The following is a 112,753-nucleotide window of genomic DNA, read 5'->3' as shown; positions in this document are numbered from 1 at the left end:
GCTCGGCGGACTTCCTGCCGTGGCTGCGCTGGGTGGTGCTGGTCGCCGGCCTGGCGACGGCGGCCGCGCTGCTCGCCATCCACCGGCTCGGCCGGGCCGTGGTGGCCGCGGTGCTGGCCGCCGGTGTGCTCGCCGGCCTCGGCGGGCCGGCCGCCTACGCCGCGCAGACGGCGGTCACCGCGCACACCGGCTCCATCCCCAGCGCGGGGCCGACCGTGGCCGGCGCCTCGTTCGGACCCGGCGGCGGGGCCGGCCGCACCTTCGCCGGCGGCCCGCCGGCCGGTGGTGTGCCGGGCGGTCCGCCCGGCGGGGCCGGTACTGCTGCGGCGCCGGGGGGCACGGCTCCCGGGGGCACGGCGCCGGGGGGCACGGCGCCGGGGGGCACCGTCACCGCCGGCCCCGGCGGCGCGACGGGTGGGCTGCTCGACGCCGGCCAGGTCAGCCAGGAGATGGCCGCCGCGCTCAGCGAGGACGCCTCGGCCTACACCTGGGCGGCCGCGGCGGTCGGCTCCAACACCGCGGCGGGCTACCAGCTCGCCACCGGGCTGCCGGTGATGGCGATCGGCGGGTTCAACGGCAGTGACCCCTCCCCCACGCTCGCGCAGTTCCAGCGGTACGTCGCCGACGGCGAGGTGCACTGGTTCATCGCCGGCGGCGGGATGGGGATGGCCAGCGACGGCGGCAGCTCCGCGTCGGCCCAGATCGCCGACTGGGTGGCCGAGCACTACACCGCCCACATCGTCGACGGCGTCACGGTCTACGACCTGAGCCGGCCGGCGGGGTGAGTCCCGCGCGCTCGTGCTCTGCCCACGGGTGCAGGCAGAGCACGAGCGGTCCGCGGGTGCACACCGGCCCCGTCCCGCGGTGCGGGACGGGGCCGGTGTGCGGTCGCTCAGCGCCGGAGGCCGTACTCCTTGAGCAGGCCGCGGCTGATGATCGTCTTCTGGATCTCGCTGGTGCCCTCGCCGATGAGCAGGAACGGCGCCTCGCGCATGAGCCGCTCGATCTCGTACTCCTTGGAGTAGCCGTACCCGCCGTGGATGCGGAAGGCCTGCGTGGTCACCTCCGCGCAGTACTCGCTGGCCAGCAGCTTGGCCATGCCGGCCTCGACGTCGTTGCGCCTGCCGGCGTCCTTGAGCCGCGCGGCGTTGACCATCATCAGGTGCGCGGCCTCGACCTTGGTGGCCATCTCGGCGAGCTGGAAGGCGATCGCCTGGTGCTGCACGATCGGCTTGCCGAAGGTCTCCCGCTGCTGGGCGTACTCGACCGCCAGCTCGAAGGCGCGGATGGAGATGCCGCAGGCGCGGGCGGCGACGTTCACCCGGCCGACCTCGACGCCGTCCATCATCTGCGCGAAGCCGCGCCCGGGCTCCCCGCCGAGGATCGTGTCCGCGCCGGTGCGGTAGCCGTCGAACACCAGCTCGGTGGTGTCCACGCCCTTGTAGCCCATCTTGTCGATCTTGCCCGGGATGGTCAGCCCGGGGGCCACGGTGCCGAAGCCGGCGGGCTTCTCCACCAGGAACGTCGTCAGGTTCTGGTGGGCCTTGTCCGCGCCGAGGTCGGTGCGGACCAGCGCGGCGACCAGCGTGGAGGAGCCGCCGTTGGTCAGCCACATCTTCTGGCCGTCGATGACGTAGTCGCCGTCGGCCTGCTGCACGGCCTTGGTGCGGATGCCGGCGACGTCGGAGCCCAGGCCCGGCTCGGACATCGAGAACGCGCCGCGCACCTCGCCGGTGGCCATGCGCGGCAGGAGGTGCTCCTTCTGCGCCTCGGTGCCGTGCTGGCGGATCATGTAGGCGACGATGAAGTGGGTGTTGATCACGCCGCTGACGCTCATCCAGCCGCGGGCGATCTCCTCGACCACCAGCGCGTAGGTCAGCAGCGACTCCCCCAGGCCGCCGTACTCCTCGGGGATCATCAGCCCGAAGATGCCGAGCTCCTTGAGCCCCTCGACGATCTCGGTCGGGTAGGCGTCGGCGTGCTCGAGCTCCTGCGCGTGCGGGATGATCTCCTTGTCCACGAAGCTCCTGACCGTCGCCAGGATCTCCTTCTGGACGTCGGTCAGGTCGGCGGTCTGCGCCAGTCGGGCCACGTCTGCTCCTCCGAGACTCCGGTGTCCGTGTTACCGGCGAGTATGGGCCACCGCCCCGGGCCGGTCGTCGTGTCCCCGGTCACCCGGCCCGGTCACCCGGCCCGGTCACGGTCCCCCCGCGTCGGGCCCGTGGCGTCTACGGTCCGCGGTGCCAGCGAGGAGGACGCGATGAGCAGCAGCCCCGATCCCCGGAGCACCCCGCCCGGCCAGCCGCCCCCGGCGTACGGCCCGCCGCAGTACGGTCCGCCGCCGGCCTACGGGCCACCCGGGTACGGCCCGCCGCCGGGCTGGCCGTCCTACCGGCGGCCCACCAACACCCTGGCGATCCTCGCGCTGGTGTTCGCGTTCGTCGCGGCCCCGGTCGGCCTCGTGCTCGGCATCCTCGCGCGCCGGCAGATCCGGGAGACCGGCGAGGAGGGCGACGGTCTGGCGCTGGCCGGGATCGTCGTCGGGGGCATCGCCACCGGCCTCGCCGTCCTCGGCATCGTCATCGCGATCATCGCCGTCGCCACGGTCGGGGCCTCCTTCGCCCCCTGAGGACCGAGGGAGCTCAGGACTCCGGCGGGGTGAACGACGACGTGCGGCTCATGCCCGCGGCGCGGCCCTTGCCGGCGATGACCAGCGCCATCTTGCGGCTGGCCTCGTCGATCATCTCGTCTCCGAGCATCGCCGAGCCCTTCTTGCCGCCGGCCTCCGAGGTCGCCCAGTCGTAGGCGTCGAGGATCAGCTCGGCGTGGTCGTAGTCCTCCTGGGACGGCGAGTAGATCTCGTTGGCCGCGTCGACCTGGCCGGGGTGCAGCACCCACTTGCCGTCGAAGCCCAGCACCGCCGAGCGCTTGGCCACCTCGCGGAATGCCTCGACGTCGCGCACCTGCAGGAAGGGCCCGTCGATGGCCTGCACGCCGCGGGCGCGGGCGGCCATGAGGATCTGCATGAGGATGTAGTGGAACGGGTCGCCGGCGTAGTCCGGGTGCAGGGCACCGACCACGAGCGACTTCATGTTGATGCTGGCCATGAAGTCGGCCGGGCCGAAGATGATCGTCTCGATCCGCGGGCTGGCGAACGCGATGGAGTTGACGTTGATCAGGCCCTGCGCGGTCTCGATCTGCGCCTCGATGCCGATCCGGCCGACCTCCAGGCCGTTGGCCTTCTCGACCTGGGTCAGCAGCATGTCCAGCGCCTGCACCTGACCGGCGTCGGCGACCTTCGGCAGCATGATGCAGTCGAGGTTCGCGCCCGCCCCGCCGACGACCTCGATGACGTCGGTGAAGGTCCACTCCGTCGTCCAGTCGTTGACCCGGACGGTGCGGATCTTCTCGCCCCAGCCGCCCTCGTTCAGCGCCGCGACGATGTTCTTGCGGGCCCCGGGCTTGGCCAGCGGCGCGCAGGCGTCCTCGAGGTCGAGGAACACCTGGTCGGCGCCCAACCCCTTCGCCTTCTCCAGGAACCGGGGGTTGCTGCCCGGGACGGCGAGGTTGGAACGGCGGGATCGGAGCTCGGCCACGGTGCCTCCGCTGGTAGGGGGGATCGGCCACCGGAGGGTAACGACGCGCACCGGGCCCGTCGCAGGGTCCCGCCGGGAGCCTGCGGGTGGCGGGTGCGACCGGGTCCTGCCTCAGGTGACCGGCTCGGCCGGCGTCGCCGGCCGTCCGGCGCGCACCACGAGGGCCACCCCGGCGACCACGGCGACCATCCCGGGCAGCGCCAGCAGCGGCGGCGTCTGCCCCAGCAGGACCAGCGCGACCAGCAGCGCACCGGGCACCTCGAGCAGGATCGCCAGCCCGACGACGGTCGGCCCCACGTCGGAGAGCACCAGGTTGAGCAGCGTGTGCCCGAGCAGCTGCGCGCAGACGGTGATCGCGGCGATCAGCCACCAGTCGCGGGCGCTGAACCCGGCCAGCGGCACCCCGGCGACGAGCGCGGCGACGGCCAGCGCGGCGGCGCAGGTGGAGTAGCAGACGACCGAGTAGGCCGACGTCGCCAGCCGGGTGCGCGCCCGCGCGCCGGCCAGCATGTAGCCGCCGGCGCACAGCGCGCCCAGCAGCGCCAGCCCGTCGCCGGCGAGCGCCTCGAGGCTCACCGCGACGTCGACCCCGGCGATCAGCGCGGCCCCGACCACGGCGAGCGCCAGCCCCCACCACACCGGCCCGGGCAGCCGGACGCCGGAGACGCGGGCGGCCAGCGCCGTCCAGACCGGGGTCGTGGTGACCAGCGCCGTGGAGGCGGCGACCGTCGTCATCGACAGGCTGGGCAGCCACGCGGCGAAGTGGGCGGCCAGGAACAGCCCGGCCAGCACCGACGTGCCCAGGTGCCGCGGCCGCAGCCCGGCCAGGGTGGCCCGCTCGCGGCCGAGCAGCACCGGCACGAGCAGCGCGGCGCCGGCGGCGTTGCGCCAGAAGGCGATGGCCAGGACCGACGTCGTCACCAGCGCGGTGAGCGGCCCGGAGAACGAGACGCCGGCGACGGCGATCCCCATGAGGACGACGTCGCGGGTGCCCGGGCGGTGCACCGCCCACGGAGAGGGAGCGGTGGTCGCCTCCCCGAGGCTCACCCCGGCACCCGGATGCGCCCGGTGGCGACGGGCACCACCGCGCCGGACACCGTGGCCGCCGTCGTCCGGGCGGCCTCGGCGGTGACCGTGCAGGACAGCACCGAGGGCCGGCCCATGGCCTCCCCCTGGCCGACCGTGTAGGCCGACGTGCCGTCCGGCGCGACCAGCCCGGCGGCGACCAGCCAGACCCCCGTGCCCAGCGCGGCCGAGCCGGTGGCCGGGTCCTCGCCCCACCGCAGGTCGCGGGCGAAGACGCGGGCGCGGGCGGTCGACGTCGCCGCGTCCCAGGACAGCACCGAGACGCCCTCCCCCACGCCGAGCGGGGCGAGCGCGGCGGGGTCGGGGACGGCGCGGTCGACGACGTCGGGGTGCACCGCGAGGAAGGCGAACGGCAGGCCGCAGCCGGCGACGTGCGCCGGCAGTCCCACGACGTCGGCCGGGGCGAGCCCCACGGCCGCGGCCAGGACCGCCGGGTCGGGGCCGTCCTCGAGGGTCGGCCGGCCGCCGGTGAGCGTGGCGCCCTCGCCGGTGACCTCGACCGGCAGGACGCCGGCGCCGCACTCCTGCCGCAGCGTGCCCGCGGGCAGCCGCCCGGTGCGGACCAGCGTGTGCGCCGCCCCGACGCTCGGGTGACCGGCGAAGGGCAGCTCGGCGTAGGGCGTGAAGATGCGGACCCGGTAGTCGGCTCCCGGACCGCCGGCCGACCCAGGGTGGGAGGCCGAGGGCTCGGTGGGGGCGCTGAGGAACGACGTCTCCGACAGTGCGAACTCGTTGGCCAGCGCCTGGCACTGCTCGGTGCTCAGGTCGTCGGCGTCGAGCACCACGGCCAGCGGGTTGCCCGCGAAGGCCCGCGGCGCGAAGACGTCGACGACCTCGTACGCCACGGAGGCAGGGGTGGCCACGCACCGACGGTAGCCTCAGCCACCGTGACCACGGTGACCAGGGCGTACGTCTCCCGGCTCGCCGGACTGCCCGTCTTCGACCCCAACGGCGACCGCGTGGGCCGGGTGCGCGACGTCGTCGTGGCGCTGCGGGTGGGCACGGCCTCCCCCCGCGTGCTCGGCCTGGTCGTCGAGGTCGTGGCCCGCCGGCGCATCTTCGTGCCGATGGGCCGGGTGACCGCCGTCGACCCCGGCGCGGTCGTGCTTGGGTCGGGCACGCTGAACCTCAAGCGCTTCGAGCAGCGGCGCGGCGAGACGCTCGTCCTCGGCGAGCTGCTCGACCGCACGGTCACCATCCGCGAGTCCGGCCGGCCGGGCACCGTCGTCGACGCCGGCATGGAGCAGACCCGCACCGGCGAGTGGCTGATCACCCGCCTCGCCGTCCAGGAGCCCGGCCGGATCGGCCGGCGCGGCCAGCTGCACCAGCTCGCGTGGGACGAGGTCTCCGGCCTGGCGCTGTCCGAGGAGGGGCAGGGCGCCGAGACGCTGATCGCCACGTACCGCGAGCTCAACGCCGCCGACCTCGCCCACGCGCTGCAGGACCTGCCGATCAAGCGGCGGCACGAGGTGGCCGAGGCGCTGGACGACCAGCGGCTGGCCGACGTCCTCGGCGAGCTGCCGGAGGCCGAGCAGATCACCATCCTCGGCACCCTGGAGGAGGCGCGGGCCGCCGACGTCCTCGAGGAGATGGACCCCGACGACGCCGCCGACCTGCTCGCGGAGCTGTCCCACGTCGACCGCGACCGGCTGCTCGAGCTCATGGAGCCCGACGAGGCCGAGCCGGTGCGCCAGCTGCTCAAGTACTCCGAGGACACCGCCGGCGGCATCATGACCAGCGAGCCGGTGATCCTCACCCCGGACGCGACGATCGCCGAGGCGCTGGCCCGGGTGCGCGAGCCCGAGCTGACCCCGGCGCTGGCCAGCCAGGTCTACGTCTGCCGGCCGCCCTCGGCCACCCCGACCGGGCGCTACCTGGGGCTGGCGCACATCCAGCGGCTGCTGCGCGAGCCGCCGTCCACCCTGGTCAGCGGCGTCCTCGACGACCTCGAGCCGCTGAAGCCGGAGACACCGCTGGCCGAGGTGACCCACTACTTCGCCACCTACAACCTGGTGGCCGCCCCGGTCGTCGACGAGCTGGGCCGGCTGGTGGGCGCGGTGAGCGTCGACGACGTCCTGGACCACCTGCTCCCCGAGGACTGGCGGGAGCGCGCCCGCCGTGGCTGACGGCCGCCGCCTCGACGTCCCCCGCGGGTCACCCCGCGGCCTGGGCAGCTACCTGCGGCTGGACCCCGACGCGGTCGGCCGGTTCGCCGAGGGCATCGCGCGCTTCCTCGGGACGGGTCGCTTCCTCGCCGTCCAGACGCTCATCGTGGTGGTCTGGATCGCGCTCAACGTCTTCGCCGTCCGGCTGCGCTGGGACCCCTACCCGTTCATCCTGCTCAACCTGGCCTTCTCCACCCAGGCCGCCTACGCCGCGCCGCTGATCCTGCTGGCGCAGAACCGGCAGGCCGACCGCGACCGGGTGCAGGCCGAGGAGGACCGCGCCCGGGCCGCCTCCACCCGCGCCGACACCGAGTACCTGGCCCGGGAGCTGGCCTCGCTGCGCGTGGCGATCGGCGAGCTGGCCACCCGCGACTTCATCCGCGGCGAGCTCACCCGGCTGGTCTCGGACACCACCGAGGAGGCGGAGAAGCGGGAGCGCAAGGCCCGCAAGCAGGCCGAGCGCGCCGAGCGGGAGCGGCGCGAGTCGGTCGGCTGAGCCGGCGGGTGGCCGGCCGCCGGGTCAGAGGTCCTTGCCGAGGTGGACCAGCTCGACGGCGGGGCTGATCCGCTCGCGGTGCTCCTCCCGGTACCCCAGCCGCCGGTACAGGCGGAGGTTGCCCTCGCTGCGGGCGCCGGTGAACAGCACCGCCCGGTGGGCCGCGGCACCGGCCCACCGCTCCAGCGCGACCAGCAGCGCGGTGCCGACGCCGCGGCCCTGCTGGTCGGGCGCCACGGCCAGCCGGCCGACGGCCAGCACGCCGTCGGCGACGGTCCCGCGGACGGCCCCCACCACCCGCGGGCCGACCGTCGCGGTCAGGGCCGAGCCCGCGGCGACCGCGGCCGCGACCTGGTCGAGCGTCTCGGTGAGCGGTGGGATGGCGGGGTCGCCGTAGAGCTGCGCCTCGGTGAGGTAGGCGGCGCGCTGCACGGTGAGCACCTCCCCGGCGCTGCCGGGCGCCGCCGGGCCGACGACGACCCCGTCGAGCACGCCGTCGACCCCGCCGACACCGACGCCGTCGGTCCCGAGCCGGCCGGCCGCCCGCACCAGCTGCTCGCGGCGGGCCAGCAGCGCGGCGACCTCGCCGTCGAGCCGGGCGATCGCGGCCCGCGCGTCGGCCGGGGTCCCGGGCCGCTCCGGCATGCTCACCCTCCCAGGACGTGCACCAGCGCCCCGGTGGCGCCGGCCAGGACGAGGACCACGACGAACGGCGCGCGCAGCGCCAGCGCCACCGCCGCGACCGCGAGCCCGGCCAGCCGGCCGTCGACCACGAGGTCCTGGCCCGAGGTCAGCGCCTGGACGGCGACCAGGGCCGCCAGCAGCGCCGCGGGGACGAACGTGACCACGCGGGTCACCCACGGCCGCTCGACCCACGCCGCCGGCACGGACAGCCCGGCGAGCTTGAGCAGGTAGCAGCCCAGCGAGCCGACGAGCACGACCGCCCACAGCGTCCCGGTGCTCACGACGCCGCCTCCGGCCGGCCGGGGCGGGGCCGGCCGGCCAGCGCCACCGCGACGACGGCGGCCACCACCTGCACCCCCGGCGGCACGAACGAGGTGAGCGCCAGCGCCACCGCCGCGCCGCCGAGGGCCACCCGGCGGGCGACGCCGGGCTCCTCGGCACCGGCCCGCAGCCGCGGCCACAGCAGCGCGAGGAAGGCGGCGGGGACGACGGCGTCCAGGGCCGCCTGCGCGGTCTCCCCCAGCGCCGCGGCGCCGAGCGCGCCGACCAGCGTGGTGACGTTCCACAGCACGTAGATGGTGGCCCCGCCGGCGAGGAAGCCGAGGCGGGCCAGCCCGCGGTCGGGCGCGGCGACGGCCAGCGCCGTCGTCTCGTCGATGACCCACTGCGCCGTCCCCAACCGGCGCAGCCGCCCGCGCGGGGCGAGCAGCGGGGCGAGCCGGACGCCGTAGACGGTGTTGCGGGTGCCCAGCAGCAGCGCGCTGCCGACGGCGGCCGCCCCGCTGCCGCCGGCCCCGAGCACGCCGACCAGGGCGAACTGGGAGGCGCCGGTGAACATCAGCAGCGACGTCGCCAGCGCCTGCCAGACGTCCAGGCCCGCGGCGTCGGCGGCCGCGCCGAAGGCGACGCCGTAGAGGCCCACGGCCACTCCCAGCCCGATCGCGTCGCGCAGGACGGCGGTGCGGGCGGAGGACACGGCGCCCGACGCTACCGACCGCCCCAGGAGGCGCCGTCGGCCCGGGAGGCCACCCGGGCACCCCCGCGCCGACCAGCACGGCAGCACCCGGGGCACTGCGCAGCACATCACCCCCGCGCCGGGCGGCACCCGGTGCCGATCGCCGTACAGTGGCAGGTGGCCCGGGTCGCAGGACGCCGCCGCGCGGCGGGTCGCAGGCCGGGTCCCCCCGTCGAAGGAGACACACGCACCCATGTCCGACACGCTGACCGGCTCCCCGGCGCTCGACGCCGTCAACGCCGCTCTGGCCACCGTCCAGGACCCGGAGATCAACCGTCCGCTGACCGACCTCGGCATGGTCAAGGACGTGCAGATCGGCGTCGAGGGCGACCCGGGCGCCGTGCGCGTCGAGGTCTACCTCACGGTGGCCGGCTGCCCGATGCGCGAGACGATCACCAACCGCGTCACCCAGGCCGTCTCCGCCGTCCCCGGCGTGACCTCCGTGCAGGTCGGCCTGGACGTCATGAGCGACGAGCAGCGCGCCGAGCTGCGCAGGACCGTCCGCGGCACCGACGCGGCCGAGCCGGTCATCCCGTTCGCCCAGCCCGGCTCGCTCACCCGCGTCTACGCCGTCGCCTCCGGCAAGGGCGGCGTCGGCAAGTCCAGCGTCACGGTCAACCTGGCCGCGGCGCTGGCCAAGAAGGGCCTGTCGGTCGGCGTCGTGGACGCCGACATCTACGGCCACTCGGTGCCGCGCATGCTCGGCGTCGAGGACAAGCCGACCCAGGTCGACAACATGATCATGCCGCCGCAGTCGATGGGCGTGAAGGTCATCTCGATCGGCATGTTCACCCCGGGCAACACCCCGGTCGTGTGGCGCGGCCCGATGCTGCACCGCGCGCTGCAGCAGTTCCTCGCCGACGTGTGGTGGGGCGACCTCGACGTCCTGCTGCTGGACCTCCCGCCCGGCACCGGCGACGTGGCGATCTCCATCGCCCAGCTGCTGCCCAACGCCGAGATCCTCGTGGTGACCACGCCGCAGCTCGCCGCCGCCGAGGTGGCCGAGCGCGCCGGCGCGATCGCCACGCAGACCCACCAGCAGGTGGTCGGCGTCATCGAGAACATGTCGTGGATGGAGCTGCCCGACGGCAGCCGCATGGAGGTCTTCGGCTCCGGTGGCGGCCAGACGGTCTCCGACGCGCTGACCCGCACGCTGGGTGCGCGGGTGCCGCTGCTGGGCCAGATCCCGCTCGACACCCGGCTGCGCGAGGCCGGCGACGCCGGCGCGCCGATCGTGCTCGCCGACCCCGAGTCGGCTTCGGCGAAGGCGCTGGCCGCGATCGCCGACTCCCTCGCCGTCCGCCAGCGCGGGCTGTCCGGGATGTCGCTGGGGCTCACGCCCGTCCGCCGCTGAGTCACCGACAGCCGAGAGGCCCGGTCCCCGCGTGGAGCCGGGCCTCTCGGCGTCGGGCAGGGCTCAGCTCAGGAGGTGGACGTGGTTGCGGGGTCGCCGGTGGGCCGGCAGATCAGGTCGCGTCGACGTCGAAGGGCGGTGGCGTGGCGCGGTCGCGGGGTCGGGCGCGGTCGCCGGCGGGCTTGACGAGGCTCGCCGCCGTGGCCCCGGTGGCGCGGCCGCGGCGCACCGGCGGGGCGTCCTCGTCGGCGAGCAGCTGCTCGCGGATGAACGTCTTCGGGTGGTACCGGCGCAGGTCGAGGTCGCGCAGCCCGGCCAGCTCCTCGCCGAGGGACTCGTCGACCTGGGCCCGCACGCCGGTGAGCGCCTCGCGGACCCGCTTGAGCCCGGCTGCGGCGTCCTTGGCCAGGTGCGGCAGCCGCTCGGGCCCGAAGATGAACAGCGCGGCGAGCGCGAGGACGACGATCTCGCCCCAGCCGATCGAGTCGAACACCGCCGCTCCCGCCCTCCTGCCGCCTGCGACGGCCGCCGTTCCAGAGTAGTTCGACGCGGCCCCGTCCCGGGTCCCACCCCGAGCCTGCGAAGGGTGGGGAGGACGGGGTCCTTCCTCAGGCCTGGTCGAGCGTCGCCCGGACCGTCGTGGACGCCCCGTCGCGGATCAGCTCGAGGGTGACCACGTCGCCCGGCTCGTGGGCGTCGACGGCGACGACGAGCTCCTCGGAGCTGCCCACGGGCCGGTCGTCGACGGCGATGACGACGTCCTGCTCCTGGACGCCGGCGTCCGCGGCGGCGCTGCCCGGCTCGACGTTGAGGACCAGCGCGCCGTCGCGGGTGCCGTCGGTGACCGACCGGGTGCTGACGCCGAGCGAGGCGTGCACCGCGCTGCCGGTGGCGATGAGCTGCTCGGCGACGTCGCGGGCGGTGTCGATCGGGATGGCGAAGCCGAGCCCGACGCTGCCGCCCCCGAGCGAGGCGATCGCGGTGTTGATGCCGATGACCGCGCCGGTGGCGTCGACCAGCGCCCCGCCGGAGTTGCCGGGGTTGATGGGGGCGTCGGTCTGCACGGCGCTGATCACCGCGTTGGTGTCGCTGCCCTCACCCGCCAGCCGCACGGGCCGGTCTAGCGCGCTGACGATGCCGCTGGTCACCGTGCCGGCCAGCCCCAGCGGTGAGCCGATGGCCACGACCGGGTCGCCGACCACGAGGTCGTCGGTGCTGCCCAGCGAGGCGGTGACCAGCCCGGGCCGCTCCACCTTCACGACGGCGACGTCGCTGGCCGGGTCGCGGCCGACGATGCGCGCCTCGGAGCCGGCGCCGTCGCTGAAGACCGCGCGGATCTCCGCGCCCTCGACCCCGTCGGCGCCGGAGACGACGTGGTTGTTGGTGACGATGTAGCCGTTCTCGCCGTCGACGACCACGCCGGACCCGGTGGCGCCCACCTCGCCGACGCGCACCTCGATCGACACGACCGCCGGGGCGACCGCGCCGGCGATGTCGGACACCGACCCGGGCTCGCGGGTGACGCCGTCGTCGGTCTGCGACAGCGTCGTCCCCGGGGCGAGCAGCGGGGTCTCCGCGGCCTCGCGGGTGAGCAGGTAGCCCACCCCGCCTCCGAGGGCGCCGGCCAGCAGGACGGCGAACACCACGAGGGCGGCCACCCGGACCGACAGGTCGCGCAGCCGCAGCCTGCGGCGGCCCCGGCGGTCGACGACGACCGGGCCGGGCTGCTCGGGCTCCTCCTCGTAGACCGCCGGGCCGGTGAGGCCGGCCGGGGCGTGCGGGTCGCGCCACGGGTCGCTGCGCGCGTCGGGCTTCCACCACGGGCCGGCCGAGGTGCGGCGGCGCCCGAGGCGGCCGCCGGGCGGCTCCTGCAGGCCGGACTGCCCGGCCGGTGCGCGGAAGGCGCGCAGCACGGCCTCGGGCGGCGGGGGGAGCGCCGGCCGCGGCGGCGGGGGCGGCCGGTCGCCGGCGAAGCCGCCGGGGACGGTGGCGGGGCGGCCGAACGCGGCCCGCTGCGCCGGGTCGGCCGGCGGCGGGGGCACGACGGCGGGGCGGGTGCGTTCCGGCGGATCGAACGGGCCGGTGGCGCCGGCGGGCCGGGCGAACTGCGCGCGGTCGGCGTCGACGGCGGGTCCGCCGTCGGCGGACCCGGGCTCCCGGGGATCGGGGGACGTCACGGGTACAGCGTCCCCCACGGACCCGGCGGGCGGGGGCGGCGTGCGGGGCGGGTGCGACCCGACCCGCCGGTCAGGGCGTCCCGCCCGGCGCGGCAGCGACGGATCCGGGGCCCGGGGTGAGCGTCCGCACGACCGGGGGCACGACCTCGGTGCGCTCGTCGGGTGCCGACGGCCCGGCCACCGACGCGGGCGGCACGCCCGGGGTCCGGCTGTCGGCGTCGGGCAGGTTGACCGCCAGGACGGCGACGCCGATGCCCAGGCCGGCCAGCGCGCCGGCCACGCCGCGGCGCAGCCACCGCGCCTGGTGCGGAGCGGTCGGGGTCTGCGGCGGGTCGTCGAGCGAGACGGTCCAGCGGCCGGAGGTGTCGGTGACGGTCAGCTGGCCCGGGCCCACGGCGACCGAGCCCAGCCCGCCGCCACCGGGCACGTCGGCGGTGAACGGGATGGCGCACAGCCGGGAGAGCAGGTCACCGGGGACGGCGACGTCGGCGGCGGCGTGCAGGGCGGCCTTGGCCTCCCGCTGCGCCTGGACGGCCATGCGGCACTCCAGGCAGCCGGCCAGGTGGCGGGCGGCCCGCGCGGCCGGGCCGCTGGCCAGCTCGCCGTCGACCAGCGCGGCGATCGCCTCCTGCGCCAGGTGGCTCTCCGGCAGGCTCATGCGCTCGCTCCCGGGGCCGCCACCCCGCGCGGGGCGAGGTGGGCCAGGGCGGCGCGCAGCTGCACGCGGCCGCGGTGGATGCGGCTGCGCACGGTGCCGAGCTTGATGCCGAGGGTCGTCGCGATCTCCTCGTAGGTCAGCCCCTCGATGTCGCACAGGACGACGGCGACGCGGAACTCCGGCGGCAGGGCGTCGAGGGCGGCCTGCACCTGCGGGTCGAGGTGGGTGTCGGCGTAGACCTGCTCGGGGCTGGGCGCGGTGCCCGGCAGCCGCTCGGTGTCCTCGGGCAGCGCGTCGAAGCGGATCCGCTGGCGGCGGCGGACCATGTCGAGGAACAGGTTGGTGGTGATCCGGTGCAGCCAGCCCTCGAAGGTGCCCGGCGAGAAGTCGGCCAGCGAGCGGAACACCCGGACGAAGGTCTCCTGGGTCAGGTCCTCGGCGTCCTGGGCGTTGCCGGAGAGGCGGTAGGCCAGCCGGTAGACGCGGGCGGAGTGGTCCCGCACGACCTGCTCCCAGGTCGGCGCCACCCACACCTCACCGGCGCCGGCGGCGGGCTGGTCGTCGGCGGGCAGGGGGGCGGTAGCCTCGGGCACGCCTCCAGTATCCCGGACCCGCACACCGCCGACCTCCCCCGGACCGGTGGCAGGGGGAACGGCGGCACGCTGGGGTGTCACGTGCGGTCCAACGGACGGCGGACACCCCGGTGTTCCCGTTCCCAGGCTCCTCACAGGCTCGGCTCCCGGCTACGTCCGGTCACGGTCGGTAACCTCACCGGGTGACGATCGCCGAGGGACCGCGGACCGGCGGCACCGGCGGCGCCGCGTGGGCCGACCGCTACGCCGTCGAGGACCCCGTCCTGGTCGCCGCGCGCACCCGGGCCACCGCCCTGGGCGGCCCGCTGCCCGTGGAGCCGGCCGTCGGGGCAACCCTCGCCGTCCTCGCCGCGGGCAGCCGCGCCCGCGCGGTCGTCTCGATCGGCAGCGGCGGCGGGGTGGCCGGGCTGTGGCTGCTGCGCGGCATGCGGCCCGACGGCGTCCTCACCGTCCTCGACACCGACCCGGCGCAGCTGCGCGCCACCCGGCAGGCCCTCGCCGACGCCGGGGTCCCCCCGGGCCGCACCCGCCTGATCTTCGGCACGCCCGCCGAGGTGCTGCCGCGGCTGTCCCCCGGCGCCTACGACCTGGTGGCCTGCGCCGGGCAGCCGGCCGAGTACGCCCCGCACGCGGGCGCCCTGGTCGGCCTGGTCCGCCCCGGCGGGACGCTCACCTGCCACGGCCTGCTGGCCGGCGACCGGATGGGCGACCGCGCGGCCCGCGATCCCGAGACGGTGGCCTGGCGGGAGCTCGCCCGCACCGTCCGCGAGGACGAGGACCTGGTCTCCGCCGTGCTGCCGATCGGCGCCGGCCTGCTGGTGGCCACCCGCCGCAGCTAGGTGGGGACCTCCCTGCCGCCCAGGGGCCGGTCAGCGGAAGGCGTGCTCGGCCAGCGGCTCCCACGGGCCGCCCAGGTAGCGCCACAGCCCGAGCCCGCGGGCGGGCACCGCGTGCGGGACGAAGCCCGCCTCGAGGCGGTCGCGCAGCTCCCGGGCCCGCGCCGGCTCCACCTTGTTCTGCACGGTGACGTGCGCCGAGAGCCGCTGCCGGTCCTGCCGGGTCAGCCACGGGTCGAACTCCGCGGCCAGGCCGGCGTGCAGGGCGGTGAGCTCCGGGGCGGCCAGCCGGTAGGCAACGCCGCGGCCGAGCAGCTGCACACCGGTGACGGCGACGTCGAACGGCGGGCGCACCGCGGCGGCGGCCAGCGCCGCGTCGACGGCGGGCCGCTGCTCCCCCGGCAGCGCGTGGAAGAGGGTGACGTGCGCGGAGAGTCGAAACACCCCTTCCCCCCCACCCCTCGCAAGCTCGGGGCGGGCCCCTGGAAGGGGCCGTGCCGGGAAGTGCTCGGCGCGCAGCCGGTCGAACCGGTCCTGCGCCTCCCCGGCCAGCAGCAGGGTGACGACCAGTGGTGACGTGCTGGAACGGCCCTCGTGCAGGTCCCCGGCCCGAGCGGAGCGAGAGGTGGGGGGCACGAGGGTCCTCAGACGTGGGCGCGGACGCCCTTGCCGAGCACCGTCACTCCCCCGGCGCTGACGTGGTAGTGCTCCTTGTCGGCGCCGGAGTCGACGCCGATGCGCGCCCACGGCGGCACGACCACGTTCTTGTCGAGGATCGCCCGGCGCACGTAGGCGCCCTCGCCGACCACCACGCCGTCCATGAGCACGCTGTCCTCGACCCGCGCGCCCCGGTCCACCCGCACGCCCGGGGAGACCACCGAGTTGTGCACCGACCCGCCGCCGATGATCGCGCCGGCGCTGACCATCGACTCCTCGGCGCGGCCGCCGAGCACGAACTTCGCCGGCGGCTGCTGGGGCGGCAGGGTGAGGATCGGCCAGCGGTCGTTGTAGAGGTTGAAGACCGGGGTGACCGACACCAGGTCCATGTGGGCGTCGAAGTAGGAGTCGATGGTCCCCACGTCGCGCCAGTAGCCGTGGTCGCGCTCGCTGGCGCCCGGGACGATGTTGGTCGAGAAGTCGTAGACCCAGGCCGCCCCGGCGTCGGCCAGCATCGGCATGATCGAGCCGCCCATGTCGTGCGCGGAGTCGGCGTCCTCGGCGTCGGTGCGCAGGGCCTCCAGCAGCGCGTCCGTGGAGAAGACGTAGTTGCCCATGGAGGCGAAGGACTCCTCCGGGGAGTCCGGCAGCCCCGGCGGGTCGGCCGGCTTCTCCAGGAAGCCGCGCACCTTGCCCTCGGCGTCGGCGTCGATGACGCCGAACTCGGTCGCCTCGCGGCGCGGCACGCGCAGGCCGGCGATGGTCACGCCCGCCCCGGTCTGCACGTGCTGGTCGATCATCTGGCCCGGGTCCATCCGGTAGACGTGGTCGGCGCCGAAGACGACGACGATGTCGGGCCGCGCGTCGTAGATGAGGTTGAGGCTCTGCAGGATCGCGTCGGCGCTGCCGGTGTACCAGCGCGGGCCCAGCCGCTGCTGGGCCGGCACCGGGGTGACGTAGTTGCCGAGCAGGTTCGACATCCGCCACGTCGTGGTGATGTGCCGGTCGAGGCTGTGGCTCTTGTACTGCGTCAGGACGGCGATCTGCCGGATCTCGGCGTTCACCAGGTTGGACAGCACGAAGTCGATGAGCCGGTAGTTGCCTCCGAAGGGCACCGCCGGTTTGGCTCGGTCCTGGGTCAGGGGGGCGAGTCGCTTGCCCTCTCCACCAGCCAGGACGATGCCGAGCACCCGGGGACCGCCACGCATGAGGGGAACGTAGCCGCTGTCGGCGTCCCGTGTGACCTGACCGGCTCCCGGCCTCCTCGCGCGGGCCCGCGCCGAGCTGAGGTGACGGGCCGGCACGCCCCCTCGCGGGGGCCCGCGCCGAGCGGAGCGAGGTGTGGGGAGCGAGGGGGTCCTTCTAGGGTGACCGCGTGCGCATCGGCATCGTCACCCGTGAGTGGCCACCGGACGTCTACGGCGGTGCCGGCGTGCACGTCGAGCACCTGGTGGCGGCGCTGCGCTCGCTGCCGGCGGGCCCCGACATCGACGTCCACTGCTTCGGCGCCCCGCGCGCCGACGCCACCGGCTGGGCGGTGCCGCCCGGCCTGAGCGGCGCCAACGGCGCGCTGCAGGCGCTGGGCACCGACGTGGAGATCGCCGCCGCGCTCTCCGGCGTCGACCTGGTGCACAGCCACACCTGGTACGCCAACGGCGCGGGGCTGCTCGCCGCGCTGGTGCACGGGGTGCCGCACGTGGTCACGGCGCACTCCCTGGAGCCGCGCCGGCCGTGGAAGGCCGACCAGCTCGGCGGCGGCTACCGCCTGTCGTCCTGGGTCGAGCGCACCGCCTACCTCGCCGCCGACGGCGTGATCGCGGTCAGCAACGGCATGCGCGCCGACGTCCTCGACGCCTATCCCGACCTCGACCCGGCCCGCGTGCACGTCGTCGGCAACGGGGTGGACGCCGAGGCCTACCGGCCGACGCCCGCGCCGGACGTCGTCCGCTCGCTCGGCGTCGACCCCGACCGGCCCTACGCGCTGTTCGTCGGGCGCATCACGCGGCAGAAGGGCGTCGTCCACCTGCTCCGGGCGGCCGAGCAGCTGCCGCCCGACGCGGGGCTGGTGCTGTGCGCCGGCGCCGCCGACACCCCGGCCGAGCGGCAGCAGGTCGCCGACGCGGTGGCCGAGCTGCAGTCCCGGCGCACCGGGGTGGTGTGGATCGAGGCGATGCTGCCGCGCGAGCAGCTGGTGCCGCTGATCACCGGCGCGACGGTGTTCGTCGTCCCCTCGGTGTACGAGCCGCTCGGGATCGTGAACCTCGAGGCCGCCGCGTGCGGGACCGCGGTGGTCGCGAGCGCCGTGGGCGGCATCCCCGAGGTGGTGGCCGACGGCGAGACCGGGCTGCTGGTCCCCTACGACCCCGACGACGTCGCCGCCTTCGAGGCCGGCCTGGCCGCGCGGGTGGCCGAGCTGCTCGCCGACCCGGACCGGGCCGCGGCCATGGGGGCCGCCGGCCGCGAGCGGGTGCTCTCGGAGTTCGGCTGGCCGGCGATCGCCCAGCAGACGGTGCAGGTCTACTCCGCGGTGCTCGCCGCCCGGGGCTGAGCCCGGGGTGTGCCCGGCGGGCCCCGGGGCCGGGTGGGAGGCTGTCCCGTCGTGACGACCCCGCCCCAGCCCTCCCGCGAGGACCCGATCCGGGCACTGCTCCGCGCGTCGCACCACCTGCCGGCGACCGGCCTGGGTGCCGTCGTCACCGAGCACGCGCGCCGGCTGGGTGCCCGGGAGGCGGTCGTCTACCTGGCCGACTACGCGCAGCACGTCCTGGTGCCCGTCCCGGGCGAGGGCGTGCCCGGTCGCCAGGAGCTGACCATCGACGGCTCGCTGGCCGGCCGCGCCTTCCGTCGGGTCGACACGGTGCTGTCCCCCGCGCACGACGGCCCGGCCACCCTGTGGGTGCCCCTCCTCGACGGCGCCGAGCGGGTGGGGGTCCTGGAGCTCGTCCTCCCGGGCGAGGTGCCACCGGAGCTGGACGACGAGGCGCGGACGCTCGCCTCGCTGGTCGCCGAGCTCGTCGTGACCCGGGACGCCTACAGCGACTTCTTCGCCCGGCTGCGCCGGCGGCGCACGCTGTCGCTGGCGGCCGAGATCCAGTGGGACCTGCTGCCGCCGCTCACCTACGCCAGCGACCGCGTCGTGGTCACCGGCGCGCTCGAGCCGGCCTACGACATCGGCGGCGACACCTTCGACTACGCCGTCAACGGCTCGCAGGTCGACCTGATGGTCCTCGACGCCGTCGGGCACGGCCTGCCCGCGGCCCTGCTGTCCACCGCCGCCGTCGGGGCGTACCGGCACGCGCGGCGCGACGGGCTCGACCTCCCCGACGTCGCGGCGGCGATCGACGCCGTCGTGGCCGGGCAGTTCACCGGCAGCCAGTTCGCCACCGCCGCCATCGCCCGCCTCGACATCGACACCGGGGTGCTGCGCTGGGTCAACTGCGGGCACCCCGATCCGCTGCTGGTCCGCGACGGGGCGCTCGTCCGCCCGCCGGCGTGCCGGCCGGGCCGCCCGCTCGGGCTGCAGGCGACCGAGCCCGACCTCTGCCAGGTGCAGCTGCGCCCCGGTGACCGGGTACTCCTCCACACCGACGGGGTGGTCGAGGCGCGCTCCCCGGAGGGTGAGTTCTTCGGCGAGCAGCGGCTGGCCGACCTCGTCGTCCGTGCCGAGCTGGCCGGCGACCCACCGCCGGAGACGATGCGCCGCCTCATGGGCAGCGTGATGGAGCACCAGGCCGGCCAGCTCCAGGACGACGCCAGCATCGTCATGGTCGAGTGGCGGACCGGCCGCGAGGAGCAGCTGCAGCCGTGAGCGGGGCCCCAGCGCAGCCGCCGGACCCGCAGGGCGCCCCGGCGGCGGCGCCCGACGTCGTCCTCGGGCTGGTGGCGGCCCCGGGCGCGGCGGCCGAGGTGGCCGGTGACCTCGCCGGCGACCTGGCCGGCGCGCTGCGCGAGCGCCACCCCGACGTGGCGTGGGACGTGCGGGTGGTCGAGGACGGGCTGGTGCGCCCCCCGGCCGACGACGCCGAGATCGTCGCGGCGGCCCGGGCGCGGCTGCTGGCCGAGGAGTGGGACCTCGCCGTCGTCGTCACCGACCTGCCGATCGCCGTCGACCGCCGCACCGTCGTGGCCCACGCCAGCCCGGTCCACGGCGTCGCGGTGCTGTCGCTGCCCGCGCTCGGGGCGGTGGGCCGCCGGCGGCGGGCGCTGCAGACCTCGCTCGGGCTGGTGCACGTCCTCCTCGGCGAGGCCGAGGACGGCGACCCGGACGCGCTGCGCCGGCGGGTGCGCGAGCTGGCCACCGATCCCGCCGACACCGGCGACGGCGTGCGGTTCACCGCGCGGGTGCTGTCGGGCAACCTGCGGCTGCTGGTCGGCATGGTGCGCGCCAACCGGCCCTGGCGGCTGACGATCCGGCTGTCACGGGCCCTGACCGCGGCGATCGCCGCCGGGGTGTTCGCACTGGTGACCGCCGACATCTGGCGGCTGGCCGACCGGTTCGGCCTGCTGCGGCTGTCGGCCGTGGGGCTGGGCTCGGTGGTGGCCATCTGCGTCACCCTGGTCGTCGGCGCGCAGCTGTGGGAGCGGGCCCGCTCCCGGCGGGTGCGCAAGCAGGTGGCGCTGTTCAACCTCGCGACGGTCGCGACCGTGGTGATCGGCGTCCTCACGCTGTACGCGACGCTGTTCGCCCTCGCCCTGGCCGGGGCGCTGCTGCTGGTGCCGTCGGGGCTGTTCGCCGAGGGGCTGGGCCACGCCGCCTCGCTCGGGGACTACCTGGAGCTGGCCTGGCTGACCAGCTCGCTGGCCACGGTCGGTGGCGCGCTGGGAGCCGGGCTGGAGTCCGACGAGGCGGTCCGCGAGGCGGCCTACACGCACCGGCCCGAGCGGGCGGCGTGACCCCGTCCCTCCCCGCGGCCGGACGGTTGGGCGCGGGTATGCACCAGGCATGACCATCGCCATGCGGTTCGCCGCCGCGCTCGACGAGGAGTCCGCACGCGGGCCCACCGCCGCCGAGCTCCTCCCGGTGCGGCTGGCCCGCGCCGCCGTCAGCACGCTGGAGGTGGACGGCGTCGGGCTGTCGGTCGTGGACGTGGCCGGGGGCCGGATCCCGCTGGGGGCGAGCAGCCCCGAGGCGGCCTGCGCCGAGCGGCTGCAGTTCACCGTGGGCACCGGCCCCTGCATCGAGGCGCAGCAGACGCGGCAGCCGGTCTTCGCCGCCCTCGCCGACCTGCACCGCCGGTGGCCGCCCTACGCCGAGCTGCTCGTCGTCCAGACGCCCTTCCGCGCGGCGGTCGCCCTCCCGCTGCGGGAGGACCTCGCCGGCGCGGGAGCGCTGGACCTCTACTTCACCGACGAGACGTCGGTCCCCGAGCTCGACGTGTTCTCCGCCGTGGCGGTCGGCGAGATGGTCACCGCTGCCCTGACCGAGGCGGCGGTGTGGTCGGACTGGCCGGTCGAGAGCGGCCCGGCCTGGCTGCACGGGCCGGAGGCGGTCCGCCGGGCGGCGGTGCTGCGGGCGGCCGGCCGCGCGGGCCTGGCCCTCGGCACCGACGCGGCGACCGCGCTGGTGCTCCTGCGCGGCGCGGCCTACGCCGCCGGGTGCTCCGTCGAGGACCTCGCCGAGGACCTCGAGGCCGGCCGGCTGGACCTCGACGACGTCGTCCCCGACCGGCGCCCCTGACGCTCACCCGTGTGACGGTTCCCGCAGGTCAGCGGGGGAATCGGGCACCCCGCAGGAGCGCTGTCCACCACGTGGCAGCCGCACCCTCGCCGTCCGCCGTCCCGACTGCTCCCGCTCCCGTCCCCTCCCCCACCCGCCTGCTCGACGTGCGCACCGTGTACGCCGAGCCGGCCGCCCTCGACTCCGCCCGCGGCCGTGACGTGCTCGCCCGCTTCCCGGCGGCCGAGATCGTCGAGGTCCCCTCGCACTGGCAGATCCCCGAGCTCAACGGCAACGAGGGCAACGTCGAGCGCTGGGTGCGGGTCAAGACCGAGACGCTGGTGCTCGGCGTCAAGAAGTCGCTGTCGGCCCGGCCGAACAGCCGCTCGTCGAACTGGATCGCGCCCTCGACGGCCAATGGCTGCGCGATGGCGTGCGCGTACTGCTACGTCCCGCGCCGCAAGGGCTTCGCCAACCCGATCACCGTGTTCACCAACATCGAGCAGATCACCGGCTACCTGCGCCGCCACGTCGCCCGGCAGGGCGTCAAGACCGAGCCCGACCAGTGCGACCCGGTGAGCTGGGTCTACGACATCGGCGAGAACAGCGACTGCTCGGTCGACGCGCTGGTCAGCGACAACGTCGCCGACCTGGTGGCCACCTTCCGCGAGCTGCCCACGGCCAAGGCGTCCTTCGCCACCAAGTACGTCAACCGGCAGCTGCTCGACCTCGACCCGCAGGGCCGCACCCGCATCCGCTTCTCGCTCATGCCCGACGCCGACTCGAAGCTGATCGACGTCCGCACCAGCCGCATCGCCGAGCGCGTCGCCGCCGTCGACGACTTCGTCGAGGCCGGGTACGAGGTGCACCTCAACCTCTCGCCGGTGGTGCTGCGCGACGGGTGGGAGGCCGACTGGGCGCAGCTGCTGCGGCAGCTCGACGACACCCTCTCCCCCGCGGCCAAGGCCCAGGCGGCCGCCGAGGTCATCCTGCTGACCCACAACCGCGACCTGCACGAGGTCAACCTCGGCTGGCACCCCAAGGCCGAGGACCTGCTGTGGCGGCCGGAGATCCAGCAGCCCAAGCGCAGCCAGAACGGCCAGTGGAACGTGCGCTACCGCAACGACGTCAAGCGGGCCGGCGTCGAGCGGCTGCAGGAGCTGATCGCGCACCACGCGCCGTGGCTGCGCGTCCGCTACGCGTTCTGATGCGGCTCTCGCTGCTCGACCGGTCCCGCACCCGAGCCGGGGAGCCCGACGCCGCGGCACTGACCGGCACGGTCGAGCGGGCGGTGTCCGCCGAGCGGCTGGGCTACGAGCGGTTCTGGGTGGCCGAGCACCACGGGGTGCCCGGCATCGCCGGTGCCGCCCCCGCGGTGCTGCTGGCCGCCGTCGCCGGCCGGACGACGGGGATCCGGCTGGGCTCGGCGGGCGTCATGCTGCCGCACCACCAGCCGCTCGTCGTCGCCGAGCAGTTCGCCACCCTGACCGCGTTCGCCCCCGGCCGGGTCGACCTCGGCCTGGGCCGCTCCCCCGGCTTCACCCCGCCGGTGCGCCGGGCGCTGCGCGAGACCGAGCGCGACTTCGCCGCCGACCTCGCCGAGGTGCGCGCCTACCTGACCGGGACGGCGGAGATCACCCTGCACCCGCGCGCCGCCGGCGACGTGCGCCTGGTCGTCCTGGCCACCGGCCGCGGCCTGGAGGTCGCCGCGGAGCTGGGCCTGCCGGTGGTCGTGGGCGGTCCGCTGCTCGGGGTGGGCGGCGACCCCGGCCCGGGCCGGGAGGCGCTGGCTCGCTACCGCCGCACCTACCGCCCCTCGGCGCAGGCCCCCGGGCCGGAGGTCGCCATCAGCCTCGACATGCTCGTCGCCGACACCGCCGCCGAGGCCGCCGACCTGCTGCTGCCCGAGGCGTGGGCGATGGCGCAGGCGCGCACCACCGGCGTCTTCCCGCCGCTGGAACCGGTCGCGGCGGTCCGGGCCGCCCCGATGAGCGGGGTCCAGCGGCGGCACGGGGAGCGGACCGCGGCCGCGGCGGTGGCCGGCACGGCCGGCCAGGTGGCCGCGCGGCTGGCCGAGCTGGCCGAGCGGACGGGCGCCACGGAGCTGGTGGCCGCCGGGAGCACGTTCGACCGGGCAGCGCTGGCCGCCTCCGACGAGGCGCTGGCCCGGCTGCTCGGCGCCGTGCCGGCCCATCCCCCGATCGGGTAGCCACCGGCGCGGTTACCGTGGCGGCGTGGCGCGGGTGGTGGTCGTCGGCGCCGGGCTCGGCGGCCTGGCCGCCGCCGCGCGGCTGGCGACGCTGGGCCACCGGGTCACCGTCCTCGAGCAGTCGGGCGGCGTCGGCGGCAAGCTCGGCTGGTACGCCCGCGACGGGCACGCCTTCGACACCGGCCCGAGCTTGGTCACCCTGCCGCAGGTCCACCGCGACCTCTTCGACGCCACCGGCGGCCCGCTGGAGGACGCGCTCGACCTCCAGCGCCTCGACCCCGCCGTCGCCTACCTCTTCCCCGACGGCACCCGGCTGGCGGTGCCCGGCCAACTCGCGCAGGTCCCCGCCGCGCTCGACGGGGCGCTCGGGGAGGGCACCGGCGCGCAGTGGCGGGCGCTGCTGGACCGCGCCGGGGCGATGTGGGCGATCACCGAGCAGCCGTTCCTGCGCTCGCCGCTGCGCGGGGCGGCCACCCTCGCCCGGCTGGCGCGCGACCCGGTCGACGTCGGCACCGTGGCGCCCTGGCAGACGCTGCGCGGCCTGGGCGCCCGCTACCTCCGCGACCCCCGGCTGCGGGTGCTGCTCGACCGCTACGCCACCTACTCCGGCTCCGACCCGCGGCGCGCCCCTGCAGTGCTGGCCACCGTCCCCTACGTCGAGCAGGCGTTCGGCTCCTGGTTCGTCCGCGGTGGGCTGCACCGGCTGGCCGAGGCGGTGGCCGACCGCGCGCGCGACCGGGGCGCGGCGATCCGCACCGGCACCCCGGTGCGGCGGGTGCTGCGCGACGGCGGGCGGGTGGCCGGGGTCGAGCTCGCCGACGGCGGGGAGATGACCGCCGACGTCGTCGTCTCCGGTGCCGACGCCACCGCCCTCTACGCCGGGCTGCTGCCGCCCGACCGGCGCACCCGGGCCGTCCGTCGCGGCCTGGCCCGGGCGACGCCGTCGCTGTCGGGGTTCGTGCTGCTGCTCGCGCTGCGCGGCCGCACGCCGGGCCTGGCGCACCACACCGTGCTCTTCCCCGACGACTACGACGCCGAGTTCGACGCCGTCTTCGGCACCGGCCGCCGCCGCGGCGTCCCCTGCCCGGTGCCCGACCCGACGGTCTACGTCAGCGCGCCCGACGACCCCGTCACCCGGCCGGACGACGACAGCGAGTCGTGGTTCGTGCTCGTCAACGCCCCGCGGCACGACCCCGACGGCGGCGTCGACTGGGACGCCCCCGGCCTGGCCGACCGGTACGCCGCGCGGGTGCTGGAGGTCATGGCCGCGCGCGGGCTCGACGTCCGCGACCGGGTGCGCTGGTGCGTGACCCGCACCCCGGCCGACCTGGCCCGCGAGACCGGCAGCGTCGGCGGCTCGATCTACGGCACGTCGAGCAACGGCGCCCGCGCGGCGTTCCTGCGGCCGGGCAACGCGGCGCCGGTGCGCGGGCTCTACCTGGTCGGCGGGTCGTCGCACCCCGGCGGCGGGCTGCCGCTGGTCGCGCTGTCGGCGGAGATCGTCGCCGGCCTGGTGGGCCCCGCCTGAACCCGACGCCGGGGTGCGGCGGGCCCTGGGAGCTGGGGCGATGATCAGGTGACCTGATCGTGGCGTGTCCTCCCCCACGGTGCGCGGTGAGGGAGGACGCGCTGCGGTGAGGGAGGACGGCGCCCGGTGCGCTCCCCGCGCCGGTCCGGGGGCAGGCCCGTGAGTGGGAGACTCCCCACCGTGCGGATCGGCTACCTGGGGCCGCTGGAGGTCGCCTCCGACGGCCGCCCCGTGGCCGTGCCCGGCGTGCGGCTGCGCCGGCTGCTGCTCCGCCTGACCGTCGACGCGGGCGCGTGGGTCTCCGGCGACGCGCTGACCGCCGCCGTCTGGCCCGAGGGCGGCACGGCCGACCCCGCCAACGCGCTGCAGTCGCTGGTCTCGCGCCTGCGCCGCACCCTCGGCGACCCGGCGCTGGTGCAGCAGTCCCCGGCCGGCTACCGGCTCGCAGTCGACCCCGAGGACGTCGACGCCGTCCGCTTCACCCGGCTGGTGACCGCCGCCGGGATCGAGCCCGACGGCGCCACCGCGCTCACCGCGCTGGACGCCGCGTTGGCGCTGTGGCGCGGCCGGCCGCTGCAGGAGGACGACTCCCCCGACGCGACCGGCCCCCGGACGGCGCTGGAGGAGCTGCACCTCGGGGCCCGGCGCGAGCGCGCCGCCCGGCTGGTCGCCGCGGGCCGGGCCGCCGAGGCGCTGCCGGTCCTCGAGCAGCTCACCGCCGAGCACCCGCTGCGCGAGGACCTCGCCGCCGTCCTGCTCGACGCGCTGGCCGCCGCGGGCCGCCCCGCCGACGGGCTGGCCGCCTACGAGCGGTTGCGCGCCGCGCTGGCCGACGGCCTCGGCACCGACCCCTCCGCGCAGGTCCGCGAGCGGCACCTGGCCCTGCTCCGGCTGGACGAGGAGCCCGCACGGCCGGGCAGCAACCTGCGGGCGGCGGTCACCAGCTTCGTCGGCCGCGACGACGACGTCCGCGCCGTCCGCGAGCGGCTGGCCGCCGGCCGGCTGGTGACCGTGGTCGGCGCCGGCGGGGCGGGCAAGACCCGGCTGGCCGGTGAGGTCGCCACGCAGGTGCTGGCCGACTCCGCCCGGCCGGCCGTCCCCGACGGCGTGTGGCTGATCGAGCTCGCCCCGGTGAGCGACCCGGCAGCGGTGCCGCAAGCGGTGCTCGACGCGCTCGGCGTCCGCGAGGTCGCGCTCCCCGACCAGCACACCGACCGGCACCGCGGCGACGCCCGGGCACGGCTGGTGGCGCACCTGCGGGACGCGCGCTGCCTGCTCGTGGTCGACAACTGTGAGCACGTCGTCGACGCCGCCGCGGACCTCGTGGCCGACCTGCTCGGCCGCTGCCCGGGCGTCCGGGTGCTGGCCACCAGCCGCGAGCCGCTCGGTGTCGACGGCGAGACGCTGCACCCGCTCGGCCCGCTCGCCGTCCCCGCCGAGGGCGCGAGCGCCGCGGAGGCCGCGGCCAGCCCCGCCGTCCGGCTGCTGCTCGACCGCGCCCGGGCGGTGTCGGCCGACGTCACCGTGGACGACGCGGTGGTGGAGGTGGTCCGCCGGCTCGACGGACTGCCCCTGGCCGTCGAGCTGGCCGCCGCGCGGCTGCGGGTGCTGACGCCGGCGGAGCTGGCCGACCGGCTGGCCGACCGCTTCCGGCTGCTCACCGGCGGCCGGCGCACCGCCACCCCGCGGCACCGCACGCTGCGCGCGGTGGTCGAGTGGAGCTGGGAGCTCCTCGGCGCCCGGGAGCGGGAGGTGGCCGAGCACTTCTCGGTGTTCGCCTCCGGCGCGACCGAGGACGCCGTCGCCGCCGTCTGCCCGTCCTGGCGCGCGGGGGCCGGCCGCGACGAGCTGGCCGACGTCCTGGCCGCGCTGGTGGACAAGTCGCTGCTCACCACCCTGCACACCTCCGGCGGCACCCGCTTCCGCATGCTCGAGACGCTGCGCGAGTACGGCGCCGAACGGCTGGCCGAGGACGGCCGGGCCGCGGCCGCCCGCGACGCGCACGCCCGCCGGTACGCCGCGCTCGTCGCCCGGTGCGACCCGGTGCTGCGCGGCCCCGCCCAGCTCGAGGCGCTGCGGGTGCTCGACACCGAGCACGACGACGTGCTGCTCGCGCTGCGGCACCTGGTCGACACCGGCGACGCGGCGGCCGCGCTCGAACTCGTCGTCGACCTGTCCTGGTACTGGACCCTCCGCGAGAACGAGCGGGAGTCGGTGCGGTGGACCAGCGCCGTTCTGGCACTGCCCGGCGCCGCCGACTCCCCGCTGGCCCCGTTCGCCGACGCCATGCGGGGGATGATGACGTCGTACGCGGACTCCGACGGCCGCCCCGGCCGGGAGCCGGCGCGCCTGCGCCTGCTCAGCGACCGGCTGGCACCGGTCGAGGCACTCCGCCCGGCGCTCACGGTGCTGCGTCCGCTGCTGCTGATGATGGCCGGCGCACCCGAGGACGCCGCGCCGCTGCTCGAGCGGGCCCTCGCCGCTGAGGACCCGTGGGTCCGCGCCAGCGCCCGCCTGATCCGGATGGCGTTCGCCCAGAACGACGCCGACCTGGCGTCGCTGCGGGCCGAGGCGGCCACCGGGCTGGCCGAGTGGGAGGAGCTCGGCGACCGCTGGGGCATCGGCGCGCTGCTGTCGGGGCGCGGCCAGGTGCGCACGCTCGACGGCGACCTCACCGGCGCGGCCGAGGACTACGAGCGGGCCCAGCAGCTGGTCCGCGAGCTCGGCGGCACCAGCGACCACCTGCTGGTGACCATGCGGCTGGCCGACCTGCGGCTGCGCGCCGGGGACGTCGAGGGCGCCCGGCGGCACCTCGCGACGATGCGGGCCGCGCGCTCCCTCGGCACGGTCGAGGTGCTGCGCTCGGTGCTCGTGGCCGCCACCGCGGGCTCGGTGGCGGTGGCCGCCGGCGACGTGGACGGCGTCCGCGCAGGCTACGGGGCGCTCGTCGCCGTCCTCGCGGGACTGTCGGTGCCGGCGCCGCACTCCGAGCACATCGGCGCGGTCGGGCACGCCGCCGCGGGACTGCTCGCCCTGCACCTCGGCGACCTCCCCGCCGCCGGCGGGCACGTCCGCGCGGGGCACCGGCTCGCCGTCGGCACCCAGGACCGGCCGATCCTGGCCAGCGTCGGGCTGACCGCGGCCGGCTGGGCGCACGCCGTCGGCGCCGCCCGCGAGGCCGCCGTCCTGCTGGGCGCCGCGGAGCGACTGCGCGGCGCCGCGGACCCGACCAACCCGGTGCTCGCCCGCCTCACCGCGGCGCTGCGGGACGACCTCGGCGACGAGTTCGACACCGCGCACGCCGAGGGCATGGCCCTCGACCCGGAGGCGGCCGCGACGCGCCTCGACCCCGACCGCATCGCGGCCGGGTTCGAGGTCTGAGCTCGCCGTCCCGTCAGGCCCGGCGGCGGTAGGCCCGCACCGCGAGCGGAGCGAAGACGACGACCAGCACGGCCATCCACACCAGCGTCCAGCCCACGTGCCCGGCCACCGAGCCGCCGGTCATCAGCCCGCGCACCGCGCCGACGACGTGGCTGATCGGGTTGACCCGGACGAAGGCCTGCAACCAGCCCGGCAGCGTGTCGATGGCGACGAAGGTGTTGCTGCCGAAGGTCAGCGGCAGCACGACCAGCATCATGATCCCCTGCACCGCGCCGGGCGCCCGGGCGATCATCCCGACGTACACCGAGATCCAGCCGAAGCACAGCGCGAAGCCCATCGACAGCGCCAGGGCGGCCAGGACACCGGCCCAGCCGGTGGTCACCTCGAAGCCCATGAGCGTGCCGACCACCATCGTCACGGCGAAGAGCACGAGGTAGCGGACGACGTCGGCGAGCACGGCCCCGACCAGCGGCGCGGACCTGGCGATCGGGAGTGACCGGAAGCGGTCGAAGACGCCCTTCTGGATGTCGGTGTTGAGGTTCTGCCCGAGCGAGACGCTGGCCATCGCGATCGTCTGGCCGAGCAGGCCGGGCAGCAGGAACTGCAGGTACTGCTGCTGCGACCCGCCGGCGATCGCGCCGCCGAAGACGTAGGTGAACAGCGCCAGGAAGATGATCGGCTGCAGGGTCACGTCGACCAGGGCCTCGGGGGTGCGCCAGGTCTTGACCAGGCTGCGCCGGGCCAGCGCGAGAGCCTGCCGCGGGAGGCTGCTGGCCGGCGGGGCGGGATGCGGCTCGGGCACCGGCAGCGCCCGGCCGGGGACGGCGGTCACGGTGGTCATGCGGCCTCCTCGGGAGCGTCGTCGGCGGCCCGCGGCCGGCCGGTGAGGGTCAGGAAGACCTCGTCGAGGGTGGGCAGGTGCAGCGACAGCTCGCTGACGGCGATGCCGGCGCCCCGCAGCCGGGAGACCAGCCCGGGCAGGACGGCGTCGTCGGCCACCCGGCAGGTGAGCTCACCGCGACCGGTGGCCGCCGGGGTGACCCCGGTCAGCTCGCCGAGCAGCGCACGCACCTCCGGCAGCCGGCCGGCGTCGACCGGCCGGACCCGCAGCCGCTGACCGCCGACGTGCCGCTTGAGCCCGTCGGGGGTGTCGTGGGCGATCACCCGCCCGCGGTCAATGACGGTGATCTCGTCGGCCAGCGCGTCGGCCTCCTCCAGGTACTGCGTGGTCAGCAGGACGGTGGCGCCGTCGGCGACGACCCGGCGGACGACGTCCCACATCTCCTCCCGCTTGGCCGGGTCCAGGCCCGTCGTCGGCTCGTCGAGGAAGACCACCGACGGCCGGCCGACCAGGCTGGCGGCCAGGTCGAGGCGTCGGCGCATGCCGCCGCTGTAGGTCCTGGCGGTGCGGCCGGCGGCGTCGGACAGGTCGAACCACTCGAGCAGCTCGGCCGCCCGCGCCTTCGCGTCGCGGGTGCGCAGGCCGAGCAGCTGGCCGATGAGCACCAGGTTCTGGGTGCCGGTCAGGTCCTCGTCGACCGAGGCGTACTGCCCGGTGAGCCCGACGACCGACCGGACGGCGGCCGGGTCGGCGAGGACGTCGTGGCCGGCGATCCGCGCGCGGCCGGCGTCGGGCCGGACCAGGGTGGCCAGGCACCGGACGGCGGTGGTCTTGCCCGCGCCGTTGGGCCCGAGGACCCCCAGCACGGTGCCCTGGCGGGCGGACAGGTCGACACCGGCCAGTGCCTGGGTGTCGCCGAATCGCTTGGTGAGGCCCTCGGCCTCGATGACGGTGGTCATGCAGCTCTCCTCTCGTCGTCGGCGTCGACGGTGGAGGAGGGCGCTGGCACGGCCCGCACACGGCGCTGGCACGCGCTGTCAGCGGGCCGTGCGAGGGTCGCCCGCGTGCGCACCGACCCGCCGGAGACCGGCGACGAGACCACCGTCCTCAGCGCCTACCTCGCCTACCAGCGCGAGACGCTGCTGCTGAAGACCGAGGGGCTGACGCGCGAGCAGCTGGCGACGACGCTGCCGCCGTCGTCGCTCACGCTGGCCGGGCTGCTGTACCACCTGGCGCTGGTCGAGGAGTCCTGGGCGGTGCAGCGGTTCGCCGGGCAGCCGGAGCCCGCCCCGTGGAATGACGTCGACTGGGACGCCACCCCCGACTGGGAGTTCGAGACCGCCGTCGGCCTCGAGCCGGACGAGCTGCGTGAGCGCTACCGCGAGGCGGCCCGGCGCACCGATGCGGTGGTCGCCGCGGCCGGGTCGCTGGACGCGCTGTCGGTGGCGCCGCTGCGCAACGGGAACCGGTTCAGCCTGCGCTGGGTGCTGCTGCACCTGGTCGAGGAGACCGCCCGGCACAACGGGCACGCCGACCTGCTGCGCGAGGCGGTCGACGGCGTCGTCGGCGAGTGAGCCCTACTGCGCGAGCTCGGTCGCCCAGGCGGCGACGCCGATCTCGCCGGTGCTGCCGGCGTCCACCCACACCGGCAGCACCTGGCCCGGGTCGCCGGGCACGGGGACGACGCGCAGCGCCTGCCCCTCGGTGAGTCCGCCGTCGGTGACCGTGGCCGACCACGAGACGCCCGTGACCGCGCTCTCCCCCGGCTGCAGCACCAGCGGCGCCGGTCCCGGGTCGCGGACCATGTAGGTCGACTCGTGCGCCACGGTGAACGGCATCGCGCGGCCCGCCCCGTCCAGGACGGCGATGTCGGCGTAGCCGGTGACCTCGCGCGGCCGGTCGCCGCAGTTGGTGACCGTGACGACGACCGCGCGGTGGCCGAGGCCGGCGTCGACCCCGCCCGCGGTGATCAGCAGGCCCAGCGGCGAGCAGGTGGGCGCCGCGGTCGTGGACGGCGCCGGGGCGGGTGCCGGGGACGGCGTCGTCGGCACCGGCGCGGCCGCGGTCGGGTCCGGCGCCGGCGGCACGCCGATCCCGGCCGCGTCCGAGGCGGCCGGGAGCCGCGCGGCCAGCAGCACCAGGCCGGCGACGGCGGCCACGGCGAGGGCCACGAGCAGCGGAGCCAGACGGCGGGCACGGGACGGCGGCACCGGCGCATCCTGCCCCGGCCCGGCGGCCCGGTCCGGGACGCGGCGGCGTCCTCAGCCGCGCGCCGCCCCCAGGCCCAGCACGGCGGCCAGGCCCAGCGCGCTGCGCGGGGCGTAGGCCGTCCGCCACAGCCCGCCGTGGACGGCGGCGTGCGCCTCGTCCTGCCACGGGTGCTCGTGCCGCGGGCCGCCGCCGGTGTGCAGGTCGTGCACGAGCAGGGCGGCCATGAGCACGTTGGACGTCGCGGGCTCGAACACCTCGACGCCGAAGCGGTGCGCGCCGGCGTAGGCCGCGGCCAGCGCCCGGTTCTTCACCACCGAGCGGGTGCGGGTGGGCGGCGCGACGTTCATCGACACCGTCGCCCCGGCCGCCCGCGCGACCGTGGCCCGCCACCGCTGCAGCCGCTTGGCCAGCGCGTAGTTCGGGCCCTGCTGGGCCACCAGGTCGTCGCTGATGCCGGGGTCGGCGCCGGGCACGTACGCCCGGCGCAGCAGCCGGCCCGCCGACAGCGTCCGCAGCGGGCGGCCGACGAGCTTGCCGAACCGCGAGCGGCCCGTGTAGTTGCGGACCGACTGGGCCACGGCGTCCCCCGGGACGGCGAAGACGTCGGTGGGGGTGGCGAGGAAGGCCAGCGCCGTCTCCGGCCGGGCGGCCTGCAGGCGCACGGTGAGCGCGTCGACGGCCGCCGAGACCCGGACGTTGAGGGCGCCGTCGGCGTAGACGTAGTCGCCGAGCACCGGCTCGCCGGGCAGCCCGGCCAGCCAGTCCGCGACGGCGGGCACCTCGCGCACCAGGTCGGCCCCGGCGCCGGCGGGCAGGTCGCCGCCGGTGGCCACCAGCAGCGTCCCGGCGCCGCGGCGGGCGGTGTCGAGCACCCGCCGCCACAGGTCCGGCCGGGGCAGGTCGACGCCGGCCACGGTGGCGCCCCAGCGCAGCAGTGCGGTCAGCGGCCCCATCTCCGCGCCGGCGCCGAGCACGGCCACGGTGCGCCCGGGCAGCGCGAGCCACTCCGGGTGGGCGGCCACGGTACGCACCGCCTCGGCCGCCGTCGGCTCCATGACGCCGTACTCGACCCAGGTGTCCAGCCGCCGCTGCAGCTCCGCGCCGCGCAGCCGCCGGCCGTGGAAGGGCAGCGTGAGCTCGCGCTCGGGCTCGGCCTGCCCGGTCACCTCGCGCGTGGCGAGCACCCGGCCGGCCGGCGCGGTCCGCAGCGCGTCCAGCGGCTGCTCGCCGCACTCGCCGCTCACCCGCAGCCGGCGGGAGACGGCGTCGAGCCCCGCGCCGGCGATGGTCAGCGCCGCCTCCGGGGAGGCCAGCCCGGCCTCGACCAGCCGCCGGAAGTGCACGAGGTAGCCGGCCCGCCAGTTGGTCTCCTGCTCGGCGGCGCGGGCCCCCACCGGGTCGACCGGGCGCAGCGCGTCGGCGACCACCGCGCGCCCGACCGCCGCGGTGCTGCGCCGCCCGCCGGGGCCGACGGGGAAGACGACGCCGGTGTCGTCGTCCACCGGTCGCTCCATCAGTCGGCCACCGTGGGCGGCGGGTCGAGCGGGGCGCCGGCCTCCAGCCAGCGCAGCAGGATGCGGGCGCCGAAGCCGGTGCCGCCCTTGACCACCTCGGCGTCGTCGGAGCCGGCCCGCGCGGGACCGGCCACGTCCAGGTGCGCCCAGGGCAGGTCGCCGGCGAAGGGCCGCAGGAACAGCGCGGCGGTCGTGCCACCGGGGTTGCCGGGGGCGTTGTTGGCGTCGGCGACGGCGCTGTCGAGCAGGTCGGCGTACTCCTCGGCCAGCGGCATCCGCCACACCCGCTCCCCGGCGTGCAGCGCCGCGGTGGACAGCGCGGTGGCCAGCCCGTCGGTGGTGGCGTAGAGGCCGGCCGTCCGGGTGCCGAGCGCGACCTTCATCGCGCCGGTCAGCGTGGCGACGTCGACCAGCACCGTGGCGCCCAGCTCCAGGCGGCCCCACGCCAGGCCGTCGGCCAGCACCATGCGGCCCTCGGCGTCGGTGTTCTGCACCTCGGTGGTGCGCCCGCCGACGTGCCGGACGACGTCGGCCGGCCGGTAGGACGAGCCCGACACCGCGTTCTCCGCGGCCGGGACGACGGCGGTCACCGCGACCGGCAGCCCGAGGCGGGCGGCGGCGTCGAGCGCGGCGAGCACCGCGGCCCCGCCGGCCATGTCGGTCTTCATCTCCCGCATGCCGGCCGTGGGCTTGATCGAGATGCCGCCGGTGTCGAAGGTGATGCCCTTGCCGACCAGCACCGGCCGGGCGGGGCCGGCGCCGGGCGGCTCGTAGGCGGCCACGACGACGCGCGGCGGGGACGCCGAGCCACCGCCCACGGCGAGCACGCCGCCGAAGCCGCCGTCGGCGAGCTCCTCGGGTCCGAGCACGGTGACCGTCACGTGCGGCAGGCCGGACAGCCGCCGGACGGCCTGCTCGGCCAGCCACGCCGGGTCCTTGGTGTTGCTGGGTGTGTTGACCAGGTCACGCGCCCAGGCCACGGCGGAGCCGGTGACCTCCCCGGCCCGGGCGGCGGCGACCACGGCCGGGTCGGCGCCGTCGGTGGCGACGACGGCGACCGTGGCCAGGCGCGCCGGGTGCGGGGTGGAGGTCTCGCGGAAGCGGTAGCCGGCGAGCAGGGCGGCCTCCACGGCGGCGCGCACCTCGTCGGCGCCGGCCGGGCCGGCTGCGCCGTCGACGGGCAGGACCAGCCGGGTGGCGCCGGACTCGGCGAGCGTCTGCGCGCGGCGGACGGCGGTGGACACGTAGCCGCGCAGGTGCGGCAGGGTGCCGTCGCCCAGGCCGACGGCGACGACGCTGCGCGGGCGGCGGCCGGGGACGGGCAGGTTCGTGATCGTGCCGGCCCGGCCGGTGTTGCCGGTGTCGCGCAGGGCGCCGGCGAGCAGCTCGGCCGGCACGGGCGCGGGAGTGCCGGGCGCCGGGGAGCTCAGCCAGACGGGGAGCGCGCCGTCGGCACCGACCGGGACGGCCAGGACGTCGTCCTCGCCGAGGGCGGGCAGGGTGGTCAGCAGGTCGACCCGCGGCAACGGGGCGGCCCCGGTCGCCGGCGTGCTGCCGGCGGCCGGGGCCGCGTCGTCCTGCGCGGGGCTGCCCGGGGGCAGACTCGCTGCGACGTTCAGCTGGTCGCGCCCTTCAGGGCCTCCGAGAGCGCCTGCGCCTCGTCCGGCGACAGCTCGACGACCAGGCGGCCGCCGCCCTCGAGCGGCACTCGCATGACCAGGCCCCGCCCCTCCTTGGTGACCTCGAGGGGACCTTCACCCGTGCGCGGCTTCATGGCCGCCATGCGTGCCTCCTTCGCCGGCCACCCGCGACCCCGTACGGCTGCGGTGTGGCTGTCCTTCGTGCAGTGAGCTCCGGGACCAATGATCCCGTATCCCGGTCGGGGAACCAACCGGGGCCCCCTGGCGGGTGGCTCCGGGGGCCGCCCTGAAGCACGTGCTCACGTGGTCGTCGACCATGCCGGTGGCCTGCATGAGCGCGTAGGCGGTGGTCGGTCCGACGAAGACGAAGCCCCGCCGCTTGAGCTCCTTCGCCATCGCCGCCGACTCGGGGCTGGTGGCGGGGACGTCGGCCAGCGTGGCCGGTCGCGGGCGCGGTCCCGGCGGCGCGAACGACCACAGCAGCGCGGAGAGCCCCTCGGGGACCTGCTGGGCGGCGTGGGCGTTGCGGACCGCGGCGGCGATCTTGGCGCGGTTGCGGACGATGCCGGCGTCGGCCAGCAGCCGCGCCTCGTCGTCCGGGCCGAACCGCGCCACGGCGTCGATGGAGAACCCGGCGAACGCGGCGCGGAACGCCGGCCGCTTGCGCAGGATGGTGATCCACGCCAGGCCCGACTGGAACGCCTCGAGGCAGAGCCGCTCGAACAGGGCGTCGTCGCCGTGCAGCGGGGTGCCCCACTCCTCGTCGTGGTAACGGACGTACTCCGGGGCGCTGTCGCCCCACGCACAGCGCACGCGGTCCACGGCCCGACCGTAGCCGCGGGCTCCGACGGTCCACCGCGCTCGACGGCTGCCCACCCTCGTCGAAGCGCCGGGAGCGCTTCCCTGCGGCGACGGCTGAGGTCCGCTGGTGCCCGGTCCGACCACCACTGCCGCGAGGCCCCCCGTGCGCGCGGCACGTGCCGTGCCGGCCCGGTGAGCGCCGCCCCGGCGGCCCAGCTGCCGGTGCTCCCCCACCCGGGCGCGGCCGGAGCCACCTGACCCCGCCGTGCGCGCCCGGTCACGCCGCGGCGGTCGCCGCGGCCGCGGTGGCCGACACCCTCGACGCGGTGCGGGCCACGCCGGTCGCGCGCCGGGTGGTCGCCCTCGACGGTGTCGCCGGCGACGGCACCGCCGGCGACGGCACCGCCGGCGACCGGGAGCTGTCCGGCTGCAGAGTCCTCCCGCAGGCCGACGGCGACCTCGGTACCCGGGTGGCCGCCGCGTTCGCCGACGCGATGGGGTGTCGCATCGTCGCCGCGGACCCGTGCCCCCGTTGCTGTCAAGAGGCACTCTGGATCTGTGGACGGGTCACTGACCTGCGGATTCAGGTCGCGAAGTGGACTCTCCCCCGATAGACTTCGAACAGGTGATCGAAGTGGTGGGAGGTGTCGTGGACCAGCTGCTCGCCGCACTGGAGGCCCTCGCCGCCGAGGACCTCTCGTCGGCGTTCGGTCCGCAGTTGCTCGACCGGGAGAGGTTCCTCCTGGCCGCGGTCAACCGGCTGGCCGCCGAGCTCGCCCGCACCACGCGGCAGTGCGAACTCGCCCAGGCGCCGGAGCACGACGGGTTGAGGTCCATGCCGTCGTGGTTGCGTGGGCACGGCCACCTGTCCCCGACCGAGGCCGGGCGGCTGGTGCGCATCGGGCGGGCGCTGGAGTCGCTGCCCGCAGTGGCGGCCGCCTTCGCGGCCGGCGCGGTGACCGCCGGCCAGGTCGCCGAGATCGCGAAGGTGGCCGAGCCGGACAACGTCACCCGTGCCGCCGAGCAGGACATCGACCTGGCCGAGGTCGACGCTGCCCTCGCCGTGGTGGCCGAGCACGAGCCGCACCAGGAGCTGGCGCAGGTGGTGGCCGGCTACCTGGCCCGGCTGGACCCCGACGGGACCGAGCCCGACCCCACCGAGGGCCGCCGGCTGAGCATCGCCAAGCACGCCGACGGGTCGGTCAGTGGTCGCTTCGACCTCGACGCCGTGGGCGGGGAGAAGCTCCAGGCGGCCCTCGAGTCCCTCGTGCAGGCCGACCGCCCGGCCGGGGACGGCCGCAGCCGCGCCCAGCAGCTGGCCGATGCCTTGGTGCAGCTGGCCGACAACGCGCTGGCCGCAGGCAGCCTGCCGGTGCTGCGCACGGTCAAGCCGCACGTGGCGGTGCGCATCGACCTCGACGACCTGGCCGACACGGCCACGGGCCCGGCGACGGCGACGATGGGCTTCGGGGTGGTCATCTCTGCCGCCCGCGCCCGCTGGATCGCCTGCGACGCCACCGTCTCCCGGGTGGTGTTCGGCCCCGACGGCGCACCCATCGACCTCGGCCGGGAACAGCGGGTGGCCGACCGGCACCTGCGCCGGGCGGTCGAGCTGCGTGATCGGGCGTGCGTGTTCGCCGGCTGCGACGCCCCCACGCACTGGTGCGACGTGCACCACCTGGTGCACTGGCTCGACGGCGGCGAGACCAACCTGGGGAACTCAGCCCTGCTGTGCGAACGGCACCACAGCAAGGTCCACCACGGCTTCCGGGTCGAGCGGCAACCGGACGGCCGATGGCGCACCTGGCGCCCCGACAGCACCGAGATACTCATCGGCGCCAGACTGCAACCCGCCGCCTGAGCCGCGACCCGTTCGACCTCCCGAGCCACCGGACACGCTGCACGACCGCCCGCAGACCACAGCGGACGGTCACGCAGGCGCGCCTGCCGGCCGGTCCCTGAGAACGGGCTCGGTCAGCCGTCGTCTCCCCGGACGGCCGCACCGGCGACCGGTGCACCCGCTGCGGCTCGGGGTGCGGCGGCTCACCCGGCGGGCGGACCGACGGTCAGGGCACAGCCGCGTCCGCCGCCGCCGGGGCCGGTGCGTTGCGCCGGGTGGCGAGCACGCAGCCGACCAGGACCAGCGGCAGGCCGACGGCGAGACCCAGCGTGAACGGTTCGTCGAGCAGCAGCACGCCCGCCAGCACGGCGACGGCCGGGTTCACGAAGGTGATGACCAGCGCCCGCTGTGGGCCGGCCTCGCGGATGAGCGCGAAGAACAGCACCAGCGCCAGCGCGGTGCAGACGACGCCGAGCACGACCAGCGACACCAGCGCCGTCGCCTGGGCCGTCGCCACCTGGCCGATCCGCGGCAGCGCGAACGGGGCGTACACCAGCGCGGTGGCGGTCAGCGCGAGCGCGCTGACCGCCACGCCGGGGACCCCGGTCAGCGCCCGGCTCAGGACGAGCGGCGCCGTGCCGTACCCGACGACGACGAGCACGACGGCCAGCAGCGGCAGCAGGGCGACGCCCTCGACGTCGAACCCGAGCAGCGCCGCGATGCCGAGCACGCCGAGCCCCATGCCGACCAGCCGCACCGGGGTGAGCCGCTCCTCCTCCCCCAGCAGCCGGGCGGCCAGCGCGGCGACGAAGGGCACCGAGGCCACCAGAAGCCCGGTGAGCGAGCTCGACAGCGTGTCCTCGGCGTAGGAGAGCAGCATCCAGGGCCCGGTCATCTCCAGCACCGTGAACAGCAGCAGCGGCCGCCAGTGCCGCAGCGCCGGGCGCACCTCCCCGCGGGCGATCGTCAGCGGCAGCAGCAGCGCGGCACCGACGGCGCAGCGGGCGAAGACCACCACCACCGGCGACGTCTCCTCGACGGCGACCTTGATGAGCAGGTAGGGCACGCCCCAGATCACCGACATCGCCAGGAACAGCACCCAGCCCCGACGGCTCACCGGCCGCCTCCGCCCCGCTCGCGCACCCGGTCATCCTGACGGCCCTCCCCGGCGGGATCGGCAGCACCCCTTGCGGCGCTCCGTGCGCCGAGACTAACGTAAGCGTAAACGCACGAAGTGCCGTTCGTCCGCCGGCCCCTCCCGGCATGGCCTCTCCCCGAGGAGCCCCGATGACCACCGTCCCGGACCTCCCCTCCTACCGCCGGGCGCTGCGCGCGGTCGACGCCGTGGTCACCACCGTCCCCGGGGACGCCTGGGACCACCCGTCGCCGTGCGACGGGTGGACGGCGGCCGACGTCCTCGGGCACCTGGCGACCGGCCAGACCGCCCTCGCCGGGCTGGCCTCCGGCCGGGCCTGGCCCACCCCCGGCTCCGCCCCGGAGCCGCCGCGGCGCGTCCTCGACGCCGACCCCGCCGCCGGCTGGCGGGCCGCCCGCGACGCCTCCCCGGCCGGGCTGGCCGACGGCGACCTCCGCCGTCCGGTCACCACCCCCGTCGGCACCACGACGCTCCCGGACTTCCTCGACCGCCTGGCCGTCGTCGAGCTGCTCGTGCACGCCTGGGACCTCGCCAGCGCCGTGGGAGCGGACGCGGCCCTGCCCGCGGACCCCATGGTCTCGGCGACCGCCACCCGCCGCCCCGCCACCCACCCCGCCACCCACCTCGCCACCCACCTCGCCCGCGTCCCGGCCGGCACCCCGTGAGCGAGCCGCCGGAGGACGCCGTGCTCGGTGCGGCCGTGCGCGCCCTCGCCGAACCCCGGCGCCGCGCCATCCTGCGGCTGGTCGCCGGGACGGAGCTGGCCGCCGGGGAGATCGCCGCCGCCTTCGACGTGACCCGCCCGGCGGTGAGCCAGCACCTCACCGTCCTGCGCTCCGCCGGGCTGGTCACCGAGCGGCGTGAGGGCACCCGCCGGCTCTACCGCGCCGACCCCGGCGGCCTCGCGCCGCTGCGGGAGTTCCTCGAGGAGCTCTGGGACTCCTCCCTCGACCGCGCCCGGCAGCTGGTCGAGGCCGAGCGGGGCCTGTCCGACGACGACGCCACGGCCGCCGGGTGACCGCCGCGGCCGCGCAGCCGGAGCCCGTCCGGCGGGGCACCACCGTGCGCAGCGACCAGGCGCACACCTTCGACGTCTTCGTCCGCACGCTCGGCCGGTGGTGGCCACTGGTCCCCTACTCCCTGGGGCACGACGCCGTCGTCGACGTCACCGTCACCCCGGGTGTCGGCGGCGAAGTCTACGAGACCCGGCGCGACGGCAGCCGCGCCCGCTGGGGCCGGCTGACCGCCTGGGACCCGCCGGAGCGCTTCGCCATGACCTGGGAGGTCCTCGCCGGGGGCACCGAGGTCGAGGTGGCCTTCCGCCCCCTCGGTCCGTCGCTCACCCGGGTCGAGCTGGAGCACCGGGGCTGGGAGCGGCTCTCCGCGGAGCAGCTCCGCTCCGCCACCGCCGCCGCCGGCGGCTACGCCCGCGGCTGGGAGCTCGTCCTCGCCGCCTTCGCCACCCACCTGGAGGAGTCGTGACCCGCGTCCTGTTCCACGCCGTCCACCACCCGCACCCGGACCACCTGGAGGACCTGCTCGGCGCGATGCGGCGGCTCAACGAGCTCGCCGTGGGCATCGACGGCCTGGAGGAGATCGGCGCCTTCCACGACGCCGACGGCGGCCGCGTGGTCGCCGTCTCGGTGTGGTCCTCGCCGGAGGCGCTGCAGGCCGGCAGCGCCGTCCTCTTCGCCGGCGTGGCCGACCTCCCGCTCGACCGGTGGGAGAGCCGGCCGCGCGAGCTGATGACGCTGCCCGAGGTGGCCCGGTAGGTACGGTCGCGGCGTGGGGTGGACGGGCTACGGGACCTTCGTCGCCCTCGCCGTCGTCCTGGTGCTCGTCCCCGGGCCCGACTTCGCGGTGGTCGTCCGCAACACCCTGGCCGGCGGGCGCGGCCGCGGCGCGTGGAGCGCCGTCGGCATCACCGCGTCGAACGTCGTCCAGGGGACGGCGGCCGCCACCGGGCTGGCCGCGGTCGTCGTCCGCGTCGAGCCGCTGTTCCAGGCCGTCCGCTGGCTGGGCGTCGCCTACCTGGCCCACCTGGCCGTGCAGGCGTTCGCCTCAGCGGTCCGCGGCCGGTACACCGCACTGGACGACGGCGCGACGGCGTCCGGGTCGCCCGCCCTGACCGGCCTGCGCCAGGGCTTCCTCTCCAACGTCACCAACCCCAAGGTGCTGGCGTTCTACCTCGCCGTGCTGCCGCAGTTCCTCGGCCCGGGCACCGCGGTCCCGGTGCTGCTGGCCTACGCGCTGGCCCACGCGGCGATCGGGCTGGGGTACCTGCTGCTGCTGGTCGCCGTCCTGCACCGGGCGCGGCGGCTGCTCGCCCGCCGTCCGGTCCGCCGCGCGCTCGACGCGTTCACCGGGTGCGCGCTGCTGGCCTTCGGCGCCCGCCTGGCCGCCGACCGCTAGACGGGCGGTTTCCGGCCCGACGCCGACGGGCAGCGACCGGCTACGCGACGACGGGAGGCCCGGTGGCCGACGCACTCCCCCGCCCGCCGGCCCGGCGGCGGCTGCTGGTCTCCGGCCTGCTGCTGGGCCTGGGCACGGCGGGCGCGGTCGACGAGATCGTGTTCCACCAGCTGCTGCACTGGCACCACTTCTACGACCGGGCCAGCGGCGCGGCCGGGCTGGTCTCCGACGGCCTGCTGCACGCCGGCACCTGGTCGGCCACCGTGGCCGGGCTGGCGCTGCTGGCCGACTCCCGGCGCCGCGGCCGGTTCGCCCCCGCGCTGTGGTGGGGCGCCGTCCTCACCGGGGCAGGGGCCTTCCAGGTCTGGGACGGCGTGGTGCACCACAAGCTGCTGCGGCTGCACCAGGTCCGCTACGGCGTCGACCTCACCGGCTACGACGTCGGCTGGCTCGTGCCCGGGGTGCTGCTCCTGGCCGCCGGGATCGCGCTGCTGGTGCGCGCCCGGGCCGCGCCCGCGGCGACGTGACGGCCGCCGCGCTCGGCGTCCTGCTGGCGGCGGGCGCCGCCTACGTCGCCGCCACCTGGCGCTGCGGCAGCCCCTGGCCGCTGACCCGGACCGCGGCCTGGCTGCTGGGCCTGGCCGCCGCGAGCGTCGCCGTCGCCGGGCCGCTGCGCGCCCACCCCGGCCCGCACCCGGACCTGCACGCCCACATGGCCGGGCACCTGCTGCTCGGCATGGTGGCGCCGCTGCTGCTGGTGCTGGCCGCGCCGGTCACCCTGGCGCTGCGCGCGCTCCCGCGTGCCGCCGCCCGCGGGCTGGCCCGGCTGCTGCGCACCCCGCCCGCGCGGTGGCTCACCGACCCGCTGGTCGCCGTCCCGCTCAACGCCGCCGGGCTCTGGCTGCTCTACGGCACCGGCTGGCACACCGCGCTCGCCGCCTCCCCCGCGGCGAGCGCGCTGGTCTGGGTGCACCTGCTGGTCAGCGGCCACCTCGCCACCGCGTCGGTGCTCGCGGTCGACCCCGCGCCGCACCGCCGCCCGGTGGCCGTGCGCGCGCTGGCGCTGGCCGGCGGGGCCGCGGCGCACGACGTCCTGGCCAAGGTCCTCTACGCGCACCCGCCGGCCGATACCGTCGGCGCCGAGGCCGGCGCGCGGCTCGTGTACGACGGCGGCACCGTACTCACCCTGGTCACCGCCGCGGTGCTGTGGCGCCGCTGGTACGTCAGCCGCGAGGCGGTGCGGGCGGCCCAGCCCGCGTAGCGCCCGGCTCCCGCACCCCGGTCAGCGGGTGCGCGCGAAGCGGGCGAAGCGGCGCAGCGAGAGCCGCACCCCGAGGACGACGAACGGCCTGGCCAGCGGCCACCCCAGCGTGCCGAGCAGCCCGAAGGGCAGGTACAGCCGCTCGGTCCAGACGAACTCGGTGATCTCGCCGGAGGGCCGGACCTCGAAGATGCCGGGCCCCCGCACGATCCGGCCGGTGTGCTGCACGACCACCCGCCGCGGGGGGTCCCACTCGGTGATGACCATGGTGTCGAGGACGCCGAGGTGCCGGCCCCGCCGCCACGGCAGCGGGACCCCGGTGCGCGCGGCCAGCCGGCCACCCACGCCCTGCGCGGGCCCGCCGACGGTCTCGACGTCGGTGGCCAGCATCCACGCGCCCTGCGCCGGCCAGTCGGTGAGCGCCGCCCACACCTGCTCCGGCGGCGCCTCGACCCGGACCCGCTCGACCAGCTCAGGCATCGTGGCGCGCCTCCCGGGCGTCGTGGTCCTCCGCCGGTGCGGCGGTGCGTGCGCCGGCGTCCCCCGCCGGCAGGGTGAGTCCGGGGTCGGTGTCGGCGTCCGCGGCCCGCGCCGGCCGGTCCTGCGCGGCGCGCAGCGCGGCGATGGTCTCGTCGCGCTCCTCGATCGTCTGGGCCAGCTGCTCGAGCAGCCAGTCCACCTCGGTCATGCGGTACCCGCGCACGGCCACCGACAGCTGCAGCGCCCGCACGTCCTCCCCCGTGACCGGCCGGTCGTCGGGCAGCTCCACCGGGGAGCGGTCGAGGTCGGCCGGCGGCTGCGTCTCCCCGCGGCCGAGCAGCACCGAGCCGCCGAGGAAGAGCAGCGCCCCGACGACGGCGACCGCGGCCAGCCCGACGAGGAAGGACAGCACGGGTCAGGCCTCGACCGGTTCCACCGGTCCGGACAGCGGCGCCCGCATCCCGCCGCCGTTGTCGCCCGGCGTCCCGGCCGCCTCGGAGGCCCGGATGCGGGCGAGCACCTCGTCGACGTCGTCGGTGACGGTGAACAGGTCCAGGTCGCCGGAGCTGATCGTGCCCGCCTCCAGCAGCGTCGCGCGGATCCACTCGACCAGGCCCGACCAGTAGGCGGTGCCGAACAAGATCACCGGGAAGCGGGTGACCTTGCGGGTCTGCACCAGGGTCAGCGCCTCGAACAGCTCGTCGAGCGTGCCGAACCCGCCGGGGAGGATGACGAAGGCCTGCGCGTACTTCACGAACATCGTCTTGCGCACGAAGAAGTAGCGGAAGCTGATGCCGACGTCGACCCACTCGTTGAGCTCCTGCTCGAACGGCAGCTCGATGCCCAGCCCCACCGACAGCCCGCCGGCCTCGTGCGCGCCGCGGTTGGCCGCCTCCATCGCACCTGGGCCGCCGCCGGTGATGACCGCGTACCCGGCGCGGGCCAGCGCCGCGCCGATCCGCACGCCGGCCTCGTAGTGCGGGTGGTCGGGCCGCGTGCGGGCGCTGCCGAACACGCTGACGGCGCGCGGCAGCTCGGCGAGCAGGCCGAAGCCCTCGATGAACTCCGACTGGATCCTGAGTACACGCCAGAGGTCCGCTACGCTGGCGCCAGTTCGCCTCGTCTCGTCGAGCAGGCCCCGGTCCGCGTTGGGGTCGCCTTGCTCGCGGAGCAGGCGGTGGCCGGTACGGGAGGGCGTCATGGCGGAGAAGCCTACGAGAGCCGTGATCTACGCGCGGATCTCGGACGACTCCGAGGGCCGGGCCGCCGGGGTGGAGCGTCAGGTCGAGGACTGCAAGGCGCTGGCCGAACGCCTCGGCTGGGCCCTGGCCACCGACGCGGACTCCGTCCTGATCGACAACGACATCTCAGCGAGCACGCGGAGCAAGGCGCGACGTCCCGCGTTCGACCGGCTCATGGAGGGCGTGGCGACCGGCGTCTACGACGGGATCTTGTACTACTCGAACTCCAGGCTCACCCGCCGACCCCGGGAGTACGAGGCGATCATCGAGATGGTCGAGAGCACCGGGGTCCGCCTGGCGTCCGTGGCCTCCGGCACCGCCGACCTCACCACCGCCGACGGCCGGATGCTCGGACGGATCCTCGCGGCCCAGGACGCGGCCGAGGCCGAGCGGATCAGTGAGCGGGTGACGCGGGCGTTTCAGCAGCGGCGCGATGTGCACGGCCGCCCCAGCCCCATCCGGCGAGCGTTCGGCTACGAGCCCGGCGGGGAGACGGTCAACGCCGCGGAGGCCGACGCCATCCGTCTCGGTGCGAAGCTCCTCATCGACGGAGCGAGCCTGCGCGAGGTCGGACGAGTCTGGATGGAGCGTGGGGTCAAGCCGCTGTCCGCGGAGTCCTGGAACGCCATCACCGTCAAGCGCGTCATCACCCGGCCCCGGGTCGCCGGCCTGATCGAGCACAAGGGCAAGATCGTGGGCGAGGGACAGTTCGAGGCGATCCTGGACCGCGACACGTGGGAGCGCGCACGTGCCGCCGTCGGTGACCGATCGAGCATGGCCCGGGCGCAGTACAAGGGCCGCGAGCACCTCCTGGCGGGCCTCCTGTTCTGCGGGCTGTGCGGTCACCGCGTCAAGATCAACGCGCTGCGGGACGACCGCGGGGAGCTGCGGCCCGCGAGCTTCGTGGTCTGCGACAAGAGTTCCGGTCACAGGTGCGGGCGGGTGAAGCGCAACCTCCTCGCGCTGGAGGCTTACGTCTTCGCCGTCGTCGAGGCCCGCCTGGCGGACGTCCGGCCGCTCGACCCCGCGGAGGACATCACCGCCGAGGCGCAGGAGTACGGCAGGCTTGCGGCAGCGCGGGAGGCCGCGGAGGCGCGCATCGCCACCCTGCGGGAGCAGTACACCGATGGCAACATCGACTCGGTCGACTTCGTCCCGCTGCTGAGGTCGATGCGGTCCAAGGTCGCCGCGCTCGACGCGCAGCTCCGTGACTTCGAGGTGACCGGGTCGCCGCTGTCCGCCGACGACGTGCAGGAGGCGTGGCGTAGCGGGGGCTTCGATGACCGCCGGGAGATCCTGGAGCTGATCATCGCGCAGATCACGCTGCATCCCATCGGCAAGGTCGGGCCGGTACGAGCCCGGCGCATGCTCCCCGAGACGACGGAGATCACCTTCACGTAGGACTGAGGGACCGCCGTCACCCCCGCAGCGGAGCGCCCTGTTGCAGCCCGCTCCGAGGCGTGGGGTCGCGGCGTGAGCCCCGCCCCGGAGGCCGTCGTGGCCGTCTAAGCGTGGCCACTGGGAAATGTCTCCGAGGACACAGCTTGTTGAACCGATTCAACTGAGCAGTTCCACGGTCCTTCGACAACTTCATCCATGCCAGGGAAACGCGGGCCGGCCTCCGGAAGAGGCCTCGGTAACGGTTTGGTCACGGCCGAGCACAAGAGGCCCAGGTCGACAACCTCAGGGATGGAGGGGATATGGGCCCCGCCCGCAGAGATTCGCTCATGACGCCAACCGGGCCGCGGTAGCGCACGGCCCCCAACATCCCCAAGGAGGTCCCCGTGGACATCCGCCTCCGGTCGTGCACGGTCTGCGGCGAGAGTTTCACCTCTCCCCGTACCCCCGGCCGCCCCCGCGAGCTGTGCTCCGACGCCTGCCGCGTGATCGCGCAGCGCCAGCACCGCATCAACTACGTCCTCCGGCAGGCCGGCGCGCTGGCCGCCTGATCCCCTACTCCCCTGTCTCCGCTCGTTGCGCTCCCTCTCCTCCGTGGCGACCACGAGGCGGGGACCGGCCCGCTGAGGGTAGCGAATCAGCGGGCCAGCCAGGCCCGCGCCCCGGTGACTCCTTCCGGTGTCGCGGGCCTGGCCCCTTCAACGTCCCTGCCGAGCGTGCGGCCGGCAGGGCGACCCGATCCGCGGCGCCATGGCCGCCGGATCCCTCATTGGGTTCACATGGGCTGGGTGAGGTAGGGGTGCTGTCGTCGGTGCGAGCCGGCGGCAGCAGCCCGCCCCTGTACTGAGTTTTTCTCGCTAGATATCACTAGACAGCCCTAGATGGCTCCGCCGCGGCGTTGAGCACGGGGCTCTCCCCCAAGCCTCGGACTGGTCCTCCGAGGACGCATGGGCACGTCTCCTGACGGGTCTCGTGGTTGGTGTAAAGGACGGCGGTCCGGCCTCGGCCGGGTCGTCGTCCCCTCCAACCTCCTGCGTCCGAACTTGACCGACACCAACCCGATACGGCGACCGACCATCGCCACGACCTCCGGAGTCCCCATGTCCACCCTCTCCCTTCGCTCGTTCGCCGAGCACGCCGCCGCGTACCGCGCGGCGGGCTTGCTCGGCACCTTCCTCCTGCCCGCGGGGCAGAAGTTCCCTCCGCCGGTCGGCTTCACCGGCGAGGACGGCCGCTGGCCCACCAACGAGGAGATCGCCGCGTGGAGCGGCCAGGCCGGCGATCACTTCAACCTCGGCCTCCGCCTGCCCGAAGACCTCATCGGCATCGACGTGGACGCCTACGACGGCAAGCCCGGTGGAGACACGCTGGCCGACGCGGAGGCTCGCTGGGGCGCTCTCCCTCCCCCCTACGTCTCCAGCGCGCGCTCTGACGGCGTCTCGGGCATCCGGCTCTACCGCATCCCGACCGGCCTGGACTGGCCCAACGTCTTCGGCCCGGGCATCGACACGATCCGCCACGGCCACCGTTACGTCGTCGCCTCGCCCTCGATCAACCCCAAGACCGGCACCGCGTACCGCTGGATGGCTCCGAACGGCTCCGCGGTGGCCGTGCCGGACCTCGCCCAAGTCCCCGACCTCCCCCAGGAGTGGGTCACAGGCTTGACCGGCGGCAAGGTCGCTGGGGGCCGCCGGGCGCGGTCGACGGTGGACGTCGACGCCTGGCTGGGCAACCTCCCGGACGGTGATCCCTGCGTCGACGTCACTGAGGTCCTCGACCGCGCGCGACTGGCCCTCGCGGCCGGGGGGAGCCGCTACGAGGCGATGCGGGACGCAACCATGGCCTTGATCTTCCGTGGCCACGCGGGCTGTCCTGGGGTCGCTCAGGGGCTCCACGCGCTCCAGGGTGAGTATGAGGACGCCATCGCCGGTGAGAGCGAGCGGGACCCCCACGAGTGGATGCGCTCGTTGCGCGGAGCCGTTGAGAAGACGGCCGGCACCGAGATCCTGGACTGGGAAGTTTGCACCCTCGTTTTCATGGAGCAGGCCAAGGCGCTGCGGTTCATCCCGCCGGAGGAGCCCTCCATTTGGGATGAGCGGCCGATCCTTCGGCACCTGTTCGACTTCGCCCGGGGCCGTCGCGTCGCGCCACTGGCAGTGCTGGGCGTGGCGCTGGCCCGCATCGTGGCGGCGACCCCGTCGAACATTGTGCTCCCGCCGACCATCGGGGGGGACGGGTCGCTGAACCTGTTCGTCGCCTTCGTGGGCGCCTCCGGGCAGGGCAAGGGGACGTCGGAGGCGGCCGCTGCCGAGGCGATCGACCTGTCCGGGCTCACCGACCGGGTCTCCGGCGAGCCGGTCCGCACGGTCAACGTCGGGTCCGGCGAGGGTTTCGTGCACCAGTTCGTCACGCGTAAGGCCGGCGAGATGCACCGGCTCCGCGACTCGGTGCTCTTCAACGTGCCCGAGGTCGACACGCTGACCGCCCTGGGCAATCGGCAGGGCGCGACGCTGATGCCGGTGTTGCGATCGGCGTGGTCCGGTGAGCAGCTCGGCTTCTCCTACGCCGACCCCACCAAGGCACTCGACGTCCCGGCCCGGTCCTACCGCTGCGCACTGATGCTGGGCGTGCAGCCGGCGAAGGCCGGTCCGCTGCTGGAGGACGCCGACGGCGGCACTCCTCAGCGGTTCCTGTGGGTGCCGGTGATCGACCCGGACATGCCCAGGGAGCGGACCAAGGCTCCGGAGCCGATCGTCTGGGATCGCAAGTTCCCCACGGTGCCGCGGTACGAGATGGCGGTCTGCGAGGAGGCCATCGACGCGATCGACGAGGCTCACTGGCTCCGCAGCCGCGGGGAGGGTGACCCGCTGGATGGCCACAAGCTCTACTGCCGCCTCAAGGTCGCCGCCGCCCTGGCCCTGCTGGACAAGCGCCTGGACGTCACCGCGGACGACTGGCGGCTGTCGGGCCGGATCATGGCGCAGTCGGATGCGACCCGGGCCGGCGTCCAGCGCACCCTACGGGAGCAAGCGAGTGAGGCGAACATCGGCCGCGCGAAGGCGGAGGCCGCCCGAGCCGTAGTCGTCGCCGAAGAGGTCGACGCCCAGGTGGTGAGGAAGGCCAGCCAGTCCGTGAAGACGGCGCTGAGCAAGCGGCCCGGTGAGTGGATGTCGGCCGGCGAGCTGCGCCGCGCAGTCTCGAGCCGGGTCCGCGGCAACCTCGACGACGCGCTGGCCGCGTTGGAGCTCTCCGGCGACATCGAGGCCGAGGCGACCGAGTACCACGGCCAGTCCGGCACGCGGTACCGGCTCCGCGGCTGAACTCCGGTGGAGGGGTGGACAGGTGGACACCTGTCCACCCCTCGGGGCTGAGCGACGGCAACGACGGCGACCCCGTCTGGTGACGCCCTCCATCGAAATTGCTCGCCAGCGTGAGCACGCCGGCGCCGTCTCGACAACTTCGTGGATGCCCGCCGAGGACCTCGGCACCCCCACCCTCACGAAGGAACCACCGTGAACGCTCACCCTCGCCCGCACCCCCGCCCGCTGATCGACGGCCTGCTCGACGCCCCGGCCGTTTACGCGCTGACCTCGCTCCCTGAGCCGGACCTCGTCGCCTGCGCCGAGGCCGTGACGGCCGCCCTGGTCGGCAGCCTGTCCACCGGAGCCCCGTGCCTGGGACGGGAGCCCGAGCCCGGCCACCTCGGCATGACCGGCCTCATCTCCTGCCCTGTCTACGCCGAGCGCATCGCCGAGCGGCTGGCCCTGTGGTCCGAGCTGACCGCGCTCCCCCTCCGCTCGTCCGCGTTCGCCTACCTCGGGGACAACCTGGCCGCCGTCGACCTGGACCCTCAGGCCGAGGAAAAGCTGGCCGAGGTCCGGTCGCTGAGCCCGGCTCTCCTCGTCGTTTCGGCCTGCGCGCTGACCCTGGCCGAGCCGGTGACCTCGACGGCCCAGGCCCGCGAGATCGTCGAGGGCCGGCTCCGGTGGTTGGCCGAGGGCGCCTCGACCGCTGTCCTGCTGGACCTCTCCGAGATCACCGCGACCGGCAAGGCCGGGACGGTCGACCTCTACGCCGACGCCGTCGACGCCGTCCTCGCCATCGACCCGGACCGGCCCGCCGTTCACCTGAGTACGGCGGGAGCACGCGTCGCCACCTACGAGCCGGCCCTCGGCCTCGTCGGGGAGATGGCGGTGGTGAGTTGACCATGGCCCGATCGCCTCATCACTCGCCGCCGACCGGCCGCCGGATGCAACCTCCCGCGACCGACCTGGATCCGTTGATCGACCCCGCCGACGGACCTCGTCGACCCCACTCCTACGAAGAAGGAAGCATCGTGTACAACCAGCCTCGCCCCCTGATCGACGGCCTCCTCCACACCCCCGGCGTCCACCTGCTGACCTCCCCGGCCGACGCCGACCTCGTCGCCTGCCGCGAGGCCGTGCTCGCCGCCATGGTCGGCAGCCTGGCGACCGGCGCCTCCTGTCTCGGCCGCGAGCCGCAGCGGCAGGGCCTGTCCCTCATCGCCTCGTCGGGGAGGTTCGCCGACCGCATCGCCGAGCGCCTGGAGCTTTGGTCTGAGCTGACCGCCCTGCGGCTGTACGAGCCGGTCTTCGCTCATCTCGGCGACGGCTTCGCTCCGGCGAAGCGCGGCGGCCGGCAGGCCCGGGAGGGCGAGATCCTCGACGACCTTGAGCCCGCCCTCATTGTCGTCGCGGCTGGTGGTCTGGTCCTGCCGCAGCCCGCCACCTCGACGACCCAGGCCCGCCGGATCGTCGATCGGCTCCGCTGGCTTGCCCAGCGGGCCGAGGCCGCCGTCGTCTTCGACCTCTCCGACGGTGACCGGCGCATCGGCTCGCCCGACCTCTTCGCCCCCGAGGTCGACGCCGTCCTCGCCATCGACCCGGACCGGCCCGCCGTCCATGTCAGCCGCTCCGGCGAACTCGTGGCGACGTACGAGCCGGCCATCGGCCTTGTCGGCGACATGGTGGCGGTGAGCTGAGATGCCGTCGACTTCTCCGCTCGACACAACATCTCGCAGCCGACGCGGCCGGCTGCCGACCGGGCCGCCGTAGGCCCGATCGTCGCGCACCACACCGACGCCCGGCCCTTTCGGCTGATCCCCCTGCCGAGGCCCCGGTCCTGATCCTCCACCGGGACCGGGGCCTTGGCCTTCACCCCTCGGCGTCGACCCCTTGGCCCCCATCAGGTACCACTCCTTGGGGCCTTGCCCCAGCCCTGGTCCACGGCGTCGCCCTCCTGCCGGCGGGCGACGCCGTGGACATCGGCGCTGTCGGTGAGCCACCTGCTACCGGCGCCAGCCACAACGGGATGCGGCGTGCACTGCGCAGCGAGCCATGAGCCGCAAGCACCACTCCGAAAGCCGTGAGCACCAGAGAACTTGCGTTGCTTCATGCTGACGGGCGGTTACGATCAAACCGATTACGCCACTGGGGATGCTGATGCCGCGATTGACCACGACGACGGCGCGGACGACCTTGTGCCGTAGCCGTAGTGGCCATAAGCCCCAACTCCGATGCTGCCTGGCGATCGCGACCTCAGCCGCAGTGTCACGCTCGCAAGCTGATCGGCGACGCCGGCGGATGGTCGGACAACACCGCCCTGGTCACCGACCCTCCATGTGAGACAAGCTCTAAGCTCGCCTTTTAACTTCAGGCGGCGATCTTGTGGACGGCGGGATGGCGGGGTGCTGGTCCTCGTTGGCTGCCTTTGGGTCTGCGGGTGAGCGGCCGCAGGGTTTGGTGGGCTGGCCGGGGTGCCCAGGACCGGCAGCAGCCGGAGGAAAGCGCGGCGGATGCGGGTCGGGGTCAGTCGGGCGGTCGGTAGCCGGCGTTCCCAGGGCAGCCGCGTGTCGGCGGTGATCGGGCGGGCCAACCGCAGCTGGGTGTAGGCGGCGAGCACCAGCCAGGTCCAGCGCTCAGCCTGCCGGGGGTGCGGACCCGCGGGGTCGTCCAGCCCAACGACTGCTTGCAGAAGCGGAAGGTGTGCTCGAGGTCGAAGCGCCGGATGTAGGCCCGCCAGCACAGATCCAGGTCCGGCGTGCCGGGTCCGGCCCACCACAGCCACAGCGTCTTGACCGCCCGCCCGCGAGGCCCGGGCAGGTGCTCGACCTGCACCCGGATCACCGTGCCGGCCACGATCGGCGGGGTCGGGCAGCCGACCCAGCGGCCGCGGCCGGCCAGCTTCGGATGCAGCCCTGCCCAGGCGGTCACCTGCACTCGGCCGTACTGCTCATCGTCGACCTCGAGGGACTGCTGCGGGGCCGGCCGGCTGGCCGGGTCGATGCAGCAGAACCGCGCGCCGTGCCGGCGCGGCCGGCCCATCTGCCCCGCCGCGCGAGCCGCCGGATCGGTGTAGAACACCCGGTCGCCGCGGATCCGCACCAGCACCGCGACCGCCAGGGCGGCCAGATCAACGGTGAGTGCGATCGGGTCGTAGCCGGCGTCGAAGACGAACAGCGGCACGGCCCCGGTGGCGCCGAGCCGGGCGGTCAGCGCCCGGATCTGGGCGGCGGTGGCCTGCCCGAGCTCCTCGCCCGGAACCAGCCGACGCACATCGAGCGGCGCGGTCCAGGAGTCGCGCGCCCAGCTTAGCTGGGCGATCCAGGAGTAGCACCAGCCGGCCACGATCGGCTGACCGGCCGAGTGCCGGGTCGGCGAGTAGTAGAACCCCCGCTTCGGTGAGCACTCGGCATCGCAGCGTGCCCAGGTGCTGGCATCCACCGCGAACACCGGCGCACCGGCGCCCCGGTGGGCAACGAGCAGCTCGGCCAACCGCTCCGCGTCGACCTCACCGGCGGCCAGCGCGACAGACACGCTGCCCCAACCGCGCCGGTGGGCTGGTACCAGGCTCAGATGCGGCAGCGACGGCATCGACTCGGCCGCCAGCAGCGCGTCGACCAGCCCGAACAGCGCATCCCGACGCCGACCCAGGTATCGGTGCAGCTCGCCGCGGAAGCGCTGCAACTGCTGCAGGCCCGCGGAGATCAGGCTCCGGTCAATCCCATCGGCCGGCGTCAGACCGTTCATCACGGCCACCGCCGTCGCTTCGAAGCCTCGCAACTCCGAAGGATCCAGCGGTGGCCGCCCGCATGCCAGACCCCAGACCGCAGGCCACGCAGTCAGACGCGACCGGGGTTAAAAGGCGAGCTAAGAGCTCGTCTCACGTCGTGAGCTTCTTGTAGCAGGTGAGCGTGGCGGCCAGGGTGAGGAATGCGGTGAACAGCCGAGCGGAGCGCTCGTAGCGGATGGTCAGCCGGCGGTAGCCGGTCAGCCAGGCGAAGGAGCGTTCGACGACCCAGCGGTGGCGTCCCAGCCGGGTGCTGGACTCGACACCGCGGCGGGCGATGCGCGGAGTGATGCCTCGCCGACGTAGCCAGGTCCGCAGATGCTCGTAGTCATAGCCCTTGTCGGCGTGCAGCTTGGCCGGACGCCGGCGCTGCGGACCGCGCCGGGAGCGGATGGCCGGAACGGCCTGGACCAGCGGGATGAGCGCTTGACTGTCGTGGGTGTTGGCCGCCGACACGGCCACGGCCAGTGGTAGGCCGGCGGCGTCGGTGAGGACGCGCAGCTTGGAGCCGGGTTTGCCGCGGTCGACCGGATTCGGGCCGGTCAGCGGGCCCCTTCTTTGGCCCGCACGCTGGCCGCGTCCACGACCGCGCAGGACCAGTCGATCGCCGCTTGCTCGCCGAGCCGGTCGAGCACCGCCCGGTGCAGCCGGCGCCACAGCCCGGCCTCGGTCCAGGCGACAAACCCGCCGGTGCGCGGTCGCCTTGGACACCCCGAACTCGGTCGGCAGGTGTCGCCAGGCGCAGCCGGTGGTCAGCACGTAGACGATCGCGGTGACCACCGCCCGGTCCTCGATGTACCGGGTGCCACCGCCCTGCGGGCGCTCGCGCTGCGCCGGGATCAACGGCGCCACGATGTGCCACAACCCATCGGGCACTAGCTCCAGGCCCAGTCGTTCTGCCACGACCGGACAACACCTCGCAGGTCACCGGCCATCCATGTGAGACAAACTCTTAGTAACCACCGACGACTGCACGGCGAGATCGGCCTGGTCCCGCCCGCCGAGTACGAGGATATCCACTACCGTCACAACCCCGCCCCGACACCCGTCGGAGCGTCAGTTCAGAGCCTCCGCTGAACCCGGCGCGGGACACCTTGACCCTCTTCCGTGGACAGGTCGCCACGGATCCGAAACTCTCCGGATCTTGGACTCGAGTGCGGTGACCTTGGACGCTTGGGTGCGGCGCCTGGCAGGGGAACGGTTGTCATGGGTCGCGCCAGCCGGGGCCATGTCCAGGGGAGATGACTATGTCCCACAACCTCTTCATAAGCCACAAGCACAGCGATGCCCGTATCGCCCAGGTCCTAGCGGACTTCGTGGAGAGCAGAACTCTCGGGCAGGTGTCGGTCCACATGTCTTCGGATCCCCGGTACAAGGGACCACGCCTGGGTAAGAACCTCAATGAGGAGCTGGGCGAAGCGCTCTATAGCTGCGACGTCCTGCTCCTGGTCTACACGTCGGCGGACGAGGATTGGTCGTACTGCATGTTCGAGTGCGGGGTCGCAACGGATCCTCGATCGCCGCGCACGAACATCATCGTGTTTCAGTGCGGTGCAGACATCCCCGCACCGTTCGCCGATCAGTTGCGGGTCAACGTACGAGATCTTAAGGACCTCAGGAAGTTCACAAAGGCATTCTTCACCGATCGCGACTTCTTTCCGAAGGCTGAGGCCGCGTTTGCCCCGAACTTCCCCGACGACAGGTGTGATGAGGCTGCCCGCGAGTTGTACGACGCGCTGGCGAGCCCCGGGATCCTGCCACCCCTGGAGGCGATGCCTGTGGAGGACATCCACGCATGGCCGCTCCTGAGGCTCGACGTCGCCTTGCCCGAGATCGAATCCATCGCGCACAGTGTCGATCCAGGGGCACTCGAGGCATGCCGTCGACTGCTTCTCGAACAGGCGCTCATCTCCTACAGCAGCAGTCGCGCCCCGATCCTGTTCGGACTGGAGAGCCTGCCGCCCAACATGCCCTTCGGTGACCTCCTCGCGGCCGGCGGAGGGGCCGCAGCACGTGAAGAGAGCCCGCCGTGGGTGAACGCTTGTGCCGTCCAGGTGCTGCGTGTCGCGCGTCGAAGATTGACCAGCATGAGGTGGGAGTCGTTCCAGGAAGTCGACGGGGATGCCGTTTACACCCCGATAGTGACCCGGATGCGACGAGTACCCGCTGACGGCCGGGCTCAATTCGACATCTACGCCTTCGAACTGGCCAATCCCCACTGCGTCGCCGTGGCGCAACGCATGATCGATATTTCCAGCGTCTACCTCAAGCATCTCGATGCGTCGACGCGGAACACGAGACTGCGGGACCTGCGCAACGAGATGCACGAGAATGACAGGGAGCGTCTGCCGATCCTCAGCGAGGAGGAATGGCCGCTGCATCTCGTACACCGAAGCATGCTCGAGCGTTACATGCTCGACCACGAACTTCGTGGCGAATCGCTCGACAAACTCACGCTCGGCGCGTTCCTGGAGCAGGCAAGAACCGACTACCTCGCCGAGACGTTCGCCACCCTGGCCCCCACTGCCTCGCTGGCTGACGCTCAGCGGGCGATGGCCGGCCCTGTTCGGGACGTGTTCGTCACCGTCGACGGCAGCCCCGAGTCTCCGGTCCTCGGCTGGTTGAGCAACGTCCAGCTGACCCAGTACTTGTAGAAGCGCTGTGATCGGTCAGCCGGCAGAGTCCGACGCATTGATCGCGGCGGCCGCACTCATCGAGCTCTCTGCCCTGCGTCACGGCGCCTCGTAGCTCAGCTTCACCGAGGCGCTGACCGGTCACTTCGATGCCAGCCACGCGCAGCCGGCGGGCGGGATGCTGCACCGCCTGGGGTGGAGCGTGCAGGTGCCCGCCCGGCGCGCGGTCGAGCGCGAGGAGCAGATCGGCGCCTGGCGGCAGGAGGCCTGGCCCGAGATAAAACGGCCGCGGCGGACCTGGGCGCCTGGCTGGTCTTCGAGGACGAATCGGGTCAGGGGCTAAGGCGCGTTATGTGGGTTGCCCGCGGCAACTGATGGCTTGACATGAGGGCGCCTCTGCGGAACGTGGCGGTTGTCGAAGACCCCTCGTCCGCAGAGGCGCCTCTCATGCTGCCCACCGAGAACCTCCTCGTCCACGTCTACGTGCTCGTCGACGACGCCATCGCCGCCGCAGAAGTGACCATTCCGGTGCGGCCGGGTCCGGCGCCGGCCTGCAGCGACGCCGAACTGCTCACCATCGCGCTGGTGCGCCATCTGCTGGGCCGGCGCAGCGAAGCCGGGTTCCTCGCCGAGGTCGCCCGCGACTTCGCGCACCTGTTTCCCCGGCTGCCCCACCAGTCGGAGGCCAACCGGCGCATCCGCTGGCTGTGGGCGGCCTTCGAGCAGCTGCGCGCCGCGCTGGTGGCCCGGTGCCCGCTCGATGACTGCGCCCAGATCGACACCAGCGCGCTGCCGGTCAAGCACCCTTCCCGGGTCCGCGGCCCCGATGGCTGGGTCGGCCCGCACGAGCTGGTCGCCGGCTTCGGCCGCGACGGCGCGCACGGAGAGTGGTTCTACGGCTTCCGGCTGGCCGTCCGCACCGATCTGGGATCGCGGCTGGTGCGCGCCTGGAGCATCGTGCCCGCCGCGGTCAACGAACGCGACGTCGCGACCGATCTGCTCGCCGCCGGGCCAGCACCGCGTGACCTGCTGGTCGACAAGGGCTTCACCGGTCGGGCCTTCACCGCCGCCTGCGCCGCCCGCGGCACCGCCGTGCTCACCCCGCCCACCAAGGCCCAGCGCCCGAACATGCCCAGCGCCCTGCGCCAGGTGATCGCCCGCTGGCGCAACCACATCGAGGTCACCTTCGGCGAGCTCACCGACCGGATGGAGCTGGCCCGCCACGGCGCCCACACCTTCTGGGGCCTGCTGACCCGCACCGCCGCCACCATCGCCGCGCACACCCTGCTACGCGTTCATTCCACCGACCTCAGGCTGGCGTAACCCAACCCACATAACGCGCCTAAGGCCGCCGAGGGGTCGCACCTGGGGCCGCCGCGGTCGGACTCCGGTGGTGCGGGTGACCGCGGCGATCAGCCCGCGGGTGTCGGTGGCCGCGCTGGTCGGCCACCAAGCCCGATCATCGGCCCGGCTGATCTACCGCACCCACTCTGGCCGCCGATGCGGCGGCCAGCGTCAGCCGCCGCTACTGAGAAAGGCCCACTGATCGTTGGCGCGCAATACGATGCTCAAACTATCGCTTCCACGACGCTCCGGCTGTCACACTGATGGGAGGTGGACATGGGGAAAGGCGCAGCGACGGGACACCTATTCCTTAGCTACTCGCACCTTGACGCCGAGATTGCCTTAAGATTGGCCGCAGACCTCAAGAATGCAGGAATCCCCCTGTGGATGGATCGACTAGACGGGTTATCCGCGGGGACAGTATGGCGGCAGGCTATTGAACAAGCGATAACCACGTGCTCCTCGATGTTGGCGCTTCTATCTCCTAGCTACGTTAGATCCACATACTGTACTAGAGAACTGGCTCGCGCCGACGCCCTTGGGCGTCCAGTATTACCACTCCTCCTGAGTCCCCTGGACCCTCAGGAATGGCCGCTTGCCATAGAGGGCGTACAGTACGCGGACTTCTCCAATTGGCGGGACAATCACGCTTACGTCGAGGCCCGGGAGGATCTTGTTCGCTATCTAGCAATGGAACATGATCTCGCGCATGACCAGCGCCCGGATGCCGAGCAGCGCTATCTCGTAAGCCTTATAGCTGATCTTGAGTCGAAACGAGGCGTGCTTCAATATGTGACTCTAACCCTAGAGACTGACGTCCGTCCGGAGCCCCCGATCGACGATGAGTGGGGTTACGCCGAGCTTTTAGGGGAGACGCATCAGGAGGTTTCATTAGAGGGCATAACCGATGCGGTCGAACGGCACCCGCGCTTTATCCTTCTGGGCGACCCTGGCGCTGGCAAGACTACAACGATCCGGCGACTGGCTTTGGAAGATGCACGACGCCGGGCTAAGGGGCACCTCGGGGCAGCATTACCTGTACTGCTTCAGTTGTCGCAATGGTCTGACGGATGGACGCCGCTCGACTTTCTGCGAGCGTCTTGGGTGCTGCCCGGCGACTGTCAGAAGATGCTGGCCCATGGAGAAATTACCCTCTACCTTGACGGTTTGAATGAGATGGGGACGACTGGGCCCGCCAAAGCTCAGTTGTTGACGCAGTGGCTGACGTCTCCTCAGGGGCCCGCGCGGCTCATTGTCACCTGTCGCACCGGCGACTACTCGGAGAGTCTTCAGTTAGGGTCGCTGCCTTGTGTGAGGGCTCGGGAACTCACCCGTGAGCAAGTGGGTCAATTTGCATCGCATTATCTCGGCGACAGGGCGACCAGCTTCATGCAAGGAATCGAACAACGTGGCCCGTATCGGACCGACAGCTCACGCGATCTCTTTCACTTGGCGACGAACCCTTACATGCTGACAGCACTGATATACATGTACGATTATTCTCCTGGAAGACGGCTTCCCTCTAATATGGGCATCCTTTTCCGCAGGCTGATCCGAGCCTTGTGGAAGCGTGAGACCATTCGGGGAACCGTTGGCCGGGTCACCGTCCAAGAGGCCGAGCGAGCTTTCGCGCAGCTAGCCTTGGAGGAGATCGAGGAACAGCTTCCAATTAGTGTTCCTCTGTCCTATGCAGTCAGTCATGTTGGATCAGAGCAGATGCTGCGCAGTGGCGTAAGTGCCAACTATGTAACAATCTCGGATGATAATGTTTACTTTTATCACCAACTGATGCAGGAGTACTTTGCGGCGACCGCTCTGACGGGCGACAGTCCGAGCAAGATAGCTTCCAGAGTGGAGAGGCCAGAATACTCTGGGGTGTTCAGGGAGAGAGTAGCCTCGCGATGGGATCAGGTATTCGTGGCACTGTGTGGTCTCCACGAGGAGGCTGCTGCTCTGATCGAGAAGATCAGTGAGGTAGATCGGGAATTAGCAGCCATATGCCTTCTGGGTAGCCCGGACCTCGGGTCGGACGTGCGGATAGACTTCATTGAGAGCCTTCTGCGGGATTTGCGGGACAAGGATGGGTGGATGCGCTTTGTTGCCGCTAGAACGCTTAGGAACTTTCCCGATCCCATCGCCGTGCCCGAACTGACTTTGGCCTTGAAAGACCATTGGGGAGACGCCCGATACGATGTAGTGTCAGACTATGCGACGGAGGCGCTCCGCCGTATCGGGACGCCGGAGGCAATCCATGCGGCCGAAAATGCGCCTCGTTGGTAGGAGCCGCAAGGATCCACGGTGGCAGCGGAAGCTGCATTTATGGCGCTCAAGGTCCTTAACTTCATATGTGTCTCGCGAAGTCCGCGCCTGCCTGGCCCGCTATCCGCGGATCACCTTGCACTTCACCCCAACCTTGGGCTCGTGGCTGGACCTGGTCGAGGGCTTCTTCTCAATCCTCACCCGCCAGGCGCTGCGCCGCGGCAGCTTCCCCACCGTCGCCGACCTCATCGCCGCCTTCGAGCGCTTCATCGACGCTAGGAACGACCGCTGCGCGCCGTTCTCCTGGACCAAGGAGTCCGACACCGTCATCGCAAGGCCACCCATCCCCGCAACCGCAAGATACAGCAGACGTCAGATGCGGAGCACCAGGCCGGCCCAGGGCTGAGGGAAACAGATGGGCGAACATCGCATCCGGGAACAACTCCTGGCGGTGCTCGGCGGCAATAGGTGACCCGACACCGACTCGGCATCCATGACCACATGCTCAGGGTGGGAAGTCCCTGCACGACACCGATTGTCCCGCCGTTTCAGGCCCGGTCCAGCAGCCTTGTTCGGCAGGCTCCTACCTAGCCCACGTGGGCGAGCTCGAGCACGTGATCAGCCTTCTCTGCGACCACCAGCCTCGACACAAGCAGCACAGTGAGGTTCTCACCTGGTTCCGCGGTCGAGTGAGGTCAGGACAAGCGCGGCGGCGGCGATTGCGCCGATGCGCTGAGGGCAGACGGTGACGCGGTCGAGCGCACGCCAGCGGCCCAGCAGCGCGTTGGCTCGCTCGGTAGGCGCGCGCAGCGCGGTGATCAGGGAGTTGTAGCAGCGGTTGTCGCTGTGCAGGCGTCCGTCGGACTGGTGCTTGATCGGGACGTGAATACCGACGCCGGCGCCGGTGTAGCCCTTGTCAGCCAGTACCGGCAGACCCCGGGCGGCGTGCGGATACAGCCCGGGCAGCACCAGTTCGCGGGCGGCGGTCAGGTCGTGCGTGGATCCCGGACGGACGGCGGAGACCCACAGCGGAAAGCCCGTCGGGTCTGCCAGGACCTGCACGGTGCCGCCGAAGGCCTGGTGTTTGCCGGAGTACCACAGGTGATGCCCCCGCTCGGCGCGGGCGGCGACCCGGTCGGTGCGCAGCAGCGTGCCGTCCAGGCAGACGAACGGCAGCCCGGTGGCGCGGGCCCCGGCCAGCACGTCCGGAAGGTCCGGGGCGTGCGCGGCGATGACGTCGAGCGCTTCGTGCAGATAGCGGTAGGCAGTGGCGATGCTCAGCGCGCCCTCGCCGGCCAGCGTGCGCAGATCCAGTCGATGCCGCAGCCACCGCAGCACCAGGACGACCTGGGTGTGCACCGTCCCGGCCCGCTGCGCCGGCCGGGCACCTCGGCGGCGGCGACGGCGGGCGATCCAGCCGGTCACGGCCCTTAACACCGGTGCGGACACATCCAGCCTGGCACGATCGGACACAGCGGGCTCCCGGGGAAGAGAAGATCGGACTTGGCGAGACGATCTTCGCCCCGAGAGCCCGCGCCCTCTTCACCTACTCCGCTGCTGACCAGCAGGGACGTTCATCCAGCCGTCAATTGAGGTGAGAAAACCTCAGTGAGCCTTTCCCAGTAGCGGGCGGCTGGTGGGTCGGAGCGGACACGCCGACGAGCGCGAGGTGACTGTAGGAAGCGCAGGACCTCGGTAGGAGGGACGTCTTCTCACAGATCGTCTTCCCCACCCGAGGTCCTGCTGTGTCCGATCCTGTCACCTACACCGCCGTGCTTCCGGTCGCCGAACCAACCGTGCACTTCGTGTCGCGCCTGCTGGCGGCCGAACGCCGACGGCGCGGCACCCGTGGCCGGCGCCGGGCGCTGGGCTGCTACCGGCAGGCGGTGCTCGTACTGCGCTGGTTTCTCAACGGCAGCCGGCTGGCCCAGCTGGCCCAGCTGGCCACCGACAACGCATCGGCCGCTCCACGGCCTATCGGTCTGCACAAGGGCATCGACGTCCTCGCCGCGCCGCGCTGGGGCCTCGCGCGGCGCGCCGCTGGCCGCCGATCAGCGCACCGTCAACCTGTTACCCGCGGCCGTCCGCGGACTGGCCGAATGCGGCAACGCGCTGCTCAAGACGACGTTCAAGGCCCTGCGCCGGGTCAGCCTCTGTCCCTGGCGCATCGACGCGATCATCGTGGCCGCCCCCGTCCTCCATCGTAAGTACGACCGGACCTAAGATCATCGACCGGGACGAGCCGCTACTGAGCCTGGCTCACTGAGGTTTTCTCACCAGGAATCCGCACTCGGTTGAAGGGTGCGGTCGGCGTCGCTGGTCAGCACTGCAGCGGGTCGTCAGGAACTTCGAGCGCGGCGCCGCGGGGCAGGCTCCCGCCACGTGGCAGTCGACTCTCTGCTGACACATGGGCCTGACCTGCAGGGATGCTTCTCCTCGCCGTGCGTGGACGGCCAATCCTGGTGAGAAAACCTCACTATGCGGATGACCAGCCCTGCGGATCGCTTCCATGTTGCCACGTTCCAGCGGTGGGCAAGAATAGCTCGTTGACGCTCTGGTGACGCTGCCGTGACGCCGAGAGCGCAAGATCGGCTCGGCCACAGCGCCATCGACGGAGGACGCCCGACTCCTCTGCGATGTCGGCTTCTCACTATGGTGGCCATGAGCGTGAGTATCGCTTCTCCGGAGCCGCGGCAATGAGAAAGGGAGGATGAAAGCATGGCATTTACTTCAGGGGTATTGGAATTGTCATCGACCCGACCGCTGGCCAGGTTCAGGCCGGGAGCCGAACAGTTGGGTTCGGTGGGCACAACACATAAACCGTGCTACTGCGGCGATCGACGGCTCTGATATTCGGTACACAAATTGCGAGCATCCCACTCTGCCTTAGATCGTTGACATCCAACAGTATCAGCGACAATAATAACCAAAGGGTTACCGCCATAGCCAGATTGTTGATCAGGGATCACAGGTTGTTGATCAGGGATCAATAGTGGGGATATCGACGGGTCTTGGGACAACAGTTGACGTGGTAAGTCTCGCAGACGTGACCTAAGCGCCAGTAACGCCACAGACAAAGTCGGGCGCGGGGCGCAAAAGGGCGAGACCTCCGCCAAGCAGAGGCTAGCTATCCCGCAACTCTGCCTTCAACTAGAAGGTGCAGGCATGGAGTTGCGGTCTGTCAGGGTCTACGAGTTTCTAAAGGAAAGCCATGCCGCCGACCTTCTTCGTGAGTTATCGACGTGACGACGCCTCCGCCGAAGCGGGACGGATTGCGCAAGCTGTCAGAGAAAGCTTTGGGCGAAACCAAGTCTTCCTAGACACGAGCGGGATCGAGGCCGGTGAACGGTGGCCAGACGAGTTGCAGAAGGCGTTGCGCGATGCCAACGTGCTCATCACGGTGATCGGTCCGGACTGGCTGCGACTAGGGGACGAATACGGTACCCGGCGAATCGATGAGCCCAACGACTGGGTACGTCGGGAAGTGGAGGAGTTCCTGCAAGCCAAGAAAAAGATCGTCCCAGTTTACGTCAGAGGCTCAAAACCCTTTCCGGCAGACAAGGTGCCCGATACGATCACCGGGTTTGCAAGCATACAAGGGCTTGAATTGCGTCGAGACTACTGGGATCACGACATCAAGCTCTTGCTCAGCTTACTGAAGTCGCTTCAGGGATCCGGCGCCTCTTCCTCGCCCAGTGCAGCTATCAATATCTACCCCAAACCGCCCCCCGAGGTTCCCGATCCGTTGAGTCAAGACAGAATCGAGACGGCTCTGAATGGAAGCCTCCGCCAATGGGTTTGGGTGGCAAGTAAGCCTCAAGAACTGTCCGGCATACCCCGCGAGGAGTTGTACAGGGCCTACCAATTCAAGTCGTTTCGTGACGCAATCAGCTTCATGTCAGAAGTTGCGCCGGGATGCGATATGGCGATCCATCACCCACGCTGGGAGAACGTCTTCAGAACAGTCTTCGTCTATCTCTCTACTTGGGACATCAAGCACAAGGTGTCCGATAGAGACGTTCAGTTGGCAAAGTACTTCGATCGCGCGTATAGGGACTTTGTATCCCGCCAAGACGTCGTGGAGCGGTGAGTCGAACTGTCATCTCGTAGTCGATTACGACAGTGGCTGGCTCATCTCGCCTGATGCCCGCAATCAAATAAGCTCTACGCCGTGAGAGAGGAAACCGTGACGGAGTTACCAGCTAGCGATCCTGACCAGCCGGTCGGGTTTACTCCAGAGGTTCTGGACCGAACCGTTCTCTCCATCCCGCTGCTGAAGAAGCTTCAGGAAGAGAGGGACGAAGGACGCCGGGACGTGCACGCGGTCGTGATCGACGTCAACCTGATGTACGCCGACGGACGTGACCCCGCGCGCGAGCGCGCCAAAGAGCTCATCCGGCACGCTATCCACCAGGTCGGCAAGCAGCCCAACCAGGGCATCAACGAGGTGAAAAGCAACTACAGCGAGCAGTACCTGTTCGCCCGGCTGGAAGGCGACGTCCTCCGTCGGCTGGTGGTCCTCGATGACGAGCCGGCGGCCGATCACCAGGCGGCATCCCGCAGTCAGCAGCGAGCGATCTACCGGATCTGGCCAGATTTTCCGGTCAAGCAGCTGGGCGTGACCTCGATCAGCACGGTGAAGGCCGACGCCGCGCACGCCGCGTTCGCTGCTGCGGGTGAGGAGATCGTGTGGGCGGTGGTCGATTCCGGCATCGATGCGACGCACCCTCACTTCCGCACCTGCGGCACGCTAGAGCTGCCGCCGGCGATCGAGCCGGTCGACTTCACCGGTACGGGGCACCCCCTCGAAGACGAGCTCGGCCACGGCACCCATGTCGCCGGGATCCTCGCCGGAGAGCTGCGACCGGGCGCCGAGCTCCGGCCACCGGTCACCGCGCCGGATCGCCAGGCAGGCGGCGACGGCGCAGCTGGTACCGAGGGCACCGATGTGGAGAAAGCGCCAGGGGTGCGCGCCTTCACCCGGCACCGAGACCAGGAGGGCGAGATTGACTACGAGGTGCTCGACCTCGACTCGATGACCGGCATCGCTCCAAAGTGCAAGCTGCTCAGTCTCAAGGTCCTGGACAAGGACGGCCGGGGCAACGCAAGCGACCTGATCGCAGCTTTGGAGCACATCCAGCGGATCAACGGCAACGGGCGCCGGCTGCTCGTGCACGGCGTGAACATGAGCGTCGGCTACGACTTCGAGCCCGAGTGGTTCGCCTGCGGTCAAAGTCCGCTGTGCGTTGAGGTCGATCGCCTCGTGCGCTCGGGCGTCGTGGTGGTCGTCGCCGCCGGCAACACCGGATACGGCTACCACCAGGTCGAGGGCAGAGCGACGGCTGCCCCCGCAGGTTTGGACCTGACCATTAACGATCCCGGCAACGCTGAGCTGGCCATCACCGTGGGCGCCACCCACCGGGACATGCCGCATGTCTACGGCGTGTCGTACTTCTCCTCAAAGGGCCCGACCGGCGACGGGCGGCTCAAGCCCGACCTCGTGGCGCCTGGTGAGAAAATCCTGTCCTGCGCCGCCGGCCGCAAGTACGAGGAAGCCAAGGAGCGCGGCTCCGACTGCAACTACCTCGAGGACAGTGGCACCAGCATGGCCGCGCCGCACGTGTCCGGAGCGATCGCGGCATTTTTGTCGGTGCGGCGCGAGTTCATTGGGCGGCCGGAGGCGGTCAAGGAGATTTTTTTGTCGTCGGCGACCGACCTGCGGCGCGACCGCAACTTTCAGGGCGCGGGCCTAGTCGATCTCATGCGCGCGATCCAGTCGGTGTGAGGAGTGCGGAATGGCCGTGCTGAGCGGGTTTTCCTACGTCGAGCTGCGTTTCACCCGCGAGGGTGAGGTCCTCGAGGCCGCGGATCGGGACACGGTCCTGCGCACCGTGCGGGAGGCGCCGGGCCTGACCGACCTGCTGGTCCTCTCGCACGGGTGGAACAACGACATGAAGGAGGCGCGGGTCCTGTACGCGAAGCTCGCCGCCCGGCTGGCGACCGAGTTCGCCGGGCAGGGCGGCTGGGCCGACCGGCGGATCGCGATCCTCGGCGTGCTGTGGCCCTCTAAACGGTTCGCCGACCGGGACCTCATCCCCGGCGGCGCGGCCAGCGCGGTCGGGTCCACCCTGGACACCACCGCCTTGCGCGAGCAGCTCGCGCTCCTCCGAGGGGTCCTGAACACCGACCTCGAGGAGGACTCGGAGGCCGGGGCAGAGGTTGCCGCGGCGGCATCGGTCGGCTCCGGACCGGCAGGAGACGACCTGCCGCTGCAAGGGCTGGAGGACCTGCTACCGCGCCTGGAGGACTCCCCGAAAGCGCGCCGGGAGTTCGCCGACCGGGTCCGCGCCGTCCTGCCGCGTGACTCCGCGGACGAGGAGGACGCCTCCGACGCCTTCTTCGCAACCGAGCCCGGCGACCTCATGGACCGGCTCGGCGGCCCCCTGCTCACGCCGCTGATCCAGGCACCGGCGGGAACCGGTGGCGCGATGGGTGGCACCGCCTCGCTCGGTACATCGGGAGGAGCACCCACCGCGGCAACCGGCGGAGCGGTCGGTATTGGAGACACTCTGACCGGCGCCCGCGCCGCCGCCCGCCGTCTGCTCAACTACGCCACCTACTACGTCATGAAAGCCCGCGCCGGCCGGGTCGGCCGGCGCGGGCTCGCCGACGTACTGCAGCGGATCCGCCGCGAGCGGCCCGACTTAATGCTCCACCTCGCCGGGCACAGCTTCGGCGCCCGGGTGGCGACGTCCGCGGTGGCGGCCGCGACGCTCGATCCACCGGTCGCCAGCCTCACGTTGCTGCAGGCAGCGTTCTCCCACAACGGCTTCGCCGTCCCGCAGGGCAAACGACCCGAGGGGGCGTTCCGCCGCGTGCTGAACGAGCGCAAGGTGTCGGGGCCGATCGTCATCACCCACACCCGCAATGACCAGGCGGTGGGGCTGGCCTATCCGCTGGCCTCGCGCATTGCCCAGCAGAACAACAGCGGAATCGGCGACCGCAGCGACCCCTACGGAGGACTGGGCCGCAACGGGGCTATCTTCACGCCCGAGGCGGTCGACGAGTTTCTCCTGTGCGCTACCGCGCCCTATTCTTTCTCCGCCGGGACGGTGCACAACCTGGTGAGTGACGACTTCATCAGCGACCACGGCGCGGTCACTGGCCCCGAGGTCGGGCACGCGCTCATGGCGGCGATGTCCGCACGCTGGTGACGGACGGAAGGACGGCGGATGACCGAAAAGCTGAAAGACGACCTGCAAGCCGCGCATCACATGCGCACTGCGGTTGTAATTGTCGGAGCCGACGCGTCGATCCAGACGTTGGGCGACCGACGTCTCGGCGACATCAACATCGGGCCGTGGGAGGGGATGCTCCACAACGGGCTGCATCAGTTCCGATAGCTCGGCCTGCCGGACGCCCTCGGCGTCGACGTTTCGCCGGGTGCTGGCCGCCGTCGATACCACCGCGGTGGAGGCCGCGCTGACCAGGTGGGTGATCGGCCGCCAGGCCCGCTGCCGGCAGCAGCGACCGGCAGGCACGACCGCCGCTTACGACCTCGTGCATGGTTAGCCGCGGGCGGTTGTCGACCTGGCCAGGGCCAGGGCGATCACGCGGCGGTGCCGACCGGGAGCGCTCTGGGCGGGCGGTGAAGCGGGGCAGGTCGTGGGGCTCGTTCCTGGCTGGAGACCAGTCCGGCGACCGCACGCAGAATGGTGTCAAGGTCTTCGCGTCGGCCGAGGTGACGCGAGAGAGCTCGCCAGTTCTTCCGGTGGCTGATGCCGTGCTCGACGCGGATCCGCTTTGAGGCGTGAGCTCGGCGTTCGGCCTCGTGTGCCGCGGCGACGGCGGGGAAGATCGGGATCTGGTTCTTCCGCCGGGCCGGCCGCGGAGTGATGACCGCGCCGGCGGTCTGGGTGCTCAGGCCCTGGTAGCCGGCGTCGGCCAGCAGGGTGACCCCCGGGTGAGGACCAGCAACTCGACCAGGCCGGCCTGGCGGACCTGGGTCAGGTCATGGATCGACCCCGGTCGGGTCTGTCCGCAGAACGGCAGCCGCCCGTCGGGGTCGGTGATTACCAACGCCTTGACGGTGTTCGCGCGCGCCTTACCCGAGACGAACCGCTGGCGACCGGCCCGACCGGCCAGCGGCCGGGCGGCGCACCCGCACCTCGGTGGCATCCAGTAGGCCGAGCTGCCCGCTGGCGCCCAGATGGGCGACCACGTCGGCCAGGGTGCGCAGCCGAACCCCGTCTTCCACGGTGCAGCCGCGCTCGGCCAGCAGCGGGCGCACCTCCCCGACGGCCCGGGTGATTGTCGAGCGGGAGACCCCGAACCAGCAGGCCAGCACGTCATGGGGTGACCGCGTGGCGCAGATGGACCAGGGTGGCAGCAATCGGTCGATGAACACCAGCCGATGCCGGGCACCGGCGCCGACCGCTCGTTGACGCGGTCGATCGGCCACCCGTGCCTCCTGGCGGGCTTGCCAGCGTGGTCCCAGCTCGACGACCAGCTCAGCGAGCACTTCCCGAGACAGCCCGGTCACCCGGCGACCGGCGACAACGGCGGCTCGAGCCAGAGTCCTCGACACACTCCGACCCTGCCCCGTCCCTCACGAGCCAGCCGCCCCGCCAACCATGCACGAGGTTGTAGGTCGAACTCCGCCAATGGGGTTTTCTCACCACGATCAGCCGTCCGCGGACGCCAGGGAAGGCATCACTGCAAGTCAGGCGCATGTACCAGCGGAGGTGCCAAGTGCCAGGTGGCGGGACCCGCGCCGAGCAGCCGTGATCGACGTCGCCAACGACTCGCCGCAGCCCTGACCAGCGGCGCCGACCGCACCCTTCAAGCTGGTGCAGATTCCTGGTGAGAAAACCTCACTGCATTCGCGTACTGCATTTACGTATTGATGGACACGGCCGCAGCCGTCGGCCTCGCGACTCGTGTGTTCGCGATGCCGTTGGCACCGGCATTGTTCAACGTCAAACCAATGCGTAAGTCGCGATGCTGTGTGTGAGCAGGGAGACCATCGACGGCCAAGCACCAAGGTCCGCGAGGACCTCGTCGTCCTCGTCCTCGTCCTCGTCGTCCTTGTCGTCGTCGGTGTCCTTGTCGTCGTCGGTGTCCTTGTCGTCGTCGGTGTCCTTGTCGTCGTCGGTGTCCTCGTCGTCGTCGGTGTCCTCGTTCGCCGTGGTGTCCTCGGCCGGCTCGTGCTCGGCTCTTTGTGGGCGACGGAGTCGCCTCCCCGAGGCCGTCCCGATATCGCCGCCATTTGCCCCGTGCCGTCCGGGATTCCCACGCCGGTTCTCTCCCCGCTCGTCGGCTGGCTGTTCGTCCGTTAGCGGACGACTCGCGGCGATTGCGGACCCCTCCCCCTGGGTGGGGAGGCCCCCCCAGGCCCCCGTCGAGCCCCGACCGGTGGAAAGGGCAGCGCGGGGTCTGTCAGGTTCAAAGCATCGAAACTCCCCCTCATCTGAATTCATCGGCAACGCAACCCACGCCCGCCTTAAACCCGTCGCCAACTGCACGTAGTGGTCGACTACTACCCACTCAGAAACACCCAGTGGTGCGCGCTTGGGAGGCACCTCTACGCGGACCACCGCGCCCTCTCACGCCGACCTCGGCCGCTGGATCAGCCTAGTCGAGGCCTTCGTCCCGATCCTCGTCCACTAGGCGCAGCACCGAGGCAACTTTTCACTCTCACCGACGTCATCACCGTCATAGGACGGTGCATCGACGCCCGGAGCGCTGGCTGTACCACGTACACCTGAATCCCAACCCAACACCGTCACCGCTAAGGCCATCTACCTGCGGAACCGCAGGACACGGACAACGCCAGATACGAAGCACCACAGACCCAAGTGCGGGGGTTACAGGGCGGTCCAAAGTCGAGTCCGGGTAGTGGTCAGCAAGCCTGGCCAGCAGCGTGCGCAGGGCCGGATGCTTCGGCCGCTCCCCGCAGAGTCCGTAACTTCCACGGTGAGGCCTCTGTAGCGCGCGTGCTTCATTGCGAGTGAACGCGTTCGTCGCAATGAATACGTACTCAACAATATGATGATAGCCTGCCCGCAACCTCGGAGACTGTGGGACGCCTCTCGACGGCACGACAACGCTTCTCAGACGAGGTCGCCAGATGAGTTTATGGGAGTTGAGGAGCCTTACAGTCATGAATGGCAGTACAAACAGTGCCACTCGGGATGACACTGAAGAAGGAACTACCCTTCTGGGGCCACCACCCGGGCCACCACCCGGGCCACCACCCGCGGGGCCACCACCCGCGGGGCCACCACCCGGGCCACCACCCGCGGGGCCACCACCCGCGGGGCCACCACCCGCGGGGCCACCACCCGCGGGGCCACCACCCGGGCCACCACCCGGGCCACCACCCGGGCCACCACCCGCGGGGCCACCACCCGGGCCACCACCCGGGCCACCACCCGCGAGCGACAGGGGAATAGCTAGGTGGTCACTAGTAGTCGCAATCCTCGCACTTATTATCGCGAGTATATTAGCACTGCTACAGTGGCTGAACCCTCAACCACCCGCGAACGCCGCGCCTGACCTACAGGTCGTTGAGGTGTCACTCGACAAGCTTGAGCAAGTCGATGTCAATGTAGATCCGGGCGAGGACGAGCCCTCCCATACAGTCCGTGAAGATGTTGCCACCGTGGACATCCTACTTCATAATTCTGGCGGGACCCCAGCGTTGGTGACTGAAGTATCATTCACTTTCGTTCGCGCAGAGGCCATGAGGGAATGCGTAGGACTCGGCGGACCGGTGTTAGTTTCTGCTCTCTATGACATTCAGGTACCTGCGGATGTGTCGGCCGCCCCATTCACGCGGAGCGAAAAGATCACGTTTTCGGTTAACCCCAACGAATATGACCGTCTGGCGATAACTGTCGGACCAGAAAACATACCGGAAACAGCACTGCCCTATCTGTACTCGATTGACGTCGCGCTGATTACGTCTGGCAACAATGAGCCTATCGACGCAGGAAGAGTCGCTATAGCTACCCCCATAAGCCACGTTGACTCGGCAATCATCAACGGTCAACGCGCCCTAGGACTCGAGCGCACTGACGTGGACGGAGGGCCTCTTTGTGTCAGGGAGAACTTTGAGCGCTTACAAACGGCGTTGGACTCAAGCGAAAAACGCTCACCCGAATTGTTGCGCCTCCATGACAGATATACAGTCCTGAATAGTTTCATCTCCGATCGGGACTCGGACACAGGCCCGCTCGGCAATCTCGACTGGACCTCCCCAGCACTGGCAGATCCAAACTGTTCTGAGCTTGGGTTAGATCCTCGCAGCGGACCAACCGTTTATGCGGATCTTACTAATGACGGCGTTAAGGACGCACTTGTGACATTTTCCTGCGAGACTTCCACCGGAGGTTATCCGGAGTATGTCCAGCTGTTCGACGGCGCGTCACCAACCGGGCGGCCACGAGCCCTCGCCGACTTGCCCTTAGATCCGAGTAAGGTTTAACTTGACCGAGCGGTAACCATCCGTAAATTATACGCGTCGCCGCTTGGCGCTCTTGCGATATATTCGGGACGTTCCGCCAGCAACCCATCTGAGGGCATTGTTGTCGTCATCACTGAGTATCGCTGGAAAGATGGACAGCTTCAATGGATTGACTAAAGGAGATTCGCCCATGCCCCGTGGAGGCCATTCCCGCTCCGGCCCCCCGCCGGACCCCAACTCCTTCCGCTCCGCGGCCCAGGGGGCCACCGGCTCCAGCGGCTGGATCCGGTCGTCCGTCCCGACCGATCCCGCGCCGGCCTGGCCGATGGGCGAGGCCACCGAGGAGGAGGCCGCACTCTGGGCCGATCTCTGGACCCGCCCGCCGGCCTCGGCCTGGGGTCGCTTCCACCTCACCCGAGATGTGGCCGTCTACGTGCGGACCCTGCTGGCCTTCGAACACGGTGGGCACTCCAACGCCGCGCTTGGCTCGCTGGTCCAGCGCCTCGCCGACCAGCTCGGCCTGACCGTCGCCGGGGCTCATCGGAACCGCTGGACGTATCCGGACCCGGCGAAGGACCGGCCGGCCACGGTCACCGCGTTGCCCTCCGTTCGGCCTCGCACCGGCTCCCGCGCCAAATGGGCCGACAAGGTCATCCCCGCCAGCCAGCCCGACAAGCCGCCGTTCTGATGGCGCGGCGCGACCCCTACCGCCGCCGGAACACCGGCCGTGGTCGGCGCTGGGCCATCGAGACCACCGACGCCAACTTCGACATCAACCCAGCCCCGGCCGTGACCCTGCCGCGGGCTCTCCCGATCGACCTTCCGCTGTCCGTCCCCACCTTCCCTGAGATTCCATTCCGATCCTGACGCTCACTGCTACGCCGACGCTCGTCGCCAGCTCTGCGATGGCGCTGGTCATCGTGACCAACACCGGCGCCAACCCCGCCCGGGTCGTCACCACGGCCGGCGACCCCGACCACGGGCGCATCATCGCGCCCGGCGCGACGGTCGAGCTGACCTACGCCGGCCGTTCGACGGTGCTGCGCCTGGCCAGCGATGCCGGCACCACCGTCGATGTCGGGCTCTACAACATCGCTGACGTGCGCGCCGACGCCGCGGAGTTCTACCGCGTGCCGGTCGAGCTCATCCGCGGTCGCACCAAGGCCGAGATCGCCGCGTCCGCCGCGTCGTTCCTGCGCCACGAGGGCGGCGCCGCGTGACCGCCGAGAAGATCGCCGCCCTGGAGGCCGCGATTTCCGCCGCCCAGGCCACTCTGGAGCGCGCCAAGGCTGAGGCTGCCGCCCAGTCCACTGGCGAGCCGCCCGAGCCGACCGCACCCCGCCTGGCGACCTGGGAGGACGGCGTGGCTGCCGCCCGTGCCAAGTACGGCAATCGGGTCGCCGGCCGCGCCAACGGCGGCGCCGAGGGCGGTGCCGCTCCACTGACGGGCGCCGCCGCGGGGATCGCCGCTGCCCGCGCCCGGATCGCAGCCCGGAAGGGCCGGCGATGACCGTCCGCGTTCACCCTAAGCGGGCCGCTCAGGCCGAAGGCGGAGCCCACGTGATCTTATCCGTGCCCTGAGCGCTCGCGAGTTGCTCCTCGTCGAGCGACCCGTCGGTCAGGTTCGCCTCGTCGAGCCAGGCGCCGGTCAGGTTCGCGCCGGCGAGCCAGGCGCCGGTCAGGTTCGCGCCGGCGAGCCAGGCGCCGGTCAAGTTTGCCCCGAAGAGCCGGGCGCCGGTCAAGTTCGCCCCAAAGAGGTTGGCGTCGGTCAGGTTCGCCCCAAAGAGGTTGGCGTCGGTCACGTTCGCCCCGGCGAGGGTGGCGCCGGTCAGGTTCGCGCCGGCGAGCCAGGCGCCCGTCAGGTCCGCCCTGTCGAGGTGAGCGCCGGTCAGGTCCGCCCTGTTCAGGTGAGCGCCGGTCAGGTTCGCCCCGGCGAAGGTGGCGCCGGTCAGGTCCGCCCCGAAGAGTCGGGCGCCGGTTAGGTCCGCCCCGGCAAGCCGGGGGTCGGTCAGCTTCGCCTCGTCGAGGTCGGCGTCGGTCAGGTCCGCCCCGGCGAGGGTGGCGCCGGTCAGGTTCGCCCCGTCGAGGTCGGCGTCGGTCAGCTTCGCCTCGTCGAGGGTGGCGTCGGTCAGGTCCGCCCTGTTGAGGGTGGCGCCGGTCAGGTTAGCGCCGCTCAGGTCGATGGGGCGCTCATCTTCCACGGGATCCCGGCGGCCGAGCACGGTAAGAACAGCCTGCACGTCCTCGGCGGGATGACCTGGAGCCGGTGCCTGAGAACCCCGCGCCGGTAGGGCCGGCCGCGGGCTGTGTGGAGCATGCTGACGGACGAAGGCGGCAAGGGCCTCCATGATCGTCGGCTGGTCGGCCGGACTGTCGTGCATCAGTCGTTCCAAGGCGTAGATGCCACCGAGGCGGACCTCGATCTTCTCGTCGCCGAGTTGCTCAACGGCCTTGGAGTAGCGATCGGTGATATGACCTTCCCGGTTGAGCCGATACGTCTCCTGGCCTAGCCGGTAGGTGCGGGCGGTGAAGGCCAGACCACCGGCGGCACCGAGGGCGGTCAGGGTGAGAGCCAAGCCGGTGCGGGTGTTGGTGATCGCCTGATGCCGGTCTGCGGACTTCGGGATGTGGGGGTGCTCGGTCAGCAGCGGTGGCAGCACCCAGACGACGAGCACGAGGGCGGCGACGACGAGTAGACCGGTGTACGTCAGGAGTAGCGGGCGCCGCTGCTGCAGACGCTTGCGGACCGACCCCTTGGTCCAAGGCTTCGGTGGCAGGGGCAGCGCCGTCCCTGCGAGGAGGCCGACAGCCAGGACCGAGCCGATGACGATCGCCCATGTCCGCACCACGGCAACTGTGTAGCGCACCGGCCGTAGATGGCCTGCGGCAGCGTGGCCTTCTGCGTTCACATGGGCTGGCGGACTCGCGCGGCGATGAGGACGTTCACCCGGCGCTCACGCGCTTACGCGCTCACGACGTCAGATAGCTACGGGTGGCACGCGGACCCATCCGCCAGCTAACTGCCAGCCGCCTCCTACCTGATGGCCAAGGTCTGTCAAGAAGGCTGCGGGCGTGGACGAAACGTTACAGATCCGTCTCGTTCGCCGGTCAGCCGCCAGAGCCCCGGGTTACCGTCCCGGTCGGCAACGCACACCCAACGGGGGGTCGAAGTGAGTACACCGAACCAGCCAGGCGACTGGCAGCAAGCGCCGCAGGGCTGGCAACAGGGCCCGCCTCCGCAGGGCTGGCAACAGGGCCCGCCTCCGCAGGGCTGGCAACCGCAAGGCCCGCAGGGACAGCAGTACGGCCCTCCGCCGGGCTGGGCGCCGCCGGGAGCATCGCCACAGGGCGGTGGACAGCCGCCGAAGAAGAAGCGCCGACTGCTCCGAGTGTTGTTGATCGGCGTCGTGGCCCTTGTCGCCGTCATCACGCTCGCCGCCGCCTTCTCCGATGGCAGTGGCGACCCCGAGTCGACGGTCTCTGGGGACACCGGCGGCACGGGTGAAGGTGAAGCTCCGGCGGGGCCGACCTTCCCCGGCCAGCAGGACGGGGACACCGTCGCCGAGGTCGGTCAGACGATCACCATCGACGGCGTTGAGATGACGGCCGCCCCGCTGGTTCAGGGTGAGGCGTTCGGTACCACCCCGGTCGTCTGCAGCGCCGTGAGCATCGTCAACGGCTCTGATGAGTCGGTCAGCTTTAACCCCTTCTACTTCGCGCTGCAGGACCCTGCTGGCGCTTCGCGGTCAACGACGGTCGGTGGGTCGGATGCGCTGCTTGGTAGTGGCGACCTGGCGCCCGGCGGCACCGTGGCCGGTGATGTGTGCTGGGAGGATCCCGGAGCACCGGGGCAGCATGTGATCATGCACGATGCCCTGTGGGGTGATCGGGCGGCCTGGGTGCAAACTCGCTAATCCCGTTGCCCACAGGCACCGCAGCGGTCCCGAACGACGACCTCGCCGCTGCCTGAGCCCACAGGAGCCCCCTGACTTTCCCTGCGGAAGTCAGGGGGCTCTCTGCGTATACACGCCTGGCGGAAATGAGACCGCTCATCCGCCAAGTTCCGAGACCCGGTCGTCGTGCTACACAGGAGGCGCCTCACTCGACCGGCTGAGGCGCCTCCTGTCCCTGGGAGACGGCCCGATGTCTGAGCCTGACGCGGATCCTCCGTTGATCCCTTCCCCCGAGGGGTGCGGCGCTGATCGTCGCGCTCATCCAGGACCCGCGAGTTCGGGACGTCGTCGCGCCACTGGCCGCCCAGGCCGCCCGCGAGGAACGCACCCTCGCCGTCCTCCTCGGTGACGAGCCCTCGGCGATGGAAGCCGAAGACACCGGGGCGATGCCCCTGGCCCCTCCCGGCCGGCCACCGCCACCGCGTTGGCCCCGTCGGGAGACGTAGCTTCCTGCATTCACACGGGCTGGCGGACTCGCGCGACGGGGACGACGTCCACGTGATTGCCCCGGCCCCACTCCGTCGGCCGCGTGTACCGCACGTGCGCGACCCAGCCCCGTCCTCGTCCTGCCGCCGGCCGTAGAGCAGGCCGGGGAGCCACTCGCCGTCGCGCTCAACCTCCACGGCCGCCGGCTCGTCCTTCCACATCCACCCGGCGCTCACGGCGTTGACGCTGCTACCGAGATGTGACGTCTCAGGACGGCGAAGGGCGCCCCGGTCCGTGGAAACGGCCCGGGGCGCCCTCCAGGGGTGCTGCGCCGGTCAGGCGATGCTGGTCAGGCGATGGAACGCACGTTGGACAGGTCCGGACCGGTCCGGCCGTTGGCCGCGCCGTCGGTGTCGACGATGGCGCGCAGGACCAGCCCACCCTGCAGCTTGATCAGCCGAGAGGTCAGCGTGGCCAGGTAGCGCACGCCCACCCGCGGGTCGAACACGGTGCGCGGCGTGACGTCCAGCGCCGCCTGCTTGACCTTGGACGCCAGCTCGGCGGGGCTGGGCTGGTAAAGCCAGGCCGGACCCGCCGGGCCCTGCGGACCCTGCACGCCGGGCAGGCCCACCGGGCCGGTCGGGCCGGCCGGGCCCTGCTCGCCCTGCGGGCCCTGCAGGCCGCGGACACCGCGCTCACCCTGCTCGCCGCGTAGACCGGGCAGGCCCTGCACACCGGGCAGGCCCTGCTCGCCCTGCTCGCCGGTCTCGCCGATCACGCCGCGCGGGCCCTGGGCGCCGCGCAGGCCCTGCTCGCCCTGCAGCCCCTGCTCGCCGACCGCACCTCGCGGGCCGGTCTCGCCGCGCGGCCCGGGGAAGCCCGCGGGGCCCTGCGGACCCTGCTCGCCGGGGCGACCGGTGGAGCCGGGCAGACCCTGCTCGCCCTGCGGGCCGGTCTCCCCCTCCGGACCCTGCTCGCCCCGCGGGCCGGCCTCGCCGAGCAGCCCGGGCAGGCCCTGCGGGCCGATCGGGCCCTTCTCACCGCGCTCGCCGACCGGGCCGACCGGACCGGTCAGGCCCTTCTCACCCTTGTCACCGCGCTCGCCGACCGGGCCGACCGGGCCGACCGGGCCCTTGTCGCCCTTGTCTCCCCGCTCGCCGGCGGGGCCGACCGGGCCCTTGGGCCCCTTGTCGCCGGGCTCCCCCGCGGGACCGACCGGACCGGTCGGGCCCTTCGGACCGCGGTCGCCCTCCTCGACGGTGACGTCGACGGGAACCTCGACGGTCTCGCTGCGTGTCGTGCTCTTGGACTGCGCCATGGAGAACTGGCCTCTCAGATCGGTGGTCATGCGGCAGGCGGCGTCGTTGGATCAGCCACCCGCGGTCGGAGTCCGGCAGCCTGCGTCGTTGCGGGAGACCCGGCCAACACCGGCGCCACCGGCATTAGCTGTGGTCCGGCCCGAAGGCCCGCTTCCACCATGCCCCTCGTGTGTTACATGAAGCGCCCGGCCGCGGTGAACAGGAACACAACACGGCCGCCCCGACGCCATCGCCGAGGTCACGAGGCGTTCTGGTTCCAACACCTCGGGCAGGTGGTAAGGGTCACCCGCCAAGATTCGAGACGGCGCCGTCATGATACAAATGAGATGCCTCACTCGGCCGGGTGAGGGGCCTCCTGTCACAGGGAGACGGCCTAATGCTGGAACCCGAGTCTGACCCTCCCTTGATCCCCTCCCCCGAGGGCTGCGCCGCACTCATCGTCACGCTCATGCAGAACCCGCGAGTTCGGGACATCGTTGTGCCACTGGCCGCCCAGGCCGCCCGCGAGGAACGCACCCTCGCCGTCCTCCTCGGTGACGAGCCCTCGGCGATGGAACCCGAAGACGATTGGCTGACCTCCTCACTGCCGCCGTCCCGCTGGGGCAGGGCGACATCATCATCCGCCCGGCGCCGGAGGAGTCCACCTACGACGCCCTCGGCGAGCTGAGCTGTCAGCTCCGTCGCATCCGCCGCGGTGCGGGTGGTCGCCGCCGCTGACCCCGCGGCCGTGACGGCCACTCCCGCGTCTGCACACGGGCGTGGGAGTAGCTACACGACCTGACCAGCCGGTGGGCCGGCCAGCGAGGTAGGGCCGATCGCGGCGGCAGGGGCCTCCTAATGGCGCCCCCGCCGTCGCGGTCGGCCGTGCCCCTGGTCACGATGCGCGGGTGACCAACTCCGAAAGCGTCAACGGCCCGTCTCAGGAGCCTCCCGAGTGGCTTCTCGACTTCCTCCGCCAGGTAGAGGGCAAGGGGGCCCCCGACGACCTCCGGCTCAAAGCCCGCATCGCGCGAGAGAGCTTGGAAACCGGGGAGTTGCCCGTTCTGGCCGATCTCGGCTCTCCCGGCGCGACGACTCAAGTACGGCTGGGTGCGTGCGGCGAGCGCGTATACGAGGTCTCGGTGGTCGACCTCCTGCCCGCCACGGACGACGCCCAGCACGCGCTGGAGGCCATCAAGGGCAAGGTGCCTCCGCAGGTGTTCGCGTTCCTGTGGAGGCGGGCGGAGGCCGCGGGGGACGCGCTGTTGATCGAGTTGATCATCGAAGTCATCTCACGCGGACAGGGGCCCATCTTCGGACTCTGACGCACAACGGCCCCGTCTCCCCCATCACGGGGAGGCGGGGCGTTCGTCGTTTCCGAGAGAAGAACCGCTGGGGTCGAGCACGCGCCGGGGTGCTCGACAACCTGTGCCCATGCGATGAACAACGACCACACCGCCGACGCCTACCGCGAGGCTGCTGCCGCCCTTGTCCGTGATCTACCGCCCCTGTCCGCGGCTACCCGACGCCGTCTGTACGACGTCGCCGCCCGGTCGTCCACCTCCCGCAAGGCCGCATGACCGAAGGCCCCGTCCCCCTGTCGTCCAGGGAGGCGGGGCCTTCGTACGTTCAGGAGGCTTCCGCTTGCAGCCCGCGCCGCTGACCTGCGAGGATAACTGGTATGGCCGTTACCGACCTCCAGGGGTCGGTGTGCACCCAGTCGGTGGGGCCGCGGCGGTCGAGCAGCCGCTGGTCGGTCGTCGTCCCGACCGTCTGCGCGTCCGGCTCGCCGCCGCGCAGCACGACCGGCCCGCGGTGGCGGGTCGGGCGCGGCTTGCGGGCGCCGTCGGGCGGCGGGGTGGTCGTCATGCGCTTCCTCCGGACAGGTAGGCGGTCAGGGCGTCCTCGGCCGGCTGCAGGCGCTCGACCAGGACGTGCTCCTCGCGGGTGTGGGCGAGCTGAGGGTCGCCCGGGCCGTAGTTGACCGCCGGGATGCCCAGCGCGGCGAAGCGGGCGACGTCGGTCCAGCCGAGCTTGGCCCGCGCCGGGCGGCCGACGGCGGCGACGAACGCCGCGGCGGCCGGCTCGGTGAGGCCGGGCAGCGCACCGCCGGCGTTGTCGGTGACGGTCAGGGTGGCCCCGGCGGCGATCGCCTCGGCGAACACCTCGCGGACGTGCGCCTCGGCGGCGTCCTCGTCGCGGTCGGGCGCGTAGCGGAAGTTGACCGTCAGCGCGGCCTCGTCCGGGATGACGTTGCCGGCCACGCCCCCGGAGACGCCCACGGCGTTGAGGCCCTCGCGGTAGTGGCAGCCGTCGATGTCCACCTCGCGCGGCCGGTAGGCGGCCAGCGCGGCCAGCGCCCCGGCCAGCCCGTGGACGGCGTTGACGCCCAGCCAGCTGCGCGCGCTGTGCGCCCGGCGGCCCCGCGTCTCCAGCCGGGCGCGCAGCGTGCCCTGGCAGCCGGCCTCGATCTCGCCGTCGGTGGGCTCGAGCAGGACGGCCAGGTCGCCGTAGAGCCAGCCGCGCCGCTCACGGACCACCCGCCCGAGGCCGCTCTTGACCGCCTCGACCTCCTCGTTGTCGTAGAACACGAAGGTCAGGTCGTGCGCGGGCCCGGCGCCCGGGACGCCGAAGCGGCCGGCCAGCCGCAGCATGACCGCGTCGCCGGACTTCATGTCACTGGTGCCGCAGCCGTACAGCCGCCCGGTGGTCTCCTCGAGCCGGCCGGGCACGTTGTCGGCGATCGGCACGGTGTCCAGGTGCCCGGCGAGGACGACGCGGGTGTCGCGGCCCAGGTTCGTGCGGGCGAGCACCGTGTCGCCGACCCGCTCGACCTCCAGGCCGCCGAGGGCCCGCAGCGCCGCCTCGACCGCGTCGGCCAGCACCCGCTCGTCCCCGGAGACCGACGGCGTGTCCACCAGCACCCGGGTGAGCGTGAGGACGTCGGCGGACAGGTCCAGCTCGAGGGGGCCGCTCACGGTGACCGAGCCTACGGCGGGCTCCCCCACCGGCCGTCCCAGCGCGCCGGGCTCGGTAACGTCGGGCCGTGACCGACCCCGCCCGCTCCGCCGTCGCCGCCGGTCTCGCGACCGTCACCTCCTCCAGGACCGTCCTCGACACCTGGTACCCCTCACCCGCGCTCGGCGGCGGCGGGGAGACCGGCACCCGGCAGTTGGGCACCCTCGAGCTGGAGGGCGAGCTCGGCCCGGAGTTCTCCGGCCTGGTGCGCACCGACGACGTCCGCGGTGTGGAGGTCGTCGGCGTCCGCACGACGATCGCCGACCTCGGCGCCCCGCCGGCCGACACCCACGACGTCTACCTGCGGCTGCACCTGCTCTCCTCGCGCCTCGTGCGGCCGCACGACGTGGACCTGGCCGGCATCTTCGGCCTGCTGGCGAACGTGGCGTGGACCAGCGCCGGTCCGGTGCTCGCCGCCGAGCTGACCCCGGCGCGGCGGGCGGCGCTGCGCGCGGCGCACGGGCACCTGACCGTGCTGTCGGTGGACAAGTTCCCGCGGATGGTCGACTACGTGCTGCCCTCCGGCGTGCGGGTCGCCGACGCCGACCGGGTGCGGCTGGGTGCGCACCTGGCCGAGGGGACGACGGTCATGCACGAGGGCTTCGTCAACTACAACGCCGGCACGCTGGGCCCCTCCATGGTCGAGGGCCGGATCAGCGCGGGCGTCGTCGTCGGCGCCGACAGCGACATCGGCGGCAGCGCGTCGATCATGGGCACGCTCTCCGGTGGCGGCAAGGAGGTCGTCTCGATCGGCAGCGGCTGCCTGCTGGGCGCCAACTCCGGCATCGGCATCTCCCTCGGCGACGACTGCGTCGTCGAGGCCGGCTGCTACGTCACCGCCGGCTCGCGGGTCACGCTGCCCGACGGCTCGGTGGTCAAGGCCCGCGAGCTCTCCGGCCGGCAGGGGCTGCTGTTCCGCCGCAACAGCGTCTCCGGCGCGCTCGAGGCGCTGCCGCGGTCGGGCCAGTGGGGCGCCCTCAACACCGCCCTGCACGCCAACACCTGAGGACCCCTCCGCCAGCTCACCGCTCGCGAGCTCGCGGCGGGCCCCTGCGGAGGGGCCCCCTCCGTCAGCTCACCGCCGCGGCTGCGGTCACGTGCTCGAGCAGGGCGACGGTGAACTCCTGCGGGCGCTCGACGTGCGGGGAGTGCCCCACCCCGGGCAGGACCACCTCGCGGTAGCTGCCGCCGGCCGCGGCGTAGCGGTCGAGCACGGCCCGGGTCTGGGCGACCATCGGCTGCGGCGGGCAGACCTCCGCCCCGGGCCAGCCGGGCACCGCCCCGAGCTGCCCGAGGAACGCCAGGTCGAAGGCCGAGGTGTCCGAGACGATCGCGTCGGCGTCGCCGCGGACCCACAGCACCGGCGGCCCGGAGGGCAGGTCGGCGACGCCCGAGACGTCGAACACCGTGGGCGCCATCGTGTTGAGCACCCCGCGCGGCCCGGGCGCGGTCCCCGGCCAGGTGTCGCTGGGCACGGCGTCGCCCGGGTAGTGGTCCTCGCCGGTGCGGGTGGAGAGCATCGACGCGACGAACACGTCCTCCAACGCCGGGTCCAGCGGCAGCGAGCCCGGCGCCACGTAGAAGGCGCGCAGGACCGACCGCGGGCTGCTCGGCGCGGCGTCCGTGGTGTCCCCGGCGGCGATCGCGGCGACGAACTCGGGGTTGGCCGCGCCCCCGCCCGAGCCCGCCCCGTCCGCGGAGAGCCGCCGTCCCCCCGGACCGGCCGTCCCGCCGAAGCCGTACGGCGACACCGGCGCCTGCAGGGTCACCGAGGCGACCCGGCCGGGGGCGTCGAGCAGGAACTGCAGGACGACGCCCGCGCCCATGCTCCAGCCGACCAGGTGCACCCGGTCGAGGCCGAGCGCGTCGAGCAGCGCGCCGAGGTCGTCGGACCAGTCCCGCACCCCGCGCCGGGCGTCGACCGGCAGCGGGTCGGTGTCTCCGAAGCCGCGCAGGTCGACGGCCAGCACCCGGTGGCCGCCCGCGGCGACCGCCGGCAGCGTCTGCTGCCAGAACAGCGCCGAGCTGACGTTGCCGTGCACGAGCAGCACCGCCTCGCCCGGGCCGGCGGGGTCGGTCCCCTCGGGGTGCAGCACGTTCTGGGTGAGCCGCGCGGTGGGCACCCGCGTGGCGGTCACCCCGGGGAGCAGGACGTCGGGCACGGGGCCTCCTGGACGACGGCGGATCGGAACGCACACCGTAGCGACGGTGATCACACCGCGACAGCGCCGCGGCCGTCCCAGGCACACCACCGGTCCCCCCGAGGTCCGGGGACGCACCCGGTGCCCGACCTACTCTCGGGACCGATGACGAGCGCACGGACCGGTACCCGCCCCGCGGCCCGCCGGACGACGACCGCTCGCCGTCCCCCCGCGCGCACGTCGTCCGCCCGCAGGGCACCCGCCCGCCGGCCGGCCGCCCGCGGCGCCGCTCCCCGCGCGCCGGCCTGGCGGCCCGGCCTGCGCCGCCGCCTGGCCTCCTGGGGCTGGCTCACCGCGGTGCTCGCGGTGGTCGTGCTCGTGGCGGTCACCGCCTCCGCCGAGGAACCCGCGGTCTCCCTGGCCACGGCGGAGTGCACGGTGCCCGAGACCGGCGTCGAGCTCAGCGCCGAGCAGGTCGCCAACGCCCGGACCATCGCCGGGGTCGCCCACGACCGCAGCCTGCCCGAGCGGGCCGTCGTCATCGCCCTGGCCACCGCGATGCAGGAGTCGACGCTGCACAACCTCCCCTACGGTGACCGGGACTCCCTGGGCCTGTTCCAGCAGCGGCCCTCGCAGGGCTGGGGCACGCCGGAGCAGGTGCAGGACCCCGTCTACGCGGCCGGCCAGTTCTACGACCGCCTGGTGCTGGTCCCCGCCTGGGACACCGGCCGCCTCACCGAGGTCGCCCAGGCCGTCCAGCGCTCCGGCTTCCCGGAGGCCTACCAGCGCTGGAGCGACTTCGCCCAGTCGCTGACGACGGCCCTGCGCTCGGACGACTTCGCCCGCGGCTGCGGCTGAGCGCCGCTCAGGCGGTGAGGCGCGCGACGGCGGCGTCGATGCGCTCGTCGGTGGCGGTCAGGGCCATCCGCACGTGGCGGGCACCGGCCGGCCCGTAGAACGAGCCGGGCGCGGCGACGACGCCCAGACCGGACAGCCAGTCGATCGTCGTCCAGCAGTCCTCGTCGCGGGTGACCCACAGGTACAGGCCGGCCTCGGAGTGGTCGATCCGCGCGCCCGTGGCGCGGACGGCCGCGGCCAGCCGCACCCGGCGGGCCCGGTAGCGCTCGCGCTGGGCGTCGACGTGCGCGTCGTCGGCCAGCGCCGCGGTCATCGCCGCCTGCACCGGCCCGGGCACCAGCAGCCCCAGGTGCCGGCGGACCTCCCACACCTGCCGGACCAGCGCCGGGTCACCGGAGAGCAGCCCGGCGCGGTAGCCCGCCGCCGTCGACTGCTTGGACAGCGAGTGCACCGCCAGCAGGCCGGTGTGGTCGGCACCGGCGACGGCGGGGTGCAGCACCGACCGCGGCTCGACGTCCCACCCCAGCGTCGCGTAGCACTCGTCGGACACCACCGGGACGCCGTGCGCCCGGCCCCAGGCCACCCAGGCGCGCAGCTGGTCGTCGGTGAGCACGCGGCCGTGCGGGTTGCCCGGGGTGTTCAGCCAGACGAGCACCACACCGGCGGCGTCGTCGGGCGGGGTGTCGGTGCGCCGCACCGCGAGGCCGGCCAGCACCGCGCCGACCTCGTAGGTCGGGTAGGCCACCTCGGGGAGGACGACGGTGCCCTCCCGGAGGCCGAGCAGGGTGGGCAGCAGCGCCACGAGCTCCTTGGAGCCCACGGTGGGGACGACCGACGGGTCGGCCCCCAGCGGGTCGGCGAGGGTCACGCCCAGGCGCCGCTGCAGCCACCCGGCCGCGGCGGTGCGCAGGTCCCGCGTGCCGAGGGCGGTCGGGTAGCCCGGTGAGTCGCCCGCTGCGGCCAGCGCGGTCCGCAGCACGTCCGGGGTGGGGTCGACCGGGGTCCCGATGGAGAGGTCGACCACCCCACCGGGGTGCCGGGCCGCGCGGGCGCGGGCGGCCTCCAGGCTGTCCCAGGGGAAGTCGGGCAGCGGGCCTGCCGCCGTCCCCGGGGTCGTGGTGGTCAGTGCCCCTCGCCCTGCGGCGGCAGGGCGGCGACCAGCGGGTGGTCCTTGGCGATCTTGCCGGTCTTGGCCGCGCCGCCGGGGCTGCCCAGGTCGGAGAAGAACTCCACGTTGGCGTTGTAGAAGTCCTTCCACTTGTCCGGGACGTCGTCCTCGTAGTAGATGGCCTCCACCGGGCACACCGGCTCGCAGGCACCGCAGTCGACGCACTCGTCGGGGTGGATGTAGAGCATCCGCTCACCCTCGTAGATGCAGTCCACCGGACACTCGTCGATGCACGCCTTGTCGAGGACGTCGACGCAGGCCTGGGTGATCACGTAGGTCACGGTGGGTCCTCCCGGGGGACGTGCGGGCCGCGGTCCGGCGACGGGCCGGACCTGCGCGGGTCTGACCTCAGTATGGCCCCGCGGTCCCGCCTGAAACCCGACGGGTGGACGCGTCCTCCCCCGGTGGAGGAGCGCCGCGGCACCCCGCAGGATCGGCGGCGTGGGACAGAGCCGATCACCGCTGGGCGTCGCCGACCTCGAACGGCTGGCCGCCCGCGGCTGGCGGGCGCCGGAGGAGGAGCCGCTGGGCGGGTGGCTGCTGCGCGCCGGGGGCGGGTTCACCGGCCGGGCCAACACCGCGCTCGTCGCCGGCGACCCGGGCCGGCCACTGCCGGAGGCGGTCGAGGCGGTGGCCGGCTGGTATGGGGCGAGGGGCCTGCGGCCCGGCGCCCAGCTGCCCGGCGTGCAGGCCCGCGCCGCCGGCACCGCGTTCGCCGCGGCCGGGTGGGAACGCGACGAGGACGTGCTGGTCCTCACCGCGCCGCTGGTGCCCGGGGTCAACGGCGGCGCGCCGGTCGACCTGGACCCGGAGCCCGACGACGGCTGGCTGACCGCGTCCGGCCACCTGGGCCGGACCGACGCGGCCACCGCCCGCGCGGTGCTGACCAACGCCCCGGAGGTGGTCTTCGCCTCGGTGCGCACCGACCCGCCCCCGGCGCCGCCGGTCGCCGTCGCCCGCGGGGTGGTGACCGACGACTGGCTCGGCGTCACCGCGGTGACCGTCGCGGAGGAGCACCGCCGCCGCGGCCTGGCGACCGCGGTGGTGGCGGCGGTGTCCCGGTGGGGCGCGCAGCGCGGCGCCGGCTGGGTGTACCTGCAGGTGTCCTCCGCCAACACGCCGGCGCGGGCGCTGTACCGCCGGGCGGGCTTCGTCGAGCACCACCGCTACCACTACCGGTGGGCGCCGGCCTGACGCCGGTGCCGCTCCCCCGGCAGACGGGGCCCCGCTGTGGCGGCGGGTCGCCGGGTCCCGCCGTCCGGTGGTCGCCGGCGGTCCGCGAGGCGATCGCGCGCATCGTGCTCGAGGGCGCGCTGGTCGTGGAGAACGCGCTGCTGCGCGCCACCGAGCGGCTGCGGCCGGCCCAGCTGTCCAACGAGGTGCACCAGGACCCGCTCACCGGGCTGGCCGACCGCCGGCGCTCCACCGAGGAGGTGGAGCGGACGATCCACACCGAGCCGCACCGCTCCTGCGCCGGCAACGACAGCGACCGGCTGCGGACCCTGGAGCAGCTGTGCACGGCGCTCGACACCAGCTGGTGCCGCACCACCAGCCCGAGCTGGACCTGCGCACCGGCCGGGTGGTCGGCGTCGAGGCGCTCGTGCGGTGGGAGCACCCCGAGCGCGGCCTGCTGACCCCCGACGTCCTCCTTCCGCTGGCCGAGCAGGCCGGGCTCGTGCGCCGGCTGACCCTGCGGGTGCTGGAGTGCTCCCTGCTGGACCTGCGCACCTGGCGCGACGCCGGCCACGACCTGACGCCGGCGGTCAACCTGTCGGTGTCCAACCTGCAGGACGTCGCGCTGCCCGACCAGGTGGCGCTGCTGCTGGAGACGCGCGGCGTGCCGGCCTCGGCGCTGGTCCTGGAGACCACCGAGGACGTGCTCGTGGCCGACGCCGTCCGCAGCCAGCAGGTGCTGGCCGCCCTGCGCCGGCTGGGGGTGCGGCTGTCGGTGGACGACCACGGCACCGGCTGCTCGTCGCTGACCTACGTGCGGGCGCTGCCGGTCGACGAGATCGAGCTCGACTGCAGCTTCGTCATCTCGCTGACGCGGACCCGCGGGCCAGCGCGATCGTGCGCAGGGCTGGCACGTGGCCCGCCCGATGCCGGCCGAGCGCTTCCTCGCCTGGCTGGAGCCGCACCCGGCACGTCGGGCGGTGACGCACCCGGCGAGCTGACGCTCACCGCGGAGCGGGCCGGCGCGCGGTCAGGACCCGGCCGACGGCGAACGCGGCGGCCAGCACGCCGAGGCCGAGGAAGGCGAGGGTCACCACGCCGAGCCCGCCGCTGCCGACGGCGACCAGGTCACCCTCGGGACGGCGCACCGTCGCGGCCAGGGCGACGAGCAGCCAGGTGAGCGCCGGCAGCACCCCGACGGCGCGGGAGCCGGAGAGCCGGTGCGCGCCGGCCACCAGCAGCAGGTTCCCGGTGACGGCGACGGCGACCGCCAGCGGCACGAGGACCCCGAACAGCCGCAGCGGCAGCCAGAAGACCTCGACCAGCGCCAGCCACCCGGCGACGGCGACGGCCAGCACCGCCGCACCGACCAGCTCCCCGACGCGGCGGCCGGTCACGCGAGACCGGCGAACAGGTCGTCCTCCCAGCCGTGCGGCCCCTGCCCCGCCGGGCCGCGCTCGCCGCGCACCAGCCGGTAGTGCTCGACGGCGAGCACCTCCTGGCCCAGCTCGTTGGAGAGGGCGAAGAAGGGGCCGTCGACGGTGATCTGGGTGGCGTGCGCCCGCAGGGCGGCGTCCTTGCCGGCGGCGTGCGCCCGGCCGTCGACGGCGGCGGTGACCAGCTCGTCGGGGACGGCGAAGGGGACGTCGTCGACGCCTCCGGGCTGCGGCCGGAACGGGGCGTCCTCCCCCAGCGCCGCGAGGGCCTCGGCGCCCGCGCGCAGCACCGAGCGCGGCACGCAGGCCCAGTAGACCTTCGCGACGTCCCAGGCCGGGCCCAGCTCCGGCCGGTGGGCGGGGTCGGCGGCGGCGGCGACGGCGGCCATCGCCACCCGGTGCGCCTGGATGTGGTCGGGGTGCCCGTAGCCGCCGTTCTCGTCGTAGGTGACCACGACCTGCGGCCGTACCTCCCGGACGACGGCGACCGCGTGGTCCACCGCCTCGTCGAGGTCGGCGTTCCAGAAGGCGCGGGGCCGCTCGTTCGCCGGCGTCCCGATCATCCCGGAGTCGCGGTAGCGGCCCGCGCCGCCGAGGAAGCGGGTGTCGGTGACCCCGAGGGCGGCCATCGCCGCGGCCAGTTCGCCGATCCGGTACCCGCCGAGCTGGTCGGCGTGCCCGGCGGCGAGCAGCTCCAGCTCGGGGACGAGGACCTCGCCCTCCTCGCCGAGCGTGCACGTCAGCAGCGTGACCTGCGCGCCCTCGGCGACGTAGTGCGCCATCGTCGCCCCGGTGGTGATCGTCTCGTCGTCGGGGTGGGCGTGCACGAGCAGCAGCCGGCGGTCAGCGGTCACGGGCGCACATCCTCCCCGATCCGGCCGCGCGCCGGACGTGGCCCACCGCGAGGTCCTCCCTCACCGCGACGTCCTCCCTCACCGCAGCGCGTCCTCCCTCACCGTGCACCGTGAGGGAGGACACGCCGGGATCAGGTCACCTGATCGTCGCCGGCCTACTCCACGTCGAGCGGGACCACCATCCGCGCCTCGGCGAAGTGGCAGGCGCTCGGGTGCCCCTGCCCCCGGTCGACCAGCGCCGGCGCCTCCTGGGCGCAGACGTCCTGCGCCTTCCAGCAGCGGGTGCGGAACCGGCAGCCCGACGGCGGGTCGGCCGGGCTGGGGACGTCGCCCTGCAGCAGGATCCGGTCCTTCTGCCCGCGCAGGTGCGGCTCGTGCAGCGGCACCGACGACAGCAGCGCCTGGGTGTAGGGGTGCGACGGCGAGGCGTAGACCTGCTCGTCGGTGCCCTCCTCGACGATGGAGCCGAGGTACATGACCGCGACCCGGTCGGAGATGTGCCGCACCACCGACAGGTCGTGGGCGATGAACAGGTAGGACAGGCCCAGCTCGTCCTGCAGGTCCTCGAGCAGGTTGACCACCTGCGCCTGCACCGAGACGTCGAGCGCCGACACCGGCTCGTCGCAGACGATGATCTCCGGCTGCAGCGCCAGCGCCCGGGCGATGCCGATGCGCTGCCGCTGGCCGCCGGAGAACTGGTGCGGGTAGCGGTTGACGTAGTCGGGGTTGAGCCCGACCCGGTCGAGCAGCTCCTGCGTGCGCTTGAGCCGGCCCTTGCGGGGGGCGACGTCGGCGTGCACCGACCAGCCCTCGGCGACGATGTCGCCGACGGTCATCCGGGGGTTCAGCGACGCGTAGGGGTCCTGGAAGATGATCTGGACCTCGCGCCGGTAGGCCTTGAGCGCGCGGCCGCTCATGCGGGCGACGTCCCTGCCCTTGTAGAGGATCTCCCCGGCCGTCGGCCGCTCGAGCGCGACGAGCAGCTTCGACACCGTCGACTTGCCGCAGCCGGACTCGCCGACCAGGCCGACGGTCTCGCCGCGGTGCAGGGTGAGGTCGACGCCGTCGACGGCGCGGACGTGCCCGACCGTGCGTCTGAAGACCACCCCCTGGGTCAGCGGGAAGTGCTTCTGCAGCCCGCGGACCTCCAGCAGGCTCTCCCCCATCGCCCCCCGGACGCGCGACCCGGCGGCCTCGGTCGCCGTCGGCGTGCCCGGGACCGACGACGTGTCCGGGGACGTGCCCGGGGACGCCGCCGGGGCCGACCCCGCCAGGGACGACGCCGCGGTGGCGCCGGACTCACTCGGCTGCGACACCGAGGACCTCCTCGCTGTAGTGGCAGGCCGCCTCGCGCCCCGGGACGACCAGTCGCAGCGGCGGGACGTCGACCGAGCACTCGCGTCCCGGCGCGGCCTCGGCGCCCAGCCGGCGCCGCGAGCAGCGCGGGTGGAAGGGGCAGCCGCTCGGGATGCGCGCCAGGTTCGGCGGCTGGCCGACGATCGGCCGCAGCCGCCCGCCCTTGGCCTCGACCTGGGGGATCGAGCTCATCAGGCCGTCGGTGTAGGGGTGCGCCGGGCGGGTGAAGACGTCGTCGACGGTGCCGCGCTCGACGATCTCCCCGGCGTACATGACCGCCACGTCGTCGGCGACCTCGTTGACCACGCCGAGGTCGTGGGTGATGAGGATCAGCCCCATCCCCGTCTCGGCCTGCAGGTCCTTGAGCAGGTCCATGACCTGCGCCTGCACGGTGACGTCGAGGGCGGTCGTGGGCTCGTCGGCGATGAGGATGCGCGGGTCCAGCGCGATCGCCATGGCGATCATGACGCGCTGGCGCATGCCGCCGGAGAACTGGTGCGGGTAGTCGTCGACGCGGCGGGCCGCGGCGGGGATGCGCACGCGGTCCATGAGCTCGACGGCGCGCCGGCGGGCCTCCTTCTTGCCCATCCCCCGGTGCGCGCGGAACATCTCACCGATCTGGTAGCCCACGCTGTACACGGGGTTCAGCGACGACAGCGCGTCCTGGAAGATCATCGAGATGCCCGGACCGCGGATCTTGCGCTGGTCCTCGTCCGGCATCTCCAGCACGTTGCGGCCCTGGAACCAGATGCCGCCGCCGGTGACGACCGCGGGCGGGGTCTCCAGGATCCCCATGATCGCCTGGGCCGACACCGACTTGCCGGAGCCGGACTCGCCGAGGATGGCGAGCGTCTGTCCCGCCGCCAGGCTGTAGCTCACGCCGTTGACGGCGTGCACCGTGCCCGAGCGGGTGCGGAACTCCACGTGCAGGTCGTCGACCTCGAGCAGGGGGGTCCCCTCCCCGGCGAGCTCCGCCGTGGGCCGGGTCAGGTCGAGGTTGGTCATGCGCGCTGCCTCGGGTCGAGGGCGTCGCGCAGGGCGTCACCCATCATCACGAACGCCATCACGGTCAGGGTCAGGATGATGCTGGGGAACAGCACCAGGTGCGGGGCGGTGCGGATGGAGTCCCGGCCGGCCTCGAGCTGCAGGCCCCAGGAGATGGCCGGCCGCTGCAGTCCCACGCCCAGGAAGGTCAGCGTGGCCTCGGCGGCGATCAGCACACCGATGGTGATGGTCGTGTAGACCAGCACCGGCGCCACCGCGTTCGGCATGACGTGCCGCACGAGGATGCGCCGGCTGGAGGCTCCCATGGCGCGGGCGGCGGCCACGTAGTCGGAGCTCTTCACCGCGATGACCTGGGACCGCACCAACCGCATCGCCGTCATCCAGCCGAACAGCGCCAGCGCCACCGCCACCGCGCCGGGCCCGCGGCTGTTGATGACCGGGATGGAGGTCTCCGGCCCGACCCGCAGCAGCACCAGGGCGCCGAGGATGAGCGGCAGCGCGTAGAAGATGTCGGCGATCCGGGACAGGATGCCGTCGGTGACGCCGCCGAAGTAGCCCGATATCGCCCCGACGACCACACCCAGCACGAGGATCACGACGACCGCGACGACCCCGATGATCAGCGAGTTCCGGGCGCCGTACATCACGTTGGCCAGGTAGTCGCAGCCCTGCTGGTCGTAGCCGAACCAGTGGTCCGCCGAGGGCAGCGCCTTGGAGTTGGCCAGGTCGCACGCACGGGGGTCCTGCCCGCGGGAGAACCACTGGGGGGCGATCGCCATGAGCAGGAAGCCCAGCCCCAGGACCGCGCCGATCCAGAACAGCGGGTTGCGCCGCAGCTCGCCCCAGGCGTCGCTCCAGAGGCTGTTCTGGCGCTCGTCGGTGACGTCGACCGAGGGGCTGGCCAGGCCGGTGGTGGTCCCGGCCTCGACCTCGTCCTTGCGCAGGTCCACCTGCTGCTGGTCAGTCATAGCGGATCCTCGGGTCGAGGACGGCGTAGAGCACGTCGACGACCAGGTTGAAGAAGATGAAGAAGAACACCATCAGGGTGACGATGCCGACGACGACCGCACCCTCCTGCTGGCGGACGGCGTCGAAGACCTCCCGCCCGATGCCGGGGAGGTTGAACACCGTCTCGGTGATGATCGCGCCGCCGAGCAGGGTGCCGATGTCGGCCCCGATGAAGGTCGCGACCGGGATCAGGCTGTTGCGCAGGGTGTGCCGGACGATCACCGTCCGGTTGGGGAGACCCTTGGCCCGCGCCGTCCGCACGTAGTCGGCGCGCAGGTTCTCCGCGATGCTCGTGCGGGTGAGCCGGGCGACGTAGGCCAGCGAACCGGAGGCGAGCACCAGGCCGGGCAGGACGTAGCTGTAGAGGCCCTCGCGGGTGCCGGCGATCGGGAACCAGCCGAGCTTCAGCCCGAACAGCAGCTGGGCGAGGAAGGCGAGCACCAGGATCGGGATCGAGACGATCAGCGTCGTCGAGACCAGCACCAGGTTGTCGAAGAAGCCGTTGCGCCGGATGCCGGCGAGCACGCCGGCGACCAGGCCGATGACCGCCTCGAACACGATGGCGACGACGGTCAGCTCGACGGTGACGGGCAGCGTGCGCTCGATGGTGTCGAGGACCGGCCGGCCGCGGAAGTCGGTGCCCAGGTCGCCCTGGGCCAGGCCCTTCACGTACTCCCAGTACTGGACGTACAGGGGGTCGTCGAGGTGGAACCGCTCGCGGAGCACCTCGACGACGGCCGGCGAGACCGGGCGGTCACCGGCCAGCGCGCGGATGGGGTCGCCCGGCAGGGCGTACACCATCGCGAAGATCAGGAACGACGCGCCGATCAAGACCGGGATGGTGAGCAAGAGGCGGCGCGCGACGTAGCGGCCCATGGTCCCCCTCGGGGTGTGTGCGCCGCCGGGGTGTGCGGCGACGCGGTGTCCATCGTCCTCGCAGGCAGCGCACACACGCCGCCGGGGGCGACCGTCCTGCTCGGACGGGCGCCCCCGGCGGGTGGTGCGGCCCTCCTGGGCCGTCAGTCGTTGACGGTGACCTCGGACCAGACCGGACGCTGGAACAGGTCGATCCGGACGTTGCTCACGTGGTCGGTGGCCACCGTCTGGATCTTGGTGAAGAACATCGGGACGTAGGGCATGTCCTCGGCGATGAGGTCCTCGGCCTGCTGGTAGTCCGCGATGGCCTCGTCCTCGCTGGCCGCCTGGTCACCCTGGGCGATGAGGTCGACGACCTGCGGGTTGTCGTAGAAGCTGTAGTTCGAGCCGATCGGCGGGAACGACGACGGCGTGAACAGCGGGGTCAGGTAGCTCTCCGCGGCCGGGTAGTCGAAGCTCCAGCCGATCCGGAACGGGCCGGTGTAGCCCTTCTGCTCACCGAGGGGCAGGTACTGGGCGAAGTCCAGGTTCCCCCTGCAGCGAGAACTCCACGCCCAGGTTCTGCCGCAGCTGGTTGCCCACGGCCTCCATCCAGGCGTCGTGGCCGCCGCCGGCGTTGAACCACAGCTCGATCGGCTGGCTCTTGTCGAAGCCGGCCTCCTCGAGCAGCTGGTTGGCCCGGTCGGGGTCGAACGTGCAGTACTCGCAGGCGCCCTCGCGGTAGCCGTCGACCACCGGCGAGATGAACGAGTCGGCCGGGGTGCGGGTGCCGGAGAAGATGGCGTCGGAGATGGCCTGGCGGTCGACGGCCATCGAGATGGCCTGGCGGACGCGCGGGTCGGCGTAGCGCGGGTCGTAGGTCGGCATGCCGAGGTAGGTGATCTGCGAGACCTGGGTCTCGATGAAGCCGTCCCCGAACTCGTCGCGGGCCGACTCGATGACGTCGGGCGGGATGACGTCGACGATGTCGACGTTGCCGTCCTGCGCGTCGGTGTAGGCGGTGGCCTGGTCGGCGTACACGACGAACTCCATGCCGTCGCTCTGCGCCGCGTCGTCCCCGGCGTAGTCGTCGTACTTGGTCAGGGTGATGCCCTGTCCGGGGACGTAGTCGGTGTCGGCCTGGAACGGGCCGTTGCCGATCGGGTGGGTGCCGAAGCCCTCCGGGTCCTCGAAGAAGGCGTCGGGCAGCGGGTCGAACGACTGGTAGCCGACGACCGCCGGGAACAGCCGGAACGGCGCGCTCAGCTGCACCGTGAAGGTCTGGTCGTCGACCACCTGGACGCCGCTCAGCGTCTGGGCGGTGCCGTCCTGCAGCTCCTGGAAGCCGGCGACGCGGGAGAAGTAGGAACCGCCGTCCTGCGCGTTGGCCGGGTTGGCGGTGTAGTTCCAGGCGTCGACGTAGGACTGCGCGTCGACCGGCGTCCCGTCGTGGAAGGTCCAGCCGTCCTTGAGCGTGATCGTCCAGTTCTGGTTGTCGTCCGACTCGATCGACTCCGCGACGCCGGTGTACTCGACGGCACCCTCCTCGGAGTAGCCCACGAGACCGGTCCAGAGGGCACCGATGACCTTGGCGCCCTCGCTCTCGGTGGTGTTGCCGGGGACGAGGGGGCTCTTCGGCTCGTTGATGTAGGCGGTGAACGTGCCGCCGCCCTCGCCGCCACCGGAGCCGCTGTCGTCGCTGCCGCCACAGGCGGACAGCAGCAGCACGCCGGACAGGCCGGCCGCGACGAGCGCCGACCGGCGCTTGCTCAACTTCACGTGCGATGCCTCCCTCGTCCCGCGCGTGCGGGGGGAACGGACTGGTCGGTGCACACCCGGGGCGTGGCCGGGCGAAGACGTCCGTCGACCGGACACCGGGAACGGCCCTGGAGCGCCGCTGGCGACCCTAGGCACGCGCGGCGAGGACCGTCCACGACCGTCACCGTTTTGTGACCCGTGCTCACGACCCGGTCGTGCGCACTGCAATGTCCACGCCCCGCCGACCCGCCGACCACACGAGCTCCGGCGTCCCCCGCTCCGCACCGCAGGACTTCCGTCGTCGCGGTGATCGGGTGTCCGGACACCCGGGTGTGGGTACCGGTTGGGGAGCCGACGAGAGGAGCGCAGTCATGAGCGGCATCGACAAGGCGAAGAACAAGGCGCAGGAGCTGGCCGGCGAGGGCAAGGAGCGCGTGGGCGAGGCCACCGGCGACCGCGACCTGCAGGCCGAGGGCGCCAACGACAAGGCCGCCGGCAACCTCAAGCAGGCCGGCGAGAAGGTCAAGGACGTCTTCAAGTGAAGGACCCCGTCCTCCTCACCCCTCGCACGCTCGGGGTGAGGCTCTGGACGGGGCCGTAGGGGCCGTTCCGGCACCCCGCCACGGGGTCACCTCCTCAGGAGGTGGCGCCCGTGGCGTCTGGTCGGGGGCCGGCGAGCAGGGCCCGGACCGCGGGCAGCAGGGGACGGTCGGCGGGGATCCAGTCGAGGTCCTCGAGGTCGGGAGCGCGCACCCAGCGCAGGTCACGGTGCTCGTGCGCCACGGGCTCCCCCCCGGCCAGGTGGGCCGACCACACCCGCAGGGTCGAGGCGCCGGGTGCCCCGCCGGCGACGACGCCGTCGAGGACCACCTCGCCCAGGAACCCGCGCGGCAGGACGGCGACCCCCATCTCCTCGGTGCACTCGCGCACCAGCGCGGTCAGGTCGTCCTCCCCCGGCTCGACCTTGCCGCCGGGGAACTCCCAGCGGCCGGCCAGCGGTCCTGTCCCGCGCTGGGCCACCAGCACCCGGTCCCCGCGGACGATCGCCGCGCCGACCACCTGGACGACGTCGAGCGCCTGCAGGGCGGCCGCCGCGGCGTAGCCGTCGAGGTGACGGCGCATCGAGCGCAGCACACGACGCCGCACCACCCGGTCGACCGGCGCCGCGAGCGGGCCGGGCAGGCCGGTGTCCCAGGTGACCTGCTCCTCGACGCGGGTCCCCTCGGGGGTCGCCGTGAACGACCTCGTGTGGGTCAGCGTCCGCCAGCCGCGCCCCGGCCCGGCGGCGTAGACGTCGCGCACCGGGCGGACCGACTCGACCTCCTCCAGCGGCACCGGCCAGGGGCGGCCCAGCGCCCGGGCCACGTCGAACGCGACGGTCAGCGGCGCCGCCACGATGGTGGTGAACCCGAGCCGGTACACCGCGTCACCCTGGCAGACCGTGCAGGATGGGGCTGCAGGACTCGGCAGGAGGGATCGCTGCAGGACTCGGCAGACGGGATCCCCGCAGGACTCGGCAGGAGGGACCACAGTGCGCATCACCGCCCGGGTCGACTACGCCGTCCGCGCGGCCCTCGAGCTGGCCGCCGCGGCGCCGGGCGCGCTGACCTGCGACCGGATCGCGACGGCCCAGGGCATCCCCTCGCGCTTCCTGCAGGGGATCCTCGGCGACCTGCAGCACGCCCGGCTGGTCACCAGCCAGCGGGGCCGCGAGGGCGGCTACCGGCTCGCGCTGCCCCCGTCGGAGATCTCCATCGCCCGGGTGATGCGGATCGAGCAGGGGTTCCTCGCCGAGGTGCACGGCCAGCGCCCCGAGGACGTGAGCTACCCCGGCGCGGCCGAGGAGCTGGCCAGCGTGTGGGTCGCCGCCCGCGCGGCCTACCGCCGGGTGCTGGAGGAGGTCACCCTCGCCGACGTCGTCGCCGGGGAGCTGCCGTCACCGGTGGCCGAGCTGGCCGCCGTCGAGGGCGCCTGGCGCTCCTTCGGCGACGACCGCCCCCGCGACTGAGCCGGCTCACCCGCGGTCAGCCGGCGCCGTCTCCCGCCACAGCAGCGGTGTTGCGGCCAGCAGTGCGACCGCCAGCAGCGTGACGACCGCCTGGCCGACGCGTCCGGCCGTTCCGCCGGCCGCCGGGTCGAGCGCGTAGTTCGCCCAGGCGTTCGCTGCGGCGTCGGAGACGAGCACCGCCACGGCCAGGACGAGACCGGTGCGCCGACGCAGCGCGAGCAGGACGGCGGCCAGCGGGTCGAGCAGGGTCAGCGAGACGAAGTAGGCGCGCAGCCAGCCGGGCAGGCCGGGGTACGGGTTCCCCCCGCCCAGGACCACCTGGACGACGTGCACCACCGCGCCGTAGGCGAGGACGACGACCGCGCCGGCCGCCACGACCCGCGCCGACCGAGGCGCCCCCTGCCACCGGCTCCTCACCCCGGCAGGCTCCCAGGAGGGTCGGGTGTCGGTCGCGCGGGCCCGCTGGGCGAGACTCGGGACGTGAGCAGCGCGCAGCACGGTGGCGTCACCGTCTTCCTCACCGGACTCTCGGGCGCGGGCAAGTCGACCGTGGCCGACGCCCTCGTGGCCGACCTGGAGGCCGAGGGCCGGCCGGTGACCGTCCTCGACGGCGACGTCGTGCGCACCCACCTCTCCAGCGAGCTGTCCTTCTCCCGCGAGCACCGCGACCTCAACATCCGGCGGATCGGGTTCGTCGCCGGCGAGGTGGTGCGGCACGGCGGCACCGTCGTCGTCGCCGCGATCGCCCCGTACGACCGCGCGCGCGAGGACGCCCGGGCGCTGGTCGAGCAGCACGGCCGGTTCGTCCTCGTGCACCTGGCCACGCCGCTGGAGGTGTGCGAGGCCCGCGACGTCAAGGGGCTCTACGCCCGCGCCCGGGCCGGCGAGCTCACCGGGTTCACCGGCGTCGACGACCCCTACGAACCCCCCTCGCGGGCCGACCTCGTCATCGACACCTCGGTCACCCCGCTGGCCGAGTCGGTGGCCCGCATCCGCGCGGCCATGGACGGGCACGCGGACACGGCTCCGGGAGGAACGCCGGACGACGGGGCACCGCCGGCCGCCTGAGGTCCGGGTCGTCCGAGGTCACACCGGCCCGGGCCGGACGTGTGCGACCATGGGGGGCGTGACGGATCGCGGCAGCCTGCTCGTCGCGCGCCGTCACATCGACCTGGCGCTGGTGAGCAGCGCGGTCTGTCGCCTCGCGCGCTGACACCGAGGTCCCCCCGCAGCAGCCGCTGCGCTCCCCGATCCGGCAGCGCCCCACCCCGTCCGGTCACGGCGCCGCGGCGGGCGGCGCAGGAGGAAGTGCCACCGTGACCACCCCCCGCACCAGCACCCGGCCGCAACGCCGCGATCCCCAGCGAGGCCAGGGCCAGTGGGCGCTGGGCTACCGGGAGCCGCTCAACCCCAACGAGCGGATGAAGAAGGACTCCGACGGGCTCGACGTCCGTCAGCGCATCCTCGACATCTACGCGCACACCGGCTTCGGGGGCATCGACCCCAGCGACCTGCGCGGGCGCATGCGCTGGATGGGGCTCTACACCCAGCGTGCCCAGGGCATCCCCGGCGGCAAGACCGCCGTCCTCGAGCCCGAGGAGCTCGAGGACGAGTACTTCATGATGCGGGTGCGCACCGACGGTGGGGCGCTGACCAGCGACCAGCTGCGGACCATCGGCGGCATCAGCACCGAGTTCGGCCGCGACGTCGCCGACGTCACCGACCGGCAGAACGTCCAGTACCACTGGATCCGCATCGAGGACGTTCCCGAGATCTGGCGGCGGCTCGAGTCGGTCGGCCTCACCACGACCGAGGCCTGCGGCGACACCCCGCGCGGCATGCTCAACTGCCCGCTGGCCGGCGTCCTGGCCGACGAGGTCCTCGACGCCTCCGACGTCATGGCGCAGACGGTCGCGAAGTACGTCGGCAGCCCGGAGTTCAGCAACCTGCCGCGCAAGTGGAAGACGTCGATGTCCGGCTGCGTCGACCACTGCACCGAGCCGGAGATCGACGACGTCTCCTTCGTCGGGGTGCGCAACGCCGACGGCGAGGCCGGGTACGACCTGTGGATCGGCGGCGGGCTGTCGACCAACCCGATGTTCGCCCAGCGGGTCGGCGTGTTCGTCCGGCCCGACCAGGTGACCGAGGTCTGGGCCGCCTGCACCTCGATCTTCCGCGACTACGGCTACCGCCGGCAGCGCAACCGCGCCCGCATCAAGTTCCTCATGGCCGACTGGGGCCCCGAGCGGTTCCGCCAGGTGCTCCAGGACGAGTACCTGCGCGCCGAGCTCCCCGACGGTCCGGCCGCCGCGCCGCCCGCGCACGAGCAGCGTGACCACGTCGGCGTCGCGAAGCAGAAGGACGGCACCAACGCCGTCGGCTTCGCGCTGCGCACCGGCCGGATCACCGGCAGCCTGCTCACCCGGATCGCCGACCTCGCCGACGAGTACGGACAGGGCCGCACCCGGACGACGACCCAGCAGAAGATGGTGGTCCTCGACGTTCCCGACGAGCGGGTCGAGGACCTAGTGACCGCGCTCGCCGAGCACGACCTGCTCGTGCGCCCGAGCGCCTTCCGCCGCGGCACCATGGCCTGCACCGGCCTGGAGTTCTGCAAGCTGGCGATCGTGGAGACCAAGCAGCACGCGCAGGACCTCTACGCCGAGCTGGAGAAGCGGCTGCCGGACTTCGACGAGCCGATCGGCATCAACGTCAACGGCTGCCCGAACAGCTGCGCCCGGTTCCAGACCGCCGACATCGGCTTCAAGGGCTCGATGGTGCGCGACGACACCGGCGAGATGGTCGAGGGCTTCCAGGTGCACCTGGGCGGCCACCTGGGCACCGAGGCCTCCTTCGGCCGCAAGTTCCGCGGCCACAAGGTGACCAAGGCCGAGACCGCCGACTACTGCGAGCGGGTGCTGCGCGGCTACCTCGAGCGCCGCGAGCCCGGCGAGCGGTTCGCCGCCTACGTCGCCCGCGCCGAGGAGTCCTGGCTGCTGTGACGGGGTCGCTGTGACGGGACTGCTGTGACCGGGGCGGGGAACACGGGCGAGCGGTCGGGAAGGTCGCGGCCGCTGCCGGTGTTCTTCTGCCCGTACTGCGGGGACGAGGAGCTGACCCCGCACGGGGACGAGGGCGGGTGGCACTGCGCCGCGTGCCTGCGGACCTTCACCGTCCGGCTCACCGGGACAGGAGTGCAGGAACCATGACGACCGCCGTCCGGCCCACGCCGGAGCTCGCCGCCGGGGCCGACGCCCGCTTCGAGGGCATCGCCGACCCCGTCGAGCAGGCCCTCGCCGTCCTCCGGTGGGCGGGCGAGACCTTCGGCGAGGACTTCGCGGTCACCTCCTCGATGGCCGACGGGCTGCTCGCCCACCTGGCCTCGCGCGCGGTCCCCGGCGTCAACGTCGTCTTCCTCGACACCGGCTACCACTTCGCCGAGACCATCGGCACCCGCGACTGGGTCAGCGGGGTCATGCCGATCACGCTGGTGAACGTGCTGCCCGAGCAGACCGTCGCCGAGCAGGACGCCGAGTACGGCGAGCGGCTGCACGACCGCGACCCCGACCTGTGCTGCTCGCTGCGCAAGGTGCAGCCGCTGGCGAGGGCCCTCGCCGGGTACGCGGCATGGGGCTCGGGCGTGCGCCGCGACGAGTCGCCCACCCGCGCGGGCACGAAGGTCGTCGACTGGGACGCCAAGCGCGGCATGGTGAAGGTGAACCCGCTGGCTGCCTGGACGCAGGACGACGTCGACGCCTACGTCGCCGAGCACCAGGTCCCGGTCAACCCGCTGCAGGAGATCGGCTACGCCTCGATCGGCTGCGCTCCGTGCACCCGCCCGGTGGCCCCGGGCGAGGACCCGCGCGCCGGGCGCTGGGCCGGTCGCGGCAAGACCGAGTGCGGCCTGCACCTCTGACGCAGGGCCTGGTCCCACCCCGCGGAACGCTCCGCGCGCCGCGGGCCCCTGGAGCGGGGCCGTTCCCGGCGGCAGACTGACCGCCGTGCCCCGCCCCCCGCGCCTGTCCCCCGACGAGGTCGCCGCCGCCCTGCACGGGCTGCCGCTGTGGTCGGGAGGCCCCGAGGGCATCCACCGCAGCGTCGAGCTGCCCGGCTTCCCGGACGCCGTCGCCGCGATCGTGCGGATCGGCTTCGCCGCCGAGCAGCTGGACCACCACCCCGACGTCGACCTGCGCTGGCGCACGCTGCACCTGACGCTGGCCACGCACTCGGCGGGCGGCCTGACCGAGCTCGACCTGGAGCTCGCCCGCCGGATCGACGGCCTGCTCCCCGGCTGAGGGGCGGCCGCCGCCCTCGGCTCACCCGCTCGGGGCGGGACCGGCCGACCAGGTCCGCAGCCTGCCGCGGCGGGTCACTCCGACACGGGCAGGACGAGCAGCCGCAGCAGCCGGTCGGCCTCGGCGTCGGGGTCCGCGGTCAGGCCGGTGTGCACCGGGCCGGGCTGCACCACCGTGCTGCGCGGCGCGGTCAGCCAGCGGAACCGCGACCCCAGCGCCTCCCGGCCGGCGGCGCCCGCGGCGGGGTCGGCCGCGCAGACGTCGGCGGCGGCCCGCAGCGCCCGGTCGATCGCGCCGGCGTCGGCTGTGGGGTCCAGCGCCCGCAGCCGGTCGACGTCGAGGTGCACCCGGCTGCCGAGGTAGTCGCGCTGCCGGCAGTAGACGAGGACCCCGGCGTTGAGCGCCTCCCCCCGCTCCACCCGCGGCACCACCCGGAGGACGGCGTACTCGAAGGTCTCGCGGCTCACCGCTGCCGCACCCCCTCCGGCGGCGGCGGGCCCAGCCAAGCGGGCCGGTTCTCCCCCCGCGGCGCCCTCCGCCGCGACCCGCCCGCCGCCGCGGCGGCCACCAGCGGCGGCAGCCAGGAGTCGCGGGCGGCGAGCCGGGCCAGCAGCTGGTCGGCGTAGCGGGTGCGCACCTCCTCCGGGGGGTCGTCCGGCGCCGGCCCCTCGAGCCACGCGTCGGGCACCTGCGCCAGCACCCGGTCCAGCAGCGGCCGGGTGACCCGCGGCCCGAGGTCGGCGTCGGCGGCCCGGACGTCGGGGGCGCACTCGACCAGCGCGTGTTGCGCGGCGTCGTAGGGGCGGGCGACGGCGGCCGGCGCCCCGGGCCAGTGGTGGTGGAAGGTGAGCGCGGCGCCGTGGTCGATCAGCTGCAGCCGGCCGTGCCAGAACAGCATGTTCGGGTTGCGCCACGAGCGGTCGACGTTGCCCACGAGCGCGTCGAACCACAGCACCCGCCCGGCCAGCTCGGCGTCCACCTCACCGACGCCGGCCTCGAAGTCGAGCGCTCCGGGCAGGAAGTCCAGCCCGAGGTTCGTCCCCGCCGAGCGCTGCAGCAGCTCCTGCACCTCGGGGTCGGGCTCGCCGACGGCCAGCTCGGGGGCGACGTCGACGGTGACCAGCGCCGGCACCGGCAGCGCCAGCGCGCGGGCCAGCTCCCCGCAGACCACCTCGGCCACGAGCACCCGCACGCCCTGGCCGGCGGCCCGCCACTTGACCACGTAGGTGCCCAGGTCGTCGGCCTCCATGAGCCCCGGCAGCGATCCCCCCTCGCGCAGCGGGGTGACGTAGCGGGTGGCGGTGACGGCGGGCAGCACAGTGCCGGACAACCTACGCCGGTCCAGACTGGCCCCATGGGCCTGCTCCGGGCCGTGTCGCCCGAGGGCCTGCGCGACGCGCCGCTCACCTACCGCGAGGTCGGCGCCACGCGCGCTCCCGAGCTGCCCCCGGGCTACCTGCACGGCGAGTGGTCGGAGGTCGTCGGCTCGGGCCGGGAGGTGTTCGAGCGGGTCGCCGCGGCCGTGTTCGACTGGCGGCCGCAGCGCAGCGCGGGCCTGCGGGTGCGGGCCACCGGGTCACCCGGGGAGGTGGGCACCGTCGTCGTCCTGACGGCGGGACTGCCGCGGCTGGGCTACGACATCCCCTGCCGGGTGGTCTGGGCCTCGCCCACCGGCGACGAGCGCGGCTTCGCCTACGGGACGCTGCCCGGCCACCCCGAGAGCGGGGAGGAGTGCTTCACCGTCCGGCTCGCGGGGAACGGGGACGTCGTCGTCACCATCCGCGTCTTCTCCCGGCTGGCCACCCCGGCCGCCCGGGCGGTGCCGCCGGTGGCCCGCCTCGTGCAGGGCCTGGCCACCCGCCGCTACCTGGCCGCGCTGCGCGGGGCGGCCCGGCCGGGCCGATGAGTCCCGGCCCCGCGGGTGGTCTGCCCTCCTGGGCGAGCGAGGAGGCGGCATGGGATGGGCCGAGGGCGTCGAGCGCGTCGTGGGCGCCGCGGTGGCGGCCGGGGAGGTGCCCGGTGCGGCCTGGCGGGTGCAGCGCGGCGGTGAGGTCGCCCGGGGCGCGGCCGGCACCCACACCCCCGGCGGTGCCGACCCGGTGCGGCCCGACACGGTCTTCCGCATCGCCTCGATCACCAAGCCGGTGACCGCCGTCGCGGCGCTGACCCTGGTCGACGACGGCACGCTCGGCCTCGACGAGCCGGTCGACCGGCACCTGCCCGAGCTGGCCGGCAGGCGGGTGCTCGCCGATCCGGCCGACGCCGCGGCCGGCACCGTGCCGGCCCGCCGGGCGATCACCGTCCGCGACGTCCTGACGTTCCGGCTGGGGATCGGGGTGGACTTCGGCGCGCCGTGGCCCACCCCGACGGTCACCGCGCTGGCGGCCGCCGGCCTGCCGATCGGCCCGCCCGCGCCGCAGGCCGCCCCGCCGCCGGACGAGTGGCTGCGCCGGCTGGCCACCGTCCCGCTCGCCGCCCAGCCGGGCGAGCGCTGGCTGTACCACACCGGCGCGAGCGTGCTGGGCGTCCTCGTCGCCCGCGCCACCGGCCGGCCGCTGCCCGAGGTGCTGACCGAGCGGGTGCTGGCGCCGCTCGGGATGACCGCCACCGGCTTCGGCGTGCCCGCCGTCGCCCGGGACCGGCTCGGTCCGCACTGGACCCCGCCTGGCGACGACGGCCGCCGCGAGCTCTACGACCCGGCCGAGGGCCAGTGGGCCCGCCCGCCGGCGTTCCCCGACGGCGCCGACGGGCTGGTCTCCACCGTCGACGACCTCGCCGCGCTCGCCGGGGTGCTGCTGGCCGGTGGCCGCACGCCCGGCGGCGGGCGGGTGCTCGCCGAGGACACCGTCCGCGCGATGCTCACCGAGCAGGCCGGCCCGGTCGACGACGAGGGCGGTGGCTGGGGGCTGGGCACCGGCGTCCGCCGCACCGACGAGCCGGGCGGGCGCTCGGCCGGCTCCTTCGGCTGGGACGGCGGGCTGGGCGGCTCCTGGTGGACCGACCCGGTCACCGGCACCACCGCCGTGCTGCTCACCAACCAGGCGTGGTCCTCCGCCCCGCCCGCCGTCTTCGACGGGTTCCGGGCCGCCGCCTTCGGTCCGCGGTAGAGGGCAGGGGGTCCTCCCTCAGTCCTCGCCGGCGGCCGCGGCGCGCTCGCGCTGGAGCAGCTCCTTGCTCCGCACCAGCCGCACGAGGGTGACCACGAGCAGCCCGCCGGCCATGTTGAGCAGCGTCGTGTACCAGAACCAGGCCAGCCACTCGCCGTAGCCGAACGGGGCGGTCCCGGTGTGGATCGCCCCGAACACCAGCAGCGAGTCCAGGATCGAGTGGAACAGCTGCAGGCCGGCGAGGACGAACGCGCCGGCCACGGCGGCGACGATCTTGGCACCGTCGGCGGAGGTGCCGTTCTGCATGCGGGTCATCAGCGTGATGGCGACGCCGCCGAGGAACGCCAGGCACACCGCGCGCAGGTCCAACGGCGCCTCGACGAAGTGCCGCGCGGACTCCACGACGGTGGGCCCGAGCTCCGGATAGCCGTGCACGGCCACCCACATGAACAGCCAGCCACCGACCAGGTTGGCCACCAGCGTCCCGCCCCAGAGCCGCGCCAGCTGGGCCCAGCTCGCCCGCCCGGCCACCACCGCGGTGACCGGCAGCAGGAAGCCCTCGGTGAACAGCTCGCTGCGGGCCAGCAGCAGGGCGATGAACCCGACGGAGAAGGCCAGCCCGGCCAGCAGGTGGCTGCCGGTCTCGGCGTAGACGGCGACCAGCGCGAGGACGCCGACCGCCACCTCCAGCCCGCCGGCCAGCCCGGTGGTGAGCACCTCGCGCCACGTGCGGTGCAGCCGCTGGGCCCCCTGGCTGACCACCCGGTCGAAGGCCTGCACGACCTCGTCCTCGGCGGGGGCGTCGGTGTCGCCGAGCTGGACGCGGCGCTGGTCGGTCACCGCCCGCACCTACCCTCGACGGCGTGCCTCCACCCGACCCGGGGATCGTGACCCTGCACCTGTGGGGTGTCCCCGGCCGCGCGGTGCCGCGTGCGGCGCTGCGGATGGCCTCGCTGCGCCCGGCGCTGGCCCGCACGCCGGGCCTGCGCTTCGCCAAGCTGCTCGGCACCGGGGACGGGCGCACGTTCACCGTCCGCGACGCCGACCCGCGCCGCTGGGGGCTGCTCGCCGTCTGGGACGACGCCGCGGCCGCCGACGCGCTCGACGACTCCCCCGTGGCGGCGAGCTGGCGGCGGATCGCCGACGAGGAGTGGTCGGCGCGGCTGCGCCCGCTGGCCGCCCGCGGGCTGTGGTCGGGCCGGGAGCCGTTCGGGAGCCCGCGCCCGCAGCGCTGGGACGGTCCGGTCGCGGCGGTCACCCGCGCCCGGCTGGTGCTGCGCCGGGCCGCGCGGTTCTGGTCGGCGGTGCCGCCGGTCTCGGCCGACCTGCACCGGTCGCCGGGCCTGCGCATGGCCGTCGGGATCGGCGAGGCGCCGCTGGGCCTGCAGGGGACGTTCAGCGTCTGGGACTCCGGCGCGGCCCTCAACGCCTTCGCCTACGACCGCCCCGAGCACGCCGCCGTCGTCGCCCGCACCGCGCGGGAGGGCTGGTACGCCGAGGAGTTGTTCGCCCGCCTCGCGGTGCTCTCCTCGCGAGGCACCGTCGACGGGACCGACCCCCTCGGGTAGCGACGGGAACGGCCCGCGTCAGGGGCCCGCTGCGAGCTCGCGAGGGGCGGGGGGACGCAGGGTCCTCCTACAGCCGCACGAACAGGTGGAGCTCCGCGCGGTCGTCGCCGGGTGCCAGCCGGATCGCGCCGGGCATCCGCCCGAACTCGCGGTAGCCGAGGCCGGCGTAGAACCGCTCGAGGCCGTAGCCGCTGCGCACGGTCAGGTGCAGCATCTCCAGGCCGCGGTCGCGCGCGACGTCGTGGACGCCGGAGAGCAGCACCCGGCCCAGGCCCCGGCCCTGCCGGCTCGGGTGCACCTGCACGCGCAGGACGGTGGCCCAGTGCCGGCGCAGCGGGCTCACCGACAGGGACAGCACCGCCCAGCCGGCGAGCTCGCCGTCGACCCGGAGCACGACCAGCCGCTCGCGGCCCTGCGCGACCCGCTCCAGCAGCGAGTCGAGGAAGGGCGCCAGCTGCGCCTCGGTGACCGGCGGGACGAAGCCGACCGCCCCGCCGGCGTTCGTGACGTCGGTCCAGCAGGTGAGCAGCGCGCTCCGCAGGTCCGGGTCGACGACGTCGACGGCGCTCACGTCGGCGGTCGGCATGCCCTCGATCCTCGTACGTGCGGCCGGTCACCCGGCCCCCGCCCCCTGGGCGCCGCCCCGGCCGTCAGGCCGGACCGCCGCTGGGGCCGAACCGCTCGACGCGGACGTCGGCCGGCGCCACCCCCAGCTCCACCACCAGCCCGCTGGCCGCCTCGGCGAACGCCGCCGACCCGCACACGAACGCCGTCTGCCCCGGCTCGACCAGCGGCACCAGGTCGGCCGCGGTCAACCGGCCGCCCGGGCGGATCCCGGAGGGCTCGCGGCTGAGCGCCAGCAGCGCCCCGGCGGCGGCCAGCTCGTCGGCGTAGGGCAGCAGCGCACGGGTGCGGGCCGCGACGGCGATCCGCAGCAGGTCGGTGCGGCCGAGGTCGCGGGCGGTGCGCAGCATCGCGACCAGCGGGACGACGCCGCTGCCGCCGCCCACCAGCAGCGCCGGGTCCTCGCCGTCCCAGACGAACCAGCCGCCGATGGGCCCGCGCACCTCCAGGACGTCGCCGGGCTCGACGACGTCGGCCAGGTAGCCCGACACCTCGCCGTCCTCGAGCCGCTCGACGAACAGCTCCACCTGCGGGTCCGACGGCGCCGAGGCCACCGAGTAGGAGCGCTGCGCCCGGTAGCCGTCCTCCGCGGTGAGCCGGACGACGTAGTGCTGACCGGGCAGGTGGTCGACCCGGTCGGCGACGTCGAGGCGCAGCTGCACCCCGCGCGGCGTCGGCCGGTCGACGGCGGTGACCGTCGCCGTCCGCCAGCCCCCGGCCGGGGCCCGGCGCCCGCTCGGGGAGAGCCCCAGGACCGGCTCAGTCACCCTGGTAGCGCTGCTCGCGCCAGGGGTCGCCGCGGTCGTGGTAGCCGTTCTGCTCCCAGAAGCCGGGCTGGTCGCGGGTGAGCAGGGTCAGCCGGGTCACCCACTTGGCGCTCTTCCAGAAGTAGAGGTGCGGCACCAGCAGCCGCACCGGGCCGCCGTGCTCCACCGGCAGCGGCTGCCCACCGAACTGCCAGACCAGCCAGGCCCTGCCGCCGGTGACGTCGGCCAGCGGGAGGTTGGTGGTGTAGCCGGTCTTGGCCGTCGCCACGACGAACGCCGCCTCGGCGGTGGGCCGGGCGGCCTCGAGCAGGGTGTCGACGCTGACGCCGGCGAAGTGCGTGTCGAACTTCGACCAGGTGGTCACGCAGTGGATGTCGCCGCGGTAGTCCGAGCCCGGCAGCCGGTGCACCTCGTCCCAGGTCCACGTGGTCGGGGCCTCCACCCGGCCGTCGACGGTGACGCTCCAGGTCTCCGGGGTGATGCGCGGGGTGGGCTCGGCGGTCAGCACCGGCCAGTCGGCCCCCACGTCGTACTGGCCGGGGGGCAGCCGCGGGTCCCGCTCCCGCCGGCGACCCAGGAACCCCCTGGTCGGTCCTGCCACGTGTCCTCCTCCGATCGGGCGGTCCGGGGCCCGGCGGGCTCCCGGGCCCGGCGGAGGACCACCAACGTCCTGACCTGCGCTCAGGGTTCCCTTACATGAGGTGAGTCACTGCGTGTCCACATGGCCGGGAGGTGGGTAACGAGCCTAACTTTGGTGCCGTGGTGACGGTGACGCACTCGGGCCAGCGCAGGACCCCGAAGGCCGCGAAGACCAGCTCGGTCTTCAAGAAGGCGGTGATGGCGGTCAGCGGCATCATCTTGGTGCTGTACCTGATCGCGCACATGATCGGGAACCTGAAGGTCTTCGCCGGCGCGGAGACCTTCAACGGGTACTCCCACTGGATCCGCACGATCGGCGAGCCGGCCGTGCCGGAGCAGACGACACTGTGGATCATCCGCGTGGTCCTGCTGGCCGCGGTGGTCGCGCACATCTGGGCGGCCATCTCGCTGTGGCGGCAGGCCAAGCGCGCCCGGCCGCACGGCTACGTGACCAAGCGGGCCGTGGCCCAGAGCTACGCCTCGCGGACCATGCGGTGGGGCGGCGTGATCCTCGGGCTGTTCATCGTCTACCACATCCTCGACCTCACGCTCGGGGTGGCGAACCCCGAGGGGCCCGACTCCACTCCCTACGACCGCGTGATCGCCGGCTTCTCCAACCCGATCGTGACCGCGGTGTACGTGATCGCCCTGCTCGCGCTCGGCTTCCACCTGCGGCACGGCGTCTGGAGTGCGACCCAGACCCTGGGTCAGAGCAACAAGACGCGGGAGCGCACGGTCAACGCCTTCGCCACGGTCTTCGCCGTGGTGCTGACCGCCGGCTTCCTCATCCCGCCGCTCAGCGTCCTCTTCGGGCTCGTCGGCTGAACCAGGAGCAACCACAGATGGCCCTCGAACTGTTCACCGTCGGCGAGCCCATCGCCGACACCAAGGCCCCGATGGACGTCCCGATCGGCGAGCGCTGGAGCGAGCGCCGCTTCCGGGCCAAGCTGGTCAACCCGGCCAACCGCCGCAAGCTGACCGTCATCGTCGTCGGCACCGGCCTGGCCGGCGGCTCGGCCGCCGCCACGCTCGGCGAGGCCGGCTACAAGGTCAAGTCGTTCTGGTACCAGGACAGCCCGCGCCGCGCGCACAGCGTCGCCGCGCAGGGTGGCATCAACGCCGCGAAGAACTACCGCAACGACGGCGACTCGGTGCACCGGCTGTTCTACGACACGGTCAAGGGCGGCGACTTCCGCTCTCGCGAGAACAACGTGCACCGGCTGGCCGAGATGAGCGTCAACATCATCGACCAGTGCGTCGCCCAGGGCGTGCCCTTCGCCCGCGAGTACGGCGGCCTGCTCGACAACCGCTCCTTCGGCGGCACCCAGGTCTCGCGGACCTTCTACGCCCGCGGCCAGACGGGCCAGCAGCTGCTCTACGGCGCCTACCAGGCCCTCGAGCGGCAGATGGCGGCCGGCACCGTCGAGCAGTTCCCGCGCACCGAGATGCTCGACCTGATCGTCGTCGACGGCCGGGCCCGCGGCATCGTGGCCCGCGACCTCATCACCGGCGAGATCAGCACCCACTTCGCCGACGCGGTCGTGCTGGCCACCGGTGGCTACAGCAACGTCTTCTACCTGTCCACGAACGCCAAGGGCTCCAACGCCACGGCGATCTGGCGGGCGCACAAGCGCGGCGCGCTGTTCGCCAACCCCTGCTACACGCAGATCCACCCGACCTGCATCCCGGTGCACGGCGAGTACCAGTCGAAGCTCACGCTGATGAGCGAGTCGCTGCGCAACGACGGCCGGGTGTGGGTGCCCAAGGAGCGCGGCGACACCCGCGACCCGCGCGACATCCCCGAGTCCGAACGCGACTACTACCTCGAGCGGCTCTACCCCTCGTTCGGCAACCTGGTCCCCCGCGACATCGCCTCGCGGCAGGCCAAGAACGTCTGCGACGAGGGCCGCGGCGTCGGCCCCGAGGGCAAGGGCGTGTACCTCGACTTCGCCGAGGCCATGCAGCGCCTGGGCCGGCCGGCCATCGAGGCCAAGTACGGCAACCTCTTCGACATGTACGCCCAGATCACCGGTGAGGACCCCTACGAGGTCCCCATGCGGATCTACCCGGCGGTCCACTACACGATGGGCGGGCTGTGGGTCGACTACGACCTGCAGTCCAACATCCCCGGCCTGTTCGTGATCGGGGAGGCCAACTTCTCCGACCACGGCGCCAACCGGCTCGGCGCCAGCGCGCTGATGCAGGGCCTGGCCGACGGCTACTTCGTCCTGCCGAACACGATCAACGACTACCTGGCCTCCGGCCCGTTCGGCGCGGTCGACCCGCAGCACCCGGCGGCCCTCGAGGCGCTCGAGGGCGTCCGGGCGCAGACCGAGCGGCTGCTGTCGATCAACGGCAACCGGACCACCGCCTCCTTCCACCGCGAGCTCGGCCGCCTGATGTTCGACCTGTGCGGCATGGAGCGCTCGGAGGAGAGCCTGCGCAAGGCGCTCGACCGGATCCCCGAGATCCGCCAGGAGTTCTGGACCAACGTGAAGGTGCCCGGCGAGCTGGGCCGCTTCAACCAGAGCCTGGAGCACGCGGGCCGGGTCGCCGACTTCATCGAGCTCGCCGAGCTCATGTGCGTCGACGCCCTGCACCGCAACGAGAGCTGCGGCGGCCACTTCCGGGCCGAGAGCCAGACCCCCGAGGGTGAGGCCCTGCGCGACGACGAGAACTACGCCTACGTCGCCGCCTGGGAGTGGACGCCGGAAGGCGCCCCACCGGTCCTGCACAAGGAAGCCCTCGAGTTCGAGTACGTCCACCTCGCCCAGCGGAGCTACAAGTAGATGAACCTCAAGTTGCGCGTCTGGCGTCAGCGGGACCGGACGGAGAAGGGGAAGATGGTGACCTACGAGGTCACCGACATCTCCCCGGACATGTCCTTCCTCGAGATGCTGGACGTCCTCAACGAGCAACTGATCCTCGACGGCCAGGAGCCGGTCTCCTTCGACCACGACTGCCGTGAGGGCATCTGCGGGTCGTGCGGCGTCATGATCAACGGCCGCGCGCACGGCAACGGGCTGTTCCCGGGCCACCCGCAGACGACGACGTGCCAGCTGCACATGCGGTCGTTCAAGGACGGCGACACGATCGACGTCGAGCCGTGGCGCGCGACGGCGTTCCCGGTCATCAAGGACCTCGCCGTCGACCGCGGGGCCCTCGACCGGATCATCCAGTCCGGCGGCTACATCAGCGCCCCGACCGGGACCGCCCCCGAGGCGCACTCGATCCTGGTCGCGAAGAAGGACTCCGACGCCGCGTTCGACGCCGCCACCTGCATCGGCTGCGGCGCCTGCGTGGCGGCCTGCCCGAACGCCTCCTCGATGCTGTTCACCGCTTCGAAGGTGACGCACCTGGGCCTCATGCCGCAGGGCCAGCCCGAGCGCGACGACCGCGTCGTCAACATGATCCACCAGCAGGACCTCGAGGGCTTCGGCGGCTGCACCAACATCGGTGAGTGCTCCGCCAGCTGCCCGAAGGGCATCTCGATGGAGAACATCTCCCGGCTCAACCACGACCTGCTCGGCGCCCTGCGCGCCGGTGCGCGTCCCAAGAGCTGACAAGGGACCCCCTCGCCCCCCACTGCTCGCGAGCTCGCAGCGGGGCCCTGCGAGGGGGCCGGCACGTCACCGCGGCAGGCGGGGACCCCACGGGGTCCCCGCCTGCCGGCGTTCCCGGGGTGTGGCGCGACGTCGGTTCGACGGGCAAACTGATAGGGTGACCGCTTCGTTCGACCTGGCCGGTCTGCCCGGCCGCCCCTGCTCGATCGCCGCCGCCCTGGAGCTGGTCGGCGAGCGCTGGTCGCTGCTCGTCGTCCGCGAGGTGTCGCTGGGCAACCACCGCTTCAGCGACATCGCCCGCGGCACCGGCGCGCCCCGCGACCGGCTCACCGCGCGGCTCAACGCGCTGGTGGCCGCCGGCGTGCTGGAGCGGCGGCAGTACAGCGACGCACCGCCCCGCTCGGGCTACCACCTCACCGCCTCCGGCCGCGACCTGCTGCCGGTGCTGCAGGCGCTGCTGCAGTGGGGCGACCGCTGGGCGGCCGAGGAGCCGCCGGTTCGGCTGCACCACGCGCCGGCCGGGCACGAGGAGCACGTCGTCGACGCCGAGTGGGTGTGCCGCACGTGCGGCGAGCCGGTGAACGGCAGCCGGGTCGAGCGGGTGCTGACCCCCGCCGGGCGCCTCCTGTCCGGGCTGCCCGCGGAGGAGCGGCATGAGCACTGAGGCCGGCGACGACACCGCGGCACCGGCCGCGTGGGGGGAACCGCGCTCGCGCACCGTCACCTGGTACGACCCGATGGTCACCGCGGCCGGCATCCGTGAGCGCTCGGGCCTGGAGGCGCTGCGGGCACTGCTCGACCGCGAGCTGCCGCCGCCGCCGGTCACCCCGCTGGTGCAGATGGACCTGGTGGCCGTCGAGGAGGGGCGGGTGGAGTTCACCTGCACCGTCGACGAGTCGGTCTACAACCCCATCGGGGTGGTGCACGGCGGGCTGGTCTGCACGCTCCTCGACACCGTCGCCGGCTGCGCGGTGCACTCCACGCTGCCGCAGGGGGTCGGCTACACGTCGATCGAGCTGAAGGTGACCTACCTGCGGGCGGTGACGCAGGCCAGCGGGCCGCTCACCGCCGTCGGCACGGTGGTCAAGCCGGGACGGCGCGTGGCCTTCGCCGAGGGCCAGGTGCTCGACGCGACCGGCCGGCTCGTGGCGACCGCGTCGAGCTCGCTGCTGGTGTTCCCGCTGCCCGCGTGAGTGCTCGGCCGGTGACGCCGGCGGCACCCGACCGCCGCCCCTGGACCGGGTCCACGGCGTCGCCGACGACCTCCGTGGCGCACGCCCGCACCTCCGGCACGCCGTACCGCGGCGTCGAGCCCGGTGCGCCGGCCGCTCCTGGCGGATGACGGCCCGGGCCGTCGACGTCGTCGCAGGAGTCGCCGGCCGGTTCGTCGTGGAGGGCCGGCACCGGCGTCAGCGGCTCTGCAGGGCGTCGAGGGCCACGGCCATGGCGGCGGCGACGCGGAAGTCCAGCCGCGGGTCCGGGACGGAGACGTCGTAGCGGTCGCGGATGGACTTGCGCCGCTCGACCACCAGCACCGGGGCGCCGGTCGCCGAGTCGAGGAAGTCGAAGTGGAAGACGAAGGGCACCCAGACGTCGCCGAGGTAGGGGATGAGCGTCCAGACCCGCCGCAGGATCGCGATGAACGGCCGGCGCTCGCGGCCCACGGCGGTCAGCCCGGGGACGCCGAGGTCCCAGGTGGACCGCAGCAGGCTGGCGCCGAACCGCTTGCCGAAGGTGCCGAGCACGCGGCCCTGCTCGTCGAACACGTCGTGCTGGGCGTGGACGTCGAGCCGCTGGCGGGCGCGGAAGGAGAAGACGGGACGGGTGCGGGCCTCGTCGGCGGTGAAGACCACCTCCTCCTTGAGCTTGAGCCGCTTCTGCTGGGCCATCGCCAGCAGCCCGCCCTCGCTGCCGTCCGGTGCCACCGCCCGGATCTCGTAGCGGTTGACCATCACCGTGATCCGCTGGCGGACGGTGAAGCGCGGCACCACCATCGCCGCGGTGGGCGGACCGGGGGGTTGCTCGTACGGCTGCTGGGGGAACGGCTGCTGGGCGGACGGCTGCTGGGCGGACGGCTGCTGGGCGGACGGCTGCTGGGCGTACGGCGGCTGGGTCACGGCGCGCTCCTGGTCGGCTCGGGGCTCCCATCCTGGCCCGGTCCCCGCGCCCGCGGGAGGCCTCCGGGAACCCTCCGGGAGCCGGCCGACGCCAGCACACCGTGGGCCACCGGGTTGCGGGCCAGAATCTTGAGTTCACCCGGCGACCGGAATGCTCCTGTGCCAGGCTCGGGACGGAGTGGAGCGGGTCCACCCCGAGGTGTGCGGAGGTCGTCTTGTCGCAGGGTTCTCGTCGCGTCGGCATTGCTGTGGTGGGTCTCGGAGGTGCGGTCGCCACGACCGCGGTCGCGGGCCTCGAACTGGTCCGCACCGGGGCCGCGGGCACCGACGGCCTGCCCCTGGCCGGCCTGGAGGTGGCCGGCGGGCCGGTCGAGGAGACGACCGGTCTGGTCGGGTACGACTCCCTCGTCGTCCGCGGGTGGGACCTCGACGGCTCCGACCTGCGCAAGGCCGCCGAGCAGCACGGCGTCCTGGAGTCCCGTCAGCTCGAGCAGGCCGGTCCGGCGCTCTCGGGCGTCACGCCCTGGCCGGCGGCCGGCGACGCCGACTTCTGCCGCAACGTCACCGGCGGCAACGTGGTGCTGGCCGCGACCCGCCGCGCGCAGGTCGACGCCGTCCGTGCCGACCTGCGCCGCTTCCGCGAGGAGGAGTCCCTCGACGGCCTGGTGCTGGTCAACCTGGCCTCCACCGAGCGCTGGCCCGACCCGGAGGCGCCCGCGCTGCAGACGGTCGAGGCCTTCGAGGACGGGCTGGACGCCGACGACCGCGCGATCACCCCGGCGATGGTCTATGCCTACGCCGCCATCGCCGAGGGCGTCGGCTACGTCAACTTCACGCCGTCGCTGGCCGCCGACGTCCCGGCGCTCACCGCGTTCGCCGAGGCCCGCGGCGTCCCGATCGCCGGCAAGGACGGCAAGACCGGCCAGACGATGATGAAGACCGTCCTCGCGCCGGCCTTCCGCAGCCGGTCGCTGACCGTCGAGGGCTGGTACTCCACCAACATCCTCGGCAACCGCGACGGCCTCGCCCTCGACGACCCCGACTCGCTGGCCAGCAAGCTGAACACCAAGGGCAGCGTGCTCGACTCGATCCTCGGCTACCCGGTCGAGGACCACGTCGTCCGCATCGACTACTACCGGCCCCGCGGCGACCAGAAGGAGGCCTGGGACGCCATCGACCTGGTCGGCTTCCTCGGCCAGCGCATGCAGGTCAAGGTCGACTTCCAGTGCCGCGACTCGATACTCGCCGCACCGCTGGCCCTCGAGCTGGCCCGGCTGACCGACCTCGCCCAGCAGCGCGGTGAGGGCGGTGTGCAGCGGCAGCTCGGCTGGTTCTTCAAGGCGCCCATGACCGCCGACGGCAGCGTCCCCGAGCACGCCCTCCACCGGCAGGAGACCGCACTGCTCGACTGGCTGGCCGCCGGCGCAGCCGGCCGGTGACCGGCCTCGCCCCCTCGCCTGCCGCCACGCTCGCCCCGCTCGCCGCGCTGCGCCCTCTGCTCGCCGAGATCGGCGACGCCAAGCGGGTGCGGGTGGCCGGCACACCCGGCTCCCTGGCCGAGCAGGCCTTCGCCCGGGCGTGGGCGCGGCTGGTGTCCGGCGAGGACGTCGGCGCCGTCGCGTACTCCGAGACGGCGGCCGCCGTCGCCCGCGCCCGGCTGGCCGGCATCGACACCGGTGTGCTGACCTCCGCCGGGCTCTCCGACGACGAGGCGCTCGGCGTCCTGCGCCGCGCGTTCGACGAGGTGGCCGGCCCGCTGGACGACGGCCTGCGCGACCGGCTGCGGGCGTCCCTCGGGCCGCTGCCGGCGCCCGGTCCCGCTCCCGCGCTGGCCGGTGCCCTCAACGCGCAGCCGCGCGCCGGCGCCACCGCACCGGGGAAGCCGCGGGTGGTGGTGGAGCCGCCGGAGAGCCACGGCGACCACTGCCTCACCGTCGCGGTCTACTCGGTGCTCGTGGCGCCGGTGGTGGGCGCCGACCCCGTCGAGCCGTTCCTGCTGGGCCTGGGCCACCACCTGCACAACGTCGTCCTGCCCGACGCCGGCTTCGCCGGCGAGGTGCTGCTCGGGAACGCCCTCGAG

General features: G+C 73.5%; 118 protein-coding genes and 3 pseudogenes (2 of these 121 cut by a window edge). 66 read left to right on the top strand and 55 right to left on the bottom strand.

Annotated features, from left to right (window positions below; translation table 11 throughout):
* Positions 1-785, top strand: partial view of an ArnT family glycosyltransferase gene (locus tag ACU616_RS13570; protein WP_446758982.1) — the 3' portion only. 1,288 nt of this gene lie to the left of the window's left edge; the window shows 785 of its 2,073 coding nt (coding positions 1,289-2,073); its start codon lies beyond the left edge, outside the window; the stop codon is at positions 783-785.
* Between the two features lie 107 nt (positions 786-892).
* On the opposite strand, the gene ACU616_RS13565 is transcribed toward ACU616_RS13570, so the two are convergent.
* Positions 893-2,092, bottom strand: a complete 1,200-nt coding sequence (locus tag ACU616_RS13565; RefSeq protein ID WP_446758981.1) for an acyl-CoA dehydrogenase family protein — start codon at positions 2,090-2,092, stop codon at positions 893-895.
* Positions 2,093-2,260: 168 nt separating this feature from the next.
* Between ACU616_RS13565 and ACU616_RS13560 the strand changes: the two genes are divergently transcribed.
* A complete protein-coding gene (locus tag ACU616_RS13560) occupies positions 2,261-2,629 on the top strand; it encodes a DUF4190 domain-containing protein (RefSeq protein ID WP_446758980.1) in 369 nt (122 codons plus the stop codon).
* A 13-nt stretch (positions 2,630-2,642) separates the two neighbouring features.
* Here ACU616_RS13560 and ACU616_RS13555 read toward each other — a convergent pair whose 3' ends face one another.
* The 3 genes from ACU616_RS13555 to ACU616_RS13545 form a co-directional block, all read right to left on the bottom strand.
* Positions 2,643-3,596 carry an HpcH/HpaI aldolase/citrate lyase family protein gene (locus ACU616_RS13555; protein WP_446758979.1) on the bottom strand — a complete coding sequence of 318 codons (954 nt, stop codon included), beginning with the start codon at positions 3,594-3,596 and terminating at the stop codon, positions 2,643-2,645.
* A gap of 111 nt (positions 3,597-3,707) precedes the next feature.
* Positions 3,708-4,643 carry a DMT family transporter gene (locus ACU616_RS13550; protein WP_446758978.1) on the bottom strand — a complete coding sequence of 312 codons (936 nt, stop codon included), beginning with the start codon at positions 4,641-4,643 and terminating at the stop codon, positions 3,708-3,710.
* On the bottom strand, positions 4,640-5,545 hold the full coding sequence (locus tag ACU616_RS13545) for a PhzF family phenazine biosynthesis protein (RefSeq protein WP_446758977.1): 906 nt from the start codon (positions 5,543-5,545) through the stop codon (positions 4,640-4,642). Before ACU616_RS13545 ends, ACU616_RS13550 begins: the two co-directional genes overlap by 4 nt.
* Positions 5,546-5,569: 24 nt before the next feature.
* Between ACU616_RS13545 and ACU616_RS13540 the strand changes: the two genes are divergently transcribed.
* Positions 5,570-6,808 (top strand): magnesium transporter MgtE N-terminal domain-containing protein, encoded by a 1,239-nt coding sequence (locus ACU616_RS13540; protein ID WP_446758976.1) that lies wholly within the window; start codon positions 5,570-5,572, stop codon positions 6,806-6,808.
* Entirely contained in the window at positions 6,801-7,343 is a 543-nt protein-coding gene (locus ACU616_RS13535) for a DUF1003 domain-containing protein (protein ID WP_446758975.1), read from the top strand. The genes ACU616_RS13540 and ACU616_RS13535 overlap by 8 nt, the downstream gene beginning before the upstream one ends.
* 24 nt (positions 7,344-7,367) lie before the next feature.
* Here ACU616_RS13535 and ACU616_RS13530 read toward each other — a convergent pair whose 3' ends face one another.
* From ACU616_RS13530 to ACU616_RS13520, 3 genes are read right to left on the bottom strand one after another with little or no spacing between them, the layout of a single operon-like run.
* The gene (locus ACU616_RS13530; protein WP_446761479.1) at positions 7,368-7,988 is read right to left on the bottom strand and encodes a GNAT family N-acetyltransferase; all 621 of its coding nucleotides are present in this window, start codon (positions 7,986-7,988) and stop codon (positions 7,368-7,370) included.
* 2 nt (positions 7,989-7,990) lie between these two features.
* Positions 7,991-8,308, bottom strand: a complete 318-nt coding sequence (locus ACU616_RS13525; RefSeq protein ID WP_446758974.1) for an AzlD domain-containing protein — start codon at positions 8,306-8,308, stop codon at positions 7,991-7,993.
* Positions 8,305-9,003, bottom strand: a complete 699-nt coding sequence (locus ACU616_RS13520; RefSeq protein WP_446758973.1) for an AzlC family ABC transporter permease — start codon at positions 9,001-9,003, stop codon at positions 8,305-8,307. Before ACU616_RS13520 ends, ACU616_RS13525 begins: the two co-directional genes overlap by 4 nt.
* Positions 9,004-9,235: 232 nt before the next feature.
* Between ACU616_RS13520 and ACU616_RS13515 the strand changes: the two genes are divergently transcribed.
* Positions 9,236-10,396, top strand: coding sequence for an Mrp/NBP35 family ATP-binding protein (locus tag ACU616_RS13515; protein ID WP_446758972.1), 1,161 nt, complete (start codon positions 9,236-9,238; stop codon positions 10,394-10,396).
* Positions 10,397-10,508: 112 nt separating this feature from the next.
* Here the strand turns inward: ACU616_RS13515 and ACU616_RS13510 are convergent, their stop codons facing one another.
* From ACU616_RS13510 to sigE, 4 genes are all read right to left on the bottom strand, one after another.
* Positions 10,509-10,889 carry a twin-arginine translocase TatA/TatE family subunit gene (locus ACU616_RS13510; RefSeq protein WP_446758971.1) on the bottom strand — a complete coding sequence of 127 codons (381 nt, stop codon included), beginning with the start codon at positions 10,887-10,889 and terminating at the stop codon, positions 10,509-10,511.
* Between the two features lie 115 nt (positions 10,890-11,004).
* Positions 11,005-12,573: a S1C family serine protease gene (locus ACU616_RS13505; RefSeq protein ID WP_446758970.1), complete on the bottom strand. Its 1,569-nt coding sequence runs from the start codon at positions 12,571-12,573 to the stop codon at positions 11,005-11,007.
* Between the two features lie 70 nt (positions 12,574-12,643).
* A complete protein-coding gene (locus ACU616_RS13500) occupies positions 12,644-13,231 on the bottom strand; it encodes a zf-HC2 domain-containing protein (protein WP_446758969.1) in 588 nt (195 codons plus the stop codon).
* Positions 13,228-13,824, bottom strand: coding sequence for an RNA polymerase sigma factor SigE (gene sigE, locus ACU616_RS13495; RefSeq protein ID WP_446758968.1), 597 nt, complete (start codon positions 13,822-13,824; stop codon positions 13,228-13,230). The genes ACU616_RS13500 and sigE overlap by 4 nt, the downstream gene beginning before the upstream one ends.
* 182 nt (positions 13,825-14,006) lie before the next feature.
* Here sigE and ACU616_RS13490 point away from each other — a divergent pair, with 182 nt between their 5' ends.
* Complete coding sequence (locus tag ACU616_RS13490; RefSeq protein WP_446758967.1) at positions 14,007-14,663, top strand: O-methyltransferase; 657 nt, start codon at positions 14,007-14,009, stop codon at positions 14,661-14,663.
* Positions 14,664-14,693: 30 nt separating this feature from the next.
* Here the strand turns inward: ACU616_RS13490 and ACU616_RS13485 are convergent, their stop codons facing one another.
* Positions 14,694-15,296, bottom strand: a complete 603-nt coding sequence (locus ACU616_RS13485; protein WP_446758966.1) for a 2'-5' RNA ligase family protein — start codon at positions 15,294-15,296, stop codon at positions 14,694-14,696.
* Positions 15,297-15,304: 8 nt separating this feature from the next.
* The gene (gene glgC, locus ACU616_RS13480; RefSeq protein WP_446758965.1) at positions 15,305-16,525 is read right to left on the bottom strand and encodes a glucose-1-phosphate adenylyltransferase; all 1,221 of its coding nucleotides are present in this window, start codon (positions 16,523-16,525) and stop codon (positions 15,305-15,307) included.
* Between the two features lie 167 nt (positions 16,526-16,692).
* On the opposite strand from glgC, the gene glgA reads away from it, so the two are divergent.
* The 8 genes from glgA to ACU616_RS13440 all read left to right on the top strand — a co-directional run bounded on the left by glgA (position 16,693) and on the right by ACU616_RS13440 (position 28,091).
* Positions 16,693-17,865: a glycogen synthase gene (glgA, locus tag ACU616_RS13475; RefSeq protein ID WP_446758964.1), complete on the top strand. Its 1,173-nt coding sequence runs from the start codon at positions 16,693-16,695 to the stop codon at positions 17,863-17,865.
* A gap of 51 nt (positions 17,866-17,916) precedes the next feature.
* Positions 17,917-19,125 (top strand): PP2C family protein-serine/threonine phosphatase, encoded by a 1,209-nt coding sequence (locus ACU616_RS13470; RefSeq protein ID WP_446758963.1) that lies wholly within the window; start codon positions 17,917-17,919, stop codon positions 19,123-19,125.
* Positions 19,122-20,210: a hypothetical protein gene (locus tag ACU616_RS13465; protein ID WP_446758962.1), complete on the top strand. Its 1,089-nt coding sequence runs from the start codon at positions 19,122-19,124 to the stop codon at positions 20,208-20,210. The genes ACU616_RS13470 and ACU616_RS13465 overlap by 4 nt, the downstream gene beginning before the upstream one ends.
* A gap of 49 nt (positions 20,211-20,259) precedes the next feature.
* Complete coding sequence (locus ACU616_RS13460) at positions 20,260-20,994, top strand: GAF domain-containing protein (protein ID WP_446758961.1); 735 nt, start codon at positions 20,260-20,262, stop codon at positions 20,992-20,994.
* Between the two features lie 71 nt (positions 20,995-21,065).
* Entirely contained in the window at positions 21,066-22,181 is a 1,116-nt protein-coding gene (locus tag ACU616_RS13455) for a spore photoproduct lyase family protein (protein ID WP_446758960.1), read from the top strand.
* Positions 22,181-23,182 carry an MsnO8 family LLM class oxidoreductase gene (locus tag ACU616_RS13450; protein ID WP_446758959.1) on the top strand — a complete coding sequence of 334 codons (1,002 nt, stop codon included), beginning with the start codon at positions 22,181-22,183 and terminating at the stop codon, positions 23,180-23,182. The genes ACU616_RS13455 and ACU616_RS13450 overlap by 1 nt, the downstream gene beginning before the upstream one ends.
* Before the next feature lie 25 nt (positions 23,183-23,207).
* A complete protein-coding gene (locus ACU616_RS13445) occupies positions 23,208-24,710 on the top strand; it encodes a phytoene desaturase family protein (RefSeq protein ID WP_446758958.1) in 1,503 nt (500 codons plus the stop codon).
* A 180-nt stretch (positions 24,711-24,890) separates the two neighbouring features.
* Positions 24,891-28,091 (top strand): BTAD domain-containing putative transcriptional regulator, encoded by a 3,201-nt coding sequence (locus ACU616_RS13440; RefSeq protein WP_446758957.1) that lies wholly within the window; start codon positions 24,891-24,893, stop codon positions 28,089-28,091.
* 13 nt (positions 28,092-28,104) lie between these two features.
* Here ACU616_RS13440 and ACU616_RS13435 read toward each other — a convergent pair whose 3' ends face one another.
* Positions 28,105-28,932 (bottom strand): ABC transporter permease, encoded by an 828-nt coding sequence (locus tag ACU616_RS13435; RefSeq protein ID WP_446758956.1) that lies wholly within the window; start codon positions 28,930-28,932, stop codon positions 28,105-28,107.
* Positions 28,929-29,891, bottom strand: coding sequence for an ATP-binding cassette domain-containing protein (locus ACU616_RS13430; protein ID WP_446758955.1), 963 nt, complete (start codon positions 29,889-29,891; stop codon positions 28,929-28,931). Before ACU616_RS13430 ends, ACU616_RS13435 begins: the two co-directional genes overlap by 4 nt.
* Before the next feature lie 105 nt (positions 29,892-29,996).
* Here ACU616_RS13430 and ACU616_RS13425 point away from each other — a divergent pair, with 105 nt between their 5' ends.
* Complete coding sequence (locus ACU616_RS13425; RefSeq protein WP_446758954.1) at positions 29,997-30,506, top strand: DinB family protein; 510 nt, start codon at positions 29,997-29,999, stop codon at positions 30,504-30,506.
* Between the two features lie 3 nt (positions 30,507-30,509).
* Here the strand turns inward: ACU616_RS13425 and ACU616_RS13420 are convergent, their stop codons facing one another.
* The 5 genes from ACU616_RS13420 to ACU616_RS13400 form a co-directional block, all read right to left on the bottom strand.
* Complete coding sequence (locus ACU616_RS13420) at positions 30,510-31,142, bottom strand: DUF4232 domain-containing protein (RefSeq protein WP_446758953.1); 633 nt, start codon at positions 31,140-31,142, stop codon at positions 30,510-30,512.
* Between the two features lie 51 nt (positions 31,143-31,193).
* Positions 31,194-32,645 carry a hypothetical protein gene (locus ACU616_RS13415; protein WP_446758952.1) on the bottom strand — a complete coding sequence of 484 codons (1,452 nt, stop codon included), beginning with the start codon at positions 32,643-32,645 and terminating at the stop codon, positions 31,194-31,196.
* 11 nt (positions 32,646-32,656) lie between these two features.
* Positions 32,657-34,183 carry a leucyl aminopeptidase family protein gene (locus ACU616_RS13410; protein ID WP_446758951.1) on the bottom strand — a complete coding sequence of 509 codons (1,527 nt, stop codon included), beginning with the start codon at positions 34,181-34,183 and terminating at the stop codon, positions 32,657-32,659.
* 89 nt (positions 34,184-34,272) lie between these two features.
* Complete coding sequence (locus tag ACU616_RS13405; RefSeq protein WP_091115270.1) at positions 34,273-34,440, bottom strand: DUF3117 domain-containing protein; 168 nt, start codon at positions 34,438-34,440, stop codon at positions 34,273-34,275.
* On the bottom strand, positions 34,412-35,119 hold the full coding sequence (locus tag ACU616_RS13400; RefSeq protein ID WP_446758950.1) for a DNA-3-methyladenine glycosylase I: 708 nt from the start codon (positions 35,117-35,119) through the stop codon (positions 34,412-34,414). The genes ACU616_RS13405 and ACU616_RS13400 overlap by 29 nt, the downstream gene beginning before the upstream one ends.
* A gap of 305 nt (positions 35,120-35,424) precedes the next feature.
* On the opposite strand from ACU616_RS13400, the gene ACU616_RS13395 reads away from it, so the two are divergent.
* Both ACU616_RS13395 and ACU616_RS13390 read left to right on the top strand, forming a co-directional pair.
* Positions 35,425-35,712: a hypothetical protein gene (locus ACU616_RS13395; protein WP_446758949.1), complete on the top strand. Its 288-nt coding sequence runs from the start codon at positions 35,425-35,427 to the stop codon at positions 35,710-35,712.
* A gap of 35 nt (positions 35,713-35,747) precedes the next feature.
* Entirely contained in the window at positions 35,748-36,959 is a 1,212-nt protein-coding gene (locus tag ACU616_RS13390; protein WP_446758948.1) for a DUF222 domain-containing protein, read from the top strand.
* Positions 36,960-37,164: 205 nt separating this feature from the next.
* Here ACU616_RS13390 and ACU616_RS13385 read toward each other — a convergent pair whose 3' ends face one another.
* On the bottom strand, positions 37,165-38,055 hold the full coding sequence (locus tag ACU616_RS13385; RefSeq protein WP_446758947.1) for a DMT family transporter: 891 nt from the start codon (positions 38,053-38,055) through the stop codon (positions 37,165-37,167).
* Between the two features lie 170 nt (positions 38,056-38,225).
* Between ACU616_RS13385 and ACU616_RS13380 the strand changes: the two genes are divergently transcribed.
* From ACU616_RS13380 to ACU616_RS13350, 7 genes are all read left to right on the top strand, one after another.
* Entirely contained in the window at positions 38,226-38,759 is a 534-nt protein-coding gene (locus ACU616_RS13380; RefSeq protein ID WP_446758946.1) for a maleylpyruvate isomerase family mycothiol-dependent enzyme, read from the top strand.
* Positions 38,756-39,112, top strand: a complete 357-nt coding sequence (locus ACU616_RS13375) for an ArsR/SmtB family transcription factor (RefSeq protein WP_446758945.1) — start codon at positions 38,756-38,758, stop codon at positions 39,110-39,112. The genes ACU616_RS13380 and ACU616_RS13375 overlap by 4 nt, the downstream gene beginning before the upstream one ends.
* Entirely contained in the window at positions 39,109-39,576 is a 468-nt protein-coding gene (locus ACU616_RS13370) for an SRPBCC domain-containing protein (protein WP_446758944.1), read from the top strand. Before ACU616_RS13375 ends, ACU616_RS13370 begins: the two co-directional genes overlap by 4 nt.
* On the top strand, positions 39,573-39,866 hold the full coding sequence (locus ACU616_RS13365; protein WP_446758943.1) for a hypothetical protein: 294 nt from the start codon (positions 39,573-39,575) through the stop codon (positions 39,864-39,866). Before ACU616_RS13370 ends, ACU616_RS13365 begins: the two co-directional genes overlap by 4 nt.
* 13 nt (positions 39,867-39,879) lie before the next feature.
* Complete coding sequence (locus ACU616_RS13360) at positions 39,880-40,506, top strand: LysE family translocator (RefSeq protein ID WP_446758942.1); 627 nt, start codon at positions 39,880-39,882, stop codon at positions 40,504-40,506.
* Between the two features lie 62 nt (positions 40,507-40,568).
* Entirely contained in the window at positions 40,569-41,033 is a 465-nt protein-coding gene (locus ACU616_RS13355) for a DUF2243 domain-containing protein (RefSeq protein ID WP_446758941.1), read from the top strand.
* Positions 41,030-41,767 carry a cytochrome c oxidase assembly protein gene (locus tag ACU616_RS13350; protein ID WP_446758940.1) on the top strand — a complete coding sequence of 246 codons (738 nt, stop codon included), beginning with the start codon at positions 41,030-41,032 and terminating at the stop codon, positions 41,765-41,767. Before ACU616_RS13355 ends, ACU616_RS13350 begins: the two co-directional genes overlap by 4 nt.
* Positions 41,768-41,788: 21 nt before the next feature.
* On the opposite strand, the gene ACU616_RS13345 is transcribed toward ACU616_RS13350, so the two are convergent.
* From ACU616_RS13345 to ACU616_RS13335, 3 genes are read right to left on the bottom strand one after another with little or no spacing between them, the layout of a single operon-like run.
* Positions 41,789-42,247 carry an SRPBCC family protein gene (locus ACU616_RS13345; protein ID WP_446758939.1) on the bottom strand — a complete coding sequence of 153 codons (459 nt, stop codon included), beginning with the start codon at positions 42,245-42,247 and terminating at the stop codon, positions 41,789-41,791.
* Positions 42,240-42,659 (bottom strand): DivIVA domain-containing protein, encoded by a 420-nt coding sequence (locus ACU616_RS13340; RefSeq protein WP_446758938.1) that lies wholly within the window; start codon positions 42,657-42,659, stop codon positions 42,240-42,242. Before ACU616_RS13340 ends, ACU616_RS13345 begins: the two co-directional genes overlap by 8 nt.
* A 3-nt stretch (positions 42,660-42,662) precedes the next feature.
* Positions 42,663-43,448 (bottom strand): LOG family protein, encoded by a 786-nt coding sequence (locus ACU616_RS13335; protein ID WP_446758937.1) that lies wholly within the window; start codon positions 43,446-43,448, stop codon positions 42,663-42,665.
* On the opposite strand from ACU616_RS13335, the gene ACU616_RS13330 reads away from it, so the two are divergent.
* The 5 genes from ACU616_RS13330 (at position 43,447) to ACU616_RS13310 (ending at position 49,888) form a co-directional block, all read left to right on the top strand.
* Positions 43,447-44,889: a recombinase family protein gene (locus ACU616_RS13330; protein WP_446758936.1), complete on the top strand. Its 1,443-nt coding sequence runs from the start codon at positions 43,447-43,449 to the stop codon at positions 44,887-44,889. The genes ACU616_RS13335 and ACU616_RS13330 overlap by 2 nt on opposite strands.
* 383 nt (positions 44,890-45,272) lie before the next feature.
* Positions 45,273-45,437 carry a hypothetical protein gene (locus ACU616_RS13325; protein ID WP_446758935.1) on the top strand — a complete coding sequence of 55 codons (165 nt, stop codon included), beginning with the start codon at positions 45,273-45,275 and terminating at the stop codon, positions 45,435-45,437.
* Positions 45,438-45,986: 549 nt separating this feature from the next.
* Positions 45,987-48,206 carry a bifunctional DNA primase/polymerase gene (locus ACU616_RS13320; protein WP_446758934.1) on the top strand — a complete coding sequence of 740 codons (2,220 nt, stop codon included), beginning with the start codon at positions 45,987-45,989 and terminating at the stop codon, positions 48,204-48,206.
* 192 nt (positions 48,207-48,398) lie between these two features.
* On the top strand, positions 48,399-49,091 hold the full coding sequence (locus tag ACU616_RS13315; RefSeq protein ID WP_446758933.1) for a hypothetical protein: 693 nt from the start codon (positions 48,399-48,401) through the stop codon (positions 49,089-49,091).
* 131 nt (positions 49,092-49,222) lie between these two features.
* The gene (locus ACU616_RS13310) at positions 49,223-49,888 is read left to right on the top strand and encodes a hypothetical protein (RefSeq protein ID WP_446758932.1); all 666 of its coding nucleotides are present in this window, start codon (positions 49,223-49,225) and stop codon (positions 49,886-49,888) included.
* 826 nt (positions 49,889-50,714) lie between these two features.
* On the opposite strand, the gene ACU616_RS13305 is transcribed toward ACU616_RS13310, so the two are convergent.
* Both ACU616_RS13305 and ACU616_RS13300 read right to left on the bottom strand, forming a co-directional pair.
* A complete protein-coding gene (locus tag ACU616_RS13305; protein WP_446758931.1) occupies positions 50,715-51,968 on the bottom strand; it encodes a transposase in 1,254 nt (417 codons plus the stop codon).
* A gap of 100 nt (positions 51,969-52,068) precedes the next feature.
* Positions 52,069-52,878, bottom strand: a complete 810-nt coding sequence (locus tag ACU616_RS13300; protein ID WP_446758930.1) for an IS5 family transposase — start codon at positions 52,876-52,878, stop codon at positions 52,069-52,071.
* Between the two features lie 344 nt (positions 52,879-53,222).
* Here ACU616_RS13300 and ACU616_RS13295 point away from each other — a divergent pair, with 344 nt between their 5' ends.
* From ACU616_RS13295 to ACU616_RS13275, 5 genes are all read left to right on the top strand, one after another.
* Positions 53,223-54,629, top strand: a complete 1,407-nt coding sequence (locus ACU616_RS13295; RefSeq protein ID WP_446758929.1) for a toll/interleukin-1 receptor domain-containing protein — start codon at positions 53,223-53,225, stop codon at positions 54,627-54,629.
* A gap of 157 nt (positions 54,630-54,786) precedes the next feature.
* Positions 54,787-54,951 (top strand): winged helix-turn-helix domain-containing protein, encoded by a 165-nt coding sequence (locus ACU616_RS13290; protein WP_446758928.1) that lies wholly within the window; start codon positions 54,787-54,789, stop codon positions 54,949-54,951.
* 104 nt (positions 54,952-55,055) lie between these two features.
* On the top strand, positions 55,056-55,931 hold the full coding sequence (locus ACU616_RS13285) for a transposase (RefSeq protein ID WP_446757353.1): 876 nt from the start codon (positions 55,056-55,058) through the stop codon (positions 55,929-55,931).
* 297 nt (positions 55,932-56,228) lie between these two features.
* A complete protein-coding gene (locus ACU616_RS13280; RefSeq protein WP_446761478.1) occupies positions 56,229-58,232 on the top strand; it encodes a TIR domain-containing protein in 2,004 nt (667 codons plus the stop codon).
* A gap of 67 nt (positions 58,233-58,299) precedes the next feature.
* Entirely contained in the window at positions 58,300-58,617 is a 318-nt protein-coding gene (locus tag ACU616_RS13275) for a hypothetical protein (protein WP_446758927.1), read from the top strand.
* A gap of 263 nt (positions 58,618-58,880) precedes the next feature.
* On the opposite strand, the gene ACU616_RS13270 is transcribed toward ACU616_RS13275, so the two are convergent.
* Complete coding sequence (locus tag ACU616_RS13270) at positions 58,881-59,684, bottom strand: transposase family protein (RefSeq protein WP_446758926.1); 804 nt, start codon at positions 59,682-59,684, stop codon at positions 58,881-58,883.
* Positions 59,685-59,983: 299 nt separating this feature from the next.
* On the opposite strand from ACU616_RS13270, the pseudogene ACU616_RS13265 reads away from it, so the two are divergent.
* The 5 genes and pseudogenes from ACU616_RS13265 to ACU616_RS13245 form a co-directional block, all read left to right on the top strand.
* Positions 59,984-60,256: pseudogene (locus ACU616_RS13265) on the top strand (IS5/IS1182 family transposase); the annotation flags it as partial.
* Between the two features lie 1,166 nt (positions 60,257-61,422).
* A complete protein-coding gene (locus ACU616_RS13260; protein ID WP_446758925.1) occupies positions 61,423-62,301 on the top strand; it encodes a 4a-hydroxytetrahydrobiopterin dehydratase in 879 nt (292 codons plus the stop codon).
* Between the two features lie 81 nt (positions 62,302-62,382).
* The gene (locus tag ACU616_RS13255) at positions 62,383-63,996 is read left to right on the top strand and encodes a S8 family peptidase (protein WP_446758924.1); all 1,614 of its coding nucleotides are present in this window, start codon (positions 62,383-62,385) and stop codon (positions 63,994-63,996) included.
* Between the two features lie 10 nt (positions 63,997-64,006).
* Positions 64,007-65,425 (top strand): hypothetical protein, encoded by a 1,419-nt coding sequence (locus tag ACU616_RS13250; protein ID WP_446758923.1) that lies wholly within the window; start codon positions 64,007-64,009, stop codon positions 65,423-65,425.
* Between the two features lie 18 nt (positions 65,426-65,443).
* Complete coding sequence (locus ACU616_RS13245; RefSeq protein WP_446758922.1) at positions 65,444-65,614, top strand: hypothetical protein; 171 nt, start codon at positions 65,444-65,446, stop codon at positions 65,612-65,614.
* A gap of 206 nt (positions 65,615-65,820) precedes the next feature.
* Here the strand turns inward: ACU616_RS13245 and ACU616_RS13240 are convergent.
* The 5 genes and pseudogenes from ACU616_RS13240 to ACU616_RS13220 all read right to left on the bottom strand — a co-directional run.
* A pseudogene (locus ACU616_RS13240) lies at positions 65,821-66,165 on the bottom strand (transposase family protein); the annotation flags it as partial.
* Positions 66,132-66,389: a transposase family protein gene (locus ACU616_RS13235; protein ID WP_446758921.1), complete on the bottom strand. Its 258-nt coding sequence runs from the start codon at positions 66,387-66,389 to the stop codon at positions 66,132-66,134. The pseudogene ACU616_RS13240 and the gene ACU616_RS13235, both read right to left, overlap by 34 nt.
* A complete protein-coding gene (locus ACU616_RS13230) occupies positions 66,316-66,753 on the bottom strand; it encodes a transposase family protein (RefSeq protein ID WP_446758920.1) in 438 nt (145 codons plus the stop codon). Before ACU616_RS13230 ends, ACU616_RS13235 begins: the two co-directional genes overlap by 74 nt.
* Before the next feature lie 436 nt (positions 66,754-67,189).
* Complete coding sequence (locus tag ACU616_RS13225; RefSeq protein WP_446758919.1) at positions 67,190-67,807, bottom strand: hypothetical protein; 618 nt, start codon at positions 67,805-67,807, stop codon at positions 67,190-67,192.
* 615 nt (positions 67,808-68,422) lie between these two features.
* A complete protein-coding gene (locus tag ACU616_RS13220) occupies positions 68,423-68,632 on the bottom strand; it encodes a hypothetical protein (RefSeq protein WP_446758918.1) in 210 nt (69 codons plus the stop codon).
* Between the two features lie 152 nt (positions 68,633-68,784).
* Here ACU616_RS13220 and ACU616_RS13215 point away from each other — a divergent pair, with 152 nt between their 5' ends.
* From ACU616_RS13215 to ACU616_RS13200, 4 genes are all read left to right on the top strand, one after another.
* On the top strand, positions 68,785-69,699 hold the full coding sequence (locus tag ACU616_RS13215; protein WP_446758917.1) for a hypothetical protein: 915 nt from the start codon (positions 68,785-68,787) through the stop codon (positions 69,697-69,699).
* 169 nt (positions 69,700-69,868) lie between these two features.
* On the top strand, positions 69,869-70,366 hold the full coding sequence (locus ACU616_RS13210; protein WP_446758916.1) for a hypothetical protein: 498 nt from the start codon (positions 69,869-69,871) through the stop codon (positions 70,364-70,366).
* A gap of 217 nt (positions 70,367-70,583) precedes the next feature.
* On the top strand, positions 70,584-70,898 hold the full coding sequence (locus tag ACU616_RS13205) for a hypothetical protein (RefSeq protein ID WP_446758915.1): 315 nt from the start codon (positions 70,584-70,586) through the stop codon (positions 70,896-70,898).
* Positions 70,895-71,188, top strand: a complete 294-nt coding sequence (locus ACU616_RS13200; RefSeq protein WP_446758914.1) for a hypothetical protein — start codon at positions 70,895-70,897, stop codon at positions 71,186-71,188. Before ACU616_RS13205 ends, ACU616_RS13200 begins: the two co-directional genes overlap by 4 nt.
* Positions 71,189-71,216: 28 nt before the next feature.
* Here the strand turns inward: ACU616_RS13200 and ACU616_RS13195 are convergent, their stop codons facing one another.
* Positions 71,217-72,545 (bottom strand): pentapeptide repeat-containing protein, encoded by a 1,329-nt coding sequence (locus ACU616_RS13195; protein ID WP_446758913.1) that lies wholly within the window; start codon positions 72,543-72,545, stop codon positions 71,217-71,219.
* A gap of 522 nt (positions 72,546-73,067) precedes the next feature.
* Between ACU616_RS13195 and ACU616_RS13190 the strand changes: the two genes are divergently transcribed.
* The gene (locus ACU616_RS13190; protein ID WP_446758912.1) at positions 73,068-73,592 is read left to right on the top strand and encodes a DUF4352 domain-containing protein; all 525 of its coding nucleotides are present in this window, start codon (positions 73,068-73,070) and stop codon (positions 73,590-73,592) included.
* Positions 73,593-74,406: 814 nt separating this feature from the next.
* Here the strand turns inward: ACU616_RS13190 and ACU616_RS13185 are convergent.
* On the bottom strand, positions 74,407-75,405 hold the full coding sequence (locus ACU616_RS13185) for a collagen-like protein (protein WP_446758911.1): 999 nt from the start codon (positions 75,403-75,405) through the stop codon (positions 74,407-74,409).
* An 858-nt stretch (positions 75,406-76,263) separates the two neighbouring features.
* Between ACU616_RS13185 and ACU616_RS13180 the strand changes: the two genes are divergently transcribed.
* Positions 76,264-76,680, top strand: a complete 417-nt coding sequence (locus ACU616_RS13180) for a hypothetical protein (protein WP_446758910.1) — start codon at positions 76,264-76,266, stop codon at positions 76,678-76,680.
* Between the two features lie 304 nt (positions 76,681-76,984).
* Here ACU616_RS13180 and ACU616_RS13175 read toward each other — a convergent pair whose 3' ends face one another.
* Positions 76,985-77,224: a hypothetical protein gene (locus ACU616_RS13175; RefSeq protein ID WP_446758909.1), complete on the bottom strand. Its 240-nt coding sequence runs from the start codon at positions 77,222-77,224 to the stop codon at positions 76,985-76,987.
* Positions 77,221-78,333, bottom strand: a complete 1,113-nt coding sequence (gene dapE, locus ACU616_RS13170) for a succinyl-diaminopimelate desuccinylase (protein ID WP_446758908.1) — start codon at positions 78,331-78,333, stop codon at positions 77,221-77,223. The genes ACU616_RS13175 and dapE overlap by 4 nt, the downstream gene beginning before the upstream one ends.
* Positions 78,334-78,401: 68 nt before the next feature.
* On the opposite strand from dapE, the gene dapD reads away from it, so the two are divergent.
* Positions 78,402-79,379 (top strand): 2,3,4,5-tetrahydropyridine-2,6-dicarboxylate N-succinyltransferase, encoded by a 978-nt coding sequence (gene dapD / locus ACU616_RS13165; protein WP_446758907.1) that lies wholly within the window; start codon positions 78,402-78,404, stop codon positions 79,377-79,379.
* A gap of 64 nt (positions 79,380-79,443) precedes the next feature.
* Here dapD and ACU616_RS13160 read toward each other — a convergent pair whose 3' ends face one another.
* Positions 79,444-80,535 (bottom strand): alpha/beta fold hydrolase, encoded by a 1,092-nt coding sequence (locus ACU616_RS13160; protein ID WP_446758906.1) that lies wholly within the window; start codon positions 80,533-80,535, stop codon positions 79,444-79,446.
* A gap of 144 nt (positions 80,536-80,679) precedes the next feature.
* Here ACU616_RS13160 and ACU616_RS13155 point away from each other — a divergent pair, with 144 nt between their 5' ends.
* The gene (locus tag ACU616_RS13155) at positions 80,680-81,372 is read left to right on the top strand and encodes a hypothetical protein (protein ID WP_446758905.1); all 693 of its coding nucleotides are present in this window, start codon (positions 80,680-80,682) and stop codon (positions 81,370-81,372) included.
* Positions 81,373-81,379: 7 nt separating this feature from the next.
* Here ACU616_RS13155 and dapC read toward each other — a convergent pair whose 3' ends face one another.
* Complete coding sequence (gene dapC, locus ACU616_RS13150) at positions 81,380-82,462, bottom strand: succinyldiaminopimelate transaminase (RefSeq protein WP_446761477.1); 1,083 nt, start codon at positions 82,460-82,462, stop codon at positions 81,380-81,382.
* Positions 82,463-82,494: 32 nt separating this feature from the next.
* A complete protein-coding gene (gene fdxA, locus ACU616_RS13145) occupies positions 82,495-82,821 on the bottom strand; it encodes a ferredoxin (RefSeq protein ID WP_075012384.1) in 327 nt (108 codons plus the stop codon).
* 160 nt (positions 82,822-82,981) lie between these two features.
* Between fdxA and ACU616_RS13140 the strand changes: the two genes are divergently transcribed.
* From ACU616_RS13140 to ACU616_RS13130, 3 genes and pseudogenes are all read left to right on the top strand, one after another.
* Positions 82,982-83,734: a GNAT family N-acetyltransferase gene (locus tag ACU616_RS13140; RefSeq protein ID WP_446758904.1), complete on the top strand. Its 753-nt coding sequence runs from the start codon at positions 82,982-82,984 to the stop codon at positions 83,732-83,734.
* Between the two features lie 5 nt (positions 83,735-83,739).
* Positions 83,740-84,174, top strand: a complete 435-nt coding sequence (locus tag ACU616_RS13135; protein ID WP_446758903.1) for a hypothetical protein — start codon at positions 83,740-83,742, stop codon at positions 84,172-84,174.
* A pseudogene (locus tag ACU616_RS13130) lies at positions 84,078-84,557 on the top strand (EAL domain-containing protein); the annotation flags it as partial. The gene ACU616_RS13135 and the pseudogene ACU616_RS13130, both read left to right, overlap by 97 nt.
* A gap of 160 nt (positions 84,558-84,717) precedes the next feature.
* Here the strand turns inward: ACU616_RS13130 and ACU616_RS13125 are convergent.
* The 7 genes from ACU616_RS13125 to ACU616_RS13095 all read right to left on the bottom strand — a co-directional run bounded on the left by ACU616_RS13125 (position 84,718) and on the right by ACU616_RS13095 (position 92,006).
* Positions 84,718-85,110 (bottom strand): hypothetical protein, encoded by a 393-nt coding sequence (locus ACU616_RS13125; RefSeq protein ID WP_446758902.1) that lies wholly within the window; start codon positions 85,108-85,110, stop codon positions 84,718-84,720.
* Complete coding sequence (gene mshB / locus ACU616_RS13120; protein WP_446758901.1) at positions 85,107-86,003, bottom strand: N-acetyl-1-D-myo-inositol-2-amino-2-deoxy-alpha-D-glucopyranoside deacetylase; 897 nt, start codon at positions 86,001-86,003, stop codon at positions 85,107-85,109. Before mshB ends, ACU616_RS13125 begins: the two co-directional genes overlap by 4 nt.
* Positions 86,004-86,158: 155 nt before the next feature.
* The gene (locus ACU616_RS13115) at positions 86,159-87,319 is read right to left on the bottom strand and encodes an ABC transporter ATP-binding protein (RefSeq protein ID WP_446758900.1); all 1,161 of its coding nucleotides are present in this window, start codon (positions 87,317-87,319) and stop codon (positions 86,159-86,161) included.
* Complete coding sequence (locus ACU616_RS13110; protein ID WP_446758899.1) at positions 87,303-88,364, bottom strand: ABC transporter ATP-binding protein; 1,062 nt, start codon at positions 88,362-88,364, stop codon at positions 87,303-87,305. The genes ACU616_RS13115 and ACU616_RS13110 overlap by 17 nt, the downstream gene beginning before the upstream one ends.
* Entirely contained in the window at positions 88,361-89,332 is a 972-nt protein-coding gene (locus ACU616_RS13105; protein WP_446758898.1) for an ABC transporter permease, read from the bottom strand. Before ACU616_RS13105 ends, ACU616_RS13110 begins: the two co-directional genes overlap by 4 nt.
* The gene (locus tag ACU616_RS13100; RefSeq protein ID WP_446758897.1) at positions 89,325-90,248 is read right to left on the bottom strand and encodes an ABC transporter permease; all 924 of its coding nucleotides are present in this window, start codon (positions 90,246-90,248) and stop codon (positions 89,325-89,327) included. Before ACU616_RS13100 ends, ACU616_RS13105 begins: the two co-directional genes overlap by 8 nt.
* 495 nt (positions 90,249-90,743) lie before the next feature.
* Complete coding sequence (locus ACU616_RS13095) at positions 90,744-92,006, bottom strand: peptide ABC transporter substrate-binding protein (protein WP_446758896.1); 1,263 nt, start codon at positions 92,004-92,006, stop codon at positions 90,744-90,746.
* A gap of 350 nt (positions 92,007-92,356) precedes the next feature.
* Here ACU616_RS13095 and ACU616_RS13090 point away from each other — a divergent pair, with 350 nt between their 5' ends.
* Positions 92,357-92,527 (top strand): CsbD family protein, encoded by a 171-nt coding sequence (locus ACU616_RS13090; RefSeq protein ID WP_093583258.1) that lies wholly within the window; start codon positions 92,357-92,359, stop codon positions 92,525-92,527.
* 94 nt (positions 92,528-92,621) lie between these two features.
* Here the strand turns inward: ACU616_RS13090 and ACU616_RS13085 are convergent, their stop codons facing one another.
* Positions 92,622-93,407 carry a (deoxy)nucleoside triphosphate pyrophosphohydrolase gene (locus tag ACU616_RS13085; protein WP_446758895.1) on the bottom strand — a complete coding sequence of 262 codons (786 nt, stop codon included), beginning with the start codon at positions 93,405-93,407 and terminating at the stop codon, positions 92,622-92,624.
* A 109-nt stretch (positions 93,408-93,516) separates the two neighbouring features.
* On the opposite strand from ACU616_RS13085, the gene ACU616_RS13080 reads away from it, so the two are divergent.
* Entirely contained in the window at positions 93,517-93,993 is a 477-nt protein-coding gene (locus ACU616_RS13080; RefSeq protein WP_446758894.1) for an RrF2 family transcriptional regulator, read from the top strand.
* A 6-nt stretch (positions 93,994-93,999) separates the two neighbouring features.
* Here ACU616_RS13080 and ACU616_RS13075 read toward each other — a convergent pair whose 3' ends face one another.
* Entirely contained in the window at positions 94,000-94,410 is a 411-nt protein-coding gene (locus ACU616_RS13075) for a hypothetical protein (RefSeq protein ID WP_446758893.1), read from the bottom strand.
* A gap of 63 nt (positions 94,411-94,473) precedes the next feature.
* Here ACU616_RS13075 and cysC point away from each other — a divergent pair, with 63 nt between their 5' ends.
* From cysC to ACU616_RS13055, 4 genes are all read left to right on the top strand, one after another.
* Complete coding sequence (gene cysC, locus ACU616_RS13070) at positions 94,474-95,061, top strand: adenylyl-sulfate kinase (protein ID WP_446758892.1); 588 nt, start codon at positions 94,474-94,476, stop codon at positions 95,059-95,061.
* Positions 95,062-95,309: 248 nt separating this feature from the next.
* The gene (locus ACU616_RS13065) at positions 95,310-96,995 is read left to right on the top strand and encodes a nitrite/sulfite reductase (protein ID WP_446758891.1); all 1,686 of its coding nucleotides are present in this window, start codon (positions 95,310-95,312) and stop codon (positions 96,993-96,995) included.
* Positions 96,996-97,198: 203 nt separating this feature from the next.
* A complete protein-coding gene (locus tag ACU616_RS13060) occupies positions 97,199-97,909 on the top strand; it encodes a phosphoadenylyl-sulfate reductase (protein ID WP_446758890.1) in 711 nt (236 codons plus the stop codon).
* An 85-nt stretch (positions 97,910-97,994) separates the two neighbouring features.
* Complete coding sequence (locus tag ACU616_RS13055; RefSeq protein WP_446758889.1) at positions 97,995-98,288, top strand: 4a-hydroxytetrahydrobiopterin dehydratase; 294 nt, start codon at positions 97,995-97,997, stop codon at positions 98,286-98,288.
* Positions 98,289-98,362: 74 nt separating this feature from the next.
* On the opposite strand, the gene ACU616_RS13050 is transcribed toward ACU616_RS13055, so the two are convergent.
* On the bottom strand, positions 98,363-98,755 hold the full coding sequence (locus ACU616_RS13050) for a DUF3037 domain-containing protein (RefSeq protein ID WP_446758888.1): 393 nt from the start codon (positions 98,753-98,755) through the stop codon (positions 98,363-98,365).
* A complete protein-coding gene (locus ACU616_RS13045) occupies positions 98,752-99,618 on the bottom strand; it encodes a HipA family kinase (protein WP_446758887.1) in 867 nt (288 codons plus the stop codon). Before ACU616_RS13045 ends, ACU616_RS13050 begins: the two co-directional genes overlap by 4 nt.
* Before the next feature lie 24 nt (positions 99,619-99,642).
* Between ACU616_RS13045 and ACU616_RS13040 the strand changes: the two genes are divergently transcribed.
* Positions 99,643-100,194, top strand: coding sequence for a DUF1990 family protein (locus ACU616_RS13040; RefSeq protein ID WP_446758886.1), 552 nt, complete (start codon positions 99,643-99,645; stop codon positions 100,192-100,194).
* 49 nt (positions 100,195-100,243) lie between these two features.
* Positions 100,244-101,395: a serine hydrolase domain-containing protein gene (locus ACU616_RS13035; protein ID WP_446758885.1), complete on the top strand. Its 1,152-nt coding sequence runs from the start codon at positions 100,244-100,246 to the stop codon at positions 101,393-101,395.
* Between the two features lie 18 nt (positions 101,396-101,413).
* Here ACU616_RS13035 and ACU616_RS13030 read toward each other — a convergent pair whose 3' ends face one another.
* Positions 101,414-102,235, bottom strand: a complete 822-nt coding sequence (locus ACU616_RS13030; RefSeq protein WP_446758884.1) for a formate/nitrite transporter family protein — start codon at positions 102,233-102,235, stop codon at positions 101,414-101,416.
* A 23-nt stretch (positions 102,236-102,258) separates the two neighbouring features.
* On the opposite strand from ACU616_RS13030, the gene ACU616_RS13025 reads away from it, so the two are divergent.
* Complete coding sequence (locus tag ACU616_RS13025) at positions 102,259-102,963, top strand: monooxygenase (protein WP_446758883.1); 705 nt, start codon at positions 102,259-102,261, stop codon at positions 102,961-102,963.
* A gap of 67 nt (positions 102,964-103,030) precedes the next feature.
* On the opposite strand, the gene ACU616_RS13020 is transcribed toward ACU616_RS13025, so the two are convergent.
* The 3 genes from ACU616_RS13020 to ACU616_RS13010 form a co-directional block, all read right to left on the bottom strand.
* Positions 103,031-103,549 (bottom strand): N-acetyltransferase family protein, encoded by a 519-nt coding sequence (locus ACU616_RS13020; RefSeq protein ID WP_446758882.1) that lies wholly within the window; start codon positions 103,547-103,549, stop codon positions 103,031-103,033.
* Between the two features lie 64 nt (positions 103,550-103,613).
* Complete coding sequence (locus ACU616_RS13015) at positions 103,614-104,354, bottom strand: FAD-binding oxidoreductase (RefSeq protein ID WP_446758881.1); 741 nt, start codon at positions 104,352-104,354, stop codon at positions 103,614-103,616.
* A complete protein-coding gene (locus tag ACU616_RS13010) occupies positions 104,347-104,955 on the bottom strand; it encodes a sulfite oxidase-like oxidoreductase (RefSeq protein ID WP_446758880.1) in 609 nt (202 codons plus the stop codon). Before ACU616_RS13010 ends, ACU616_RS13015 begins: the two co-directional genes overlap by 8 nt.
* Before the next feature lie 167 nt (positions 104,956-105,122).
* Here ACU616_RS13010 and ACU616_RS13005 point away from each other — a divergent pair, with 167 nt between their 5' ends.
* The 5 genes from ACU616_RS13005 (at position 105,123) to ACU616_RS12985 (ending at position 109,749) form a co-directional block, all read left to right on the top strand.
* A complete protein-coding gene (locus tag ACU616_RS13005; RefSeq protein WP_446758879.1) occupies positions 105,123-105,818 on the top strand; it encodes a succinate dehydrogenase cytochrome b subunit in 696 nt (231 codons plus the stop codon).
* Between the two features lie 17 nt (positions 105,819-105,835).
* Positions 105,836-107,782 carry a fumarate reductase/succinate dehydrogenase flavoprotein subunit gene (locus tag ACU616_RS13000; protein WP_446758878.1) on the top strand — a complete coding sequence of 649 codons (1,947 nt, stop codon included), beginning with the start codon at positions 105,836-105,838 and terminating at the stop codon, positions 107,780-107,782.
* Entirely contained in the window at positions 107,783-108,556 is a 774-nt protein-coding gene (locus ACU616_RS12995; protein WP_446758877.1) for a succinate dehydrogenase/fumarate reductase iron-sulfur subunit, read from the top strand.
* A gap of 157 nt (positions 108,557-108,713) precedes the next feature.
* Entirely contained in the window at positions 108,714-109,220 is a 507-nt protein-coding gene (locus ACU616_RS12990) for a winged helix-turn-helix transcriptional regulator (RefSeq protein ID WP_446758876.1), read from the top strand.
* Entirely contained in the window at positions 109,210-109,749 is a 540-nt protein-coding gene (locus tag ACU616_RS12985) for a PaaI family thioesterase (protein WP_446758875.1), read from the top strand. The genes ACU616_RS12990 and ACU616_RS12985 overlap by 11 nt, the downstream gene beginning before the upstream one ends.
* Before the next feature lie 216 nt (positions 109,750-109,965).
* On the opposite strand, the gene ACU616_RS12980 is transcribed toward ACU616_RS12985, so the two are convergent.
* The gene (locus tag ACU616_RS12980) at positions 109,966-110,673 is read right to left on the bottom strand and encodes a hypothetical protein (protein ID WP_446758874.1); all 708 of its coding nucleotides are present in this window, start codon (positions 110,671-110,673) and stop codon (positions 109,966-109,968) included.
* A gap of 248 nt (positions 110,674-110,921) precedes the next feature.
* Here ACU616_RS12980 and ACU616_RS12975 point away from each other — a divergent pair, with 248 nt between their 5' ends.
* Both ACU616_RS12975 and ACU616_RS12970 read left to right on the top strand, forming a co-directional pair.
* Positions 110,922-112,112: an inositol-3-phosphate synthase gene (locus ACU616_RS12975; RefSeq protein ID WP_446761476.1), complete on the top strand. Its 1,191-nt coding sequence runs from the start codon at positions 110,922-110,924 to the stop codon at positions 112,110-112,112.
* A protein-coding gene (locus ACU616_RS12970) for a hypothetical protein (RefSeq protein ID WP_446758873.1) crosses the window boundary here: on the top strand, positions 112,109-112,753 show its 5' portion. Its footprint extends 276 nt past the window's final position; 645 of the gene's 921 nt are visible here — the first part of the coding sequence; the start codon lies at positions 112,109-112,111; the stop codon falls past the right edge of the window. Before ACU616_RS12975 ends, ACU616_RS12970 begins: the two co-directional genes overlap by 4 nt.

The sequence above is a fragment of the Geodermatophilus sp. URMC 62 genome, assembly GCF_052931475.1.
This window is presented reverse-complemented; position numbering and strand designations above follow the sequence as displayed.

Coding starts and splice junctions, on each gene's coding strand:
- ACU616_RS13560 (WP_446758980.1), top strand. CDS start 2,261: ATGAGCAGCAGCCCCGATCCCCGGAGCACCCCGCCCGGCCAGCCGCCC.
- ACU616_RS13530 (WP_446761479.1), bottom strand. CDS start 7,988: ATGCCGGAGCGGCCCGGGACCCCGGCCGACGCGCGGGCCGCGATCGCC.
- ACU616_RS13515 (WP_446758972.1), top strand. CDS start 9,236: ATGTCCGACACGCTGACCGGCTCCCCGGCGCTCGACGCCGTCAACGCC.
- ACU616_RS13500 (WP_446758969.1), bottom strand. CDS start 13,231: ATGAGCCTGCCGGAGAGCCACCTGGCGCAGGAGGCGATCGCCGCGCTG.
- glgC (WP_446758965.1), bottom strand. CDS start 16,525: ATGCGTGGCGGTCCCCGGGTGCTCGGCATCGTCCTGGCTGGTGGAGAG.
- ACU616_RS13460 (WP_446758961.1), top strand. CDS start 20,260: ATGACCATCGCCATGCGGTTCGCCGCCGCGCTCGACGAGGAGTCCGCA.
- ACU616_RS13450 (WP_446758959.1), top strand. CDS start 22,181: ATGCGGCTCTCGCTGCTCGACCGGTCCCGCACCCGAGCCGGGGAGCCC.
- ACU616_RS13435 (WP_446758956.1), bottom strand. CDS start 28,932: ATGACCACCGTGACCGCCGTCCCCGGCCGGGCGCTGCCGGTGCCCGAG.
- ACU616_RS13430 (WP_446758955.1), bottom strand. CDS start 29,891: ATGACCACCGTCATCGAGGCCGAGGGCCTCACCAAGCGATTCGGCGAC.
- ACU616_RS13405 (WP_091115270.1), bottom strand. CDS start 34,440: ATGGCGGCCATGAAGCCGCGCACGGGTGAAGGTCCCCTCGAGGTCACC.
- ACU616_RS13380 (WP_446758946.1), top strand. CDS start 38,226: ATGACCACCGTCCCGGACCTCCCCTCCTACCGCCGGGCGCTGCGCGCG.
- ACU616_RS13345 (WP_446758939.1), bottom strand. CDS start 42,247: ATGCCTGAGCTGGTCGAGCGGGTCCGGGTCGAGGCGCCGCCGGAGCAG.
- ACU616_RS13330 (WP_446758936.1), top strand. CDS start 43,447: ATGGCGGAGAAGCCTACGAGAGCCGTGATCTACGCGCGGATCTCGGAC.
- ACU616_RS13335 (WP_446758937.1), bottom strand. CDS start 43,448: ATGACGCCCTCCCGTACCGGCCACCGCCTGCTCCGCGAGCAAGGCGAC.
- ACU616_RS13320 (WP_446758934.1), top strand. CDS start 45,987: ATGTCCACCCTCTCCCTTCGCTCGTTCGCCGAGCACGCCGCCGCGTAC.
- ACU616_RS13295 (WP_446758929.1), top strand. CDS start 53,223: ATGTCCCACAACCTCTTCATAAGCCACAAGCACAGCGATGCCCGTATC.
- ACU616_RS13290 (WP_446758928.1), top strand. CDS start 54,787: ATGCTGCACCGCCTGGGGTGGAGCGTGCAGGTGCCCGCCCGGCGCGCG.
- ACU616_RS13285 (WP_446757353.1), top strand. CDS start 55,056: ATGCTGCCCACCGAGAACCTCCTCGTCCACGTCTACGTGCTCGTCGAC.
- ACU616_RS13280 (WP_446761478.1), top strand. CDS start 56,229: ATGGGGAAAGGCGCAGCGACGGGACACCTATTCCTTAGCTACTCGCAC.
- ACU616_RS13260 (WP_446758925.1), top strand. CDS start 61,423: ATGCCGCCGACCTTCTTCGTGAGTTATCGACGTGACGACGCCTCCGCC.
- ACU616_RS13250 (WP_446758923.1), top strand. CDS start 64,007: ATGGCCGTGCTGAGCGGGTTTTCCTACGTCGAGCTGCGTTTCACCCGC.
- ACU616_RS13245 (WP_446758922.1), top strand. CDS start 65,444: ATGACCGAAAAGCTGAAAGACGACCTGCAAGCCGCGCATCACATGCGC.
- ACU616_RS13235 (WP_446758921.1), bottom strand. CDS start 66,389: ATGCCACCGAGGTGCGGGTGCGCCGCCCGGCCGCTGGCCGGTCGGGCC.
- ACU616_RS13210 (WP_446758916.1), top strand. CDS start 69,869: ATGCCCCGTGGAGGCCATTCCCGCTCCGGCCCCCCGCCGGACCCCAAC.
- ACU616_RS13205 (WP_446758915.1), top strand. CDS start 70,584: ATGGCGCTGGTCATCGTGACCAACACCGGCGCCAACCCCGCCCGGGTC.
- ACU616_RS13185 (WP_446758911.1), bottom strand. CDS start 75,405: ATGACCACCGATCTGAGAGGCCAGTTCTCCATGGCGCAGTCCAAGAGC.
- ACU616_RS13175 (WP_446758909.1), bottom strand. CDS start 77,224: ATGACGACCACCCCGCCGCCCGACGGCGCCCGCAAGCCGCGCCCGACC.
- ACU616_RS13155 (WP_446758905.1), top strand. CDS start 80,680: ATGACGAGCGCACGGACCGGTACCCGCCCCGCGGCCCGCCGGACGACG.
- ACU616_RS13110 (WP_446758899.1), bottom strand. CDS start 88,364: ATGACCAACCTCGACCTGACCCGGCCCACGGCGGAGCTCGCCGGGGAG.
- ACU616_RS13105 (WP_446758898.1), bottom strand. CDS start 89,332: ATGACTGACCAGCAGCAGGTGGACCTGCGCAAGGACGAGGTCGAGGCC.
- ACU616_RS13100 (WP_446758897.1), bottom strand. CDS start 90,248: ATGGGCCGCTACGTCGCGCGCCGCCTCTTGCTCACCATCCCGGTCTTG.
- ACU616_RS13090 (WP_093583258.1), top strand. CDS start 92,357: ATGAGCGGCATCGACAAGGCGAAGAACAAGGCGCAGGAGCTGGCCGGC.
- ACU616_RS13060 (WP_446758890.1), top strand. CDS start 97,199: ATGACGACCGCCGTCCGGCCCACGCCGGAGCTCGCCGCCGGGGCCGAC.
- ACU616_RS13040 (WP_446758886.1), top strand. CDS start 99,643: ATGGGCCTGCTCCGGGCCGTGTCGCCCGAGGGCCTGCGCGACGCGCCG.
- ACU616_RS13035 (WP_446758885.1), top strand. CDS start 100,244: ATGGGATGGGCCGAGGGCGTCGAGCGCGTCGTGGGCGCCGCGGTGGCG.
- ACU616_RS13020 (WP_446758882.1), bottom strand. CDS start 103,549: ATGCCGACCGCCGACGTGAGCGCCGTCGACGTCGTCGACCCGGACCTG.
- ACU616_RS13000 (WP_446758878.1), top strand. CDS start 105,836: ATGGCCCTCGAACTGTTCACCGTCGGCGAGCCCATCGCCGACACCAAG.
- ACU616_RS12995 (WP_446758877.1), top strand. CDS start 107,783: ATGAACCTCAAGTTGCGCGTCTGGCGTCAGCGGGACCGGACGGAGAAG.
- ACU616_RS12985 (WP_446758875.1), top strand. CDS start 109,210: ATGAGCACTGAGGCCGGCGACGACACCGCGGCACCGGCCGCGTGGGGG.